Source organism: Aquimarina megaterium XH134 (genome assembly GCF_000520975.1).
In the GTDB taxonomy this organism is placed as follows: domain Bacteria; phylum Bacteroidota; class Bacteroidia; order Flavobacteriales; family Flavobacteriaceae; genus Aquimarina; species Aquimarina megaterium.
The window spans coordinates 1-108,788 of the sequence record NZ_JACB01000040.1 but is presented as its reverse complement, the minus strand read 5'-3'; the positions used below and the strand labels follow the sequence as shown (position 1 = coordinate 108,788).

Here is a 108,788-nt window from a genome sequence, read left to right as displayed (position 1 = left end):
GCTTCAGATAATTTTAAGTAGTATATAGTTGTTTACTATTATCGTAGCATAAATGTCTAAATCATATAAAATCCTGCCTTCGGGCAGGATTTTATATGATTTAGCCTTGTTTTTATAAACTTTCTCTTATTTCTAAAGAAATAGATTTATTTTAGTGATCTATATGAAAAAATTGTTTGTATTCATTGTATGTTATTTGTTTGTGTTTCTTTCTTGGGGACAGGAAACCAAGCAAGATTCTACTCAAGAAATAGAGATAGATTCTTTATATCGAGAAGATCAGTTTTATATAGGTGTAACATTTAACCTATTACTTAATAGACCAACAGATGTGAGTCAATCTGGTTTTTCTGGGGGACTACATTTAGGATTTATCCGAGATATGCCAATTAATAAAAGGCGTAATATTTCTATAGGTCTTGGACTAGGGTATTCGTTAAACGTGTATAATCAGAATTTGTTTATAGGAGAGGAAGAAAATACTGAGCAGAGTATATTTAGTAGTTTAAAAGGTGTCGATTATAGCACTAATAGATTTACCACACATTTGGTAGAAGCTCCTTTTGAGTTTAGATGGCGTACATCTATTCCTGAAACCCATAAGTTTTATAGAATTTATACAGGTGTTAGAATGGGATACTTGTATTCTTTTAATTCTAATTTTAAACAACCGGGAAACCGAGTGAGACAAGCGAAATTGGATGAATTAAATCGATGGAGGGTAGGAGCAACGTTTACTTTTGGGTGGAACACCTTTAATTTTCATTTCTACTATAGTTTGAATACTCTATTCAATAGTGATGCTACAATTCAGGGAGAATCTGTAGGATTGAATACTGCAAAAATTGGATTGATGTTTTATATTTTATAACCAGAAATTTGCTAAAGTAAGCTGCGGGATTATCCCTATTAGAAACCCTAGGATCAATTCTAGATTACTATGTGCTTTGCAATGTAATCGAGATGTGGCTACCAGCCCGTTAAAAATCATCAGCATGGCTATTAGAATAGTTAAATTAAGTCCAAAATGAATACTTAGTGCCACAGTAAACATCGTGATTCCGCTAATCCCAATCATATGTAAGCTTGCTTTTATGTTAAACAATACCATAAAAATTGCACTTAATGAAGAAAACAGAATTCCTAAAAAGAAAAAATATAACTCTGGATAATGATATACATCAATAACCATTTTGATAACCACTATAAGTAGGATAGATTGTAGTAATAACGGGATTTTTCGTTGTTTTACGTTTTCAAGATGTATTGAGGTAATAGTTCCGGTACTTTTTAATAAAAAGAATAATACAATAGGTATTAGGATGGTAAGAATAATTAGCCCAAAAACTTTGGCTCTAATAATTTCGATTGGAATAAATCTTGGAGCTGTACTAAAATAAATTATGGCACCCAAAAGAGGCATCAATAATGGGTGTAAAATATAAGAAACACTTCTAAGAAAAAAATTCATTAAATTTTCTTTCGTAGTCTGGCAACAGGAATATCTAATTGTTCCCTGTATTTGGCTACAGTTCTTCTGGCTATAGGGTACCCTTTCTCTTTAAGGATTTTAGCAAGCTTTTCATCCGTAAGGGGTTTTTTCTTGTCTTCTTCACCTATAGTTATTTCCAGTATTTTTTTAATTTCTCTGGTAGAGACTTCTTCACCTTGATCATTGGTCATGGACTCAGAAAAGAACTCTTTAATAAGTTTTGTCCCATAAGGAGTATCTACATATTTACTATTTGCTACTCTCGAAACGGTACTTACATCCATAGAGATCTCATCAGCAATGTCTTTTAAAATCATTGGCTTAAGATTTCTTTCGTCTCCACTAAGGAAATAACTTTTTTGATAGTGCATTATTGCACTCATAGTAATAAAAAGTGTCTGTTGTCTTTGTTTTACTGCTTCGATAAACCATTTTGCTGCATCTAATTTTTGTTTGATAAATAACACAGCATCTTTTTGGGATTTAGATTTTTCTTTACTGGCTTTATATCCCTGAAGCATATTGTTGTATTCTCTGGATACATGAAGTTCTGGGGCATTACGACCGTTTAGTGTTAATTCGAGTTCTCCATCTACAATTCTAATTGTAAAGTCGGGAACCACATGTTCGATCAAACGGTTGTTTCCAGCATAAGCTCCTCCTGGTTTAGGGTTAAGATGTTCAATTTCATCAATAGCTTCTTTTAACTGTTCCTCAGTAATGTCAAATTTTAATAAAAGTTTGTCATAATGCTTTTTGCTAAAATGATCAAAAGCTTTTTTGAGGATTTCTGAAGCTAATTTTATAGGGATAGTAGTTTCTTTTCTATCCAGTTGAATCCAGAGACATTCTTGTAAATTACGAGCACCAACACCCGCTGGATCTAGTTGGTGAACAATTTGTAAGATGTTTTCTATTTTTTCTTCGGTAGTATATACATTTTGAGTAAAGGCCAAATCGTCTAAAATATCTGACAAAGATCTTCTTATATAACCACTTTCATCAACGCTACCGACAAGAAATTCGGCTATTTCTCTTTCTTCATCATTAAATCGATACGTATTTAGCTGGTTAACCAAATGCTGATGAAATGATGTTCCAGAGGCGTAGGGAACACTTTTTTCTTCATCATCAGCACTATAATTATTAGAACTTAATCTGTAACTAGGAATCTCATCATCACTAAGATATTCATCAACATTAATATCTGCTTCTATCTTTTCGGTTCCATAATCCTCTTCTGCAGAGTTTTCATTGCTAAACGCATCTTCAAATTCATCCGCTTTATCTTTTCCACTATCAAGAGCAGGATTTTCTTCCATTTCTTGCTTCAAACGTTGTTCGAATGCTTGCGTAGGAAGTTGAATCAACTTCATGAGTTGAATCTGCTGTGGAGAAAGTTTTTGAGAAAGCTTAAAATTTAATTGTTGTTTTAGCATAAAAATTATCAATGTTCTTCTACTCACAAAAATAAACAAAAAACACTGTTTTTAAAGAAGTATAAGAAGGTTAGTTTATTTACAAAAAATGCTATAAAACCATAATTGCAATGATTTTATTTTTGGCTGTAATCAATAAACGGGCCAAAAGTAGTTATAATATGTAATAAACTAGTTTTTTTTAAGACATAAACCAAACAATGTCGATTGTTTAATGATAATATATAAAATGGTTTTGTCTCATTGAGATAGAATTGAGGGATAAAATATGTACGCCTCTTTTAAATGTTTTTTATTCCAGTGTACAGAAATCCAAGAGAGAGGGCGTACATAGAGCAAACATTAAGGAACGAATAACTTACTTTTAATAGCGTAAATAACCAAACCTGTTCTGTTTTTAAGGTTTAGTTTTTCAAAAATAGAATCTCGGTATCCTTCAATCGTTTTTGGGCTTAAACACATGTCATTTGCAATTTCTTTATATGTTTTTTCTGTACATGCATGTTTAATAAACTCTACTTCTCGATCTTTGAGTACTACATTATTTTCTTCTTTTGGGTTTAAAGAGCCCAGTAGTAAATTGGTAACATCTTTTGTGTGATAAAAACCTGTTTCCTGTACCTGGATAAGCGCATTTTCTAAAATGCTTTTTTCGGTATCTTTTAAAAGATATCCTTTTGCACCTGCTCTAAGCATTTTAAGAATTGTATTTTCATCTTCTTCTACAGATAGTGCTAACACCTTAACTTGCGGGTATTGTTCTTTTAATGCTGCTGTGGTTTCAATCCCATTCATGATTGGCATGTTGATATCCATGAGCACAATATCCGGGATGTTTTTAGGATCTTTAAATCGGGTAAGTAATTCTTTACCGTTTTTACAGATATATAGAATTTTAAATTTGGCAAACCCATTAACCAATCCAGATAATGCCTGGGATAGTAAAATATGGTCTTCTACAATTACTACTGAGTATTTCATGATTGACAATACTTATTATTTGTGTGAATAGTTTTCTGTACAAAGTTAATTAACTTCGTTGTCTAATGCCATCGAACTTTCTTTTTTATAAGGATAAGTTAGTGTTATTGCTGTTCCTTTTCCTTTTTGCGATGTTATTTGTACAACGGCATCGATTAATTTCCCTCTGTTTTGCATGTTACTTAATCCTATCCCTCTTTTGGTTGGACATTCTATCTGATCAAAACCAACACCATTATCTTTTGCATGAATTACCAATTTATCGGTACCATAGTGTACATCAACATCTAGATTTGAAGCTTTAGAATGTTTGATAGTATTGGTAAAGAATTCTTGTAATATCCTAAAGATAATAATCTCTGCCTTATCATCCAGCACATCTATTTCTTCATTACTGGTAATTGCAGCTTTAATAAACTGCATACGATTAAATCGTTCTATTTCTAATGTTATAGCTTCTGTAAGGCTTAAGCTTTTTATAGTATCTGGGTTGATCAATTTTGATAATGATCGCAGTTCTGTAAGACTTTTGGTTATAGTCTCGGTAACCTCTTCTAGTTTCTTAGGATCATCCTGAGCCACATTCACCTGTATTTTGGCCAGCGTGAGTAGCTGGCCAATATTATCGTGTAACTCCCAGCTAATGTTACGCAATGTCTCTTCTCTAATCTCGATCTGAGTTTCTGCAATAGCTTTTTCAAACTTTTTTTCTGCTTCTTTTTGTTGTAGCAAGAGACTATTCTTCCTTTTTTGAAAAATTAAAAAGAGAGAAATCATAATTACAATAATAACTACAAGTATTATACTTGCTATTAGTATAGCTGTTTCTTGTCGCTCCATATAAAACCTATAATATAACAGGTGTAATTTAGTACTATTAACACATAAAAAAGTGAAAACAAGATGGTTATAGATTCTTTTTCAACATAATATTTGATTGCTATCCTAAAAGGGATATTTCCTACATAAAAAATGAGAAGGCCTATACTAATCCAAAAAAAAAGATTTTTCTTAATGTACAAAATACGTTTGCTATTTAATATTTCAATAAAATATAAAGTAGTTTGTAGAATAAATAAAAGTGAAGCTGTAATAAATGGAATAGATTGAAAATCAGTTATATAATTTTCGTAAAACCCTCCGATTATGAATGATAATATGTAAATAGTGATAAATACATAAATTGCTTTTTTCTTTTTAGAATCTCTTAGTATTTTAAAATATAAAGATGATAAATATATAAAGCTTAAAAAAAAGTAAATATTGAATAAAATACCATTCGTTTTTATTTCAAAAAATTCTCTTAATACATAGGCAGAATAATCACATATTACAGTTATCCATAAATAGATTAAGAAATTTCTTAATACAGAATCTTTATATTTATAAAAATATATAGTGCCAACTATAGAACATAGAAGCCCCATAAATAGTGTCGAGAAATCTCTAAGAAATGTAAAAAAATCTATACTCATTATGTTATTTAGCTTTAGTTCTAATGAATGTTATATGGTGGAGGGCTTTGTTGACCACCTCCATTTTTTCCTTGACTTTCGTAATGATCATCTGCAAAAAGGTTTAAAAATGAAAAGATAGAAGCTTTATTTTTTTGAGCTTTTCTTTTTTCTATTCCAATAATATCTTTTAAAAATACAGGAGTTACATTACTTCCATCTCTTTCGAGTGCATATGCAAGGGAGATTTTTTTTCCTCCGATTATAGTATCTATAGTAGGGTTAAAAAACAACATTTGTCTTCCTTTGTTTTTATCAGGTTTATCATTCTTGTATTTTCCATAATAGAATCGTAGTCCAGAGATTCTAATATCGGCCTCTACGGAGTTTTTTTCTATAAAGTGGAAATAGTTTTTTAAATCCTGATAGTTGAATGTTATCGATCTGACTGCTTCAAAATCAGGAATTATTTTTTTGATTGAATCTTCAATATGATGGGCGCGCTCATCATAATTATAATATAGTTCTCCCATTTCTTTAGTCTCAAGCATATCCATTGGGGATCCATTAGGAGGATAAGGCTCTTCTTGATTTTTTGATCTTTCACATGTGCTGATCAAAAAAGTAAGTATTGCAGTAATAATAATAACAATGGGGTATCCGATAAAGTTAGTTTTTTTGTCCATTTTTTTGGTTTATTAAGATGTTTGTTAATGTTTCGGCCCCCTGCCGAAAATAGATTAGTTAAATCTTTTGATTTGCATTAATGTGTTTCCCAGAATTAAAAATACTATTATTCTGTAGTTTTAAAAAAGTAAAGGCAGGTTTTGTTAAAATAAAATCACGATAAACCTTTGATAATAAACGATTTTGAGGTTGTTATCTAGGTTTTGAAGTATATGTAAATATTAAAAAAAGGGGGATTTACCCCTTTTTAAAAAAGGGATTCGACTCTTTTGTAGCGTTAAAATTCTTCTTGTAAGTACATATAGAGGATATACTCTGTATAATAAACGAACACAAATTTTATAAAAGAATTCTAGAATATTTTTTTTAACGTTGTTTTTATCGAGAATACCTATCAGAAACTGTTTTTCTATGAATTAAAAACCCGATTATAAAACAGCTATTCATAATAATGGTAAAAATGCTATTTAGAATAAACAGCGTAGAGAAATTATTATGGTTGGCATAATAATCCCGTACAATACGAAAAGGCATTTTTCCTACATAATAAATCAATAACCCAACACTAATCCAAAACAAGAAATCTTTAGTGCTTTCCTGAATTTGCTCTGATTTTAATAATTCTGCATAGTAAAAAATGATAGAGGTCATTAATAAAAATGCGCCTAGAAGAAATGGGATGCTTTGTAATTGAACTAGATAATTTTCATAGAATCCACTTATAAAAAGAGTAACTAAATAAAGTACCATAAAATACTTGATAAAACGTTTACTGGTTTTTTCTTTGATATACTGGTGGTACATAAAAAAAAGAAATAAGAATGTAAGCGTAGTAGATATATTATATACTATTAAGTTGTTAGAATTAGGAAACCAATGTCTTGTGTTATATCCGATAATATCGTTGATAAAAATATAAATCAGAAAAATCGAAAACCATTTTAATACACCTTTGATCTTATAATTAAACAAAAAAAACACCCCAGTAAGTGCAGCAATGCATTCGCTGCCAAAAGCGATTTTTCTCAATACTATTAGGAGTTCGATTTTAGTGACCATATTCTGGAGGAGTTGCTCCTAAATCATTGGCAATGAGACTAAATTTATCATTATCATTTCTTGTTTGTGACAAAGATATATGATCTGTTTTATTACGGTTTCGTCTTAAATGACTAAACCCATTGTTTTTATCTAATAATTCTACTTTACCATCATTGTTAAGCGTGTATCCTATATGCAAAATATGATTGTCGTATTTTTTTTCTAAGGTAGGAGCAATAAAGATGGTTTGATGCTTTGCGTTTCTATCATTCCCAGTAGAGGAGACATATGTATCGGGATATAATGCGAAGTAGAAACGTAATCCGGTTGTTTTTACACCTGCTTTTTGTGATAACTCATCGACATATGATAAATAGTTACGTAATTCAGAAATTTCATAAAACATAGACCGTGTAGGGTTAAAAGAACCATCGTTTGTAGCAGAATTAACAACTTCGCTAATTAAATCGGCTCTATCATCATAGGCTTTATATATTCTTTGCGCTTGCTCAAAACTAATGATATTTTTTGGCCTACTTCGATTCGATTTTTCTTGACCTAGTTTTTCTTCTAAATCTTTTACTTTTGTTTCTAAGGTTTCAATTTTTCTTAGATATTCTTCTTCTCCAAAAATTTCTATAGTTGAGTCTTGTTGGCAGGAATGTAAAAAGAATAAGCTGGTAGTTAATGCTAGGAATAAGGCATACCATGTACTGCCGTTCGTTGGTTTTTTCATGACGATTACTTTTGGTTAAAAATTATTATTTTCCAATGTAAGAGTCTTCGTATTTGGTTTTAAGAATACTCATGATATTGAAAGTCTATTTTAGATATTATATTGATATATAGGGAAATATCTAAAATAGACCTTCAAAAATACAACTATTATCTGATTATGAAATTATTCCTTGTGATGTGTAGAAAAATAAATTACTCTGTATGGAGAAGAGAACAGAATAACAAGTTTTATTTTTGCAATATAAGTTCCATTTTGATATTACTACGTTGATAGGGAGGGTGATCTTCCATAGGAATTTCTTTAAAACCATATTTGCCATAAATATAGATCGCATTTTCTAAAATTCTATTGGAGTATAGAAGTAGTTTTTTCCAACCTTGAGTTGCAGAAAATTCAATACAAAATTCTAGTAATTGCTGCCCTATTTTTTGACCTTGAAATTTCGGAGAAACAGCCATTTTGCCTAATTCATAAATACCTTCTTCAATTTTGATTAGCGAAAAAGTACCGGCTATGATATTATTTGATTTTGCAAAAAAAATAAACCCGCCTTGATTGATAATGGTATCCTCGCATTGTTCTAATAACGCTGCGTCATGTGGTTCTACTACAAAATATTTCTCTAGCCATTCTATATTAAGAGCTGCGAAGTCTTTTGCATATTTTGGGTCAAAAGGAATGATAGAAGTGTTCATTTCGATGTTAATACTTTAAGATTTATGATTTGCCTTACGATTTCAATATTAATGGGTAAGGTCATTATTATATTCTGGATTAAACCAAGCCATATGAATAGGAGTTTCTATACTATGATCGAGATTCTTGATTTTTTGATGGTGTTTTCCTTCATTTATGAATCCTAGTTTTTCATAAAATTGAACGGTATTTGTATTATTCTCCCGTACAAATAATTCAACACGAAGGATGTGAGGATATGATGTTTTGATTTTGGTTAAAAAGCTGGTGAAAAGTAATTTTCCGAGACCTTGCCCCTGAAATTTTGGATTAACGACAATGGTAAGATCTGTTAATATATGTCTGAATGCAGAAATAGGAACACGATATGCATGAATTTCTGCGATGATTTGATGCTCATATTCTGGATGAGGAATTGCCAATATCAAACCATCAGATACGCTTTTATGTACAAAATCTTGTATGTAATCTAGAGTGATTTCGCTAGATACTCGTATGATCCTACCAGATTGTTCACCAATTTTTTTGTAAAGCTGATAAATATTCTGAATGTCTGATATTTGTACTGGTCTTACTATATGCATTATGAGGTGTATTTTTCGAGTATTTGTTGATGTAATGGTTTTTCTCTGAGTTTACTTTCGAAATGAGTAATATGATCTGCAAGATTTGAAGAAGAGAAGGTTGTTAATGTTGTTACTTCCTGATCAATTACTTTCCATAACGGAATCATGATTTGGTAGGTCTCATTACCTTTTTTTGTTAACTGAAATAGCTTTTTTCTTTTATCGGTTGTATCGATTTTATATTCGACCAATCCTTTTTCCATTAGCTTTTTTAGTGCTTGGGTGATTGCAGGTTGTGTATATAGTAGCTTTTCCTGTATATCTGTGGTTGTGGTATGGCCTTGATCTATTATGATTTTAAAAATGGGAAATAAATATGGGTCAAAATCAATATTACAAGAAGTGTATACAATTTGGATTTCTTTCATTACAAATTCGCTTAGTCGTTTTAGCCTGGATCCTAAACCCAGTTCGGCATATTCTTGTAATTTATCTTTCATAAGTATTTATATAAGTGCTTATGTAAATATATAAAATATTTTTTAAATACTAAAATAGTAGGAGGTAGTATGACATTTATAGACTTCGAAAAATTATATTCTGATCTATGGTTTCTTTAACTTTTAAACATTTCATCAGAAGGTAATGAGCATTCGGGAATATCTAATTTCCTAGTAGTGTTATATCCATTTTTATCTACTGTTAATAACCAGTAATCTTTAAAAACAGATCTATAACAAACCTCAATTGTTATCTTTTCTCGATGATTATACAGCCAACGTGCTAAGTTTGGATCATGTATAAGTCGTAACCAATAATAATTTTCATTTGCAGATAAAACAGTATTGTAAACAGTTTTATTAGAAATAGATGTGCTAATAGAATCCGGAACATTTATTTTGTCAAATAAATCTCCCCAACTACTGGTATAGACGCTATCATAAGTAACTCGAACTCCTTCGACAAGCGCGGGACCAGTACCTTTATTATGTATTTTAATCTTTAAAGATTCTAATTTTTTATCGATCCAATTGAGATCTGTCTCGATCGACAGTCTTGGCCATGCATTAGCTTTGGTTTGTTCTAGTAGAATTTCTGTTTGATCGCTCATAATACTAGCCTGCCTCATATACACAAAAAGAGCAGAAAAACTAGCAATAAGTACTCCAATAGCTATAATTAAATTCGGATCTATCTTTTTTTTCATTTTCAATAAGGCTTATTATATACCTGGAGCAATATAAGAAATTCGCAATACTTCATTAACTCCAGGGTGTAATATGTCTTTATTGTTAAGGAACTCTAGAAATGCGTAGTACGGCATTTAATACTTAGAGAAATTGATAATTTGTTCAGAATATTCGCCTAATAAAAGTCCGATAGAATTTAATGATCCTTCGAGTTCATTAAGATCCAGATTAGCTATCTGTAACGTATCCCTAAAAATTACTTTATCACCAGTTTCATCTAGTACAAAAGCACCGTGTATAATATCTCTATTTTTTTGTAATAGACTACGGTATACGACTTCATTTTTATTTTTGATAGTGCAGATATGCTGTTCCATTATTAAAATGGGTGGTGCAACCCCAAGAATCATATTTTTAATTCCTTCGGCTTCTTTGCTGATCATAATAATACCTTCCCTATTGTTTTCATGGGTAATATCATATTTAAGTTGTAGTAAATATTTTTTTACTACCTGATAATGATCTTGCATTAGATGGTTTTTTGATAAATGAATAATTATGTATGACTGATTTTCTTTAGTGTATCAATATTACAAAAAGTAGCACAAATTTTCTGCAATATCTTTGGCTAAATTAACGAGATAAAAAATAAGAGTGATCATGGGTATGAATGATTTAAATTAATAATTAGATGTTGTGCTAAAATTTTTAGTATAATCCTCAGTGTTTCTTAGGAAAAGAATAAAATTGTGAAGTATTTCTACTAAAATTAGCTTTTTAATAGAATATTAGCTAATATTGTTAGTGTAAATGTACAATTATTTTTTATAATTGCAAATAAAATTAGCAAAAATGTCTTTTTTCGGAAAAAACATAAAAAAAATACGTGGAGTAAAAGGTTTAAGTCAACAAGCTTTTGCTGAGCTTTTTGATCTAAAAAGAGGCACATTAGGCGCATATGAAGAGGGTAGAAGTGAACCAAAAATAGAAACAATTATTAAAATTGCTAATCATTTTAGCATTGCAATAGATGATTTATTAACAAACGAACTTACTGTAAATCAACTTCTGAAGTTTAAAGGTGACCTTACTACCTATGCAGAAGATGTGAAACGAGAAAAATTTGCAATCGTTCCGTGTATAACAGAAAGTACAGCTAATGATTATATTACTTTATATAACACAGAGGGGTTTATTAAAGAATTACCAACCATGCAATTACCAGTAAACCCAACTAAAGAGTTTAGAGGATATACTGTAAGTAATCTCGAGATGACATCACATGATAAAGGTTTTTATCCAAAGGATGTTGTAATAGGAGAAAAGGTTCCCCCAACAGTGATTAAAAAATTAAATAATGGTACACTGGTTTTTGTAGTTGTCGAGAATAAACTAATCTTTAGAAGATTGTATGTTTTAAAAGGAAATGCAGTACTAAGGGCCGATCATAAAAACATTGAAGATTCATCATTTCCTATATCAGACATTAAAGAACTGTGGAGAGTGCGGTATGCATTTTTTAGACGTATACCAGAATTTGGTGACCTGGTTGAAGATAAATTGTTGTTGATAGAGCAGGAACTATTACGAATGAAAGAGAAGCTTAAATAGTTAGTCGTATAATTTGTTTGAATCTGAAAACCTTCTAAATATTCTTTTATTTTTTTTAAATAAACATCTACCATATGTTTTAATTCATAAGAAGAATATTTTAATTTACTTTGAAATTTGCCAGGTGTAATCTAATTAATTCATTGAATATCAATTAAGTTATGTATTGTATTTGATATTTAAATTTGGTATCTTGATCTATCCCATGTTATGATGAGCGATAAAACAATCTCTTATCTTAATACCTATCCTACAAAAATAGCTAACAATGTTAGTGTTGTTTGTTAATTTATGCTCTGCATTATATTGGCAAAAACAATGTTTTCTATATCTAAATTAATCCAATACTGTTATCGCTATTGATGATACTATTTAAACAGTACATATAATATAGTAAAGATTGAGAGAGTCTGGTGAAGTTTTTTTCCAACATAAAATTGAAGATTGGCTAGCTACGACATACCAGATGTGACAAGAATTTAAAATGTATTTTATGGAGAAGTATGGTATTTCTTGAATAAATACAGCACATCATTTAGTAGTTTTATAAGAGGAGATAATAGTTTAATAGATTTTATATATTGAATGTTTAAAATCAATAACATTTTTTTATCATAAATTTGAGAAAGCATAAGAACAAATAATCATCTAATAAAATCTACAGCAAATGGAAAATAAAAACCTCAAGAGTACAGAATCTCACGGTTCAAATCATAATGGTATGAGTGAGTGTCCTTTTATGAATGGTACACTTAAGCAAGGTGCGGGCACAGGAACTTCTAATCGCGATTGGTGGCCAAATCAATTGAACTTAAATATTCTTCGTCAACATTCTTTATTATCCAATCCTATGGGTGAAGAATTTGATTACAGTAAAGAGTTTAAAACTCTTGATCTTAAAGCCGTAAAGAAAGATCTTTTTGAGCTTATGACTGATTCTCAAGAGTGGTGGCCAGCCGATTATGGTCATTATGGCCCTCTTTTTGTTCGTATGGCATGGCATAGTGCTGGTACTTATCGAATTGCTGATGGTCGAGGTGGTGCAGGTTCGGGAACCCAGCGTTTTGCACCATTAAACAGTTGGCCAGATAATGTTAATCTGGATAAAGCCCGTTTATTATTATGGCCAATTAAACAGAAATATGGTAAGAAAATTTCCTGGGCAGATCTTATGATTCTTACAGGTAATTGTGCTTTAGAATCTATGGGTTTCAAAACTTTTGGTTTTGGAGGAGGACGTGAGGATGTTTGGGAGCCTGAACAAGATATTTATTGGGGTGCCGAGACCGAATGGTTAGGTGATAAACGTTACACAGGTGACCGAGAGTTAGAGAATCCTCTGGGGGCGGTCCAGATGGGATTGATCTATGTAAATCCCGAAGGGCCAAATGGAAATCCTGATCCAATTGCCGCAGCTCATGACATTCGAGAAACTTTTGGCCGCATGGCGATGAATGACGAAGAAACAGTTGCCCTTATTGCAGGTGGGCATACGTTTGGTAAAACCCATGGCGCTGCTGATCCAGATAAATATGTAGAAAGAGAACCGGCCGCAGCAGGTATTGAGGAACAAAATTTGGGTTGGAAAAATAACTTTGGAAGTGGTAATGCAGGAGATACTATATCCAGCGGATTAGAAGGAGCATGGACCAGTACTCCCACAAAGTGGAGTAATAACTTTTTCTGGAATTTGTTTGGTTATGAATGGGAATTGACCAAGAGCCCTGCAGGTGCACATCAATGGATACCAACACATGGAGCAGGTGCTGATAGTGTACCAGATGCACATGACTCTTCTAAACGTCATGCGCCAATTATGCTTACCACAGACCTTGCTTTACGAATGGATCCTGCTTACGAGAAAATTTCAAGACGTTTTTATGAAAACCCCGATGAATTTGCAGATGCGTTTGCTCGTGCATGGTATAAATTAACACATCGTGATATGGGACCTATTGCAAGATATCTAGGTCCAGAAGTACCTAAAGAGGAATTAATTTGGCAAGATCCGATCCCAAAAGTTACAGATGCATTAATAGATGATCAGGATATTGCCAGTTTAAAAAGCAAGATACTTTCTTCGGGACTATCTGTTTCTCAATTAGTATCTACTGCCTGGGCTTCAGCATCCACATTCCGTGGTTCTGATAAACGTGGTGGCGCAAATGGCGCGCGTATTCGTCTTACACCACAAAAGAATTGGGAAGTGAATAATCCGACTCAGTTAGCCAATGTATTAGAGACTTTAGAAAGTATTCAACAAGAATTTAATGGTTCAACATCTGGAGATAAGAAAGTTTCATTAGCAGATTTGATAGTTCTGGGTGGAGCTACAGGAGTAGAGGAGGCAGCAAAGAATGCAGGACACAAGATTACAGTACCTTTTTCACCAGGGAGAGCAGATGCTTCACAGGAGCAAACCGATGTAGAATCGTTCTCTGTTCTAGAACCTTTTGCCGATGGATTTCGTAACTATAAGAAAACAAAGTCTTCTATCTCTGCAGAAGAAATGTTGATAGACAGAGCTCAGCTATTAACATTAACAGTACCCGAGATGACAATACTTATTGGTGGCCTTCGAGTGTTGAATACGAATTTTGATCAATCTCAACATGGAGTTTTTACTCAGCGTCCCGAAGTGCTTACAAATGATTTCTTTGTCAACTTACTTGATTTAAGCACTACCTGGAAAGCAACTTCTGATGCTCAAGAAGTATTTGAAGGATGTGACCGTACTACAGGAGAAATAAAATGGACAGGTACCCGAGCAGACCTTATATTTGGTTCTAACTCTGAACTACGCGCTCTTGCCGAGGTTTATGCTAGCAAAGATTCTGAAAAGAAATTTGTAGATCAATTTGTTGCAACATGGTGTAAAGTCATGAATCTTGATCGATTCGATTAAATATATTAAACTGTAAAAAGATTAAAACAACAGGTGGTTTGTTGTAAAACCACCTGTTTGATTCACTAGTTAGGTGACAAAAAATATAGAATCGTACTAGTCACTAATATTTTTGAAATTTTCTTAATACTGTAAAGAGAGGTTTCGATGCTATATTTTAATCATGATTAATAGATATGTAATACATTATGAAAGATATTTTTAATTTCATTCGATCAGAAGAATTAGGAGACGTAAAAGCACTTTTAAGTAGTAACCCTGAGGTTGTGAACTCAAAAGACTCCAGGGGTTCTACGCCATTGCTACTAGCATCTTATTATGGTTTCGAAGATATAACTAAAGAAATTCTAAAATACTCCCCAGATATTGATATAAAAGATGGTGCTGGAAATACAGCACTAATGGGAGTTTGTTTTAAAGGACATTACAATATTGCAAAATTACTTATAGCATCTGGAGCAGATGTAAATCAAAAAAATGTTAATGAGGCTACTGCACTAATTTATGCAGCGACTTTTGGGCAAAAAGAAATTATTAGATTATTAGTAGAAAACGGAGCAGATATTTCTGCTAGAGATAACCGTGGATGTACTGCAGAAATGCATGCAAAAAACCAAGGTTTAGAGATTGCTGGATTATTTAAGCTTACGCAGTGAAGAGGAACAACGATATAAAAAGTATAAAATCGGTAAATATTAGATCTATTGATTTTAAAAGACAATTGTTAATGTCCTCTGCTATGGTAGCTGTTTTTGAGTCTTTCTTAAAAGAAAGTATCGGAAATGAGGTATTAGTAATAAACACTAATATAGGAATGGAGGTATATTATTTTTCTGATAATGACTATAGTAGATTTATTAGAGAAAGTATCTTATTATACACACTTACTCAAATAGATCACAAAAGGCTTAAATTTAAAAATAATCAAAATAGAGAAGAAGTATATCAAAGTTTTTGTCAGGCATTAATTACATTTTCTCAATACCCTCAAATCTTCTTGGCATACGCCAAAAAGTTCATTCATCTTAAAGCAAAAAACAAATCAAGTAGATTTGTGATTCCTATTTTAAACAGTTTTTTTGAAGAAGTACTCAAGGTACTTTCAAAGACAGGTAAAATACCGCATTACGAAAAGATAAAAAAAGCAAAAAACAAATCTCATAAATCCGATCTGGATAAAAGTATTATTGAAAATTTAATTTCTGAAATTTTATTAAAGAAGCATTCTAATTAGTTCTGTTTTAGAATTGAAGTTATTTTGGTTGCATATTTTAAAAGTATCAATACTATAAATATACGCACAATTGATAACAATCATACGCCTCTAATTTTCTTGTTTCTATAGCTAAATCGATAGTGGTATATCATATTTTGAGATTTAGCTGTAAGAAAATGCTATTTTATTGAGATAATGTTTTAATTATTAGACCATGAACAGGGGAAAAACCCCCTTAAAATTACCTGATTAACATTAACATTTGTAGTATTAAACTTTCATTTTTAGGTGAAAAAATGTTAAAATTTCAATGAAAACACCTATTTATCGCCGAAATACATAGTGTTTTGGTGATTACGTAAATATATTACGTTTTTCCCGTATTCGAATATTGAGAATCTGTACTACCTTTATAATGAATTGATTACGAAAAGTTATATCAGTTCAAGAGTAAAAGTAAATTCGTCAAAATGTAAAATAATCTTCTATTGCCCCAGAAGAATGTTTAACACGGTTTAAAAGATTAAAGATCAAAGAAAAGATCTCTCTTTTAAAATACCAATACTTCTATTACCCCAGAAGTATCCCAAATCTTAAAAATAATGACGAAAATTACTAAACCTACACCAAACAGTACTATATTTAATAGTATACTTCAGATTAAGAATCTTTTTAATAATTTCTTTTCTAAGATTTTAGTTAATGAAAATGATACTAAAGGTACTTTTAAAACAATATATCAGCGATTACTTTTTATAATATCTATCCCTCTTTTATTATCATGTAGTACTGGTGATGACCTAGACGCTGTCGGCATTGAGCCAGAGTTTTCGGCACCAGAGAAGATTGTAAAAGTTAATATTATTTATGTAGAATCTTCAGAAACTTTAGATAAATCATCATATACACTTAACGAAGCGGAGTTTATAAATTATTTGAATGGAGAATATTTTCACAGATTTGGAATTGGATTAGAATTAGGCGAATCTAAAAGCTTAGTTAATGAAGAGCTTTATGATCTTAGAGATAATGAGGGTTCAGAACCTAGTACATTTTTGATGCAATCTCGAGAATCTTATGATAAAAGTAAAGTAAACATATATATAGTTAAAAGATGTAATATTCTAGGCATCGCAGGGATTGGGAGAGATCAAAGAGTATTGATAACAGATGAAAACCTATTTACTTCGACTGCTCCACATGAAATAGGTCATGCGTTAGGTTTATTTCATAGTCACGAAGCAGAAAATATTATGAATACTGTAAATAAAGATTCTAGACATAATTTTAATGAAACTCAAGAAAAGAAAATAAAGAAACGAATTGATGAAATTAACCTGAATAGTTAAACTAAGCAATTCATAGTTTGATTATAATGAATGATAAAATATATTGTCGATAACAATAAATTCAGATACTGACCATACATAAATAAACCTGTAATTTTTACTAGCAACTTCTTCTTAGCCAGATATAAAAAGGATTTTCATCCTTAAAAATAATAACTGTTTTTTAATAATGGTATAGCGCTAGTGATGAAATTGATTAAGGAAAAACAAAATTTTTAAAGATAAAAAAGAGCTAATGTACAATTCAGTACATTAGCAGTACAGTTCAATTCATTTAGTTTTTTATATAGAACATAGTGTTCCACCTTTGCATTAATAAAATCAATCAATCAATTAATCAAAAAACGAACAGTTATGAATCTAATATCAAGGATTATTGTCGCAAACCTGTTTAAGGTAATACTGTTAATTCTTTCTCTACTCTTTATATCAAATATTAATGCCCAGTCCTATGCCGTAAATTATAATAAAGGCAAAACCACTATTAAGGTTCAGAATGGCATGTTTGATAATTTCTCGATAAATTATGAAGGAGAGATCACACTATCGAATGATGATAGAGATGTTATAGGTATTTCTGATGGTGGTTACCTCGAAATAAAAAAATCTGCTTTTGGTAGTAAACGCCGGATTGTAATCGAATCTGAGGGTAATGGAAAGCTTAATAAAAAGTATTTTGTTGGTTCTTCTAAAAAAGATTTTAATTCTGAAGGTAGAAAATGGCTTGGTGAGATTTTGCCAGAAATTGTAAAAACAACAACTTTAGGAGCAAAAGGTAGAGTAGATCGATTCTATAATCAGGGTGGTGCCAATATGGTATTTAACGAAATAAGAACGTTTGAAAGCGATCATGTAAAATCTACATATTTAAAATTAATATTAGAAAAAAAACTATCTCCTAAAGAGATGGAATCATTATTAAGATTAGCGGGAGAAGAAATAAAATCTGATCATTACCTCGCCGAATTGTTAAGATACAAACAACAAAACTTTTTTGCTTCAAACGCTTTAATATCTGCATATATAGAAGCAACAAAAAGTATTGGATCTGATCACTATGCTACAGTGGTATTAAATACGGCTATCGAAGATGGTAACCTTTCTGATGACCAGATAGGTAAACTATTTAAGATAACAGCAGAAATTGATTCTGATCATTATATGTCTCAGGTGCTTATCAATGTAATGAAGAAACGAGAACTAAATGAAACTAATCTTAATCTTTTAATCGAAAACTCTAAGCAAATTGGGTCTGATCATTACAAAGCACAGGTACTAAATAAAGCGTTAGAGCTTCCTGGACTTTCTAGAGGGAATTACAATTCTTTTTTGAACACATTAGAGGATATTCAATCTGATCATTATATCACTACAGTACTTTCTAGACTATTGGATAAGAAATTAAATAGTGGTGAATTAAGTGAATTACTTTCACTGGCAGGAAAATCAGTTGGGTCTGACCACTATTTGGTACAAGTTCTGACTAAGGCCATTAATAAACAAGGTTTGGATGGTGAGAATATGGATGTCTTTATCCAGGCATTATCCAGTGTTAGTTCGGATCATTATGCTTCTGTAGCTCTAATAAAGTTATCGAGGAAAAACCTAAGTAGCAGGCAACTTCTAGAAATTCTTAATAATGCAACGTCTCAAATCAGTTCGGATCATTATTTGTCAGAAACTTTAGTAGCTTTTGCTCCGTCGGTTAATAAATCTGGAGATAATGTAAAAGAAGCGTATCGTAACGCTTGTAAAAATATTTCATCAGAAACGTATTTCGGAAGAGCCCTTCGTGCACTAAAGTAACAATACATATTTCATCCTGCCATTAGTCTTTTATATCTATGTATTATTGACTATTTTGGTAGGATGAAGTCTAGTATAGATCATTATATATACCAACCATCATCAATCGTGAAAAAGTATTTTACTATCATTTTAGTAGGGTTCATTCTGGGATTGCTTACGTATAGTTTTTTGGGATTTACCCAAGAAGAAGATAATACGAAACTACTATGGCTATCAGGATTTCTAGGAGTTATTATTATCTATACCAATACGATCTTCAATGAAATATTTAACAGGTTTATTTCCTGGAAAAAATATACTGGACTTCGTCTTTTAACAGGAGTGTTATCCAATACGATCATTTCCTTTCTGTTCATAAGTCTTGTTTTATATGGGTATGCTTTTATAAAAGAGGCACAAGTTTCTTTTATTGAAGATTATAGTGAAATATTGCTAAAATTGATTATCCTGATATTTTTTGCTTCTCTGGTGTATACTATTATTTATTTTGCAATACACTCTTATTATCAATATGCAAAAGGTCAAATAGTAGCATTACAATTAGAACGAAAACAAACCGAATTACAATTAACAGCATTAAAATCACAATTAAGCCCTCACTTTTTATTTAATAGTGTAAACACAATATCTTCTTTGTTGTATAGTGATGTAAAAAAAGCAGAATTATTTATTCGAGAACTAGCCAAATCTTACCAGTATATTTTAAACAAATATGAAAACAAATGGTTAACTGTCGAAGAAGAATTACAATTTGTGAATTCTTACCACTTCTTATTGCGTACACGATTTAATGATCGTATTCATTTAGAAATTACATTACCAGATTGGGTGTTAAAAAGTAAAATCCCACCACTAGCACTTCAAATGTTGATAGAAAATGCTGTAAAACATAATCAAATGACTTCTTCTGAAGTATTAAAAATAGTTATCACCTGCAATGATCATAATATTAACGTGTCAAATAACAAGACCATAAAACCTAAAGTAGTAGATTCTTTTAAAATTGGATTAGGCAATATTAGGTTAAGGTATGATCTCATTTTTAATAAAACTATCGAGGTAATAGATGAGGAACAGTTTACTGTAAAACTTCCTATTATTTTATAAAGTAAGTTTACCTAAAAACGTTAATGTGAATTCAAATAAATACTAAAGTACAAACGAGTGAATAAGTTATTTATACATAATCCAATATTTAGAATCATTAGCCCTCTTTGTAGTGGTGCTCTGGTGTATCTGCTTATTTTACTGGTTAATAATAATGTTACCCAGTTACAAGAAGAATTTCTTGGGCAAGAATTATATGTATGTATTGGTTTAGCCTATCTTATTCAGGAATATTCTAGAATTTCTTTATTTTTTTTTGAAAAGCTAAAATTTCCAAATTCGTTGGTAGGTAAGATTATACTGCAAATCATTATTTCGGTAATTACTTCTATACTTTTAGTTTCTGGATCGATGTTTCTGTATTTTGATTTAGTGCTAGGGTTTACACCTAATAGCTCTGAGCTTATTGTTTTCAATAGTATCTTTTCGGTGATTACAATAATATACCTTTCATTATACCTAAGTCATCAGTTTTTACATAAAATAAACACAGAAATAATGACAAAAGAACTATCTCTGAAAGAGGGGGTAGAACAGGATTTTATTCAATTTAAAAAAGGAATAAATCCTACATTAATGTTTGAAACCTTAGAGTCGCTAATATTGGTCATGAAAAAGGATACTGATAAAGCAGAATTTTTGGTAGATCATTTCTCGGCTGTATACCGATATATCCTTTCCAAAACAATAAAAGAGTTAGTGCCTATTAACGAAGAACTCGATGCTTTGGATCAATTACTACTTTTATTTGAGTATTTGCCATACAGAAAAACGAAATTTATTAAAGAAGAATCCATACATACGTTAGTTGTTCCTGGTAGTCTTTTATCCTGTGCAGAACAGATTATAAGAAGTACAATAGTTTCAAGAGAAACAGAACTTATTGTGACAATGACTCAGGATTCGAAATATGTGTTGTTAAAATATCCACATCAGGAAAAGATTAGTTATACTATGGATTGCAATAGTATCAAAGATATTCAGGATATGTATCGATTCTATACAGATATACCAATTACTATTACCAAAGATGATATGTATACTATAATTTATATACCAAAACTTACTATCGATGAAAGTAGCAATAATTGAAGACGAACCTTTAGCAGCAGAAAAATTAGAACGTTACTTGTTAAAATATGATTCTGATATTAAGGTAATAAGTAAACTGGTTTCAATAGAAGAAGCGGCACTTTGGATAGACTCACATCAGGAAGAAGTAGATCTCTTTTTTATGGATGTTCAACTTATAGATGGACTTAGTTTTGAGATTTTTAATAAAGTTAAAGTGAGTAAACCCGTAATCTTTACTACAGCCTTTGATGAGTTTGCGATTGATGCTTTTAAGGTAAATAGTATAGACTATCTTCTAAAGCCAATATTGTTTACAGATCTTTCAAAAGCATTAAAAAAACTAGAGACATTACGATCTCAGTTTTTGGGAGAGGTTAATGTTAGTCATGCGGTTAAGAATATGACTAGTAGTACATATAAAAATAGGTTTTTGGTTCGCCTGGGAAATCATATTCATTCAGTTAAGAGCGAGGATATTTCCTTTTTCTTTGCAGAAGGACGAGATGCATACCTTGTTGCAGAAAACCGAAAAAAATATATGATAGAATATAAATTAGAAACTCTTGAAGAATTATTGGAGCCCAAAAGTTTTTTTAGAGTAAATCGAACTTTTATTGTCAATATCAATACGATACAGGATGTATTGGTTTATTCTAACAGGCGTTTAAAACTTACTTTAAACCAAAATATAGATAAAGAAGTTATTGTTAGCCGTGAGAAAGTTGCAGATTTTAAACAATGGTTTGAGGGAAATTAAAACACAGAAGAATATAAAACTTCCTCAAAAATGAATTTAAGCCATTATTGAGGAAGTAATCTATATTTGATCTTTATTTATGTAATAAGAAGATTAAAACTCTGCATTAAGAGGTGTTCTTGGATAAGGAATCACATCACGAATATTACCCATCCCTGTTACAAAAAGAACAAGACGCTCAAACCCAAGTCCAAAACCACTATGTGTACACGTACCAAAACGACGAGTATCTAAATACCACCATAATTCTTCTTCAGGAATATTAAGAGCAGCCATCTTTTCTTTAAGTACATCCAAACGCTCTTCACGTTGAGAACCACCCACTATTTCCCCAATACCAGGAAATAAAATATCCATAGCCCTTACCGTTTTTCCATCTTCATTAAGTCGCATATAAAACGATTTAATATCTGCAGGGTAATCAAATAAAATCACAGGACATTTAAAATGTTTTTCGACAAGAAATCTTTCGTGTTCACTCTGTAGGTCAGCGCCCCATCCATCAATAGGAAATTTGAATTTCTTCTTCTTATTGGGTTTAGAATTTTTAAGAATATCAATGGCTTCGGTATAGCTTACTCGTTTAAAATTGTTCTCTAATATAAACTTTAGTTTATCTCGCAATAACATTTCGGCACGTTCTGCCTGAGGTTTTTGTTTATCTTCCTGTACTAGGCGATTTTCTAGAAATTCAAGATCATCCTGGCAGTTATCTAAAATAAACTGGATTACGTATTTAATAAAGTCTTCTGCCAAGTCCATATTGCCATCCAGATCACAGAAAGCGACTTCTGGTTCTACCATCCAGAATTCTGCAAGGTGTCTCGATGTATTTGAGTTTTCTGCCCTAAAAGTAGGTCCAAAAGTATATACCTGACCTAATCCCATTGCATAAGTCTCTGCTTCTAATTGGCCAGAAACCGTTAGGTTTGTTTCACCACCAAAAAAATCTTCTTTATAATCAACCTCACCATTCTCATTTTTCGGAATGTTATTAAGATCCATATTAGTTACTTTAAATGCTTCTCCAGCACCCTCGGCATCACTTTTTGTAATTACTGGTGTATGTACATAGTAAAAATCATTCTTTTGAAAATATTCATGTATTGCAAAAGATAATTTTGAGCGCACTCTCATGATAGCTCCAAAAGTATTGGTGCGAACCCTTAAGTGAGCTTGCTCACGTAATTTTTCTAATGTATGTCGTTTTGGAGATAAAATAGTAAGTTTTAACTCTTCAGGATCAGCATTTCCTTCGATTTCTACATTAGATATCTGGATCTCTACACGTTGCCCTTTTCCTTGACTTTCGATAAGAGTACCTTCTATCGCAACTGCTGCACCAACATTTATTCTGCTTTGTATAGCAGCATCGATTGTATTATCTTCTAAAACACACTGAATATTATTAATAGTTGATCCATCATTAACCGCTATAAAACGATCATTTCTAAAAGAACGAACCCAACCTTTAACAAGTACGGGCTGTAATAATTTATCACTTTGTAGTACCTCTATTACTTTAGTATGTTTCATCTGTTTTTTTTGATATTATTTGTTTTTGGTTTTATAGCCTCCAATACAATTTAGTGAGTATAAAACCAAGGATGTTTAAATTTTGAGGTAGCAAAGATAATTTTTTAATCCGATTGAAGCATAATCTTATGAATTCAAAAAAGGTATAGCAATTAAAATATATTTTGATGCTCTTTTTGATACTGGTGAGTTTATACAATCAAAATACCAAAATCTGACGTTTTTTCGAATTATGATTCTACGTAAAAACCGTAATTAGATATGTTTTTGATTGAAAAACAGACGTATTTGAGAGTTTATTTGATAAATTATTGTAAAAAAAACAAGTTTTCATTTATATTTAAAATACTGCAAATCAGTAGTTTAAATACTGTTTTGTTGGATTTTACTTGTTTAAATAGTGTTAAAGTTTAAGCTGTTTAGGTAAAAAGGGGATTTTTCCCCCCTATTAGGTATTTCAAAATATAAAAAGGGGCAGTATCTTGCATATGCAATTATGACGATTGTGTTTACGTTAAGTTTAGTTCGATAGGTTTTGGGGTAATCTATCTTACAGAAGTCCCGCTAGTTTCTAGCGGGGCTTTTTTTTTGATAATATTATGTGTTTTTTATGTCTTATTTTCTTTATTCTTCCTCACCTTGAGTTTCTTCAAGTTCTTCATCATTAGGAATGATTTTCAGGGTAGGTTCTTTAAGAGTTTTCTTATTTGCAATACTTCGTTCTAATGAAAGTAATAAGGAAGGAAGTAGTAAAAGATTTGCCAGCATAGCAAATAATAAAGTTGTTGATACCAAGCCTCCAAGTGCCTTGGTTCCTCCAAAACTAGATATCATGAATACCGAGAAACCAAAAAATAAAACAGTTGAGGTATAAAACATACTCACTCCTGTTTCTCGTAATGAAGCAAGAACAGATTTTCTAATCCTCCAGTGATTTGATTTTAATTCTTGCCGGTATTTTGCAAGGAAATGTATAGTGTCATCTACAGAAATTCCAAATGCAATACTAAAAACTAATATTGTAGAAGGCTTTATCGGCACACCAAGATATCCCATAAGGCCTGCAGTCATTAGCAATGGTAATAAATTTGGTATAAGTGATATGACAATCATTTTCCAGGATCGAAACATCCAGGCCATAAAAAGAGCAATCAAGATCACCGCAAGACCTAGAGAAAAAGATAAATTCCATACTAGGTATTTAGTTCCTTTCTGAAAAATAAGGGCTTTACCAGTAAAAGAAACGTCATATCTTTCTTTTGGGAAAATTTTCTCTAATTGTGGTTTTAGGGTAGCTTCTATACGCTCCATTTCTTCTGTACCTACATCTTTCATGAAAGTAGTGATCCTAGCGTATTGTCCGGTAGAATCCACGTAACTATTCATTACTCCTACTTTAGATTCAAAACTTTTGGCATACGGCAAAATAAAGTTTCGTTCCTGGCTGGTAGGTATTTGATAATATTTAGGATTTCCATTATAAAAAGCTTGCTTAGAGTATTTAACCAGATTAACAATAGAAATAGGCTTTGACAACTCAGGAGTTTCTTCAAGAAGCTCCTGTAGTTTTTCCATACGTTTTAATGTAGGTAATTTTAATACTCCTTGTTTTCTCTTTGTATCTACTAATATTTCTAATGGCATAACACCATCAAATTCTTCTTCAAAAAACTCTATATCCTTATAAAACCCGGCAGATTTGGGCATGTCTTCTAATAGGCTTCCAGAAACTTTTATAGTATAAATACCAATAATGCTAACGATTAGAATAATAACAGAAGAAAAGTAGATTGTTACTCGTCTGGTTTTTACCATCTTTTCCATCCAATCCATTAGCTTCTCAATCCACCCTTTACCCAGGTGTTTTAAGTGTCTTTCTTTGGGTTGGGGCATATAACTATAAATTATAGTAATGACCAGAAGACAAAGTATAAATAGAGCGATTATATTTAAAGAAGCAACAATACCAAATTCTTTAAGTAATTTACTTTCGGTTAGGGCAAATGTTGCAAATCCTGAAGCAGTAGTTACATTAGTCATTAATGTAGCATTACCCACTTTGGTTATTACCCGTTGAAGAGATTTTGCTTTATTACCATGTTTTTTTATTTCTTGTTGATATTTATTAATTAAGAAAATACAATTAGGAATACCAATTACAATTACTAACGGTGGGATAATAGCCGTAAGTACAGTTATTTCATATTCTAAAAGCCCTAAAATTCCAAAAGCCCACATTACTCCAATAATTACAGCAGTCATGGATATAAAAGTGGCTCTTAAGGATCTAAAAAAGAAAAAGAAAATTAATGAAGTAACCAATAGAGCTGCAAGAATGAAAATTTCTATTTCATCCATTATGTTTTGCGAATTTAAAGTTCTGATATATGGCATACCAGATACTTTTACGTCCATCTTGTACTCGTTTTCAAAAGCTAAAACAGAAGGAAGTAAAACTTCTTCAATAAACTTTTTTCGCTTTTTGGTGTTTACAATATCCTTTTTTAGATATAGTGCGCTTTGGATAGTTTTTGATTTCGTGCTGTATACAAGTCCTTCATAAAATGGTAACTTATTAAATAACTCATTTTCGTATTTGGATACTTGTTTTTCAGTATAGCTAGAATCCTTAATAAAAGGAACTAACTCAAATCGTGCAGGATTATCTTCTTTTTTTAAAGTTTTAAGATCGGCTATAGAAACAACCAGATCAATCTCTTCATATTTTTTAAACGAATTATTAAAATCATTCCACGCTTTTAGCTTTTTAGGAGTAAAAAGTGTACTGTCTTTAACAGCCATTACAATTAGATTGCCTTCTTCACCAAATTTTTGAAGGAATTTTTGATATAATATATTTACCTCGTGATCATCGGGGAGTAGATTCGCCTCTGAGTGAGAAAATTTCATGTTTTTCCACTGAAAACCTAAAAAAACCGTAATTCCTATTATTGCCAGAAATATTACTGCCCTATTGCGAAGTATAATTCCAGCCAGTGCATTCCAAAACCCGAAACTGAATAATTTTGCCATCCTTTATTTTCCTGCTGCAAATGTAAGGATTGGGGAATTATTATTCAGGTATTTCTGAAAAGAAAATGATTTATTGTGTAAAGACTATAGTTTTAAGTAAAAAGTAAACTTACCCGAAATATTATCCTCAAAACGAGGAAGATGGTAGGCGCCATAGCGATAGGCAAAACTAAGCCCAAAACCGGCAAATAATTTGTTGATTTCAAATCCTGATTCTTGATATCCACGTTGCAAAGATGAAAAATTTACCCCTTGATGGTTTTCAAGATTGCTAACATCTCCGATTGCATAGCGAGTTATAAAAACGAGTTCTGGTTTAAACCAATTTGTAATTTTTACAGGCTTAATTCTATGTTTGACCTGTAATGTTGCCAGCCTGTCATTAAAAAATTCACCAAAATACATAGTTTCAAAAGTCCTTCTACCGGCTACAGAAAATCGTTGAAGTACTGTTTCTTTAGTCGGAGCATTAGGATAAGCGTGATACAAATGTGTGAGTGGGATATCTCCAGAAGCGATATCTGCTTCAAATAAAATACTTGTTTTAGATTGATTAATACGGTTAATGATATATTCTGCTTTTAAACCTATTTTGCTATAAGAGAAATTACTATCAAATACACCCTTGAAACCTTGCGTATATTGCGCAGTAATTTTGGGGTACCCATCATGAATTTCTTTATATCGATTGGGTGTTTTTAGAAATTTACTAAACGGACTCCATCTTAACGCTATTGTAGCTTCTGCTGTTTTATATCCCGAAAATAGATTACCGTCATTTAGATATTGATATCCTCCGGTTTGATTTATATTGCTTATAGAAAATTGAGTTTCTGAGAGTAGTTTAGGAAATATCTGCTGCTGCAAACTAGCACTCCAGGTTCTGTGCTTGTAATAGAAATCTATATTTACCAAACGAGGCTCGAATAAAGAATATACTCTTCTGTCTGTAAGATAAAGGAAACTACCTACTTCTCTAATATCATCGGTATAATTAAAATTAAACCATGAGTTTGATTTTTTATTTACTAATAAACCTCCTCCTATACCATATTTGGATTTTGAATCTCTAAATCCGTAAACAAAATATCCTTCTAATCTAAATTGATTAGAGAATTTTGTGTTTGTTAAGCCACCTATTCCTAGTCGTAACCCTTCATAATTATTGTATTTTATGGGATAAGTGAGATCAAAATTGAAAAACCCTACTGGGTAATATCCAATATTAAAACTTTGGATAACATCAATTCTGCGTTCTATGTTTTGTGCTTGTACAATGCTATCTATGACTTGAAACGAGTTTAGATCTTTTTCTGTAATTGCACTGGTACGATATTGATTCCAATAAGATTCAGGTCTATTATTAGCTTCGGGATCTATTCTTATTGTAGCTTGGTTTTGTTTAATATCTTGACTAGTATCTAATTTGATATCAAATAAATCTGTTGTAGAAACTAAAAAATCATTATTTCCAGAAGAACTTTTTTTATCATTCCCTAATCTTCCTACAGAGATTCGGCCTCCAAATAAACTTACTTTTTGTCTTCCATTCCCTGGTCTTATTGTGATTTCCTGTTTGGTTGGGAACCAGCTTTTTTGTTCAGCGAAATATTTAAAACTATGAGTTGCCATCACATTAAGTTCGCCTCGTAGTTCTATAATAGCTTTTTGAATTGCTAATGATTTTGTATCTATATATAATACGCCCTCTAAACTTGCATAATTTTTAGACTTACGGGGTTGAAAAAGAATCACGTAAGCTGGGTTTTTACCCTGTACAGTATCGAGAACCTTATAATAATAATTTCTTAGGGCTCTGTTTGATAATGGTCCTATGTATTTATTGTTAAAAATCGTGTAATCTTCATCATAAAGAGAATTAGATTGTATTTTGATCCCCAGTACATTATAAATGGGCTCTTTAAAACCACTCATTCGAGTTGCTAAAACTGTCTCTTTTTCGCCTGCATTTTTTCTAAATTGGTGTAAACTTATTTTTTCTGAAAGAAAGGAATGAGCTTTGTTAAATAAATGCTCCATATCGACACTTGTAGTGTCCAGAGTATTTAATTGAGCTTGATTATCTTCTGTGATCTTTAGTTTGTTGTAACTTTTATAACTAAAATTACGTAATATCTTTTTTGGATTATTTTTGTTTTTCTTGCTTATGGCTTCAATAATGAGTTGAGCTGCAATGTTTTCGGGGGCATCTAGCTTTACTGTCTCAAGGTTTTCCTCTTTAGTACTAAGTCGTACTTCTATTTTTTCTGAACTTTTGGAAGTAATTAAAATAGTCTTTGTCTGATACCCTAGATAGCTTATAGTTAGATTAACAGGGTAGGTATTACATCGTATAACAAACTCACCCTTAACAGAGGTTAAAGCGTATGAGGAATTACTGGTTTTTACAGTGGCAAATGGCAAGGGTTGATTAGAACTTTCGTCAATGACAATACCGTTAATACTAACTTGAGAAATTAAGACAAAGTGTACAAAAAATAATAAACAAAAAAATTTGTTCTGCATTATACCAAATAGGTTCAAAAAGGCGAAGATACAAAAAAAGCGTTTCTAATGAGAAAACGCTTTATTTATAATTTCTATACATTAAAAAATGTTAAACAGTCATAATTTCTTTTTCTTTATGACTAAGCATTTCATCAACTTTTTTAATGTATGTATCTGTTAATGCTTGAATATCTACTTCAGTGTTTTTTGCCAAATCTTCTGATAGACCTTCTTTTTCTAATTTTTTGATCTCATTATTGGCATTTTTACGATCATTGCGTATACCAACTTTAGAATCTTCTGCTTCAGCTTTTGCTTGTTTCGCAAGATCTTTACGGCGTTCTTCGGTGAGAGGAGGAACACTAATGATAACGCTTTCGCCATTATTCATTGGGTTAAACCCTAAATTAGCTATCTGAATACCTTTCTCAATCTCTGGGATTACAGATTTATCAAAAGGCTGAATTGTAATGGTTCTTGCATCAGGAGTAGTTACATTTCCTACCTGGTTTAACGGAGTAGGAGAGCCATAGTACTCTACCATTACACTGCCTAACATAGCAGGAGATGCTTTACCAGCTCTGATATTGAGTAATTTTTTTTCTAAATGAGTAATTGCTGCTTGCATTGACTCTTTGGTCGAATCTATAATAAAATCTATTTCTTCGTTCATGTTTTAGTTCTTTTCTTCTGACAAATCAAAAAATAAGCCAATATGATTAAAGGTTTACTTGAGTACCTATAGATTCACCAGAAACTACTTTTAGTAAATTCCCGGCTTTATTCATGTCAAACACTATTATAGGTAATTCATTTTCCTGACTTAATGTAAATGCTGTAGTATCCATCACCTTCAGACCTTTTCGTAAAACATCGTCAAATGATATAAAATCAAATTTTGTGGCATCAGCATTTTTTTCTGGATCAGAGGTGTATATTCCATCAACTCTTGTGCCTTTTAGAATAACGTCTGCATTAATTTCTATAGCCCTTAGCACTGCGGCAGAATCAGTAGTGAAATATGGATTTCCTGTTCCTCCACCAAATATTACAACTCTTCCTTTTTCGAGATGACGCATTGCTCTTCGACGTATAAAAGGCTCTGCAACTTCGTTAATCTTTACTGCAGATTGTAATCGAGTAGGTATTTCGGCATCTTCAAGAGCACTCTGTAAGGCCAGTCCATTAATAACGGTTGCAAGCATACCCATATGATCCGCTTGAACTCTATCCATTCCTTTACTGGCACCTGCAACACCTCTAAAAATATTACCTCCACCTATCACAATAGCAACTTGTACGCCTTTTTCTGTAATTTGTTTGATTTCATGGGCATACTCTGCCAGTCTTTTAGGATCAATTCCATATTGACGATCACCCATTAGAGCTTCGCCAGATAATTTAAGTAATATTCTTTTATATTCCATTATGAGATTTAACTGTGGTGCAAATATAACGATATTCTTAATTTAGAAAATAGTTTGGATTATAAAGGTGGATTTTTAAGTTAAATAGTCAAATGTTAAAGTTTAAAAACTATTGAAAAAAGGGTGGTTTTCCCCTATAAGAGGTATTGATTCGTGTTGAATTATGTTATAGGTTTGCATCAAGGAAAACAAAAAAGGTGTTGGGGATGATAAATGTTTTTAGAAAGGAAATTGAACGTTTTTAATATATAAATACGATGTAGGTGTTTGTATTGTATAAGCTAATTGGGGAGTTAGTTTGTATTGGGGGTAAGTTTTGGAAGAAATTCTAAACTTGTAAACGTTGGAAACCAGAAAGAAAATATTTTGAAAATGATGAATAAAAAACCGCTTCTGTTATAGAAGCGGTTTTTATTTTTTTTCAGATACGTCTGAATACTATTTAATTTTTGAATTAACCCAAAGCTACTCTTTCAAAAGCAACTACAGATACATCACCAAGTGTTTTTACATAATCAGCAACACTTTTCTTTTCATCTTTAATGAAATTTTGGTCAAGAAGACATTGCTCCTGATCTAATGTAGTATTATCAGAAATAAATCTTTCTAATTTTCCAGGAAGAATTCTATCCCAGATTTGCTCAGGCTTACCTTCTGCTTTAAGCTCTTCTTTCAATTTTTCTTCTGCTTGCGCAATTATATCATCAGTCAATTGAGATCTTGAAATAAATAAAGGAACATTTTTTAATGTTTTTCCTAATCGACCAAGTTCAATATTCTCTTTTTCGATTGCTGCAATTCTTGCTTGAGTTTCTGAAGCAACATATTCTGGATCAAAATCTTTGTAAGACAATGTGGTTGCTCCCATAGAAGCTACTTGCATAGAGATATCTTTGGCAAGTGTTTCTGCATTATCTATCTCATTTGATAAACCAGTTAGAGCACCGATTTTATTTCCGTGTATATATGATCCTACAAAAGGAGCTTCTAGTACTTTAAAATCTCCGATTTCGATTTTTTCTCCAATAACACCAGTTTGTTCAGTAAGTTTTTCCTGAACAGTCATACCATTAAAATCTGAAGCTAAAAATTCTTCTTTAGAAGAAGTGTTAAGAGCTACTTCTGCTAGTTGTTTTGCTAAAGAAACAAAAGATTCATTTTTTCCTACGAAATCAGTTTCACAATTAAGAGAAACGATTACTCCTTTGTTTTTTGAATCATTAACTTTTGCAATAACTGCACCTTCAGAAGATTCTCTATCTGCTCTTTTATCAGCAATTTTTTGTCCTTTTTCTCTAAGGATCTTGATAGCTTTGTCAAAATCTCCTTCAGCCTCAACAAGGGCTTTTTTGCAGTCCATCATTCCGGCACCTGTAGCTTTACGCAATTTACTTACTTCGGCTGCTGTAATATTTGCCATATCTTTAAATATTAAATGTGTAAAATGTATTGTTTGTATAAAAAACAAGTCGTTTAGTTAGTACTGCAAAAGTAAAGAACCAAACGACTTATCAATTTTATATTAAAGTTAAGTTTTATCGCAGAGACATAAACTTAACTTTGAATTTTAATAGATATACAATCTATTTGTTTATTCTTCCTCTTGCTTTGCAGCTTCGGTTGCTGGAGCTTCTACTGTAGCCTCAACCTTTGCAGGTGTTTCAACTTTTGCTGGAGCTTCAGCTTTTGCTTCCTTTTTAGGAGCTTCTTTTTTAGGAGCTTCTTTTGTTGCTTTTCTTTCGCTTAATCCTTCTATAACAGCATCACTAACATAAGTCATAACTTTGTCTATAGATTTAGAAGCATCATCATTTGCAGGGATTACATACTGTACCTGACGTGGGTCAGAGTTAGTATCAACCATTGCAAAAATAGGAATGTTTAATTTTTGAGCTTCTTTTACCGCTATATGTTCGCGAGTAATATCTACAACAAATAATGCTCCAGGTAGACGAGTCATATCAGAAATAGAACCTAAGTTCTTTTCTAATTTTGCTCTTAAACGATCTACTTGTAAACGTTCTTTTTTAGATAGTGTATTAAAGGTACCGTCTTTCTTCATTCTATCGATAGAAGCCATTTTCTTGACTGCTTTACGAATAGTAACAAAGTTAGTAAGCATACCACCGGGCCATCTTTCTGTAATATATGGCTGATTAGCTTTGCTTGCTTTTTCGGCTACGATTTCTTTAGCTTGTTTTTTAGTCGCAACAAAAAGGATTTTTCTGCCGGACGCTGCTATCTTTTTTAAAGCTTCACTAGCTTCATCAATTTTTGCAGCAGTTTTATATAAGTTAATGATGTGAATACCATTACGCTCCATATAAATATATGGTGCCATATTTGGATCCCATCTTCTTGTAAGGTGACCAAAGTGTACACCTGCATCAAGTAATTCTTTTACTTCGATATTGTTTGCCATTTTTGTAATAGTTTACGTTCTGTTGAATTAGCAATGCCCAAGTGGCTACTTTTTGTATGGCCTTGTGCATTTAGATGCTAAACTAACCCCTCACGAATTGAGGTAACAACAAATACTGTTTTAATAAATTAACGTTTAGAGAACTGGAATTTCTTACGAGCTTTCTTCTGACCGAATTTTTTACGCTCTACCATTCTTGGATCTCTGGTTAACAAACCTTCTGGTTTTAGGATTAATCTGTTTTCTTCGTCTAATTCACATACCGCTCTTGATATTGCTAAACGAACAGCCTCTGCCTGTCCAGTAATCCCTCCACCATATACATTTACGTTTACATCGTATTTGTCCTCGTTACTTGTTAAAGTTAAAGGCTGATTTACTTTGTATTGTAAAGTAGCAGTAGTGAAATACTCATTAAGGTCTTTTTTGTTAACCGTAATTTTTCCAGAACCATCCTTAAGATATACTCTGGCTACAGCCGTTTTTCTACGACCAATTTTGTGAATAACTTCCATTACTTAAATTCGTTTAAGTTAACAGTTTTAGGTTGCTGAGCTTCCTGATTGTGATCTGCTCCTGCATATACCTTTAAATTACGGAATAAAGCTGCACCTAGTTTGTTCTTAGGTAACATTCCTTTTACCGCTTTTTCGATTAAACGCTCTGGATTTTTGTCATACAATTCCTGAGCAGTAAGACTTCTTTGCCCTCCAGGGTATCCAGTGTGACGGATATACGATTTATCAGTCCACTTTTTTCCTGTTAAGTTGATTTTTTCGGCATTGGTAATGATAACATTATCACCGCAATCAACGTGTGGGGTAAAGTTTGGCTTATGTTTTCCTCTTAGTAGTAATGCAACTACAGAAGAAAGACGCCCTAAAGTCTGTCCTTCAGCATCTACATGCAACCATTCTTTTGTAACGGTAGCTTTGTTGGCAGATACTGTTTTGTAACTTAATGTGTCCACACTAATTATTTTTACTTAATTAAACATTCCTTTTCCTATATAAAATAGGGGTGCAAATGTACAATTATATATTTATATAGCAAACAGGTAATAGATATTATTTTTAAAGTATGATGCATTGGTTTTCAGTGATATTGATGTAATAAGGAGTTGTCTTGTTTGTTTTACGCTCCATAATCACCTTCTCCTGTTAATTTTTTACTAAAAAATGGCATAAAGTGTGACAAACTAAAATAATTTCTGTCATCTTAGTTATATCAATCATCAAACTTCTAATCATCATGAAATGTTATACCTATTTATTGGTACTCTTTTTGGTTCCTATTATTTCTACTGCACAAGATTCTACTAGTACAGTTAAAAAACGAATTTACACTACAAAACTACTTAATAATGCCGAAGGATTAACAATAAATGGTTTAATTGATGAACCTGGTTGGGATGTGGTAGAATGGGCTGGTGATTTTATTGAAAATGAGCCTGATGAAAATACACCTCCAAGTCAAAAGACCAAATTCAAGATTGCATATGATCAGAAATTTCTATACGTAGCTTATCGATGTTATGATACCGAGCCAGATAAAATAGAAAAAAGACTATCGAGAAGAGATGGTTTTGCAGGAGATCGTATTACACTTATCTTAGATACATATCACGATAAGAGAACAGCGTTTTCTTTTACTATAACAGCGGCAGGAGTGAAAGGAGATGAGTTCGTTTCGCAAAATGGAGATAATTGGGATAGCAGCTGGAACCCAATATGGTATGCAGCAAGCAATATAGATAATGAAGGGTGGACCGCAGAAATAAAAATACCTTTAAGCCAGGTAAAATTTGGTAAAAGCAAAGAACAGGTATGGGGGCTTCAGGTAAACAGACTGTTTTTTCGAAAAGCTGAGCGATCAGTTTGGCAACGAATCCCTAGAGATGCTCCTGGATTTATAAGTGAATTTGGAGAGTTGCATGGTTTGATTAATATCGAAGCACAAAAACAATTAGAAATCCAGCCATTTGCAGTAACACAATTTGATACGTATCCCGAGGAAAAAGGAAATCCATTTAGAGATGGTCAGGATTTTAAATTGAATGGAGGGTTAGATGCAAAAATCGGAATCACAAATGATCTAACTTTGGATCTAACTGTAAATCCTGATTTTGGCCAGGTCGAAGCTGATCCTGCCGCTATTGCATTAGATGGGTTTCAGATTTTCTTTAGAGAACAACGACCTTTTTTCGTAGAAAATAAAAATATTTTTGATTACCGTTTTGCCAATAACCAGGATAATTTGTTTTATTCTCGTAGAATAGGAAGAAGCCCACAAGGATCAATTTCGGGAATTGATAATGAATTTATTGATAAGCCTACCAATACTACAATTCTTGGAGCTGCAAAATTTAGCGGAAAAACCAAAGATGGATGGTCTATAGGTGTTTTAGAAAGTGTAACTTCTAGAGAGATCGCCAAAATTGAAGATGAAAATGGTAATAAGAGAGAGGCCATTGTAGAGCCTCTAACAAACTATATGGTCGGTAGGGTGCAAAAGGATTTTAATCAACGCAACTCATTTGTTGGAGGAATTATAACGGCTACCAACCGAAATCTTGGAGACACCTTTGATATTGATGAGGATGACCCAAATACAGACGAGACATCGGAAGTAGCAGGAACAAGAGAAAATAATCTTAATCTTCTTCGTAAATCAGCATATACAGCAGGGTTGGATTTTAGACATAACTGGAGAGATAGAAAGTATTTTATCGAAGGTAATATTGTAGCTAGTCACGTAGAAGGTTCTGAAGAATCTATCGAAAAAACCCAGAATTCACTTACGCACCTTTTTCAGAGGGTAGATGCAGATCATGTAGAATTAGATCCCAATAGAACTTCATTAACCGGAACTGGTGGTAAACTTAGAGGAGGGAAATCTGGAGGAGGAAATTGGAGATATGGAGCAGGAGTTTTCTGGCGTTCTCCAGAATTAGAACTGAATGATATTGGTTTTTTACGTCAGGCAGATGATATCAGGCAATTTGCAAATCTTCGTTATCTTTTCTTAAAACCTACCAAGTTTTATAGAAGAGCTAATGTTAGATTTAGTCAATCATCGGCATTTGATTTTGAAGGTAACTATAATCGTATTCAATATGTGTTGGGCGGTAATATAGATTATCAAAATAATTGGTGGACTGAAGTTGAGATGATTCATAAACCTCGTATTTTTACAAATACCGTTCTACGAGGAGGTCCCAGGTGGAGATTTTCTCAAGAAAATATAGGAGTGTTATTTTTTGGATCTGATCAAAGAAAGAAATTTAATTTTACTGTCGGTCATGTGAATTCATGGACAACAGATAATAATTTCTCTTTTAGGCGATATGTATTGAGGCTTAGGTATCAGCCATTTAACTCGTTTAGTATGTCTTTAAACCCAGAGTTTGTAGAGAACCCTAATAAAACACAGTATGTTACAGATGTTGATTTTAATGGTACTCCAAGATATATAACTGCTAAAATCGATCAGAAAACTTTAAGTGCGAGTATACGGTTAAATTATAGTATTAATCCTAATCTTACCATTCAGTATTATGGGCAACCGTTTATATCACGAGGAAGATATACCGATTTTAACTATGTCAATAATGCAGTTGCCAAAAACCTGGATGAGAGAGTAACATTATATGATCAGGATCAAATTTCGTTTGCAGATGATGAGTACTCTATAGATGAGGATAGAGATGGTACTGTGGATTATACTATTAGTAATCCAGATTTCGCATTTGTTCAGTTTCGTTCTAACCTGGTACTACGCTGGGAATATATCCCTGGTTCTGAAATATTTTTGGTTTGGTCGCAAGGTATTACAGGAGATGGAAATCCTTCTGATGATCTCTTTAGAAGTTTAGACAATCAAATTCTGAATCAGCAGCCAGAGAACACATTTTTAATCAAAGCAACATATCGATTTGTATTATAAAGTTTCTGAAAAAGTTTTTATACAATAAATAATATTAGACGTATTTTGCGACTCTATAGAATGTCGTATTATGAAATATTTTTATGCTGTATTTGCTTTGGTTTTTTTGGTGTCTTGCACTACATCAAAACCTAAAGAAAGGGTTGTTGTAATAGATGAGAAACCAGAAGTGTCAAAAAAAGATTCTATATCCTTCTTCTTAGAGCATTACGAGAAGTTTTTTGCTACCAATTTTAATGTTTCAGAATGTCCTGGAGCAGCTGTTGTTGTGGTTAAAGGCGATACTGTTATTTATAAAAAGGGCTTTGGAGTAAAAGAAATTCATACACAAGATTCTGTAGATTTAAATACAGTTTTTAGAATTGCAAGCTTATCAAAAGGTGTAACAGCAGTTTTGGCAGGCAATTTAGTAGATCGTGATGAATTACAATGGGATCAAAATGTTAGAGAATCGGTAAAAACATTTAGTTTAAGAAATAGTGAACAGGCGGATCGACTTAAAGTAAATCATTTATTATCGCATACAACAGGACTTTACCCTTATACATATACTAAGCTTATACAAAAAGGGTGGTCTTTAGAGCAAATTATCAGAAGTTTTAAAAGAAAAGGAGTTGTCTCTAAGGAAGGAGTAGATTATGAATATCAAAATGCAATATTTTCGGTTATTGAAAAAATAATGGAAAATCAAACCGAAAAATCTTTTGAAACCCTTCTTAAAGAGAGAGTGTTTGCTCCGGCAGGGATGCATACAGCATCAAGCACATATGCAGCAATAAGAAAGAATGATAATGTAGCTCTTCCTCATAAATATAATCATTATTCAAAAAAATATAAGGTTACAGAGATTCATAAAAACTATTATAATGTAACTGCTGCAGGAGGGATTAACGCATCAATTTCTGATATGGGGGAGTATTTAAAAGTATTGCTAGGATATCGTCCTGATATTATTTCAAAAGAAAGCCTTAGTGATATTTTTAACCCTATTATTTGTACCAGCAATGAAGATACATATGTTAATTTATGGGATGGGGTAACAGATTCTTATTATGCAATGGGGTGGCGAGTTTTGGATTACAGAGGTAGAAGAATACTATATCATGGGGGTAATGTAAATCAATATAAAACCCAATTGTTAATTGATCCTGATAATGATATAGGTGTTTGTGTATTATTTAACGGCCCCAATCCATTTAATGGGCCGGTGATTCCTACTTTTTTAAATTATTATGATTTTTATAAAGAAATAAGCCAAAATCAACAAGTGAAATGATTTTGGCTTTTGAGCTTTCTTAACTGTTCGATTAATATTTTTAGTGAGCCTCTAACCAGTCTTTACCCAATCCAAGATCTACATCTAATGGAACTTCTAAAGTGTATGCATTTTCCATTTCGGTTTTGATTAAGACTTTGATCTCTTCCAATTCTGGTTTAAAAACATCAAATACCAATTCATCATGCACCTGTAGCAGCATTTTGGTCTTATAGTTTCCTTCTTTTAGTTTTTTATGAATATTGATCATTGCAATCTTGATAATGTCAGCAGCGCTTCCTTGAATAGGAGCATTTACTGCATTTCGTTCGGCTGCACCACGAACAATTGCATTTGCAGAGTTAATGTTTTTTAAATATCGGCGTCTTCCTAAAACCGTTTGTACATAACCATGTTCTCTTGCAAAATCTACCTGTTCACTCATGTAGTTGCGTAGCTTTGGGTATGTTTTATAATAGGTATCGATTAATTCTTTAGCTTCACTTCGTGAAAGACTGGTTTGGTTACTTAATCCAAAAGCCGAAACCCCATAAATAATTCCAAAGTTTACTGTTTTGGCATTACTACGTTGCTCTCTGCTAACCTCTTCTATGGGAACATTAAATACCTTTGCAGCAGTAGAGGCATGGATATCTTCATTATTTTTAAAAGCCTCTATCATGGTCTCTTCTTTACTTAATGCTGCAATGATCCTTAATTCAATTTGAGAATAATCTGCCGCTAGCAGTGTGTATTCTTCATTTCTGGGAACAAATGCTTTTCTTACTTGTCTTCCTCTTTCTGTACGAATAGGAATGTTCTGTAAATTTGGATTATTAGAACTTAGACGTCCGGTAGCTGCTACCGTTTGCATATAATCTGTATGAACACGCCCGGTATTTTCGTCAACCTGTGTTGGCAATGCATCAACATAAGTGCTTTTTAATTTAGACAAACCACGAAAATCCAATATGTTTTGAATAATCTCATGATCTTTTGCAAGATAGGATAATACATCTTCGGCAGTAGAATATTGACCTGTCTTTGTCTTTTTGGGTTTGTCTACCAATTTCATTTTTTCAAATAATATAACACCCAATTGCTTTGGTGAAGCAATGTTAAATTCTTCACCAGCTTCTGTATAGATTTTTTGTTCTAATGTTTTAATATCGCTATCTAGTTCTTCAGAAAGAGATTGTAAAAAACCTTTATCCAGGTTAATTCCTTCGATTTCCATATCGGCCAGAACTCTTAGTAACGGAATTTCAATATCCTTAAATAAAGAGACTGTTTTTGCTTCGGTAAGCTCGGGTGCAAAATGTTCTTTTAGCTGAAAAGTAATATCTGCATCCTCTACAGCGTATTCAGTTTGCTTATCTATTGGTACTTGCCTGAAGGATAGCTGGTTTTTACCTTTTTTGCCAATTAATTCAGTAATAGAAACCGGAGTGTAATTAAGATAAGTTTCTGCAAGTACATCCATATTGTGTCTCATGTCTGGATTGATGAGATAATGAGCTAACATCGTATCAAATAGTGTTCCTTTAACTTCGATATTATATTTTGCCAGAACTTTGATATCATATTTTAGATTTTGACCAATTTTTGTGATATGTTCAGCTTCAAAGAAAGGTCGTAGTTGTTCGATCAATTCTTGTGCTTCGTTACGATCTTCTGGAAAAGGAATGTAAAAACCTTTTCCTGCTTCCCAGGAAAAAGCAATTCCTACCAATTCTGCAATTAGTGGATTAAGACCTGTAGTTTCGGTATCAAAACAAACATGCTCTTGCTTTAATAAATTTTGAAGGAATAATTTCATTGCCATTCCCGGAACAATACTCTGATAGAAATGTTCGGTATTAGCAATAGTTTTTCTACTAGAAAAAGAAACGGCTTCACCAGATTCCTCGGTTTCACCAAATAATGAAAATTGACCAGCTCCGGCCTGTGTTGTTTTCTTTTTTGCAGTAGAATTACCTGTAGCCTGGGCAGATGTATTAGTTCCTTCTTCCGAAAAAATCTTAGTAAATTGATCTGTAAGCCTTCTAAATTCTAATTCTTCAAAAATGGTGTGTACTTTTTGCGCATCAGGTTTTGTGAATTCGTAATCATCGGCATTAAAGGTTACATCACAATCTAAAATAATGGTTGCAAGTTTTTTAGAAAGAAGACCTAATTCTGCATTAGCTTCTACTTTTTCTTTCATTTTACCTTTTAGCTTATCGGTATTGGCTAATAAGCCTTCCATAGAACCGTATTCTGCAAGAAATTTTTTGGCAGTTTTGTCACCAACCCCCGGCAATCCAGGAATATTATCCACAGCATCGCCCATCATACCAAGATAATCAATAACCTGTTCTGGTCGTTCTACCTCAAATCTTTTTTGTACCTCTGGTATTCCCCAGATTTCGATTCCATTTCCCATCCTGGCAGGACGATACATAAAAATATTTTCAGAAACTAATTGTGCATAATCCTTATCAGGAGTAACCATGTATGTTTGATATCCTTCTTTTTCGGCTTGTTTGGCAATGGTACCAATTAAATCATCTGCTTCTACACCTGCTTTTTCTATGATAGGAATGTGCATAGCTTTTAGTATTTCCTGAATTATTGGTACAGCAATTTTAATGGCCTCGGGGGTTTCGTCGCGATTAGCCTTGTATTCAGGAAAAATTTCTAATCGATCTTTACTCCCTTGCTTGTCAAATGCAACAGCCAAATGATCAGGTTTTTCTCTTTTAATAACATCGAATAAAGAATTTACAAAACCTAAAATTGCAGATGTATCCTGCCCTTTTGAGTTAATTCTCGGGTTTTTAATAAGTGCATAGTACCCTCGAAAAATAAGAGCGAAAGCATCCAGAAGAAAAAGACGTTTTTGTGACATGATGTGAGTTAAATTTTTAGAAATGCAATATAAAAAGAAGATTAATCAAATTAGTGTCAAAAACTATAATAAATATAAAAAGAAATGCCGCCAAAAACTGACGGCATTTCGCCCCAAAATAAAATTGATAACAATGTATCAACTGCTATAAATACGATAGTAATTTTTATATATAGTATATGATTTTTTTAAATTGTAATTAAGCCCTAAAAAGGAATATGAAACGAAGTTACAAATAAAAATCTTAGTTCTAAAAGAAATTGTTAAGATTTATGCCTGGTAAAGACATGATTTTAACGCTTTTTGGTCGTAAAATTTATTTATCGTTAATTTTTACTTAAAAAATAGCCGCAAATTAAAAAGGAGGGATAGCTTTGTTTAATAATTAAAATCTTACAACAAATTATGCGTTGGTTAGTCCCTATAATTCTATACATACTTATTGAAACTTATGCATATCAAGCCATTCGTACTATTACCAAAAATCAATGGGTGCAAATAGGATATTTAGTATTGTCATTGCTTATTTTGAGTTATGTGATTTATGTTTTTGCTAACTATGATCGCAGTGTCGGCCCAACCAAATATACATTAAGAGCTAGTGCTCTTTTGTTACTCACTTTGGTGCCTAAATTAATTATGATTTTATTTTTATTTGGCGAAGACATTATTAGAGTTTGTGTAGCGGGATATAATTATCTTACAAACACTTTTTTTGAAGGTACAGCTACTCAATATTTTCCAGACCGTAGAAAATTTATAAGTCAACTGGCACTTGGTGTTGCTGCAATACCTCTTGGGGGATTGCTGCACGGGATTTTTAGAGGGAAATATAATTTTAAGGTGATACGCCATGTGTTGCATTTTGAAGACCTCCCTGCTGCATTTGATGGATTTAGAATTACACAAATTTCAGATATACACTCTGGAAGTTTTGATGATCCGGCCAAAATCGAATATGCAGTGGATTTAATTAATGAACAAGAAACAGATTTATTGTTATTTACCGGAGATATTGTGAATACTGTAGCAGAAGAAATGGATGATTGGATAGATACTTTTAAACGTATTAAAACACCTAAATATGGCAAATACTCTGTTTTAGGAAATCACGATTATGGAGAATATGTTACTTGGAACAGTCAGGAAGAAAAAGATGCAAATTTTGAAGCAATAAAGGAAGTTCATACTAAAATTGATTTTAATCTGTTACTTAATGATAGCACTTTTGTAGAAAAGGATGGTGAACGTATTGCTGTGATAGGGGTAGAGAATTGGGGGCATAACTTTAAGAAAGCTGGTGATTTGAAAAAGGCTTCTGAAAAAGTGACCAAGGAAGATTTTAAAGTATTATTAAGTCATGATCCCTCACATTGGGAATATGAAGTAAAGAAACATTCGAATCATTACCATCTTACATTAAGTGGGCATACCCATGGATTTCAATTTGGGATTGAAATTCCCGGATTCGTACGATGGAGCCCAGTGCAATATGTATATAAACAATGGGCAGGTATGTATGATGAAATGGGAAGGTATCTGAATGTAAATCGAGGTTTTGGATTTCATGCTTTTCCGGGACGAGTTGGTATATGGCCCGAGATTACGGTTATTGAATTGAGAAAAGGATCTAATGGTAAAGGCGCATAATTCAGAAAGTGTTATATTTACAACTGTTTAATGGCCAATTATTAGAGGCCCAAACATAAAAGTTTTTGAACATGTCAAAGTTTGGAGATATAATAGGTATTGAAGTTCCTGTCTTATTAGACTTTTTTACCGAATGGAACGAACCCTCTCTGGCAATGCATCCTGTGTTAAGGGATGTAGCTGCTGCACTTGGAGATAAAGGGAAAGTTATAAAGATTGATGTAGATAAGAATGAAGAGTTGGCTACTGCTTTACGTATTAAAGGGCTTCCTACATTAATGATTTATAAAGAAGGTGAGATGGTTTGGAGACAAAGTGGCGAGCAAGATGCTAATACACTAATCGGTCTCATGAAAGAGTATGTTTAGAACCTAATGGTATCAAAAACATATCCTTTTTTAGAAAAATAGTCTAAGACCTCGGGTAGTACGACTGTAAGGTTTTTTGAAGCTTTTATGCTGTCATGAAAAACAATAATGCTTCCCTGTTGTGCATTTTGGAGCACGTTTTGTAAACATTCTTCTGGTGATATTGTTTGTTCCCAATCTTTTGATAATACATCCCAAAGTATAATGTTATATCCTAACTTTTCTAGTGCTTTAAATTTGGTGCGACTTATTTGCCCATATGGCGGTCTAAATATTTGTTGTATATCTTCCTTAGGTGAATATTCCTGAATTAGATTTTGACAATCTATAATGTTTTGAACGTATATTTCTAGACTGGTTTTCCAGGCTTTTAAGTGATTCATAGTATGATTGCCTATAGCATGGCCCTCTGCTAGAATTTGTCGAAAGACTTCGGGATGTTTTCTAATATTATCACCTATACAAAAAAAAGTTGCTTTGGCATTATATTGATTTAACAGGGTTAAAACAAATTCTGTAACACCTGGTATGGGGCCATCATCAAAAGTTAAATATAACTTCTTTTCATTATTCACATAAAGATCCCAGATATAATTTGGGAAAAGTTGTTTAATAACCTTAGGAGTTTTATTTGGAATTATTTGCACTATGAGTATACTAAAAAAGTGAGCCTTATAAAGGCTCACTTTTAATAATTAGTTTGCTATGCTATCTAAAGAATCTAACGATTTTTCCTGGTTTTGAAACTCTTTAATAAGATCTTCTTCTTGTTGTTTACGTATGGCTTCATCATCATCATATTCTTCATCTTCAGAATAGAGTCGAGCAAACAATCTTAGGTATTTGTTAAACTCATCTGCTTTTTCTTCTATCATTTCCCGATCCTGATTGATTAGCAATAGATCAACTACGCTACGATAACGTTCTACATTAGTTACAATCTCTTCAGCATAACGATATTGATCTTTAAGCTCTAAGCTACCAAAATAGGTGAGCTGCTCCTGGTATTTTTTTGCCAGTTTTATCCATAAATCTCGAGCTTTTTGTTTTTCTCCTATCTCGTAATATCCAGAAATATAAGGCTCTACCAGAGTGTAATATTCATAGTATTCGATTGGCATTTTATCCATTGCCAGATCCAAAATTTCTTTGGCTTTATCTTTTTTATCTTCCTGGATTAAAGCCTCGACAAGTCTTGCTAGATTACTACGATATGTAATTGCATTTTTTCTGGTTTCTGGATCATGATATATATTCGGGTCATTACTATTACCCCAATCCCAGGTAGTTACGTTTTTATACATGAGATCGGTATCTATTCTGCCCATTTCAAAAGGGTTTCGAGGATTTACCTTAGTGCGAATAGGAACTAATTTAAAAGTAACCCCATCTAATTGCAGATAATCTTTCATCCATAAGAAATCATCATCTCCATAACTTCCGCCAGTAAAATAAATAGGTCTTTCCCAATTGTTATTAGCGATAATATCCAGCATCAAAAGACGATTTTTAAATAATAAATCCCCATTAAGATGGATATCAATATAAGGTACAATAAGATCAGCATCTTTTTGAGCCACAATACCATTTCTAAGCACCGCTTCTTTGTCTACGGGAATTCGTATGTGCTTAGTAGGAAATGTATTTACTTTTTTACCACTTTGTAAATCTCCTTTAGTTCGAGGGTCATCTGTTTCTATCCATCTCATCCAGTTTTTGATAAGCATCGTATCAGAAGTTACGGGTTTGTGATAAATAGCATCGTTATTTCCGAATCGATAGAATTCATGAGTTAATTGAGAGGGGATAGGTTTTCCTTCATATGCAGCTTTTTTCATTTGGTCTATATACCAATCTGTTGCAAAAAGGCTTGTGTTTACGGTTCTAACATCTGTACGGTAGCCTTCAATTTCTTGTGCATACCATAGGGCAAATGTGTCATTATCTCCTATGGTAAATAGAATGGCATCTTTTTGGCAAGATTGCAAGTACATTTTTGCCATAGATTGTGCAGTATATCGATTTGAACGATCGTGATCATCCCAGTTTTGTGCTGCTAATAGTACTGGTACGGCCAATAGACAAACCACGGTAACTATAGGAGCGAGTATTTTGGGTTGTACATATTTTTTAAGTAAATCAAACAAAGCATATACACCAAATCCTATCCAGATGGCAAATACATAAAATGACCCTACCAGTGCATAATCTCGCTCTCTTGGTTCAAAAGGTCTTTCATTAAGGTAAATTTTTAGTGCTAAACCTGTAAATAAGAAAAAAATGAGTAATGCCCAGAACTTTTTCTTATCTCTTTGTAGCATAAATACAAAACCAATTAACCCTAGTAGTAAGGGTAAGAAGTAGTAAGTGTTGCGAGCCTTGTTTTTAAGAGCATCACTAGGTAAATTATCTTGAGATCCTAATCGAATTTCATCTATAAATTTAATACCACTAAGCCAATTTCCTTCTAAATCGGTAAGTTTGCCTTGGTTGTCATCTTGTCGTCCAACAAAATTCCACATAAAATAACGCCAGTACATATATCCCATTTGGTAATCAAATAAATATACTACGTTATCCCAAAAAGAGGGTTTTTCTACATTGATATAATTACCAAACGATTGTAGAAATTTACTGTAGTCATCATTATCTAATTTCCCTGTAGCATATTCCCTTCTAAATTGAGTAACAGCATTAAGTAATTCTTCTTCACCTTGATACTCGGGTTTGATTGTAAATTTAATTGGCCCGGTAAACTCCATATAATTAGCAATATGCTCTGTGCTCCACATTCTTGGTAAAATGGCTTTATGCGCATCATCAAGGTTTTGTTTTGCATTTTTCCAATCGTTAACTATAATATATTTCCCGGTTTTAAGATCTTTTTCATATTTCGGTTTGCCATCTTCATATGGATTGTTCTCATCCAAACCTGCATAAATTTCTGTAAATTGAGGTCCATAAAAAAGATGGGTTTCTGGGTATTGTTCTAAGTTATAATATGCCAGAAGCTCTCTTGCGTTATTAGGGTTATTTTCATTAATTACAGTTCCGGCATTTGCTCGTATAGGTAACATAACCCAACTAGAAAATCCTATTAGGATAAACATAACACATAGTAACAATGTGTTTAATTGTGGATAATTTTTTTTACGAGTGTATTTTATGCCAAAATAAAAAGCTGCAGCGATTATTAATCCAGCAATAATGGTTCCTGAATTAAAAGGCATACCTATAGAATTCACAAAAAAAACTTCGGCTGCACCAAAGAATTTAAGTGTAGAAGGTAGTAGGAGTTTAAAAATAAACAATAATATAGCTACAACAACGATATTGGCAACAATGAAATTTTTTATAGTAATTTCTTTGTAATTTTTGAAATAATATAATAGACCTATTGCAGGGATAGAGAGTAATCCCATAAAGTGAACACCAAAAGATAATCCTACAATAAAAGAAATTAATAGTAGCCATTTATTACCTCTAGAGGTATGCATGTCTCGTTCCCATAATAATCCAAGATAGAAAAGAACAGATAAAATACAGGTGGCCATTGCATATACTTCGGCTTCTACAGCATTAAACCAAAAGCTATCTGTAAAGGAAAAGGCGAGAGCCCCTACTATACCACTACCTAGAATAGCCATTGCTTTACCTTGTGTTAATTCTTCATCTTTAACAATTACTTTTTTCACAAGAATGGTAATTGACCAAAACATAAAAAGGATCGTAAGTGCACTAGCAAACGCAGAAGTCATATTCACCATTAATGCAATTTGTGTAGGGTCTGATGCAAAAGCAGAAGCAAAAGCTCCAATCATTTGAAAAAGTGGTGCCCCTGGTGGGTGGCCGACTTGTAGTTTTGAAGAGGTAGCAATGTATTCTCCTGCATCCCAAAAACTAGCAGTGGGTTCTACCGTCATTGCGTAAACGCATAAAGCGATGGTAAAAACAATCCATCCTAATATTTTATTCCACTTGGTAAAGTTGAATGTGCTCATAAGATTTATTCAGTTATATAACGTGTGGCGAATTTAATAATAAAAATACTTTAACCTTAGTTTTTTTAGGAAACGCTTAACAGAAGTTTATATTTTAGACATTTAACAGCAGTTTTATAAATAGATTATTGATTTAGTAGAATAAATTTTAAAAAATGTTTGCAGAGCCAAAAGAAAATTTTAAATTTGCACCCGCAAACACGTATTGGCCTATGGTGTAACTGGCAACACGTCTGGTTTTGGTCCAGAAGAGTCTAGGTTCGAGCCCTAGTAGGCCAACAAAAAAGGAGCAAATTTATTTGCTCCTTTTTTATTTTTAGTAGTAATGGCTATTAAATTTTAAAAGTGAGTACTGGTCTTTTTGCATGATTTACAACGTCTTCCCCTAAGCTTCCGTTAATAAAGTGTGATATTCCTTTTCTGCCATGAGTGCTAATGCCGATCATACCTGCATTGATAGAGTCGGCAAAATTAAGTATTCCTTTTTCTACGGTATTGTCGTTATAGATGTTTAAACTATACCCCTCTATGGCTAGATTAGAGATCATATTATTCATTTTTTCTTCGGTCTCATAAGTGGTTTTAAATCCATTAGCTGTATTTATCCATACTAAATGAAGTTTTGCTTGAATTGATTTAGAAAAATCGTGTGCTGCTAAAAGACATGGTTTATCTTCATCATCAAAATTTGTAGCATATACAAAGTCATTAATTTCAAAAATATCACAATCTTCTTTGATAACTAATACTGGTTTTTTTGATGTTCGCACCACTTTTTCCGCATTAGAGCCTATAAATAATTCTTCAAAACCAGTGGAGCCATGAGACCCCATGATGATGATGTCTATATTGTTTTTGGTGCTCGAATTAATAATCCCATGCAATACGTCTTCAAAATTTACAGTCTCAATGACATCAATATCTTTTAAATAATCCTGATTTAGTACTTCTTCAAATTTTTTATGGGTTTGTTTCATAAAAAAAACGGCCTCTGGTGCAGGTCCTGGTGCTCCAGAAGACATTAAATCTGTAAGATGCATAGGGAGTTCTAAAATATGTAACAGATAGATTTTGGCATTATTTTTTTTCGCTATTTGAGCGGCTACTTTTAGTGCGCTTTCGGCTTGTTTAGAAAAATCTGTTGGAACTAGTATACTTTTAATCATAATACTGCTTTTTTGAAATATGTTATTCGTTTATCACTTTGAATTTAGAACATATTGATGGTTATATGGTTTAAGTAAGAAGCTGTTTGTATAGTATATCTTAAATTTACGAATAAATTCATTCTTAGCGATATTTTGTATATAAGATATTATTACTATCTTTGCACCGTTGAAATTAAAAAACCAGGATGAGGGGACGAGAAGTCCCCTCTTTTTATCTATTTATGTCATTAAAAGACAAAGTTCAGAATTTATTAGAGGGGGCACTTCAAGAAAATCCGTCCTTATTTCTAATTGAAAGTAAAATTCATCCCGACAATAGTATTGAAATTATTATTGATGGTGATAATGGTGTGAAAGTAGAAGATTGTATTGCTGTAAGCAGGGCAATTGAGCACAATTTAGATAGAGAAGAAGAAGACTTCTCTCTTCAGGTGATGTCTTCTGGCGTTTCTGAAGGTCTGAAGCATGTTCGGCAATACAAAAAGAATGTGGGTAGAAAACTTAAGGTAAAAACAACCGAAGAAACGATCGAAGGAGAGCTGATCTCGGCGACCGAAGATGCAGTTGTCTTAACGTGGAAAACACGGGAGCCTAAGCCAGTAGGTAAAGGTAAAGTAACCGTTACTAAAGAAGCTAATATAGCTTATGAAAATATTGTAGAAGCAAAAGTTATGATAACATTTTAATTATAATATATTGATATGGAAAATATCGCATTAATAGAATCATTTTCAGAATTCAAGGATGATAAATTTATAGATCGTGTTACTTTAATGTCGATCTTAGAAGATGTATTTAGAAATGCTCTAAAGAAGAAGTTTGGTAGTGATGACAATTTCGATATCATTATAAATCCTGATAAGGGAGATTTAGAAATTTGGAGAAACCGTATTGTAGTAGGAGATGGAGAGGTTGAAGATGGTAATCAAGAAATATCACTAACTGAAGCACAAAAAATAGAGCCTGATTTTGAGGTAGGTGAAGACGTATCAGAAGAAGTTAAGCTTATAGATTTAGGAAGACGTTCTATATTGGCATTGCGCCAGAATTTGATTTCTAAAATCCATGAACACGACAATACTAATATTTATAAACAGTTTAAAGAATTAGAAGGAGAGATTTATACTGCAGAGGTTCATCATATTCGTCATAGAGCGATTATAATGTTGGATGACGAAGGTAATGAGATTATATTGCCTAAGGATAGACAAATACCTTCTGATTTTTTTAGGAAAGGAGAAAATGTACGAGGAGTAATCGAATCTGTAGAGCTTAAAGGTAATAAACCATCTATTGTTATGTCTAGAACATCACCTCTGTTTTTAGAGAAATTGTTCGAATCAGAAATACCAGAAGTGTTTGATGGATTAATTACAGTTAAAAAAGTAGTTAGAATTCCTGGAGAAAAAGCAAAAGTTGCTGTAGATTCGTATGATGACAGAATTGATCCTGTAGGAGCATGTGTTGGTATGAAAGGTTCTCGTATACATGGTATCGTAAGAGAATTGGGTAATGAAAATATTGATGTTATTAATTATACAAATAATTTACAATTATTTATTACCAGAGCGTTAAGTCCTGCGAAAGTAACTTCTATAAAGATTAATGAAGAGACCAGTCGAGCAGAAGTAATGCTAAGACCAGAAGAGGTTTCTAAAGCTATTGGTCGAGGAGGTCATAATATTAGATTGGCAGGGCAATTAACAGGTTATGAGATAGATGTATTTAGAGAAGGTGTAGAAGAAGATGTAGAGCTTACAGAGTTTTCTGATGAAATCGACTCATGGATTATTGAAGAATTTTCTAAAATTGGTTTGGATACAGCAAAGAGTATTTTAGAACAGGATATTAGTGATTTAGTAAAGCGAACTGACCTTGAAGAAGAGACAGTAGGCGAAGTGATTAGAATATTAAAATCTGAATTTGAAGATTAATAATCACAATTAATTATATTTGAGCATTAAATAAAAGGCATTTATGGCTGAAGCAGGAACAATGAGACTAAATAAAGTATTACGCGAATTCAATATCTCGCTAGATCGGGCTGTTGACTTTTTGAACTCAAAAGGTCATGAGATAGATGCGCGTCCTACTACAAAAATTTCTTCGGAGATTTATCAGCTCTTGTTTGATGAATTTCAAACGGATAAGAGTAAAAAAGTAGCTTCAAAGGAAGTCGGGGAAGAAAAGAAGAAAGAGAAAGAAGCGTTGCGAGTGCAGATCGAAAATGAACAGGAAGAAAAACGTAAACGTGCAGAAGCTCGTGAAGTTGTGAAAGCCAAAGCTCAATTAAGTGGACCTAAGCAAGTAGGTAAGATTGAACTGGAAGGAGAAAAGCAAGAAGATAATACTGCAAAGCCCGAAGAAAAAGTAGTTGAAGCTCCTAAGGTAGAGAAGGTAGAAGAAAAGGTAAAAGAAAAGGAAGAGGCAAAAAGCAAAACTCCAGAAGTAGTTTCAAATAGACCTCAGAAAAAAGGAATTAAAATAACGCGACAAGCGCCAAAAGAAATAAAAGAAGATAAACCTGTAGAGCCTGTTGTGAGCAAAAATAAGCCTGAAACTCCAGCGCCAGAAGTGGAAGCTGAGGTTTCTGTAGAGCCAGAGAAGGTTAAAACTCAATATAAGAAATTAGATGGCCCTAATTTCACAGGTCAGAAAATTGATTTAACTCAATTTAAAAAACCTGCTAAAAAGAAAGAAGATAAATCTGATAAGAAATCTTCGAATGCAGGTGATGCAGCAAAAAAACGCCGACGAAGAATTAGTAAAGAAGGAGGTGGTTCTCAAGGATCTGGCGGCGGTAGACCAGGAGGTCAGTCTGGTGGTGGTAACCGAGGTGGAAATAGAGGAAGAGGACCTGCAAAAGGTAAACGACCTGCTATTGTAAAAGAAGAGCCAAGTGAAGAAGAAGTACAAAAACAAGTACGAGAAACTCTTGAAAAATTACAAGGAAAATCTAATAAGTCAAAAGCGGCTAAATATCGTAGAGATAAGAGAGATCAGCATCGTCAGAAAGCAGAAGATGATGTAGCACAACAAGAACAAGAAAGTAAAGTACTTAAGGTAACAGAATTTGTTACAGCTTCTGAGGTTGCTACGATGATGAGTGTGCCAACCACCGATATTATTTCGGCTTGTATGTCATTAGGAATAATGGTGACAATGAATCAGCGTTTAGATGCAGAGACTCTTTCTATTGTAGCAGATGAATTTGGTTATGAAGTTAATTTTGTAACTGCAGATATCGAGGAGTCTATAGAAGAAATTGTAGATGCTCCCGAGGATTTAGAAGAAAGAGCACCAATTGTAACTGTGATGGGACATGTTGATCATGGTAAAACATCTCTACTTGATTATATTCGAGAAGAAAATGTAATAGCTGGTGAGAGTGGTGGGATTACCCAGCATATCGGAGCCTATGGAGTGCAGTTAGAAAATGGACAGAAAATAGCGTTTTTAGATACACCTGGTCACGAAGCATTTACCGCAATGCGTGCACGTGGTGCGCAGGTAACAGATTTAGCTATTATTGTAATTGCAGCAGATGACGATGTGATGCCACAGACCAAAGAAGCGATTAGTCATGCTCAGGCAGCAGGAGTTCCTATTGTGTTTGCTATTAATAAAGTAGATAGGCAAGAAGCAAATCCTGAAAAGATAAAAGAAAAACTAGCTTCTATGAATTTATTAGTAGAAGATTGGGGAGGAAAAATCCAATCCCATGATATTTCTGCTAAAACTGGATTAGGAGTTAAAGAATTACTTGAAAAAGTACTTCTTGAAGCTGAGATACTAGAACTTAAAGCAAATCCGAATCGATTAGCGTCGGGTACAGTTGTAGAAGCGTTTTTAGATAAAGGGCGTGGTTATGTGTCTACTATTTTAGTACAAACAGGTACGCTTAAAATAGGAGATTATGTTCTTGCAGGTAAAAATAGCGGTAAGATTAAGGCGATGCAGGATGAACGAGGAAATAGCGTAAAAGAGGCAGGGCCTTCTACACCAGTTTCAATCCTTGGATTAGATGGTGCTCCACAAGCGGGAGATAAGTTTAGTGTATTAGAAGATGAGAGAGAAGCTAAAGATATTGCTTCAAAACGAGCACAATTACATAGAGAACAATCTGTGCGTACACAACGACATATTACACTAGATGAGATCGGACGTCGAATTGCCTTAGGAGACTTTAAAGAGCTTAATATTATTCTTAAAGGAGATGTTGATGGTTCTGTAGAGGCGTTAACAGATTCGTTCCAGAAATTGTCTACGGAAGAAATTCATGTAAATATCATTCATAAAGCAGTAGGAGCAATTACAGAAAGTGATGTGTTGCTGGCATCTGCATCTGATGCTATTATTATTGGATTTAATGTTAGACCAGCTGGTAATGCCAGACAGGTTGCAGATAAAGAAGAAATTGATATCAGAACATATTCGATTATCTATGATGCTATTAATGATCTTAAAGATGCAATGGAAGGAATGCTTTCTCCGGTAATGAAAGAAGAAGTTACAGGAACTGCAGAAATTAGAGAAACATTTAAGATCTCTAAAGTTGGTACAATTGCAGGATGTATGGTTCTTACAGGTAAACTTTTCCGAAATTCTGGTGTACGCTTGATTCGAGAAGGTGTTGTAGTATATACAGGTGAGTTTGCTTCTTTAAAAAGATTTAAAGATGATGTAAAAGAAGTAGCAAAAGGATATGACTGTGGTCTACAAATTAAGAATTATAATGATATTAAAGAAGGTGATATAGTAGAGGCTTATCAAGAAGTAGCCGTAAAGAAGAAGCTATAATATCTAGGATAATTTAGTAAATAATAAAACCCGATGTGAAAACATCGGGTTTTATTATTTATGAATAAGAAGAATCTTTATTTTTTTTCTGGTCTAAATATGAATGCATTAGGGAATTTGGTGTGCACTTCTTTTAATGCTCTGTCGGCTTCAAGCCTTGTGCGATAGTTTCCCATCCATACTTTGTAATTAGGTGTTTCCCATTGGATCGACGAACTCCATTTTGGAAAAGCTTCTTTTGAGGCTCTTATTATTTCATTTGCCTTATTTAAATTACCATAATATAACTGAATCTTGTAGCGATCACTAAATTCTCCATCTTTTTCCATCTTAGATTTTATATCAAGAAGCATTTTTATTCGTGGATCTTGATTGATAGTTACAGACGCTTCTGGTTGTGGTAATATGTTTACGGGTACAAAATCGGGCTGATTTGGAGTTTCAGGAGTAATATTTGTGGTATCCTGAGCGGTTAAAGTGCTGGTAATTATAAGGTAAAAACCAAACAGAAAAATATGGTTTGTGGTGTTTAACATTCTCATTACAAATTGATTTGATGCAAAGGTAAAGTTTAATAACTCAAAATCATTAAAAAATATTATTTAGAATTGTTATAAATTAAGAGTTAACGGTTCTCTAACATTTCTAAAATCGACTAATTATAGTACTTTTGTCGTCGAATTAAAAGTGCCGGTTTTATATCTTTTTTAAGATATTAATGAAAAAACCATACCAAAATTAAGACGATAATTCTACTTGATAATATGAAACAGGTGAAACACCGAAATTCAGCCTCTAAAATCCTAATCCTAGGAACTGTTTTTTTATTTACTTTTTTTAACCCTGTCTTTGGGCAGGATGAAGCGGCTGTTGATAACGCTGCTGTAACTGAAGCTTCGTCTGGAGGAGATGTCGCTAAGGGAGAAGAGTTGTTTAAATCACTTTGTGCAGCTTGTCATAAGCGGTATAAAAAAGCAGTTGGTCCTGCTCTTTTTGGAGTTGCTGATAAGTATGACAGAGCATGGTTATATTCATGGATAAAGAATAGTGCAGCTATGGTCGCTTCTGGTGATGCGCAAGCTGTTGCTGTTTTCGAAGAGTATAACAAAACTGCAATGAATGCTTTTCCGCAGTTAACAGATGGTGATATTGATAATATTTTGGCCTATGTAATGGAGCCTAAAGCAGATCCGCCTGCACCTGTTCCAGGAAGCGATACTGCTTCTGGAGGTGGTGGAAACTCAGGGGTTTCTTCTAATGTGATTTTAGCAATATTAGCACTAGTATTTTTGATGCTGGTTGTGGTTTTATTCCTTGTTAATAAGACACTAAGAAGCTTTGCAGAAGCTAATAATGTAGAGTTGCCACAAGCAGAAGAAAGAACCCCAATCTGGAAAGCATTTATTCAAAACCAATTCTTGGTTATGGTTACTGCCATTTTCTTATTACTTGCGAGCGGTTACTTTGTATATGGATACTTTATGCAGATAGGAGTTGATCAAGGATATCAGCCTGTTCAACCAATACACTATTCTCATAAAATTCATGCTGGTGATAATAAGATAGAATGTAAATATTGTCACTCTTCTGCAAGAGTTAGTAAAACATCGGGAATTCCTTCTCTTAATGTTTGTATGAACTGTCATAAGTCTATTAGTGAGGTAGCTGATGCTACTGCAACAGAAGAATACTCTAAAGAATTCTATGATGGTGAGATTCAAAAGTTATACAAAGCGGTAGGTTGGGATACTAATACACAAGCATATACTGGTGATACTCAGCCTGTAAAATGGGTTCGTATTCATAACCTTCCTGATTTTGCATACTTTAATCACTCTCAGCACGTAAGTGTTGCAGGAATAGAGTGTCAGACATGTCATGGTCCGGTAGAGGAAATGGAAATTATGTATCAGTATGCTCCGCTTACTATGGGGTGGTGTGTTAATTGTCATAGAGAGACCAATGTGAAAATTGCTGATAACAAGTATTATGAGAAAATTCATAAAGAACTTTCTAAAAAATATGGTGTAGACCAATTGACAGCTGCTCAAATGGGTGGTCTGGAATGTGGTAAATGTCATTATTAATAATAAAACAATTGTTTTTCGTAAACGGAAGAATAGTAAGAAGCTAATATCAATTATATATGTCATCAAACAAGAAATACTGGAAAAGTGTTGAAGAGCTAAACGAAAACAGCTCTATTGTTGAGACGCTACAACAAAACGAATTCGTTAAGGAAATTCCTACGGATGAGTTTTTAGGTGATAAGTCATCGTTAGAGAATTCGTCGACCACTCGTCGTGATTTTCTTAAATATGTAGGTTTTAGTACAGCAGCTGCTTCATTGGCAGCATGTGAAGGCCCTGTTAAAAAATCAATACCATATGTAGTTCAACCAGATAGAATAGTACCTGGTGTTGCTAACTATTATGCAACTACAATTGCAGATGGGTATGATTTTGCAAGTGTTTTAATTAAAACCAGAGAAGGTCGACCTATAAAAGTAGAAAATAACAATCTGGCTAAATCTAATTGCGATGCTAATGCGAGAGTACATGCTTCAGTATTATCATTGTATGATAGTTCTCGTCTTCAGGGACCTAGAAAAGGTAATGAAAATGTTGATTGGGATGTCTTAGATAAAGAAGTAAGTGCAAAGTTAAATAGCCTTGGAGGTAAACAAATTGTTTTGTTAACCCAAACATTTGCTAGCCCGTCTACATCAAAGTTAATTTCAGAATTTAAAGCAAAATATCAAAACGTTAAACACGTAGTATATGATGCTATTTCTAATAGTGAAGCTCTAGATGCATATCAAATGATGTATGGTGAAAGAGCACTTGCAGATTATGATTTTTCTAAAGCGAATACGGTAGTAAGTATTGCAGCAGACTTTTTAGGAGATTGGCAAGGAGGAGGATATGATGGTGCATATGCAAAAGGACGTATTCCTAAAAACGGAAAAATGTCTAAGCATATTCAGTTTGAAGCAAACATGTCTTTAACAGGAGCTAATGCAGATAAAAGGATACAAGCTACTCCATCACAACAGAAACAAGTACTTGCTGCTCTGTATAAATATGTAACAGGATCTGGTTCTAAAGGGGCTTTAGATTCTAAGCTAGATGCAGAAGTGGTTAAAGCTGCAAAAGAGATCCAAAAAGCAGGAAGTAATGCTTTAGTCGTTACAGGAATTCAGGATGTTGATGCACAATTGGTAGTTTTAGAAATCAATAAAGCAATCCAAAGTAAAGCCTTTAATAAAAATACTCCACGTACAATACGTCAAGGAGATGCTAAGGCAGTTGCTCAATTGGTGAAAGATATGAATGCAGGACGTGTAGGAGGTCTGTTAATTGCTGGCGTTAATCCAGTATATTCATTACCAAATGCAAATGAGTTTAAAAGCGGCCTTGAAAAAGTAGATATATCTGTAGCATTTAGTATGCATAATGATGCTACGGCAGAATTATGTAATTATGTAGCAACAACGCCTCACTATTTAGAATCTTGGGGAGATATCGAACTAAAAAGAGGAAGCTATAGTTTAATGCAGCCTACGATCAGACCTTTGTTTGATACAAGACAATTTCAAGAAACATTATTAAAATGGACAGGTAATTCATCTACCTACCATGATTATATAAAAAGCGCATGGACGGGTATTCTTGGAGGTACTTCCTGGAATCAAGCTCTTCATGATGGAGTATTGGTAAAACCAATACTTCCAAAACAAGAATTGGTAGATGCACTTGAAGCACCAGAAGGAGATGTAGCTGATATAGAAGCTGCTCCAGTACCAACTTCGGCAGGACCAGATGTTGGTGCCGCATCGAGAAGACTTTCTGTTGCGAAATCAAATGGAATAGAACTTACATTATATACAAAAATAGCATTAGGAGATGGCCAACAGGCTAATAACCCTTGGCTACAAGAAATGCCTGACCCTATTACCAGAGCATCTTGGGATAACTACTTAACAGTTTCTAGAGCAGATGCTGCCGAGCTAGGATTAACCAACGAAAATGTTGCAAATGGAGCCTTAAATGGGAGTTATGCAAATATTTCAGTTCAAGGAAGCGAGTCTATAAAAGTTCCGGTAATTATTCAACCTGGGCAAGCCAAAGGTTCTGTTGGATTGGCTTTAGGATATGGTAAGTCAAAAGGGATTAAAGAAGATATGATAGTAGGAGTAAATGCCTACTCTTTATATCAAAACCTTAATACCGTACAAAACGTTTCAATTACGGCTGCAGAAGGAGTGCATGAGTTTGCTTGTGTACAATTACATAATACATTAATGGGTCGTGGCGATATTGTAAAAGAAACGACTCTCGAAATATTCAATACAAAAGATAAGCACGAATGGAATGCAATTCCTGAAGTGAGTAAAAATCATATAGAATATGAGGTTACTTCTCCAGAAGTTGATCTTTGGGATGAATTTGATCGTTCTGTAGGACATCATTTTAACCTTTCTATAGATTTAAATGCTTGTACAGGATGTGGTGCCTGTGTTATTGCTTGTCACGCAGAGAATAATGTACCTGTAGTTGGTAAATCAGAAGTGCGTAGATCTAGAGATATGCATTGGTTACGTATTGATAGATATTATTCTTCACAAGATAGTTTTGAAGGTGATAATGACAAGAAAGATAATATTGCCGGTTTAGGAAGCTCTTTATCTGAGTTTGGTGAGATGGAAAATCCATCAGATAATCCTCAGGTAGTGTTCCAACCAGTAATGTGCCAGCACTGTAACCACGCTCCATGTGAGACTGTATGTCCTGTTGCTGCTACATCACATGGTAGACAAGGACAAAACCATATGGCATATAATCGTTGTGTAGGGACACGATACTGTGCCAATAACTGTCCATACAAAGTACGTAGATTCAACTGGTTCTTATATAACAATAATGACGAGTTTGATTACTATATGAATAATGATTTAGGTAGAATGGTACTTAATCCTGATGTTACTGTGCGTTCTAGAGGGGTTATGGAAAAATGTTCTTTCTGTATCCAATCGACACAAGCTATTATACTGAAAGCTAAACGAGAAGGAAGATTAGTAGCTGCAGGCGAATTTAATGATGCATGTGCTTGCTCTGCTGCTTGTTCATCGGGAGCAATGCGTTTTGGAGATGTTAATGAAGAGGGAAGCGTAATTTCAGAATTAGTAAAAGATGACAGAGCTTATCATTTATTAGAACATGTTGGAACAAAACCTAATGTTGTGTATCAAACAAAAGTAAGAAACACTACAGAAGCTTAATTAACTAATTAAAGAATCAATTCAATTATAAAGGATTATGTCTCATTACGAAGCACCTATAAGAAAACCTTTAGTAACCGGTGATAAAACATACCATGATGTAACATTGGATGTTGTGGCAGCGGTAGAAGGAAAAGCAAATAAATCTTGGTGGATTGTCTTTTCTATTTCACTTATTGCTTTCCTTTGGGGGATAGGGTGTATTATTTACACAATATCTACAGGAATAGGAACCTGGGGATTAAACAAAACAGTAGGATGGGCCTGGGATATCACCAACTTTGTTTGGTGGGTAGGTATTGGTCACGCCGGAACCTTGATTTCTGCAGTACTACTGTTATTTCGTCAGAAGTGGAGAATGGCAATTAACCGTTCTGCAGAAGCGATGACGATTTTTGCCGTTATTCAAGCAGGATTATTCCCGATTATTCACATGGGACGTCCTTGGTTGGCATATTGGGTATTACCAATACCAAACCAGTTTGGATCACTATGGGTAAACTTTAACTCGCCATTACTATGGGATGTATTTGCAATCTCTACGTACCTTTCTGTATCACTGGTATTCTGGTGGACTGGATTGCTACCGGATTTCGCAATGATTAGAGACCGAGCGATAACTCCATTTACAAAAAAAATATATGGCCTTCTATCTTTTGGATGGAGTGGAAGAGCAAAAGACTGGCAACGTTTTGAAGAAGTATCTTTAGTACTTGCAGGTTTAGCTACACCATTAGTACTTTCTGTACATACTATTGTATCATTTGATTTTGCTACTTCAGTAATCCCAGGATGGCATACCACAATATTTCCACCATATTTTGTGGCTGGAGCGGTTTTTTCTGGATTCGCTATGGTGAATACGCTTCTTATTATAATGAGAAAAGTATCAAACCTAGAAAACTATATCACTATTTTACATATAGAATTGATGAATATTGTCATCATGATTACTGGTTCTATTGTTGGTGTCGCCTATATAACAGAGCTATTTGTAGCTTGGTATTCTGGAGTTGAATACGAACAATATGCGTTCCTTAACAGAGCAACAGGACCGTATTGGTGGGCATATTGGGCGATGATGACATGTAACGTGTTCTCACCTCAGTTTATGTGGTTCCCAAAATTAAGAAGAAGTATAATGTTCTCTTTCTTTATCTCTATTGTAGTAAACATAGGAATGTGGTTTGAACGTTTTGTGATCATTGTAACATCACTTCATAGAGATTATTTACCATCATCATGGACAATGTTCTCTCCTACCTTTGTAGATATAGGAATATTTATAGGAACAATTGGATTCTTCTTTGTCTTATTCTTATTATACTCTCGTACGTTCCCTGTAATAGCACAGGCAGAAGTAAAATCAATTCTGAAATCTTCTGGAGAAAAATATAAGAAACTAAGAGAAGCCGGAAAAGATCACAGAGATGAGTTACCTAAAGGTAAAGCAGAAGTGGTAAAAGAAAAATCCGCAAAGAAAAAGACTGAAACCAAAGTAGAAGCAAGTGAAGAAGATATCAATAACCTATTGGGGAACCTTGGGACATTTGATCCGTCAACACAAACTGCAGATGATCTTAAAAAAGTTAACGGTATCGGACCAGTAATGGAAAAGAAACTTAATGAGATCGGAATATTTACTTTTGATCAAGTAAGTAAAATGACCGAAACTGAGTACGATTTATTAGATAATATCACTGGATCATTCCCTGGTAGAGCACAACGCGATGATTGGGCTGGTCAGGCAGAAAAACTTAAAAATAACTAGAAGTATGGCATCAAAAGTTATACATGCATTATATATAGACGACGATATCCTGATGGATGCTGTCAAGAAAGTTCGTGCAGAGCACTATCATATCGAAGAGGTATACACGCCTTTTCCAGTTCATGGACTAGATAAAGCAATGGGATTACCTCATACCCGATTAGCAATTACATCCTTTATGTATGGTTGTGTTGGACTTACGGTAGCAATCTTGATGATGAATTATATCATGATCGAAGATTGGCCTCAAGACATAGGGGGTAAACCTAGTTTTAGCTATATCGAAAACATGCCATCCTTTGTTCCGATTATGTTTGAGCTTACCGTGTTCTTTGCAGCCCATTTAATGGTAATTACTTTTTACATGAGAAGTAAATTATGGCCATTTAAAAAAGCCGAAAATCCTGACGTAAGAACTACAGATGATCATTTCTTAATGGAAGTAGATGCAGGGAATCACGATGTTGATCAACTTGCTAGCTTTTTGGGTGATACCGGAGCAGTAGAAATTAAAGTAATAGATAAGGAAGAAGATAACCATTAGTAATAATGAAGAATACTATAAAAATATTAGCAACGGCAGTAGTGATGATTTGCGTTGTTTCTTGTAAAAAAGATTCAAAACCTAATTATCAATTTATGCCTAATATGTATGAACCGTTAAGTTATGAAACTTATGGTGACTACGGTATTTTTCCTGGCGGTCAGGAAGCCATGTTACCTGCCGAAGGCTCAATACCAAGAGGATGGATGCCATATGATTTTGAAAATTCACAAGAAGGTTACTTACTTGCTAAGGACACTTTAAAGAACCCAATCCGATATACAAAAGAAAATGAAGATGCAGGAAAAGAGTTGTATGATATCTATTGTGCAATTTGCCATGGAGGAAAAGGAGATGGAAAAGGACCTTTGGTACAAAGAGAAAAGATTTTAGGAGTTCCTAGTTACGATGATATAGGTAGAGCAATTACAGAAGGAAGTATTTATCATGTAATGTATTATGGAATTAACTCTATGGGGTCGTATGCATCCCAAACTAATGAGCATGAACGTTGGCAGATTGTTCAATACGTACAGAAATTAAAGGCTGACCTTGAAGGGAAAACCCCTCGAATAGATACAGATGCTGCGCCTACCGTTGTAGAAACAAAAGTAGAAGAACATCCTGAATCAACAGAAGATCATAGTAACGCACACTAGTGCACTAGTAAAAAAGTTAAGAATAACGATATTATAAAGATATGTATACGCTATCAAATAGATTAAGATTATTTTCTATCATCCTTATGGTTGTAGGTCTTGTAGGTCTTATTATTGGATTTGGACAAAGGCCTGGGTCTGTAGAAGAGGTAAAAGAAATGATGGCAGCGCACGACGCTCATGGAGGTGGTCATGGTGAATCACAAGTAGCAGAGAGCAGTCATGGTAATCAAGGACACGGAGAAGAAGATGCTCATGGAGGAGATGCACACTATGAACATGTATTACACCAATTACAAAATAAGCCTTGGGCTTCATTATATGTAGCAGCATTCTTCTTTTTTATGATAGCACTTGGAGTATTAGCATTTTATGCAATACAATTTGCATCACAAGCAGGATGGTCTCCAGTACTTTTTAGAGTAATGGAAGCAATAACAGCATATTTGGTGCCAGGAGGAATTATCCTTTTTGTAATTTTAGCATTATCAGGATTCCATGTTAATCATTTGTTTGTATGGGCGGATCCAGAAGTTGTAGCTCATGATGCATTACTTCAAGGAAAATCTGGCTGGTTAAATAGCTGGGGATTCATTATCAGAGCTGTTATCTTTTTAGGAGGATGGTTACTATATCGTCATTTCGCTGTTAAATATTCAAGAAAGCAGGATGAAGATACAGAAGGGAATAAGTGGTATAAAAAGAGCTTTAAGATATCTGCAGGATTCTTAGTATTTTTTATCTATACAGAATCTATGGCATCTTGGGATTGGATTATGAGTTTTGATCCACACTGGTTCAGTACCTTATTTGGATGGTATGTATTTGCAAGTTTATTTGTTTCTGGTATTACTACGATCGCTTTAATAAGTATTTACTTAAAATCTAAAGGATATTTAGAATTTGTAAATAATAGTCATATTCATGACCTGGCTAAGTTTATGTTTGGTATCAGTATCTTCTGGACATATCTTTGGTTCTCTCAGTTTATGTTGATATGGTATTCTAATATACCAGAAGAGGTAACTTATTTTATTACTCGTATTGAGGATTATAAACTTCCATTTTTTGGAATGTTAGTAATGAATTTTATTTTCCCAATATTGGTGTTAATGAATAGTGATTTTAAACGTGTAAACTGGTTTGTTGTAATGGCAGGTATTGTTATTCTTTGTGGTCATTATATCGATGTTTATAACATGATAATGCCTGCAACAGTTGGCGAATCATGGTTTATAGGTATTAGTGAAATAAGTGCTGTGTCATTGTTTTTAGGACTATTTTTATTCGTAGTGTTTAGAGCATTAACTAAAGCTCCATTATTGCCTAAAGGAAACCCTTATATAGAGGAAAGTAAACATTTCCATTATTAAAATTTGAATTGTAAAAAAAGAAGATAGATAAAAATGACTGTATTCTTAACCTTAGTAGTTATAGCACTTTTTGGAATCACGTTGTGGCAAATGTCAAAGATATTGAAATTGTCTCAAGCTAAAACAGATAACTCTCAAGTAGCAAACGACAAAGACAATAATTTACAAGGTAAGCTTATGCTTGCATTTGTAATATTTCTTTACCTGCTTACCATATATTGTTTTGTACAATATGACTCTTATTTCCTTCCAGAATCAGCTTCTGAACATGGTGTTGATTATGATAGATTAATGTTGATCTCGATGGTATTGATCATGATTGTACAGATCCTTACACAGGGATTGTTACATTTCTTTTCATACAAGTATCGAGGTAAAAAAGAAAATAAAGCATTATTCTTTGCCGATAATGACAAATTAGAATTTATCTGGACTATTATACCGGTAATTGTACTTGCAGGATTAATTATATATGGATTGTTTACATGGACCGATATCATGAATATCGATGAAGAAGATGGAGATCCATTAATTGTTGAGTTATACGCATATCAATTCGACTGGCGTGCTCGATACTCTGGAGAGGATAATGAATTAGGTAAAGCTAATGTTCGTTATATAGAAGGAATTAATACCTTAGGTCTAGATGTTTCTGATACTTATGGAAAAGATGACAAAATTACTAATGAATTGCATTTGCCTGTAAATAGAAAGGTTATTTTTAAAATGCGCTCTCAGGATGTATTACATTCTGCTTACATGCCATTTTTTAGAGCACAGATGAATGTTGTACCGGGTATGATTACAGAGTTTGCTTATACACCGACTGTTACTTCTGAAGAAATGAGAAATAGCGAGTTTATGGTAGAGAAAGTCGCTACAATCAATAAGATTAGAAGAGAAAAAAGCAAAAAATTAGTAGCTGCAGGAGATGAAGCTTTAGAAGAATATACATTCGAATACTACTTATTGTGTAATAAAATATGTGGGGTATCACATTATAATATGCAAATGAAGATTATAGTAGAGTCTGAAGAAGATTATAAGGCATGGTTAAAAACACAGCCTACCTTTGGAGAGCAATTATCAGCCCAAGCAAGCAACTAAGAAAGAAGAAAATTAATATATTATATTAAAAAGAAATAGCGTTATGTCAGTAACTCAAGGAGATAACCACGATCACGATCACGACGATCACGGACATCATAAAGAAACATTTATTACCAAATATATTTTTAGTCAGGATCACAAGATGATCTCTAAGCAGTACTTAATTACTGGTTTGATTATGGGGATTATTGGTATTGCAATGTCTTTATTATTTAGAATGCAATTGGCATGGCCAGACCACCAGTTTACTATTTATGAAATTTTATTAGGTAAATTTGGTGAAGATGGAGTTATGGATCCGGGAATATACCTGGCTTTGGTAACAATACACGGTACTATAATGGTATTTTTTGTATTGACAGCAGGATTGAGTGGTACCTTTAGTAACCTTCTTATTCCATTACAGATTGGAGCTCGTGATATGGCTTCTGGATTCTTAAATATGATATCGTACTGGTTATTCTTTTTAAGTAGTGTTATCATGGTATTGTCATTATTTGCAGAAGCAGGACCAGCATCGGCAGGATGGACAATTTATCCTCCGCTAAGTGCATTGCCACAAGCTATAGGAGGTTCGGGAACAGGGATGACATTATGGTTAGTTTCTATGGCGATATTTATTGCCTCTTCTTTACTTGGTTCTTTGAACTATGTAGTAACTGTAATCAACTTACGAACCAAAGGAATGTCAATGACTCGTTTACCTTTAACCATATGGGCATTCTTTGTAACAGCTATAATTGGTATTGTTTCGTTTCCAGTATTATTATCAGCAGCATTATTGTTAATAATGGATAGAAGTTTTGGTACTTCTTTCTATTTAAGTGATATTTATATACAAGGAGAAGTGCTACATAACCAGGGTGGTTCGCCAGTTCTTTTTGAACATTTATTCTGGTTCTTGGGGCATCCAGAAGTATATATTGTATTACTACCGGCTTTAGGTATTACTTCAGAGATTATAGCTACAAATGCTCGTAAACCTATATTTGGATACCGTGCGATGGTTGCTTCTATATTAGCAATTGCATTCTTATCTACAATTGTTTGGGGGCATCATATGTTTGTATCTGGTATGAATCCTTTCTTAGGTTCTGTATTTACATTTACGACCTTATTGATTGCTATTCCTTCTGCAGTAAAAGCATTTAATTATATTACTACTCTATGGAAAGGTAACTTGCAATTTAATCCCGCAATGTTATTCTCAATAGGATTAGTATCTACATTTATTACAGGAGGTCTTACTGGTATTATATTAGGAGATAGTACATTAGATATTAATGTTCATGATACATATTTTGTAGTAGCGCACTTTCACCTGGTGATGGGTATTTCTGCACTATATGGATTATTTGCAGGAGTATATCATTGGTTCCCTAAAATGTATGGTAAGATGATGAATAAAAATTTAGGATATGTGCATTTTTGGATTACCGCTATAGGAGCATATGGAGTATTCTTCCCAATGCACTTTGTAGGAATGGCGGGATTACCGAGACGTTATTATACAAACTCTAATTTTCCTTATTTTGATGATTTAACAGATACTAATGTATTAATAACAGCTTTCGCTATTTTTGCAGCTGCAGGACAGTTAGTGTTCTTGTATAATTTTATAAGTTCTATTTTCTACGGAAAGAAGGCAGTTCAGAATCCATGGAAATCTAATACTTTAGAATGGACTACTCCGGTAGAACATATGCATGGTAACTGGCCAGGAGAAATTCCTCATGTACACAGATGGCCTTATGACTATAGTAAGACAAATGAAAATGGAGAATATGTAATTGCAGGGCAGGATTTTGTCTCTCAGATTATTCCATTACAAGAAGGAGAAGAAGAAATGCATCATTAATCTGATGTTTAAAAGATATAAAAAAGCCTTTTCATGAAAATGAAAAGGCTTTTTCTTTTCTGATTAATTAACTAGTATTCGAAGTTGATCGGGAACTCTTTTTATTATATTTGTTAATGACGCTCTGGTGTTATATCAATAGAACCCGGATTTAAATAGTAGTAGTAAACTTAATACCGATATATAGCTATCGGATCGATGATAATGAGATTTTATAAATGAACGAAAACCTTGATCCAACAAACGAAAATTTTTCTAACGAAGATCTGGATATCGAAAGAGCATTACGGCCTCTTGCCTTTGATGATTTTGCTGGTCAGGATCAGGTTCTTGAGAATTTAGAGATTTTTGTTCAGGCAGCAAATTTGAGAGATGAAGCTCTTGATCATACTCTTTTTCATGGTCCTCCCGGTTTAGGGAAAACCACTTTAGCCCATATTCTTGCCAACGAATTAGGAGTTGGAATTAAAGTTACTTCGGGACCAGTTTTGGATAAACCCGGAGATCTGGCGGGACTATTAACAAATCTGGATGATAGAGATGTATTGTTTATAGATGAGATTCATAGATTAAGTCCTATAGTAGAAGAATATTTGTATTCTGCAATGGAAGACTATAAGATTGATATTATGATTGAGAGTGGTCCTAATGCACGTACAGTTCAAATTAATTTGAATCCATTTACATTGGTAGGAGCGACGACTCGTTCTGGGTTGCTAACAGCACCTATGAGGGCACGATTTGGGATTCAGTCTCGATTACAATACTACACAACAGAATTGTTATCTACCATAGTACAGCGTAGCGCTCATATACTTAATGTTCCAATTTCTATGGAAGCCGCTATCGAAATAGCAGGTAGGAGTAGAGGAACACCTAGAATAGCTAATGCTTTATTGCGTAGAGTACGTGATTTTGCACAAATTAAAGGAAATGGTAAGATAGATATCGAAATTTCTAAATTTGCCTTAAAAGCGCTTAATGTAGATGCTCATGGCTTAGATGAAATGGATAATAAAATTCTAACTACGTTGATCGATAAATTTAAAGGCGGCCCCGTTGGGATCACTACACTTGCTACAGCTGTTAGTGAAAGTGCCGAAACGATCGAAGAGGTGTATGAACCTTTTCTGATTCAGCAAGGCTTTATTATGCGTACACCAAGAGGTAGAGAAGTAACAGAAGCGGCCTATAAACACTTGGGAAGAGTAAAAGGAGGAATTCAAGGAGGGTTGTTTTAATGATTACTATTTCCTGATTAAATACAAGACTACAATAAAATGAATACCAATCTCCCTATAGTTTCTTTTTTTAGAGTTCTTAATAACGCAAGTCGTATTCTTAAAAACCCACTTCCTTTTCATCATGAAAATTTTGAAAAACATGGAGACGCTTTTAAAGTCCAATTAGGATTTGGTAAAACCGTTATTTTTACTCGTGATGCTGGTTTTGCTAAGCATATGCTGCAAAAACAACATAGACGATATAGCAAATCCGAATTACAAACAAAAGATCTGGCAAAGTATGTAGGAGAAGGATTATTAACTTCTACAGGAGAAAAATGGTTAAAGCAAAGGCGTTTAATTCAACCTGCTTTTCATAAGAAGAAGTTAGAATCCTTGATAAATACGATTAAAGAAGTAATAGAAGAAGAGTTTATAAAGATACCCTCCAATAAAGAAATCGATATTTTTCCTGTAATGAGTGATTTGGCGTTTAAAGTAGTAGCCAAGTCATTATTTGGCTATACAGATACACAAGGAGATACTATTTCGCGATTGCAACATATAACCGAAGCTGCTCAGAAATCATTGGTACAGGAAATAAGACAGCCTTATAAACGATGGTGGTTTTACTTTAGTGGAAAAATCAAAAATACACTCAAGCTAACTCAGGAGGCAAGAGATATTCTTAATACAATTATAGAAGAAAGAAGAAACTCTAATAAAGTGTATAATGACCTGTTAGATATGCTGCTAACATCAAAATATGATGATGGTAGTGTGATGGGTAATGAACAGTTGATAGATGAAATTCTAATTCTGTTTGTAGCAGGGCATGAAACTACGTCTAATGCATTAACCTTTACGGCTGTATTACTGGCGCTTCATCCTGAGATTCAGGAACAGGTATATCAAGAAGTTTCTGAAACTCCAGATGATTTACCGCCAATAGAACAGATAGCAAAATTTCGATATACAAAACAGTGTATTGAAGAAGCAATGCGGTTATATCCACCTGCTTATTTTTCTGATCGCGTGGCTATTGAAGATGATAATTATCAGGATTTAAAACTAAAAAAAGGAACAACTATCCTGGTTTCGTTTTTTGAAATCCACAGACATAAAAGTTTTTGGAAAGACCCTTCGACATTTGATCCTGATCGATTTCATCCTGATATTGATAAAAAAGAATATTCTGATTGGTATTTCCCTTTTGGATCAGGGCCCAGAATGTGTATTGGTAATAATTTTGCGATGTATGAAATGATTCTTGCAATAAGTGCTTTGGTAGGAAAGTATAAAATAAATACCAATCTTCATAAAGTTGATATTAAACCATTGATCACTTTAAAGCCCGAAAACGCAATGCTTACATTTGTTGAGAGGTAAATATATTGTGGTTTAGATCTTTAGTTTTATATTTAAACTAAACTTTTACCCTAAATGAAGAAATTACTAATCTTTCATTTATGTTTTTTGATAAGCTCATCTGTATTTTCGCTTCAAGAAAATAAAGCATATCAAAAAGGGGTTGCGGCGTATATTCAGTATAATTATAAAGAAGCATTACTTCATTTTGAGCTTGCTTCAGATTATTTTTTAGAGAAAGATGATATTAAAAACTATCTAAAATCACAATTATACATCTCTAATATCGAAATTTATAAAAATAATTTTCCTTCTGCATTAGAAACAATTAATGTTTCTATTAAAAACTATACGTCTTCAACAATAAAAAACGATAGTCTATGGGGTGAGTTAATGAACACAAAAGCTGTAATTCATAGAAAGGATGGTTACACTGTAAAAGCATTACAGGTAAGTGATGAGATTTTAAAAGAACAATTAAAGAAATCGGCATTACCTAAATATAACCTTGTAAGAACATATACCGTACGAAGTAACATTTTGTGGACTATTGGTCGATTTGATGAAGCGATACAATTGATAAAGAAAACATTGAATTTTTCTGAGTACTCGATTTCACATCTAAATAGAGCAGAGTTATTAAATAATTTGGGAAGTGCCTATTTATTGAAAGGAGATTTTAATGAAGCACATAATTATTATAATAAAGCATATCAACTTAAGTTAGAAAACAAAGCTAATTTATATGATCTTGCAACAACAACTTTTAATATTGGAGTTGTAAATGAAGCCTTAGGAGATTATAATATGGCTATAGAATTCTATAAGAAATCGGCTACGTATGATCTTAGAAATCAAGGTGAAGAAGTGGGTTTTATTACAGATATTTATACAGCTATTAGTGGTATTTATGCTAAGAAAAATGATTTAGAAAAAGCAGAAGAGTATATCGATAAGGCTTTAAAAAAAGCAGTGATTATCTATGGAGAAAATCATCTTAATACTGCAAATATACAAGCTTGGTATGTGAGATATCTAAAATTAAAAGAGGAATATGCGATATCCTTGGATTTTGATAAGAAAGCCTTGAGGGTTAGAGAAAAGTCTTATGGAGTATATAATTGGTTTCCGATACAGAATCTAACATCAATTGCTGATACTTATGTGAAGCTTGCCGAGTATGTAGAAGCCGAAAAATATTATAAAGAAGCATTACGAAGAAGTAAAAAAATGGATTCTAAGTTTCAGGAAGCAGAGTGTTACCAAGGTATAGGTGATATGTATATGAAACAAAAGAAGTATAAAAAAGCAACAGATTTCTACACTAAAGCATTCGTTAATTTTTCGGATCACTTTTATGAAAATCATAGGTATGTCTTAAAAAGTGAGCTATTATTAGCAGAGGCTTTGTTTAAACAAGGAAATCATAAAAATGCCTTAGGGATAATCCAAAAACATTTTGCCTTGTATGCCAAAGGAGAACATGATTTTCCTTTATTGATGGTCGAAGCTATTCATCTTAATAATTGTATCGCATTAACCGAATATACAAATTCAAATACAATAAGATCAATTGAGGAATCGTATGAAAACATGGATTTGATGATCCAAAATATTCGCGAAATCAAAAAGGAATATACTACTGATAGATCTTTGATAAATGTAGGGCATAAAAATCCAGATTATTTTGATAAAGCAATCGAGCTTTGCTATGTTTTATTTCAAAGTACTCAACAAAAGAAATATTTGGAAAAAGCATTTCAGTTTTCAGAAATTAATAGAAATAGTGCATTGGTAACAGGGATAAAAGATAAACAGTTTAAAAAAATTGCCGGAGTCCCTGATTCTCTATTACAACAGGAGAATATGCTGAAAAGAAAATTATCCTCTATTAGAACATCACTACATACTCAAACAGATTCATTCAAGGTAGATTCTACCATGAGTTTACGATTAGATTATAGTATGAAACTCGAGGATTTATTACATAAAATTGAAAGAGATTATCCTGAATATTATCGGCTAAAATATGCTGATCACACAATCAAAGTTTCACAATTACAAAAGGAATATTTGAATACAAATACTACTTTGGTTGAATATTTTGTGGGAGAGAAAGACCTATACGTTTTCGTCATAAATAATGACACTATTGATTTTAAAAGGTTACCAATAATAAATGAGTTGACTAAATCAATCAAGGAATTGAGAAAACAAATACTTAACCAACAAGATCTTAAAGAAAATTCTAAACGAATATTTACAGCTTTGCTGAAAAATTTAGACCTCAAAGAAAATCTAATACTGGTAACAGATAATGTACTTAATTATGTTCCTTTTGAGGTTTTGCATACTGGAAAAGGATATATGCTTAAAGAATATGCTATAAGTTATGTAGGTTCTGCAACAGTATTGAAAGCATTAACAGAGAGATCATTAAAAACTGCAAAAGGAATGAAATGGAGTGGTTTTGCACCAAAATATGAAAATGATAATTCTTTTGCTTCAAGCTATGCTGAAATTAAGAGTGTTTCAAAAATGATGAAAGGTAAAGCATATTTGGATGAAGAGGCTTCTGTTAAAAATTTTATTGCTGAAACTGCTAATTCTTCAATACTACATTTGGCTACTCATGCAGAGATTGATAAAAAAAATGCAATGATGAATAAGCTTATATTTTCTGAAAATGGTAATAAGAATATTTTAATGGCATCTGATATTTATGGATTATCAATTCCTTCAGAAATGATTGTGCTTAGCGCTTGTAATACGGGGTTCGGAAAATTAGAAAAAGGCGAAGGCGTAATGAGTATGTCTAGAGCTTTTCATTATGCGGGAGCAAAAAGTACAGTAATGAGTTTATGGAAAGTACCAGATAAAGAAACCTCAGTGATAATGAACTATTTTTATAAAAGTTTGAAAAAAGGATATGCTAAAGATAGAGCATTGCAACAAGCAAAGCTTCAGTATCTTGGTAGTGTAAAAGATAATGCTTTAAAACACCCTTTTTATTGGGCTGGATTTGTAGTCTCGGGTAATACCGAATCTTTAGCACAAAATTTTGTGCACTGGTGGATAATGATATTGGTTTTGATTCTGGTTTTGATTTTTAGAAAAAAACTAATTAAGTTTTTTAAGTAATTCTTTAGCTTCTGTCCTTTTATATTCGCTGTCAGGAATCTTTATTAATAATTCTAATTGTTCTTTAGCTTTGTCAAGCTGGCCAACTTTTAGATATGCCATGGCCAAATACCAATGATTTTTTTCACTAAACGAGTTTTTAATTTCATTTCGGTTCTCTAAAATTATAATTGCTTTTTTAGCTTTATTGAGTTTTAACAAGGCATTTGCTTTATAAAATTGAAGGGTGTCATTTGCTTCAGTTTCTAATACTATATCGAATGCGTCGAGAGCCTTTTTAAAATTACCGTTTTCGTAAGCATTAAAAGCAACAGATATCATATTTTTATGTTCACCACTTCTTACCACAGGTTGAAGAATATTTCTATACGGCTTAAAATAAGTAGCAAATAACTCATCATTAGACACAGGTTTTTTAGTGTTCCAAAAATAAGTAGTTCCTAACAGCACAAGAATAGCCGCCGCTGCATACCACCATTTTAAAGTCTTTTTTTTCTTAACATTAGATTCAAGATCAGAAAGCAAATGCCTAAAATCATTATCATCTTTATGTTCCACTACTTTTTTAAGATTAGTGTGAAATAGTACTTCATCTCTGAAATTTTGGTCAGTATTTAATAAGGTATCAAACTCCTGTTGCTCCTCAACTGTTAAGGTACCTTGAATGTATTTTGATATGAGATCCTGGGGTTTCATTGTTTAAGGGGATTAATCATTGCTCTTAATTGCTTAATGCATCGGGATTTTTGGCTACTCACCACATTAGTATTGTCATATCCTTCTTTTTCGGCAATCTCTTCTACTGTTAGTCCTCGATAATAGAATAATATTAACATCTCCTGGCATCGTTTTCCTAATTTATTAAAAAAAGTTCGTAATAGTGTCTGTTCTACAGAAAGTTCACCAGATTCATCAAATGCAATTTCTTCAATGTTTTCACTGGCAATATGAAGTTTTGGTTCTAGTGAAACTGTATTTTTATGCTGTTTATAATGATTGAAAATCATTCGTTTACCGATACCAAATAAATAGGTTTTTAAAGAGCTGTTCACAACCTTCAATTTTCCTTGTATTGCTTGCTTTCTAAGTACTACAAATGCATCTTGATAGATATCGGCCATGGTGTCTTGGTCTACACCATATTTTTTTCCAAAATTTAAAAAAGCGCTCCTGTGTAAATAATATAATTTACTTATTTCCTTAGGATTACTATGAATTAAAATGTCAATAAGGGATGGATCCACTGGGTATGATTTCTATTCCTCTAAGGTATAAAAAAACAATTTTTCTTCTATAGGTGTTAAGATTTGGTTTTTTTCTTCCATAAAGAGTATAAAACATATAAAAGTTAAGAATTATGAATCGCATTTTAAAAAAACTAACGTTTTGGGAAATTACTCTAGAATTTATCCCTTCACTAGGAATATCACTATTGATAGCAGAATCTTTTTACAAATTGGGAAGCTTTGCTTTTGAGTGTATTGCTTTTTTAGCAACCTGGTATTTTATTGGTTATGTAATCGATAAACTAAAAATAATTAGTAACGCAATACCCAAAAACAATTAACATTATGGCAAAAGTGACAAAACCAGCGATAAAAATCAATCCGGTATTAGTAGGTAAAGTATTTCAGCCAAATCAACAACAGGCAGATATAGTTTTAACGAATAGTAAGGTAAAATTACAAGGAACAAAAATAGAAGTCTTTGGATCTGCAAACAATTTGCTCGCCACTTTCGATTCTAAAACATCAAATTTTATAGTACACAAAAAGTTGATGATAGGAAACCTTGATGTGTTGGATAAATTAAAAGATTTGGAAACGAGAGTAAAAAACCTGGAACCTTAAAAAATCAATCATGACATTAAGTGTAAGAAATATTTACCAACAACAAGGCATTTCGTTTCCCGTAATTAGTATAAGGCAAAATCATGAAATGCATTTTGGCTTACCAACATCTATAAAAAAAGCACATTCGGTGTTTTCTTCAGAAAATGATGGAAATGGATTTAAATGTGGGTGCAGGAAGAGCAATTCATTAAAGCTTGTGATCTTGCCAAAAATCTTAACAAAAGAATTTGGAGAAGTTGTTCCCTCCTGGGTCTCAGCAGCAAAAAGAGATTCAAGAACGGGAGCTCAGATACGAACAATAAAAGGTGTTTTGACACAAAGCAGAATATCGGGTACAGATTTTCCTCTTAAACCGTGGCATCATAGTTATGATTGGAACTATTTTGTAAAAACCGATAAACAGTTTTTTTACCTAAATAGTCCGGCAAATGGGAAGTATGATGCTAAAAATCAGATTGCTGTAATGGAATGCGAATGGGATTCTAAATTTGTTCCATTATGGTCATTACCTATGCCCGGCGATCGTATACAAGTTACAGGAAGATGGATCTATGACTGTGGGCATCCTAAAAACGGAAAACACAGGTCCGAAATACATCCGCCCAAAGCAGTAATATCTTTTCGTGAAGAAACCGATCTTTTCTCTGGAAATAAAGGACTATCCAGAGCTAGTCAAGCGATCGTTTATATAAATAAAAAAGGAGGCTACATCAATCAAAAGATCAACGATCAAAATTATACTTTTGACATCTACCTACCGCCAAAACCATCAGTTTCTTCAATTCCGAAATTCAAAGTAAAGAAAATGATTGCGAGTACTATTAATCCAATAATTACTCCTTTTCCAAGTGATGATCCAAAATTGTTAAGAGTGACGATTCCGCTAAAAGGAAAAAACATTCCATCAGATAATTACGGAGTAATAATTAGCGGAGGATGGTCTGACCCCAAAGGAATAGATGCTAAGCATATTAAAAAAGTAACTGTTGCAGTACGAGAAGCTGTTTTTAAAAAGGATAAAGATCCCGATGGAATAATTTTTAAAAAGAAGGATGAATGGTATCTGTATGTTGGTATTAATGGCCGATGGAGATTGTTTGAAAGTATGGATAAAGGAAGACGCACATTAAATCACAACGTAGTTCTTCATTTACACAAAACACAACAAGTTAAAATATCAACTAATGGATATGAAGCTGATCCTATTCATGATATTCTTGGTAAATCTGTAGGATTGTCTTCAAAAATAGCGAGTTCGTCTAAGTTAACTTCTCAAGAACGAAAAACAGCAGGAGAGGGGATTAGAAAAGGGTTTTTAAAGCTGGGAAAAGATTTATTAGAAGGAGGTGATATTGAGAATGATAAAATTGGAATTGTAAATGCTACATTTCCTTCGGGTAAAAGAAGTACTAATAGTGTTGTCACTTCGAATCTAGGAGATTATCAAATTACCGTGAATATTACATAACCTAACCTTCTCATATAAAATTTAACGTAATCAACGATCCCATATTCTTATGGATATGGAGACATATGCCTTTATGTAATATAAAAATAGAACTATTAATAACAGTAATTAAAGCTGCTATTAATAGTTCAGAATTAAAGCTTAAAAATAATTGGTATTAGATAACACGTAAGCTGAAAAGTGTATAGAGTAAGCAAGAAAATAAAATATATAATAAGTTATGGCCACGATTAGGGAAAAATTTGTGAAAAAGGGGAAATGGAAAACTATGGAAAGCTTTTTTAATGCCAATGGGGTTGCTTTTTTTAAAGCCCCAAACGATGCTTCAATTAAAGTTAGATATGGTGTTGGCTGGTTTGGGACAGACAGACAGAAACAAAAGTTAGACGGAAGAACCTACAAAAAACTTCAAGTTGGTAAATGGTCATTGACCAGAGCAAGAATGCAAATAAAAGTAAAAAAGGATACTAATGTGACCTATTATGTTGATGGAGGAGGAGTAGCTCAAAACTCTCCTGAAATTAGATTCTGAATACAACTGAAATATACTTTCTAAAACCATTTTTTGAGTAGCATAATCTGGATTTAAGTAAACACGGTAGCCGAAAAGTGAATAGAGTAGGCAAAAAACTAATTATTAAATAAAATGAAAAGACTAACAAATCTAAAAATGTATGTAGTAGGGGTCGTATTCGTATTGGCTATTGCTTCCTGTGAAAAAGAAGAAAGCCTGAATACAGAAATTTCGAATCAGACAGAAGGTTTTATGAGTAAGACAGGTAACAGCGACACCAAAATTGTTGAAAATACTGACGAGGTATTTCCTGTATTACACGAGCGGTATGGTGCCGATATCAATGAAGAAGAAGCTTCTGCGAAATTTGAAGAAGCTGTTACTGAATATATATTACAAAATCCACTTGCTGTTAATAATGAAAAAGGAGTGAGTACAGAATGGTTTTATAGAATTAAAACGATAACCGGATCTCAAGGAGACAATGAAACTGATGGCGATGTAAAGGCTACAGTAAAATTTAGAACAAGTAAAGGAATACGTTATCATAGTATTAGTAATTTGGATAAAAGCGGAAATGATAGGGAGAGAGGTCAAACAGATTATTATTTATACCGAACCAGTTATCCCGGACAAGCGGTGAGCTGGATTGAGATTCAATCTGCTACCATATGCCTAAAAGGAACTGATGGATGGTTTCCTACAACTTTTGATGTATATGCCTATCCATATCAACAGAATGTAGCCGCAACTGGAGGTACTGTAGTAAGATCACATCCTAATGTTTGGTTAGATAATAATTATTTCTGGGGTTGGGATTGTTATGCTACAGGAGAAAGAGGAACTGGGAGATTAAACTTTTAAAATAACGATATGAAAAATTTAAAAATAGAAGGAATTAAAACCCTAAGTAAAACCGCACAAAAGTTAATAGGAGGCGGAGATATAAACCTTCCTGATCCCATACTTACCTGTTGGCAATGGAAATGGATATGTGATACAGTTGGTTTTCCACCATTAACTGCAAGGCATTGTCGATGGGTTAAGGTACGAGTACCATGCAGGTAGATATATCCAGGATGTCTTTAAATATTCACAGAATACTAATTTTAAAATAATCAAAATCATGAAAATTCTTAAATTAAATAAGGTTAAAGTTCTGAGTAAAATTGCACAAAAATCAATCCTTGCAGGGAGAATCAATAACTGTAAGCAAATACTCTGTGTTGGTTTGTCTGCAAGAGAATGCGCAGAGATTTGTCGAAATCCATATTAGACTATGCTAAAATTATAAATATAGTTAGGTAATAGATCAAAGAAAACCAGATTGCCAAATAGGGTACTCTGGTTTTTAGGATAAAAAAAATAATAGATGTACAAATAATACTTTTTTTAGTATTAAAAAGTTAGTGAATAAAGGTTAATCATTTAATATATAGATAATTATGAAAAAATATATCTCCATATTTGCCATGTTGGCAATTATGATATCATCGTGCTCAAGCGATAATGATCCAAATCCAAATCCAAATCCTAATAATGATACTGTTATTGGTACGTGGATTTTAGAAAGCACAACAGAACAAGGCTACAATTTAAATGTAGGGAGTGTTCTGATAGGTTGTGATAAAAAAGCAACAACACTAAAATTTGACAAAGAGACCATTGTGACTGTAAATTCGATGGTAGTTGTTCAAAATGGGACTAAGTTATGTGTAAGTGGGGACAGTGAAGAAATTACAGATAATACCATAAAATTGATAGAAGGAACTTTTCCTCCTCCAAAGGATGTGTTTTCATATAAATTACAAGGTGATATACTTACACTTACTGATGGAGGAAATGATGATTTTGTATTTAAAAGAGCGAATTGAAAAAAGTTTAAACAACTTCTTTGCGTATTTTTGCTAGAACAAATATGCAATACGCTAATAAACTAAATGATGATCGCTTTTAGAAATGAAATTTTATTGTCCATAATAGTATTGATACTATTATTTTTTGTGCTATTAATTACAAAAAGAGTAATCAAAAAGTTTGCAAAATTAAAATCTATAAATGCCGATAGGAGAAAACTAATACGTAACCTGTCTAACTTACTTCATTACCTTATTGCAGGGACAGCTTTAGTGATTATCTGGGGAGTAGAACTTAAACAATTTAGTGTTTTTATTTCTTCGGTTTTAGCAGTATTGGGAATTGCTTTTTTTGCACAATGGTCAATCTTATCTAATCTTACCGCAAGCATTATTTTATTTTTTAGTCATCCAGTTAGGATAGGAGATAGGATACGGATTTTGGATAAAGATTTTGATTGGACCGGAGAAGTGAAAGATATTACAGGATTTTATCTTTTTATGGTTACAGATCGAGGCGAAAACATAACTTTGCCTACATCTCTTGTGATACAGAAAGGAATCCAAATCATGAATAAGTACCCAGAAAAACAAATTGAACATAAAGAAGAAGTGTAATTGAATTCTAAAACCAAATACACTCAACGTATCAAATCCGAGGCAAAACGCTTGGGTTTTCTGTCGTGCGGAATTTCTAAAGCAGAATTTCTGGAACAGGAAGCTCCGCGTTTAGAAAAATGGCTTAACCAAAATATGCACGGTGAGATGCGGTATATGGAAAATCATTTTGATAAACGCCTGGATCCTACCAAATTGGTAGACGATTCAAAAAGTGTAATATCATTGCTACTCAATTATTTCCCTTCAGAAAAACAAAAAGATCCCGAAGCTCCCAAACTGTCTAAATATGCATATGGTACCGATTATCATTTTGTGATTAAAGATAAACTGAAGCAGTTATTACATTTTATTGAGGAAGAAATTGGCGAGGTCCATGGGCGAGCCTTTGTAGATTCTGCACCTGTATTAGATAAAGCGTGGGCAGCAAAAAGTGGATTGGGTTGGATTGGTAAAAATAGTAATCTGTTAACACAACAGGTAGGTTCTTTTTATTTTATTGCAGAGCTTATCATAGATCTTGATTTAGAATATGATACTCCCGTTACAGACCATTGCGGTACATGTACAGCATGTATTGATGCTTGTCCTACGCAAGCAATTGTAGAACCTTATGTGGTAGATGGCAGTAAGTGCATATCGTATTTTACGATAGAGCTTAAAGAAGAGATTCCTAATAGCTATAAAAACCAATTTGATGATTGGATGTTTGGTTGTGATGTGTGCCAGGATGTATGTCCATGGAATCGCTTTTCTAAACCTCACAATGAACCACTTTTTAATCCAAAACCAGGATTACTAGAGATGTCAAAAAAAGACTGGGAAGAGATCACACAAGAAGTATTTTCAAAGGTGTTTCAGAAATCTGCAGTAAAAAGAACTAAGTTTTCTGGTCTTCAGCGAAATATTAGTTTTTTAAAGAAGTAAAGGCATTGTTTCAAGGAAAAAAACATATTTTAGTGAATCTAAAGTTGATTTTTTTCTATAAAAAATATATGCGAAAACCTCACCTAATATTTTTAATTACAATCTCAGGATTATTTTTTGCATGTAATAAAAAAAATGCTGAAAGTGATTTGTTATATAAAATTGCTAGTATTGATGATTTACATTCTCTGGCAAAAAATACTGTAAATGATTCAACATTAGTACATATTTCTGCGGCCCGATATATTATTGATAATAATGAAAGATTACCAGATACTCTTCTAATAGAAAATCTTTTTAGAAAAGGTTATTATTACAAAATGATAGAAGAATTTGATTCTGCAATGTTTTATTTTCATAAGACAATTGATTTGGTAAAGGGACCAAATGATAGAAAAAGGAATCGAGTATATTTCCGAAATACATGGGAGACTGATGAAGACAATAATAATTTAGCTAACGGAATCAACGCTGCTCAAAAATTTATTAAGATTTCCCGTAACAAGGACAATAGTGGGGATTTAGTATATGCATATAACTTCTTGGAACGTGTACATATTAATTTAGGAGATTTTGAAAAATCTTTATATTATAATTCAAAGACATTAGAAGCAGCCAGAAAATCTACAAATATCGATATGTTTGTGGTTACTGCAAATTCAAAAGCAGAAACATTATATCTTCGTTTAGGAAAAAAAAAGGAAGCTTTTACATTATTAGATAGTTTAAATACCATAGAATGTGGGAAGGATGCAAAAAGACAGTTATATAGAACATATGGGGTATTAAATTATTTTGAAGGAAACTATAAAGAAACAGCAAAGTATTTTAAGAATGTTTTAAAACTTTCCAAAGAAATTCCGCTATACCATAACTTCAATGTATTAGAATCCTATAACAATTTAACCGATTTATATTTGGAAATTGAAGAATATGGGGCTGCAGAAAAGTATCTGGATTCAACAAAGGCAATAATTAATGCTAATTCATTCCCTGCTTATGTGACCAAGTACAACGAGTATCGTTTTATATTAAATTATAGAACAAAGGATAAGGAAGAAGAACTTCTTACTGAATATAGGAACTTAATAAAAGAAAATAATAGGCAACATCAAAAAAAAATCGATGAAGAACTTTTTGCTTTGCAATCGGCCAATGAAAAAGAAAAAATAGCCATTGCAGCTAAAAATGAATCAGAGCTTAAAAACGTAAAACTAATAGCTTTACTTGGTTTTTCTGGGTTATTGATGCTAGTTGGATATTTGTTGTATAGACAGAGGCGCTATAGGTTTCAAAAACAGGAAATACAAATGCAACAACGTTTACTAAGGGTACAAATGAATCCGCATTTTACATTCAATACATTATCGGTTATTCAAAACCAAATCGAAGAAAATCAGGAAGGTGCATTAGATTATTTACTCAGATTCTCCCGATTGTTACGATTGATTTTAGAAAATTCGATTCATAACTATGTGCAGATAGAAAATGAATTAGAGCTATTACGCAAATATATGGATCTTCAGTTATTACGTTTTCCAGATAAATTTGAATACAACATTAGCTTAGAAAATTTTGACGAAGAAGAACTACTATTTATTCCTCCGATGCTAATTCAACCTTTTGTAGAGAACAGTATAGAACACGGGTTTTTAGGGATATTGTGTAAAGGGCAAATAGATATCACATTGAAATTGCAAAATAAATTTATTCATTGCACGATTGAGGATAATGGAGTAGGTTTGGATACCACGAATAAAGGATATAAAAATTCTGTGTCAATGAAATTAATTTCAAAATTTATTTACAAAGCCACAAAACAAAAGGTTAATATTCTGGATAAAAAGAATATTGATGCGATCAAATCAGGTGTGCTGGTTGAATTTTTAATCCCCTATAAATTTTCAGAAGATGATTAAAGCAATATTGGTAGATGATGAGGCTTATGTAAGAGATAAGATCAGGGGCAAGTTAATCAAATACTTTAGTCAAGATATTGAGGTGGTTGGGGAGGTTGAAAGTGTTGATTCTGCAATAAAAACAATTGAAGAAAAAAAGCCGGATTTACTTTTTTTAGATATTCATTTAACAGATGGAACGAGTTTTGATTTGGTGTCTAAAATTGGAAATAAAAATTTTGATATCATATTTGTTACGGCTTTTGATGAACACGCTGTTAAAGCTATAAAAGTAGGTGCGTTGGATTATATTCTAAAACCGATTGATGATGCAGAATTTAAGGAAGCAGTAACAAAAGCTATCGAAAACTCAAAAAAAGAAAAAAACCTAGAAAAGCTGATAGAAATATCCAGTGAGTATTTTCAAGGCGTGCAAAATAAACGTATTATTTTAAAGACATTAGAAAATGTATATGTCGTTTATGAAGACGATATTTTATACTGTAAATCTGAGGGTAACTACACTACCTTCTATACCTTACAATCAAAAAAAATAGTAGTTTCTAAACCTATAAAAAAAGTACTGGAATTACTGTCTGATGATGTTTTTATACGTTGTCATCAGTCTTATATAGTAAATAAAAAACATGTATTAAGTTATAGCAAACAAGGAGTTTTAGTGGTCGATTCTGAGATAAGGGTGCCTGTGTCTAGCAGACGTAAGGATTATGTGATTGAGAAAATTTTTAAATAACAAATATGAAATTACGATTTGCTAATATGAATTAGTCCGTTTCAAATATGAAACCATCTATTCTCAATTAGATTATTTGTTAAATTTAAAAAAAATGGAAAACATCAAATGTCATGAAAACAATCTTTAGATTTTTACTATTATTCTTATTCATTGCTTTTTATTCTTGCAATAAAGAAGAGTATATCGATCCGAATCTTATTGAAAATCAAAATGCTTTTAAAGTAAGTAAAACTGCTTTTGATACTCAAATCGAAGAAACCGAAGAAGAAAGCCTCGAAAACATAATGCTATGGGTGTCTTATTTAACTGCTCAAGCATTGGTGAGAAATACATCAGCCGAAAGTTTTTTTGTGAATACCTTGGGAGATCGCTCACAAACAAATATCATCGCTTTGGAGAGTTTATTGAATAATGATAATCCTTTTAGAGAAGCATTCATAACAGAGTTTCGTTATTATACTGGACCCATTTGTAGAGTGCCTACACCTTCAGGTACTCCAAGACCTGGTGATAGACCTGGCTCGGGAAGTCTAGAATACTTATATATACATATGTTGCTAAATGATTATGATTTTGAGTTGTATCTACCTAGTGGATATAATCAAAGTTTAGATAATGTTAAATCATCTGCTCAAGTTGATTTGATAAGAAATTCACAAGGTTTTAAACACTTCGATCGATGTGAAGTAGAAGAAATAGTCATTAATTCAAATACTCGAGATAATGTTATCATTGTAAAGAATTCCGAAAACGAGTAAATTCCTGTATACAATTATGTAAACAAAAAGAGGTTGTCTTTTGAGACAACCTCTTTTTGTTTTACCCTTGCTTTTCTAGCGTAACGAATATGAAATTATCAATAGCACTTATGAATTCACTATTGTAATCCTCTTTCATTAATCTCAAATTTAGCTTGTAAAAGACAGATAACGTCTTGCAAAGGTTAAATGTTATGAAAGAGCAACTTTATAATATTCTTGAAAAACTAATCATCAAGAATAATATTGATATAAACAAAGAAGAATTACGACTTCAATTATCTAGTCATCCATCTTATCCTAGTCTTCACTCACTTACAGGAGTATTAGATCATTTTAATATTCCAAATTTAGCGTTGCGTTTATCTGTAAATAAAGAAATGTTCAGAAAACTTCCTGCCTGCTTCATTGCCGATATTTTAACTAGCAATGGTGAAGATTTAGTACTGGCAGAAAAGAGAAAAGGAAAAATTAGAATTGTTACTGGTACGAATAAAACCAAATTCATTGAAGAGCAAGATTTTTTATCTCTATGGAATGGAATTGTACTTGCCATAGAAAAAGATGAAAATATTCCAGAAACCAAAACAACTTTTTATCGTTCTGTTATTCTAAATAGAGTAGTAGTCCTTATAGTATTGTTATGTATTGGATATTTTTTAATCAAACAATCTGATGTTGTAAAACAAATTCATTTTGTACTTAGTCTTATTGGTTTAGTTATAAGTGTATTTATAGTTAGACATGAGTTAGGACTACAATCTGGTGCCGCAAAACAATTTTGTAACCTGTCTAAAAAAACAAGTTGTGATGCTGTATTAAATTCAAAAGGAGCCACGATATTAAGGCTTTTTAAACTAAGCGATATTAGCATGGTAACCTTCGCTACCTATTGTTTGTTCTCGATTTTATTGTTTGTTAATGGAACTGGCAGATTTATAATATTACCCTTTGTTACCTTAATGACACTTCCTTTTGTAATATATTCATTGTATTATCAATACCGAGTCATAAAAAAATGGTGCCCTTTGTGTCTTGGATTAGCTACTGTTTTGGTGTTTCAATTTGTGGTTATGACAGTAGATGATTTTTCCAGTCTGAACTCAGTTTTTAATCGACGTGAGCTCATATTATTTGTGTTGAGTTTGATAATTGTAATAGGCATTTGGAACTTTTTAAAACCATTGATAGAGAAAAAAGAAACCTTACAAAAAACTGAAATTGCCTATTATAAATTTAAACGTAAGTTTTCTTTATTTAAGCTACTGTATGATGAAAGTGAGACGCTTTCAGTTATTGATTACTTTTCTGAAGAGTTGATGTTTGGTAATAAAAATGCAAAGGTCGAATTAGTAATAGTAACAAATCCTCTGTGTTTTTACTGTAAAAAGACACATGCCGACATAGAGTACTTACTAGATAAACTACAAGATAAAATAAAAGTAATTGTACGCTTTAATGTTGATACATCTGATAAAGATGGATTGTTGTATCGGTTAGTCACAATATTACTCAATATATATAACACTGAAGGTGAAAGTCGTGCCTTAAATGCATTGAGTGAAGTATATGAAGAAGATGTTAATCTTCAAAAATGGTTAGAAAACCAAGTCAATAAAACTTCAAATTCTTTTGACAATGTATTGAATGATCAAAAGCATTGGTGTATGATCAACGCCATTAATTTTACACCGGCTTTATATTTAAATAACAAACTGTTTCCGCAAGAATACGATCGAAAGGATCTTACATACTTTATCGATGAATTTGCAGCTTCTAAAGATATTATGAGAAGTGTTTTGACATCTTAAATATTATTTTTTACGAATACAATACATAGACGTGAAGGTGAACGTCTTTAAATGGTCACTATAATGTTAATCTCTGATAAATATAAATAATGGAAAAATTAAAGAAATTAGGCTATGTTTTGCCCAAACAAGAACAACGAGTTATTAATGGAGGTAGATCCAAAGGCAGTTGTGATTACTATGCTAGATGTATAACAGTAGAAGATTGTGTTAGCAATATTTCAGGATGCAATTATAAATGTAGTTATGGAACTTTTTTAACAAAACCAGGTCGAGCAGGATTTTGTTATCCTGTATAAAAATTGAATCACATTCAGTAATTATAATATTAACGTAAAATTTTAATCATGAAAAATTTATTAAATCTAAAAGGAGCTCAACAATTGAGCAAACAAGAACAAAAATCAGTTAATGGAGGAGTTACTAAAAGACCACCATTTTGTCAGAATCACCTTTGTCCACCAGATTATTGTTGTGGGTCTGATCCTTATTTCTGCGTTTTAAGTGTGAACGGAGGTGCTAATTGTAGATAGAGTTGTAGACATAAAGAGGTGAATGTCTTTAAAATAATCACTCGTATAATAATAAATAAAAATTTATCAAATGAAAAATTTATTAAATTTAAAAGGAGCTCAGAAATTGAGCACAGTAGAGCAACAGTCAATTAATGGAGGTAAAGAAAGTTCGTTTGCAGCGGGTAGATTTTGTTGTGAATGGTGTCGAGATGGTTCTTGTAATGGTTGGGTAGATAGCATTAATACACCATGCCCTATTGCAAATACCTGTAATTAATGCAAGTTAGAGTTTCAAAATTAAGATCCAGGAGTTTTTCTTCTGGGTTTTATTTGTGATCAAAGAATTAAGTACCTGTTGTTATATGACTTTCCCGTACTCTTTATAACGAACCACTTTTTAATCCAAAACCAGAATTACTAGAGATGTCAAAAAAAGACTGGGAAGAGATCACACAAGAAGTATTTTCAAAGGTGTTTCAGAAATCTGCAGTAAAAAGAACCAAATTCTCGGGGTTGCAAAGGAATATCGATTTTTTATTTAGAGATTAAAAAACGATTAACATGATTCTCTAAAAATAAGCTTGGTAGGCAGAATGATCTCTTTATGAAGACAAGGTTTATTTTCTTTATTTAATTCTATTTCATCTAGTAAAATCTCTGTGGCAACAACTCCCATTTGATGTGCAGGTTGATGTACAGTTGTTAATGTAGGAGAGACAACAGAAGACATAAACCAGTTGCTAAATCCAAAAACAGCTACATCATCGGGGATTTTGATGTTGTTTTCATTAAAATATTTTATTGCACCAATTGCCACAAGATCGGTTATTGTGAAAATAGAATCAACCTCGGGGTTTTCATGGATTAATTTTTTTGCATTATTATATCCGTCTTCAAAATCGGTATTGTTATTACACAGATATACCAACGAAGGATCATATGTGATTCCATGATCTTCTAATGCTTCTTTGTATCCTTCAAAACGATCGTTAGAAATTTTTGGATTAAGATCACCTCTGAAATGTGATATCTTTTTGTGTCCTTTGGAAATAAGATATGAAACAGCTTCGTATGCTGCTTTTTTATCATCGATGCGTACTTTAGAACAAGATATAGAAGGTTCTGTTTTATCAAAAAGAACCAAAGGGATATTTCGACTTAGTACTTTTTTTAGGTGAACAAATTCGTTAGTTTTATTAGATAAAGACATTAATATACCATCTACGCGCTTATCAAGTAATAAATTTACTTGTAGTTTTTCGAGAAATAGTTTTTCACTAGATTGAAGAATAATAACGAGATACCCTTTTTTTTCTGCTTCCTCAATGATACCATCTATTACTTTAGAAAAAAAATGATGTACCGTAGTTGGGATAATAACACCAATCGTTTTTGTTTGCTTAGTTCTTAGATTTACAGCTAATTGATTAGGTGAATAATTCAGTTTTCTAGCCGTCTGAAGAACCTTTTCCTTGGTGCCTTTATTTACATCGGGATAGTCTTTTAAAGCCTTGGATACAGTTGCTACAGAAATTCCTAATTCATTAGCAATATCTTTTAGAGTAGTAACTTTCATAGACTAAATGTTATATTTATTAAATATACAATTTAAGCTAAAATACAATTAGATTAATAAAATATAAAAATTTGAAAAACCTCCCTTATTAATGAAAAAGGACAAAAGGAATGAGAAAAGTACTTTTATAAGGGCTTTTTGCCCTAAAGGAATAGTTCTTTCGAAATCGTTTTCGATTGTATCGAAAACGATTTCGAACCCCTTGAATCTTAAAGAAAGAATAAATTATCATTAAGGTTTTGTGAAATTGCAGAGAACTAAATACTTAAAAAATTATGAGAACAAGACTATGTATTATTCTCTTCTTAGTTTTTGGGATAGGGGATTCTATTGCTCAAGAAGGGAAAAGTGTATCAGGAACGATTAAAGATAATAAAGGCGTTCCGGTAATTGGGGTTAATATATTACTAGAGGGAACCAACAGAGGGGCAACATCAGATTTTGATGGAGAATATATAATTAATAATTTAGAAATCAATGCTACCTATGTTTTGATAATTTCTTCGGTTGGGTTTAAGACCGTAAGAGAAGAGATTATCATGGCAGATAATATTATCAAAGATGTTATCTTAGAAGAAGACCTGCTCTCATTAGATGAGATTGTAGTTACCGGATCTTCTAATCCACGAACAAAATTAGAATCCAGTGTAGCAATAACCACAATGGGAGTTAAAGAATTAGAGCAAAAAGCTCCGCAGAGTACTGCTGATCTACTACAATCAATCCCTGGATTTGTAGTTGAAACTTCGGGAGGAGAGGTAGGAAATAATCTTTTTGCCAGAGGGATTCCATCCGCTGGAGCATATGAATTTGTTCAGATTCAGGAAGATGGACTTCCTGTTTTTGAAGATGGAGCCTTACAGTTTGCAAATGCTGATAACTGGTATAGATTAGATGAAACTGTTAAAAGAATGGAAGCTATACGAGGAGGATCTGCTTCTGTTTTTGCTACAAATGCACCTGGCGGAATTATCAATTTTATCTCTAAAACAGGTCAAAATGAATTAATCGGAAGGGCTAAAATGACCGTAGGGGATTACGGGCTTTTTAGAACAGATCTCAACATTGGAGGGGCAATTGTAGAGGATAAATTACTTTTTAATATAGGAGGGTTTTATAGAGTGGATCAGGGAATTCGAGATCCGGGATTTGAAGCTAACAAAGGAGGGCAGATGAAATTTAATCTTACCTATAAATTTGATGGGGGCTATGCCAGAATAAACTATAAAAAACTGGATGACAGAAACCTGTTCTTATTGCCAATACCATTGCGGGGAGATAGCGATGGAAATCCAGAAGAATTCGAAGGATTCGATGCCAATTACGGAACATTAGCATCAAGAAATTTTAGTAGATTAAGAGTGCCGCAGATAGGAGGAGGTTTTTTTGAAAGAGATCTAGAAGATGGTGTAAATCCCAATGTAGATGCAATTGGAGGAGAGCTTAAATATCATATCTCTGATGTGGTATCGGTAAAGAACACTTTCAGGAATACGAGCATTGATTTAAATTATAATGCAATCTTTAGTACGGGAGGGCCAAATACACAAGCCGATTTTGCTACAGGAACAACACAGTTTCCGCTAACCGATGCAGCAAATGCCGAGTACACATATGTAGATACAGGCGCAGCTTTAAATCCAAATACATTGGTAATGCGTGCAGATCACTGGGCAATCGATAAAGACATGTCTAACTTTGCAAACAATCTGGCATTTTCATTTCATTTCGAAAAAATAAATGTCACCCTAGGGTATTATTATTCTAATTGGAAATCAAACCAATATTGGAACTGGAGCAATTATCTAGTTGATGTATCTGATAATCCCAGATTGGTAAACCTGGTAGACACCAGTACAGGAGTTTCTAGAACTTATAACGGAATAGAAAGAATTACCTGGTTAGAAAGAGATGCACAAACCAAAGGAAGATTAAATGCTCTTTATATAGATGCAGAAGTTAATTTCACAGATAATCTAACTGCTAATTTTGGGCTTCGTTATGACGATGATAAATATGCTGGATATCGTGATAATGCACGATTTTTTTCAACAGATTTAGGTTTACTACCTGATAATACTGCCGATGATGCACTTACCGTTGTAGATGGTAATCCATATACATATTGGAATTATGATGTAGACGAATTATCATATACTACCGCATTAAATTATAAGTTTAGTGATAATATGGCGATCTATGCAAGACATAGTCACGGATTTAGATCACCCATAGAAGAGTCTTACTACGATAATGCTTCTGATCTTAGCGCTATCGAGGTTACCGAGGTTGATCAGTCAGAATTAGGGTTTAAATATTCTTCTTCCAACATAGGTGTTTATGCAAACTTTTTCTATATGAATATGGATAATATTGCCTTTACAGATATTTTGGCAGATGGTACTTCAGAAAATAAATTTGCCGATGTAAACAATATAGGAGTAGAGTTAGAGGCTAATGCTAAATATAAAGCTTTTGCAGTAGAAGCTAATATTACGGTTCAAAAACCAGAGTATGATAATTTTTCTGGAGCTAATGCAGATGGTACAACTTTTAATTATGAAGGAAATAATGCAAGGAGAATCCCTAATGTGTACTTCACACTAAGACCACAAGTAGAAATCATTAAAGACCTGGGATTATATACACAATGGTCACATTTTGGTAAAAAATATCAGGACGAAGCTAATACCACAGAACTTCCTGCTTTTAATGTTTTTAACGCCGGAGCGTATTACAAAGTGAAAAACTTACGATTTGGGTTTGATGCTTCTAATCTGTTTAATGAAATAGGATTAACCGAAGGTAACCCAAGAGGAACAACTAATGCTAATGATGATGTCTTTCTGGCCAGACCAATTTTAGGTCGAGCCTATAGATTATCTGTAGCAATAGACTTTTAATTGTTTGGAGCCAAAAACTGCTCGTATTGCTCGGGCAGTTTTAAATTAATAACCAGTCACGACCGTTTTTAATGAAGAATGTATCCATAAAAATATCCTTGTTTATCAACTATTTTATTTTTGCTATCCTCCTTAATAGTGTAGGAATAGTAATCTTAAAATCTTTAGAGAATTACCATGTTGATGAGATCGAGGCAAGTACTTTAGAATGGTTTAAAGATTTGCCGATAGCATTGGTTTCATTCTTAATAGCTTCTTTTTTGCCAAGAATAGGATATAAGAAAGCAATATTATTGGGATTGCTCATTTCGTTTATTGGATGTCTGGGGATGTACTATGGTAATTCTTTCTGGTCTGCAAAACTTCTTTTTGCTGCAATAGGAGTATCCTTTGCTTTGGTAAAAGTTTCGGTATATACCCTTATCGGGATAATTACAAAAACCAGACGAGATCACAATAGTTTAATGAGTATTGTAGAAGGGGTTTTTATGATAGGAATCGCTGCGGCTTATTTTCTGTTTCCTGCATTTAATTATGATAATAATCCAGATGCATGGTTGCGGGTATATTTGCTTTTAGCTGCACTGATTTTTGTGTCTTTTCTATTATTGTTCTTCACCAGATTTGAAGAAGGAAACGAAATTCCGGGCGTAAATCTATTAGATGATGTTAAGCAGATGATGCTTTTGTGCACCAAAATGTTGGTCATCGTATTTGTTGGTAGTGCCTTTTTATTCGTAATGGTAGAACAGGGAGTGATGACTTGGTTACCCACATTTTATAAAAGAGTGTTACAGCTTCCTCCTAACGTAAGCATTATGATGTCTAGCGTTTTTGCAATATCATTGGCTATTGGGAGAATAGGTGCAGGAATTCTATCAAAGCGAATACCTTGGGTTTATATTCTTACAGTATGTATAGGATTAGCAATACTTATGGTGGTTTTTATTTTACCACAAACCTTAGATGTTGAGGCGCAAAAAATCCAAAAAATTACAGATATACCATGGATAGGATATGCGTTTCCGCTTATCGGGTTATGTCTCGCCCCAATATATCCTCTAATAAATTCTGCGGTGCTAAGTGCTTTACCCAAAAAATTACATAGTCCTATGACTGGTCTTATAGTGGTTTTCTCTGCTTTAGGAGGAACTACAGGATCTACAATAGTAGGCTGGTTATTTAAAAATGTTGGCGCCCAACAAGCATTTTATTATACGATAATACCAATGATCTTATTGTTATCGACATTGCTGGTATTACACAAATTAACAAGAAATAATGTTGATTAAAATATATAAAAAAGATGTCTTGCATAGTTTGCTTCAACAAGAAGATACTGATCAAGACAAGAGGATTACTATTGATGATTGGGGTCCAAAAGAATTTGAAATACATACCATTAACAACGAAGTTTATACCATTAAAGGAACCTATCACCTGTCTAATCTGCTTCAGGAATTAAAATTGACAAAAGAAGACAAAAAAGGGATCATAGAAATTTCTTTAACAGAGATTAAACAGCAACCCGGCATTAGAATTTCTAAAATGATAAAAGAGTACTATTGGGATCGATTAACTAGAAAATTAGATCGAAATGGTATTGAAAAAATTATGTCTGATGATAAACGGAGTATAAAAGAAAAACGATTATACGTTCCTTTTCATGATAAAGAAGCCTATTCTTTTTATCAGGAAATAACAAAAGGAATAGATCATATTATATTAGAGACGCTACCCCCAAAAATAACACCAGAATTTGTGCAGTCCATTAATGATAAGCCTGGGATTTTAGGATTAGCATTAACTACCGATGATCGTAAGAAAAAAGCTGTCCCATTTTTGGTTCCGGGAGGAAGATTTAATGAGATGTATGGATGGGATAGCTATTTTATAAATATAGGCCTTTTACTAGATGGCAAAAAAGAACTTGCCAAAGGGATGATTGATAATTTTACATATCAAATCAAGAATTATGGTAAAATTCTAAACGCTAATAGAAGCTATTATCTAACAAGAACTCAACCTCCTTTCTATACATCTATGGTTGTAGAGTATTATGAGAAATATAAAGATCAAACACCTATTTCCTGGCTAAAAGAATGTACAAAAACAGCTATTCATGAATATGAAACTGTTTGGATGCAATCTGGAAAAAGATTGGCATCAAATGGATTAAATAGGTTTTATGCAGAAGGAATAGGTATAACAGCAGAAGTTGAAGAAGGACATTATGATTATATATTACAAAAATATAAGAACGACGACTCGCAATCTGTCGAAGAATTTAGAAAGTTATACCTGCACAGAGAGGTTGATAGAGCAGAATTGGATCAATATTTTTTGCATGATCGAAGCGTAAGAGAAAGTGGGCATGATACAACCTACAGGCTAGAAGGGATATGTGCTGATCTAACTACTGTAGATCTTAATACACTATTGTATAAATATGAAAAAGATTTGGCATATATCATAAAGCGTTTTTTTAATGATGAATTTATATATAAAGAGAAGAAATTAAATTCTGAGTATTGGAATGATATTGCAACTCAACGGGTAGCGCTGATAAATCAATACATGTGGGATGAAAAAACAGGTAGTTATTTTGATTATAATCTATTAGAAAAAAAGAAAACTCATTTTGAGTCGGCGACCGGGTTTTATCCATTATGGGCAAAATTATGTACAGCAGATCAAGCAAAAAGTGTTGTCGAATATTTGACACCTCGGTTAAAATGTGAATTTGGTATTGCCGGAAGCTCTAAGTTTTCTCTTCGAGATGTTCCAAAAGATGCTCCAAAACGACAATGGGACTATCCGTTTGGATGGGCTCCACATCAAATGATTGTTTGGGAAGGATTGCTTAATTATGGGTATCAGGATTTGGCAGAAGAACTTGTCTATAGATGGCTGTGGATGATTACCAAGAATGCAGCAGATTATAATGGTGTAATTCCAGAAAAATTCGATGTCGTTTGCGGAACATTTAAAGTAGATGTAGAGTATGGTAATGTCGGATCTGATTTTAAATATGTTCCCGATGGTGGTTTTGGATGGATGAACGCTTCTTATCAATTAGGATTAAGTCTTCTATCTGTAGAATATAAGTATAAATTGAATCAGCTTATAGATCCTGATGAAATATTTAATAAAACCAATAATTAATTGATAAATCTTTAATAAGATTGTTAAATGTATGGTATTTTTTTTCAATCCTTATTTTTCGCAAAGATTCCTTAGTATTAATTTTTGCATCTCATACAGACTTGTACCTTTGTATATGTATTAGTATCAAAATATCATAACCATTAAATCTGGTGTTATGGTATTTTGATCTTTATTTTTATTAGCACATTTATCTTATTTAGTATGAGTATCGAAAGTAAAAGAAGAGAGGCATTAGTATATCATGCCAAGCCTACCCCAGGTAAAATTAAAGTCGTTCCTACTAAAAAGTATGCAACTCAGCGAGATTTATCTTTAGCATATTCTCCTGGTGTTGCCGAACCTTGTTTAGAAATCGAAAAGGAAAAGGCAGACGTTTATAAATATACGGCAAAAGGAAATCTGGTTGCTGTAATATCTAATGGTACAGCAGTATTAGGATTAGGAGATATTGGTCCCGAAGCATCAAAACCTGTAATGGAAGGAAAAGGGTTATTGTTTAAGATATTTGCCGATATCGATGTGTTTGATATCGAGGTAGATACAAAAGATGTAGATGCTTTTATCGAAACTGTTAAAAATATTGCTCCAACATTTGGAGGGATAAACCTTGAAGATATTAAAGCTCCCGAAGCCTTTGAGATCGAAAGACGACTAAAAGAAGAACTGGATATCCCAGTGATGCATGACGATCAGCATGGTACAGCTATAATTTCTGCTGCTGCATTGTTAAATGCATTAGAAATTGCAAATAAAAACATTGAAGAAGTAAGAATTGTTGTTAGTGGCGCTGGTGCGGCGGCAGTATCTTGTACAAGATTATATAAAGCTTTTGGAGCTAAAGCCGAAAATATTGTTATGACCGATAGTAAAGGTGTAATTCGTAAAGATCGAGATAGCCTTACTCCAGAAAAAGCAGAATTTGCCACAGATCGAGACCTCAATGACCTAGAAGATGCAATGCGAGATGCAGATGTATTTATTGGTTTATCGATGGCCAATCTGGTAAGTCCCGATATGCTGATATCAATGGCAGATAATCCAATTGTTTTCGCAATGGCAAATCCAGATCCCGAAATAAAATATGATCTGGCGATTAAAGCTCGTAAAGATGTAATCATGGCTACAGGAAGAAGTGATCATCCTAACCAGGTAAATAATGTACTGGGGTTCCCTTTTATTTTTAGAGGTGCTTTGGATGTAAGAGCTACGGCCATTAATGAAGAAATGAAAATGGCAGCTGTAAAAGCGTTAGCCGAGCTAGCCAAAGAACCTGTTCCGGAGCAAGTAAATATAGCCTATGGAGAAACACGTCTTAATTTTGGTAAAGAGTATATCATACCAAAACCTTTTGATCCAAGACTTATCGCAAAAGTGCCTCCTGCAGTAGCTAAAGCGGCTATTGAGAGTGGTGTGGCAACGGCACCTATTACCGATTGGGAGAAGTATGAAGATGAATTGCTTGAGCGAATGGGTAATGATAATAAAATAGTACGATTGTTATTAGATAGAGCAAAAACAAATCCTAAACGTGTTGTTTTTGCAGAAGCAGACCATCTGGATGTGTTAAAAGCGGCTCAGACAGTTAAAGAAGAACGTATTGCTTTCCCGGTTTTATTAGGTCGTAAAGATATCATACTCGAACTGATGAAAGAGATTGATTTTGATCCAACTGGTATTGATATCATTGATCCTAAAGCAGACGAAGAATGTGAGCGTAAAAATAGATATGCCAAACAATATTGGGAAACCAATAAGCGTAAAGGAATTACCCTGTATGATGCAGAAAAATTAATGCGCGAACGTAACTATTTTGCTGCCATGATGGTAAATGAAGGAGATGCCGATGCATTGCTTTCTGGGTATTCTAGAAGTTATCCAACTGTGGTTAAACCCATGATGGACTTAATAGGGCTTGCCAAAGGGGCAACTCGTATTGCAACAATGAATGTAATGATGACCGATAAGGGACCATTGTTTATAAGTGATACCTCTATAAATATCGAACCTTCTTCAAAAGAATTGGCAAAAATAGCGCAAATGACGGCTAGAACCGTAGAGATGTTTGGGGTAAGACCTGTGATTGCTATGGTTTCATATTCTAATTTTGGATCATCAAAACATCCTACTGCTTCAAAAGTACAGGATGCAGTAGCATATTTGCATAGATATTATCCTAACCTGGTTGTAGATGGTGGATTACAAATGAATTTTGCATTAAACAGAAAAATGAGGAAGGATAAATTTCCATTTTCTAAGCTTAATGGGCAAAAGGTAAACACATTGGTATTTCCTAATTTAGATTCGGCCAATAGTAATTATAAATTATTAAGTGAAATTAATAATGCAGAATCAATAGGACCTATTATGATGGGGATGAATAAACCAGCTCATATTCTCCAATTGGGAGCAAGTGTAGAAGAAATGATAAATATGGCAGCAGTTGCTGTTATTGATGCTCAGCAGAAGGAAAAAAGAGATTTGCAATTGTCATTAATGCCTGATGTTGTTTAATCGATTGATTGACAACTCTTAAGAGCTAAATAAAAATAATTTATATAAGATTAAAAGCTATACTTTGGTAGTATAGCTTTTTACATTTTGGTAAGATGTGTAAAAACTCCAAGTTTTATACTTCATTAGGTTTATGTTTTGTTAGATTGTATTGATGTATTTGTAGGAGAACAATATTTAACTCAATCTCTTAGATATGATAATGCAGAAATATTTTCTGTATTGGATATGAGGAAGAGGCGAGCGTAATAAAAAAAGAACACCATTTTTAAAGGGTGTTTTTTTATCCCCTGTATGTAGTAGAATTTTATTACATTTGATTGCTTAACACTCAACTCTTCTTGAATTTTAATATTCAAGCAAAAATAATTATGATTTTACGCTCTGGTGAAGTACTTTTTTTGGTAGTACCAACGATATCACTGAAAAAAGATAAAATTAGAGAAAAAACTAACCCCTGATGAAGATCAGGATTTATTTTGCAGTATAGAAACTCAAAAAGAGTACATTAACTTAACAAATGATCACACATATCAAGGGGAGGCTTGTTGAAAAAAACCCTACTGATGTAATAATAGATTGTAGCGGAGTAGGATATTTATTACATATCTCATTACATACTTTTTCTTTGATTCCCGAGGGAGAAGTGCTACAATTGTATACGCATCTGCAGGTAAAAGAAGATTCTCATACCTTATTTGGTTTTGCAGAAAAATCAGAAAGAGAAATTTTTAGGCTTTTAATCTCGGTTTCGGGAATAGGAGCAAGTACAGCCAGAACCATGTTGTCATCCTTACACCCTGATCAAATTAAAGAAGCAATAGCTTCTAATGACGTAGCTACAATTCAATCTATTAAAGGAATCGGAGCCAAAACTGCCCAACGTGTTATTATAGATCTAAAAGATAAAATACTCAAAGTATATAATATCGACGAAGTTTCAGTGTCACAAAGCAATACTAATAAAGATGAAGCGTTATCTGCTTTAGAAACCCTAGGATTTAATCGAAAAATTGCAGAAAAAGCTATTGATAAAGTTCTAAAACAAAGCCCCAAAGAAACAGTTGAAAATATTATTAAACAGGCACTAAAAAATTTATAAAACATTGAGTTTTTCGAATTACTTACGCGTTGATTTTTTTAGGATATTAGTATGTTTGATAGCACTTTATAGTGGGGTGTTACAGGGTCAGGACAATCAAACTGTTCGGGATTCTACAAGTACTACATTTTCTTTGGGAGCATTGTCTTTACCAGATCCGAATAGTATTGTAACCAAGTATGAATACGATCCGATTACGAATCGATATATCTATCGGGAGAAACTTGGGGATTTTAATGTGAGGTATCCTATTTTCTTAACACCATCAGAATACGAAGCATTAGTAGAACAAGAGCAACGAAGAGCTTATTTTAAAGAAAAAATTGAAGCTTTTAGTGGTAAAAAAGATGGTAGTGAAGAGAAAAGAAAGAATTTACTTCCTATTTTTTATGTTAATTCTAATTTCTTCGAATCTGTTTTTGGAGGAAATGAAATTGAAATTATCCCTCAGGGATCTGTAGAAATAGATTTAGGATTACTTTATACAAAACAAGATAATCCCGCTTTTTCACCTCGTAACCGAAGTAATTTTACATTCGACTTTGATCAAAGAATCAGTCTAAGTTTGCTGGGTAAAATAGGAACTAGGCTGCAGGTAACAGCTAATTATGATACAGAATCTACTTTCGACTTTCAGAATCAATTAAAATTAGAATATACGCCTACAGAAGATGATATTATCCAAAGTATTGAGGTAGGTAATGTAAGTATGCCATTGAACAGCACATTGATCCAGGGAGCACAAAGTCTTTTTGGAGTTAAAATGGGACTACAATTTGGGCGAACCACTATTACCGGGGTGTATTCTGAACAGCGCTCTGAAACAAGATCTGTAAATGTAGAAGGAGGAGGGACCGTAGAAGATTTTGAGCTTTTTGCTTTAGATTATGACGAAAATCGACATTTCTTTTTATCACATTATTTTAGAGATACATATAATACTTCTTTGGCAAGTTATCCTTTTATTAATAATAATATACAGATAACCAGGATCGAAGTATGGGTAACCAATAGAGCAACAAGTGCACAGACCTTGACTAATGCACGTAATATTGTAGCGCTTCAGGATATAGGAGAAGCACCAGATACGGGTAATTTTACTATACCCGCTTCTTTATTTAATACAGGAGCAGGAGCTTTTCCTGATAATAGTAACAATGATCTGGATCCAACAACTATTGGTCCTGCAGGACCTGTTACTGATGCAGTGCGACAAGTACCTACTGTGCAACAAGGGTTTATTGGCGCAATAGCTAATTTTAATGAAGGATTTGATTATGCTATTTTAGAAAATGCAAGAAAATTAAACCAAAGCGAGTATACGCTAAATACCCAATTAGGATATATCTCTTTAAATCAGAAGTTGAATAATGATGAAGTTTTGGCAGTTGCATATCAGTATACCAGAAATGGAGAGGTTTTTCAGGTTGGTGAATTCGCAAATGATGGAGTAGATGCAACTATAGGAGATAATACAGGGGGAGCTATAGATGCAGGATCAAGTCAAAGTTTAGTAGTTAAGATGCTTAAAAGCCCGATTGTTAATGTGACATTGCCAATATGGGATCTGATGATGAAGAACATCTATAGTACAGGGGCATTTAGACTAGAGCAAAATGATTTTAGATTAAATATTTTATATTCAAACCCCTCTCCAGTAAATTATATTACGGCAGCAGAAGGATCATCGGTAGCACTACCAAGTGATGTAGAGCAGACGACATTACTTAAAGTTTTTAATCTGGATCGTCTTAACCCTAATAATGATCCGGTACAAGGAGGAGATGGTTTTTTTGATTATGTGCCAGGGGTTACCATTGATTCACAAAACGGTCGCATTATTTTTACTACTATAGAACCCTTTGGGGAACATCTCTTTGATAAACTCGATAATGGACCTGTGGGGGCAAATTATACCAATCCTAATTCGTATAATCCCAATCAAGCAAAATACGTTTTTCGCGATTTATACACACAAACTAAAGTTGTAGCAGAACAGAAATCTGCTGATAAGAATTACTTTCAATTAAAAGGAAAATATAAATCTTCTGGTCAGGATGGAATCCCTTTGGGAGCATTTAATGTACCTCAAGGTTCTGTAACTGTTACTGCAGGAGGAAGAACTTTGCAGGAAGGGGTAGATTATACAGTGAATTATCAATTGGGAAGAGTAAATATTTTGGATGAAGCATTGCTGTCTTCTAATACACCTATCCAGGTTTCTACAGAGAATAACGCTGTTTTTGGTCAGCAAACAAAACGTTTTACAGGATTAAATATAGAGCATAAATTTAGTGACGACTTTATTATAGGAGGAACCTATTTAAACCTGAATGAAAGACCAATTACTCAAAAATCTAATTATGATTTTGAGCCTATTAATAATACAATACTAGGGTTTAATGTAGCGTATTCTACAGAAGTTCCTTTCTTAACCAGGATGGTGAATAAACTCCCTAATATAGATACAGATGTACCTTCTAATGTTTCGGTTAGAGCAGAAGGAGCTTATTTGGTTGCCGGGGCGCCAAGAGGAGCTAATTTTGATGGTAAAGTAACCACGTATATAGATGATTTTGAAGGAGCACAGACCAGAATAGATGTAAGTTCGCCATTGTCATGGGAGCTCTCTAGTGTACCTATTGGTTTTGGCGATCCTAGTAATCCTAACAGTGATGTTGTTGTTGATGGTATAGAATCAGGATATCAAAGAGCAAAATTGTCGTGGTATTCTATTGATCCGATCTTTTATAGTAATGGAAGACCAAGTGGGGTATCCGAGCAGGATTTGGCTTCTAACGCTACCAGAAGAGTGTTTATTGATGAGATTTTTCCAGAGACCGATATAGCACAAGGGCAAACCTTGGCATTATTTACATTAGATCTTAATTATAGACCAGGACAGAGAGGACAATATAATTTTAATCCTGCATATGCACCTGGAAGTTCATTACCACAACCCGATTCAAGAAATAATTTTGGAGGAATTACCAGACAGTTAACATCTACTAATTTTGAGCAAGCTAATGTAGAATTTATTGAATTTTGGTTGATGGATCCTTTTGAATATGATGACGTAAGTAATCCTGGAGGTACCATCGTGTTTAATTTAGGGAATATTAGTGAAGATGTGCTAAAAGATGGTAGGAAACAATATGAAAATGGATTACCTAAAGGAGGTGTTGGTAGTGTAGTAGATACAGACTATGGACGAGTTCCTGTAAATCAATCCTTGATCTATGCTTTTGATTCTGATGGTCAGGATAGAATAGACCAAGATGCTGGATTTGACGGTTTGGGAGATCAGGATGAAAAACAAAAACCAGAATATGCTGCATTCCAATCTTTAGATGATCCTTCTGGAGATAATTATACCTATTTCCTTCAGGCGGGAGGAACTATTCTGGAACGATATGACAAGTATAATGGTACAGAAGGTAACTCACCGACTAATGTGTCTAATGATGATCGAGGAAATACTACATTCCCTACTGCAGAAGATGTAAATAGGGATAATACCATGAATACTATTAATAGTTATTATGAGTATGAGATTCCAATTTTTAGAGGAATGGGAGTAGGTAATGATGGCGGGACTGGATTTATATCGGATGTTTCACCTCCGGGTCTCACAGCTCGAGTATCTGGTCAAGATATCCCTGTACGTTGGGTGAGATTTAAAATACCTATTTATAACCCTACCAGATCTATAAATATTAATGATTTTAGATCTATTCGATTTATGAGGATGTATCTTACTGGTTTTGCAGAGCCCACTTTATTGCGATTTGGTAGTCTTGATTTGGTAAGAGGGGATTATAGAAGATATGTTGTAGAAGGTAATACCACAAATGATCCAACAAATGGTCTTAATGTAACAGGTAATAGTGATGTAATTGTGACTTCGGTAAGTGCAGAGGAAACCCCGAATTATGTGACGCCACCTGGGGTTGTGCGAGAGCAGTTAAATAACAATAATAATATTATAAGAGATGATGAGCGATCATTGGCACTTACAGTAAATAATCTACAATCTGGTGATGCCCGTGGGGTGTATAAGAATTTCAATGTTGATATGCGTCAGTATGAAAATCTTGAAATGTTTTTGCATGCAGAATCGCTTCCCGAACCTACAATCCCAATTCAGGATGGAGATCTAAAAGCTTTTATAAGAATGGGTAATGATTTTACCAATAATTTCTATCAGATAGAATTACCATTAGCCGTTTCTGATCGCAATGATGGTAGTCAGAATGGTGCATGGCCAGAAAATAATCGATTAAGCCTTCCTTTAGAATTTCTTCAGCAAATAAAATCTAATGTATTAGGAGATGATGCTCTTAGTGTAAATGATCTTAATTTCTTTACAGGTCCTAATAACCTTAGAGTGGGGATTAAGGGTAATCCTAATTTTGGAGATGTACGAGTGATGATGGTGGGTGTTAAAAATGATAGCGGTAGTGATCAATCAGGAACAGTTTGGTTTAATGAAATGCGCCTAAGTGACCTTAAAAACAGAGGAGGTTGGGCTGCTGTAGGTAGTCTAGACGCTAATATTGCAGATTTTGCAAATGTTAGTGCATCAGGAAGAATTAGTACTATTGGATTCGGGGGGATTGAGCAAGGGCCTAATGAACGAAGTAGAGAAGATGTTAAGCAATATGATGTAACCACTAATGTTAATTTAGGGCAATTGCTACCTAAGAAATGGGGAATGCAAATACCATTTAATTATAGCCGTGGAGAAGAGTTGATTACTCCGCAATTTGATCCCGAATTTCAAGATATAGAGCTTCAGGATCGATTAGATCGCGAAACTGACCCTGTTGAAAAAGAACGTATAGAAAAACAATCAACAGAGTATACAAAAAGGCAAAGTTTTAATGTTATCGGATTACGTAAAGAGAGAACGGGAGATGGCAAACCGATGCCTTATGATGTAGAAAATTTTGCATTCTCGGGAACTTACAATCAAACAGATCATCGGGATTTTGAGATAGAAAAATCATTAGATCAAAATGTAAAACTGGGAGGTACTTATGATTTTAGTTTTCAACCAAAAGAAGTAGAACCTTTTAAGAAAGTTAAGTTCTTAGGCAAGAGTAAATATTTTGATCTCATCAAAGATTTTAATGTGAACCTACTTCCTACGAGCATCTCGGTAAACTCTAATATCAATAGACAATATAATGAGCAGGTTTTTAGAGATATTACTTTAGGGCCGGATGATATTAGGTTGCCAACGTTGTATCAGCGTAATTTCCTTTTTGATTGGCAATATGGAGTTAATTATAATTTGACTAAGTCTTTAAATTTTAATTTTACTTCTGCTAATAATCGCATTGTTAAAAACTTTATTGATGAAAATAACGAAGTTGATAATACCATAGATGTATGGAGTGGTTTTTTTGATATAGGAGATCCTAATACGCATAGTCAACAGCTTCAGGTTAATTATGAAGTTCCCTTTAATAAGGTACCGGTGTTTAAATTTATACGTGCGACATATTCGTATAATGCAGATTTCCAATGGGTAAAAGGAAGTGAGGCTTTAAAGACTTTAGAAGGTATTCCAGATTTAGGAAATACAGTTCAGAACGCTAATGTGCATACATTAAACGGTTCATTGGATATGAATACGTTGTACAAATATGCAGGATTAACCAAAGTAAAACCAGGAAGAAAAAACGCAAAAAAGAAGAATAAAGATTCGAAAGATAAAAAAGAAGGAGATCGAGCACCTGGAAGCCCACAAAAAAATAAAGTTAAAAGAGGTAGAAGTAAGCTAAGTGTTGGTGATAAAGCATATAATACACTCATTGGGTTAGTTACCGCAGTGAAAAAGGTAAATGTAAATTACCAACAAGATAGTGGTATTTTCCTTCCTGGGTATACCAGAGAACCTGGTTTTGTAGGGACGCTTAAGCCAACAGTTGGGTTTACTTTTGGTAGCCAATCTGATATTCGAGATCTTGCTGCACGTAACGGATGGCTTACATTATATCAAGAGTTTAATCAACAATATCAAGAAGTAGAAGGAAAACAGCTTAATATACAAGCTTCTCTAGGGTTGCTAAAAGGGCTTAAAATTGATATTAGTGCCAATAGAAACTCTTCTCAAACTTATACTGAAAACTATCGGGTGAATACAAATTCTGACGGTAGTATTTTTACTGATGATCCATATCAATCGCTTACCGGAAATACCTTTGGTAATTTTACAATTTCAACAGTACTGGTTAAAACCGCGTTTAAAAAGAGTGATGAGTTTTCATCAGAAGCGTTCGATAAATTTAGGGAAAACCGATTGATTATTGCCAGACGATTAGCGATAGAGAGAGGGAATAATCCAAATGTTGATAGTGATGGAGATGGTTTTCCAGATGGTTACGGAAGAACGAATCAAGCGGTATTGTTACCTGCGTTCTTAGCAGCTTATACCGGAGGAAACCCAGAAAAAGTAAAAAAAGGAGCTTTTAGAGATATTCCACTACCTAACTGGGATGTAAAATATACAGGTTTAATGAATATAAAATGGTTTAAGAAACGTTTTAAAAGATTTTCTGTAGCCCATGGGTATCGAGCTAATTATACTATTAATCAATTTCAAACCAACCTTGAATTTGGTAAAAGTGAATTTGATGAGGCAAATAACTACAGAAACCCAGAGTTGTATTCTAATGTTAATTTAACAGAGCAATTTAGTCCGCTGGTTCGATTAGATATGGAAATGAAAAACTCGATCAAAATCCTTGCAGAATGGAAAAAAGATAGAGCATTATCATTAAGTTTTGATAATAATCTACTTACCGAAATTCAAGGAAATGAATATATCATTGGACTAGGATATAGATTAAAAGACCTTACGTTTGTAACTAAAATAGCAGGAAGAAAAAAAGTGATAAAAAGTGATCTAAACCTAAGAGCTGATTTGTCGCTACGTCAAAATGAAACGCTGATTAGATACCTTGACTTGGATAATACTCAGATAACGGCAGGACAAGATATTTATGGAATAAAGTTTACGACAGATTATTCCCTAAGTAAAAACTTAACAGCGTTATTGTTTTATGACCATACCTTTTCTAAATATTCTATTTCTACAGCATTTCCTCAGACCACAATTAGAGGAGGGTTTACGTTAAGGTATAATTTTGGGAATTAAGATTTTGCAATTACCTTTTGTTTAAGGCAGTGTGTTGTTGTTTTTTTTATAATTTTTTATCGGGTTTTCTCAAAATTTAATAAAATAGATTTATTTTCGTCATCATAATATTAACAACTCATAAATTTTTTTGAAATGAATACTCCTGGAGATTTAAAATATACCAAAGATCACGAATGGATCAAAGTTGAAGGTGATATTGCAACTATAGGTATTACTGATTTTGCACAAAGCGAATTAGGTGATATTGTTTATGTAGAAGTAGAAACAGTTGGTGAAGAGCTAGAAGAACAAGAGGTTTTTGGTACTGTAGAAGCAGTAAAAACGGTATCAGATCTATTTTTACCATTAACGGGTGAAATTATCGAATTTAATGAAGCTTTAGAGAATGAGCCAGAACTGGTAAATAGCGATCCTTATGGAGCTGGTTGGATGGTAAAAGTTAAAATATCTGATATTTCGCAAGTTGACGATTTGTTATTATCTGCAGATGAATATAAAGAGGTTGTTGGGGCATAACACCCTTTTTGTCCTGGTTGTAGTATTAACCGCTTTGGTAACCTGGGCGTCGCTGGCAAAATTTATAAACCCGGTCACATTTACAATGGAAGGGAGTGATAAAATAGGTCATTTTATTGCATACTTTACTTTGACTATAGCATGGGCTTTGTTTTTCTTTTTTTCAGAAAAGATGAATAAAAATTTAAAACAGAGTTTGATTACTACTTCGGTTATATGCATCCTATATGGTGTCTTGATGGAAGTATTACAAGCACTTTTAACAACATATCGTAGTTCTGATTGGTATGATATAGTTGCAAATACGAGTGGTACAATTTTTGCAGTACTTGTTTTTGTAGTGTTTAAAAATAGAATATTAAGATTTAAACAAAATAAGCAGGAAGTCAGGTAGATACAGCCTTGTTTTTACTGAAAAGTAGATAACATAAAAGTTAAAAAACTTATTTTTTGTTTTACATTTTAATCTTTAGTTGGAAATTACAAAAGAAATTAGCTATTTTAGCAATCCTATAACGATTATATAATATGGAACCAAAGAAAAATCCAAAAGCAGATTTAACTAAGAAAAGCATCTTATTCCTTCAATTAGGACTTATTTTAGTTCTTTTTATAACATGGCAAGGAATAGAATGGAAAACCTATGATAGAACCAATATAGATATAGGTCAGGTTAATCTGGATGAGTTGGAAGAAGAAGATGTGCCAATTACGCAGAATCTTAATACACCTCCTCCACCTCCACCTCCACCACCTGCACCAGAAATTATTGATGTAGTAGAGGATGAGGAAGAAGTAGAGGAAACTATTATCGAATCTACAGAAACGAATCAAGAAGAAGAGATTGTTGAGGTAGAGGAAATCGAAGATACAGATGAAGAAGAAGTAATTGCTGATGTACCATTTGCAGTTATCGAGAATGTGCCAATCTTTCCTGGTTGTGAGAATGCAGGAAACAATGCAGCTAAAAAGAAATGTATGAGTGATAAGGTTAAGAAGTTTGTTAACCGTAAATTTAATACAGAAATTGGAAGTGAATTAGGTCTTACAGGTGTTAATAGAATCTATGTGAGATTTAAAATTGATAGAGGTGGTAATATTGTTGGTGTTCAGGCAAGAGCTCCGCACCCAAGATTACAAAAAGAAGCACAAAGAGTAGTTAAGTTATTACCTAAAATGACTCCAGGAAAACAAAGAGGAAAAGCAGTAGGTGTACTGTATTCTTTACCAATAGTTTTTCAGGTACAGGACTAGAAAGGAAATATCTTTATATAAAATATTCGAATCCCGTTTACATTACGTAAACGGGATTCTTTTTTTGGTATGCTTGTTGATTTAGATTAATTGTAACGTTAAAACTAAATATTATGAGTAACAAGCACAATGCTAATGTACAAAAAAGTACATTGGTAAATTTTCAGATTGGACTTATAGCAAGTCTTTTATTTACCTATGTAATGTTTGAGGTGTATACCGCTACGCCGATAATTAATGATAGTGATATTGATCTTACAATTGAGGAGCCCGATGTAGATTGGGACGGGGTTTACAAAATTTATGAAGAGCCCAAACCAAAAGAAGTTGCAAGAAAGTCTACTAAACCTGTAGTAATCCCAGAGCAATTTAAGGTTATTGATAATGACACTAAAATAACTGACCCGGATAAGGTGTTTAAAAATAAACCCATCGAATCTACACCAATCGACCCTAGTTCTATTATCGATGCTGATCCTGTTGATGAAGACCCACCTTTTTTTGATTTTGTAAAAGTAGAGTCGGTTCCTGTTTTTCCTGGTTGTGAAACATTAGGAACTAATAAAGAAAAAGCAGCTTGTTTTTCTGAGAAAATTAGAAAAATCGTTTCCAGAAAATTTAATACAGGATTAGGAGAAAAATATGGTTTAACAGGAGTGCAAAGAATCTATACTCAGTTTGATGTTGATGCCGATGGAATGATTAAAAATATTCAGGTTAGAGCAGCACATCCAAAATTAAAAAAAGAAGCACAAAGAGTGATTAACTTGTTTCCACAGATGACTCCAGGTAAACAAAGAGGTAGAGCTGTAACTGTAAAGTATCAGTTACCAATTGTTTTTAAAATACAGAACTAAAAATAAAAGCCTGTTGATCATAACAGCAGGCTTTTCTAATCGATTTTTTTATTTTGTGAGACTGGTGTAGATTGTTTTTCGCATACGTTCTGAGTTAATGAACCCATCGCCATATCCTTTTGCATCATAGGTTGCGGTAAGCGAAGTGTTTTTTGTAATGTCTTCTTCAGATTTCCCTGCTTTGATTTCTTTTTGAATACTACTGGTGATTTCGTTTAGCATTTCCAAAAATGTTTCCAAATCTTTTTTTGTTGCCAATTTTCCGTGTCCGGGAATAATTTTGGTGTCATCATTTGCAATAAGTAATGCTTTTTCTGATGCTTTTATATACCCTTTGATGCTTCCGCCAGATTTTAAATCTATATAAGGATACCGTCCATTAAAAAAAGTATCTCCCATGTGTAATACATTTCCATTTACAAAATAGATAAGAGCATCTCCGTCGGTATGAGCATTGTGTACATGAAATGCCTTCACGTTTTCATCTTTGAAATATAATTGTAACCCTTCGTTAAATGTAATTACAGGTAAGGATGAAGGGATAATACGCCCTTTTTTCTTTTGCCCTTTTTCCATTCGAGATCTCACATTTTTTTGAGCAAAGATGGTAGCGCCTTGATTTGTCATATTTTCATTTCCGCCGGTATGGTCTCCATGATAATGTGTATTGATCACCATAGTAACGGGCAAATCACTTATGGTTTTTAGGTTAGAGAGAATTTTGTCAGATAATCTTGCAAATTGATCATCTATGATAAACAATCCTTTTTCGTTTTTAAAAACACCAATATTACCTCCTCGACCGGTTAACATATAAATATGATCAGACAATGGGTCTATGGTGATTTTGACTTCTTTGTCTTGAGCATTAGCAGTAAAGAAAAGTGTAGATACTACAAGAATCAGTAATTTTTTCATTAGAGATGATTTTATGTGGTTTTTATAATGATTTGTCGTGAATGAAGCATGAAAATTACGTCTAACTATCGAATTGAAAGTTATAACGTTATGGAGAAAATATTTTTAGTATAACTATGGGTTATTGGGTATAAAAAAAGATAATGCTTTTAGTATTTGAGGAATAAGTAGATTTGACTAAGCCGTCTGAATTTGTCCCTTTAATCTGATTATTATACCTAACAGTGTACTTATGATATCTTTAAGGTGCTTGTCTTATGCTATTATCTGCTTGTTTTTATGTAATAAATTATTTTGTCAATGGACTCAGGATGCAGATGGATGGACAATATTGAACCAGAGTTCAGATTCCCGGGTTATATATGTGAGTAGTTCTGATGGGAATGATACTAATGATGGTTTAAGTGAAACATCTCCCAAAGCTACAATAGCAGCGGCCTATACGTTGCTTAGGGATGAATACCCAGATTGGTTACTTCTTAAAAGAGGTGACACTTTTAATGAAACCTTTGGGTTATGGAATAAATCTGGACGCAGTAGAAACGAACCCATGGTAATTAATACTTATGGTGATGCATCAACGAGGCCAATAATAAATATAGGATCGAATGGATATGGATTAGGTACACTTGATCCCGGAACAACTGACCCTACAACGAATCCTGTAGAATTTTTTGCGATGGTAGGGGTAGAGTTTTATGGCAATGCTGATGTTTCCGGGAATGGAGGTACTGGGCTACAATTATTAAAAAGCTGTATAGATTGGCTTATAGAAGATTGTAAGGTTACCAATTGTTATTTGGGAGTAGTTATTCAGGCATATCAGGGTAGACATACCAATATGACGCTTAGGCGTAATGTTGTTGCTCATAATTTTACCACTGAAGGTGGGCATTCCCAAGGTGCATACTGTTATGGGGTAGATGGACTAACTATGGATGAATGTGTTTTTTACCATAATGGATGGAGTGAAACCGTGAATGGGGCAAACCCAAATATTTTTAGGCGTAACCTGTATATTGATAATGGAAATACTGGATTTGTTTTTAGAAATAATATAGTGACTGGTGGTGCATCAGGAGGCATGCAGGCTCGTTGTGGAGGTATTGTAGAGAATAATATTTTTGCATGGAATCCTGTATCTCTTATGTATGGGGGAGGAAATTCACCTGAAGTAGGAGGGGTAGAAGGTAGGGTTACTAATAATATAATATTAGAATGCCGAGATATTGATGCTATGACCCCTAGAGGATTTGGTATATGGATAGCCAATATAAAAGATGTACTGGTTAGTGATAATATATTGATGAATAATCTCGATGCGGGAGGCCCTCGAGGTATCTTTATTGATGGAGGGATTAGAGGGTTAGATGGTTTGCCTTCTCCTATACAAAGAGCCGATGTTACTAATAATATTATTTATAATTTCAGATCAGGGATTGTATACCCTGCTGGGCCAGAAGATATAATAGATGTTAACATATCTAACAATGTGATTCAGGAAAGCGATCCCAATATCACGCTAATTGAACATTATATTGATAATAGCTACCAGAACGTTACTGCTTCAAACAATAAATACTATCATAGTACTCGCGATTTCTCAAGATTAGTACGAGTAAATGCGCAATTCATGAGCATATCCGATTACAATGCACTTATAGAAGACACAAGTTCTACTGTAGAACAGGTAAGTTATTCTGATCCTGATCGAACTATAGGTAGTTATCACGCTTCTTTAGGAAGAACAGCAACAATCCATGCATTTATGGAGGAAGCTATATTGCAATCTAAACATAATTGGAGACAGGAGTATACTTATGAGCAAACAGCATGTTATTTCCGTTCAGGATTCGATCTGGTCGCTGATTGTTCTACATCAGATATTGTGTCTCCCACAATCACTTGTATTTCTGATCAAAATTTAGATTGTAGCACGAATATAATACCGGATTATACCGCACTGGTTATAGTTATCGATAATGTAGATCCAAACCCAGAAGTAACACAATATCCTGCAGTAGGTTCTCCTTTTGTAGATGGTATGACAATCACAATAACCGCTACAGATGCCAGCGATAACAGCTCTAGTTGCTTTTTTGTAATTGAAGGTCAGGGTCCTGATTGTACAGATACCGAAGCTCCTGTAATAGCTTGTCCTTCGGATCAGGAATTAGATTGTAGCACTACCACAATTCCGGATTATACAGCAATGGTTACGACCACAGATGACACTGACCCTAATCCAGTGATCACCCAAGATCCGGTTTCAGGTTCTTCTTTTGTAGATGGCATGACAATCACAATGACCGCTACAGACGCCAGTGATAATAGTTCGAATTGTTCCTTTGTGGTTAATCAACATGATGAATCGATAGAAGCAGGAGAAGATGAA

General features: G+C 33.3%; 85 protein-coding genes, 1 tRNA gene and 1 pseudogene. 57 read left to right on the top strand and 30 right to left on the bottom strand.

The features are described 5' to 3' along the window. The first annotated feature begins 163 nt into the window (after window positions 1–163). On the top strand, window positions 164–871 hold the full coding sequence (locus Z053_RS0120900; RefSeq protein ID WP_025666918.1) for a porin family protein: 708 nt from the start codon (window positions 164–166) through the stop codon (window positions 869–871). Here Z053_RS0120900 and Z053_RS0120895 read toward each other — a convergent pair. The 12 genes from Z053_RS0120895 to Z053_RS0120835 all read right to left on the bottom strand — a co-directional run bounded on the left by Z053_RS0120895 (window position 866) and on the right by Z053_RS0120835 (window position 10,815). Beyond that, entirely contained in the window at window positions 866–1,471 is a 606-nt protein-coding gene (locus Z053_RS0120895; RefSeq protein ID WP_024772278.1) for a hypothetical protein, read from the bottom strand. The two genes, Z053_RS0120900 and Z053_RS0120895, sit on opposite strands and share 6 nt — an antisense overlap. Next, window positions 1,471–2,931, bottom strand: a complete 1,461-nt coding sequence (rpoN, locus tag Z053_RS0120890) for an RNA polymerase factor sigma-54 (protein ID WP_025666917.1) — start codon at window positions 2,929–2,931, stop codon at window positions 1,471–1,473. Before rpoN ends, Z053_RS0120895 begins: the two co-directional genes overlap by 1 nt. A 342-nt stretch (window positions 2,932–3,273) precedes the next feature. Further along, a complete protein-coding gene (locus Z053_RS0120885) occupies window positions 3,274–3,915 on the bottom strand; it encodes a response regulator transcription factor (RefSeq protein WP_025666916.1) in 642 nt (213 codons plus the stop codon). Window positions 3,916–3,957: 42 nt separating this feature from the next. Continuing rightward, window positions 3,958–4,752, bottom strand: a complete 795-nt coding sequence (locus Z053_RS0120880) for a sensor histidine kinase (protein ID WP_025666915.1) — start codon at window positions 4,750–4,752, stop codon at window positions 3,958–3,960. 655 nt (window positions 4,753–5,407) lie between these two features. Continuing rightward, on the bottom strand, window positions 5,408–6,052 hold the full coding sequence (locus tag Z053_RS0120870; protein ID WP_025666913.1) for a hypothetical protein: 645 nt from the start codon (window positions 6,050–6,052) through the stop codon (window positions 5,408–5,410). A gap of 379 nt (window positions 6,053–6,431) precedes the next feature. Then, entirely contained in the window at window positions 6,432–7,112 is a 681-nt protein-coding gene (locus tag Z053_RS0120865) for a hypothetical protein (protein ID WP_025666912.1), read from the bottom strand. Beyond that, window positions 7,102–7,830 carry a hypothetical protein gene (locus Z053_RS0120860; RefSeq protein ID WP_025666911.1) on the bottom strand — a complete coding sequence of 243 codons (729 nt, stop codon included), beginning with the start codon at window positions 7,828–7,830 and terminating at the stop codon, window positions 7,102–7,104. Before Z053_RS0120860 ends, Z053_RS0120865 begins: the two co-directional genes overlap by 11 nt. A gap of 230 nt (window positions 7,831–8,060) precedes the next feature. Then, entirely contained in the window at window positions 8,061–8,528 is a 468-nt protein-coding gene (locus Z053_RS0120855; RefSeq protein ID WP_025666910.1) for a GNAT family N-acetyltransferase, read from the bottom strand. A 48-nt stretch (window positions 8,529–8,576) separates the two neighbouring features. Continuing rightward, complete coding sequence (locus Z053_RS0120850; RefSeq protein WP_025666909.1) at window positions 8,577–9,113, bottom strand: GNAT family N-acetyltransferase; 537 nt, start codon at window positions 9,111–9,113, stop codon at window positions 8,577–8,579. Next, window positions 9,113–9,595: a MarR family winged helix-turn-helix transcriptional regulator gene (locus Z053_RS0120845; protein ID WP_025666908.1), complete on the bottom strand. Its 483-nt coding sequence runs from the start codon at window positions 9,593–9,595 to the stop codon at window positions 9,113–9,115. Before Z053_RS0120845 ends, Z053_RS0120850 begins: the two co-directional genes overlap by 1 nt. A 116-nt stretch (window positions 9,596–9,711) precedes the next feature. Continuing rightward, a complete protein-coding gene (locus tag Z053_RS0120840) occupies window positions 9,712–10,302 on the bottom strand; it encodes a hypothetical protein (RefSeq protein WP_025666907.1) in 591 nt (196 codons plus the stop codon). 117 nt (window positions 10,303–10,419) lie between these two features. Further along, the gene (locus tag Z053_RS0120835) at window positions 10,420–10,815 is read right to left on the bottom strand and encodes a type III secretion system chaperone family protein (protein WP_025666906.1); all 396 of its coding nucleotides are present in this window, start codon (window positions 10,813–10,815) and stop codon (window positions 10,420–10,422) included. Window positions 10,816–11,137: 322 nt separating this feature from the next. Between Z053_RS0120835 and Z053_RS0120830 the strand changes: the two genes are divergently transcribed. The 9 genes from Z053_RS0120830 (at window position 11,138) to Z053_RS0120790 (ending at window position 22,113) form a co-directional block, all read left to right on the top strand. Further along, the gene (locus Z053_RS0120830) at window positions 11,138–11,896 is read left to right on the top strand and encodes a helix-turn-helix domain-containing protein (protein ID WP_025666905.1); all 759 of its coding nucleotides are present in this window, start codon (window positions 11,138–11,140) and stop codon (window positions 11,894–11,896) included. A gap of 667 nt (window positions 11,897–12,563) precedes the next feature. Continuing rightward, a complete protein-coding gene (gene katG / locus Z053_RS0120825) occupies window positions 12,564–14,801 on the top strand; it encodes a catalase/peroxidase HPI (protein WP_025666904.1) in 2,238 nt (745 codons plus the stop codon). 188 nt (window positions 14,802–14,989) lie between these two features. Beyond that, window positions 14,990–15,457 (top strand): ankyrin repeat domain-containing protein, encoded by a 468-nt coding sequence (locus Z053_RS0120820; RefSeq protein ID WP_025666903.1) that lies wholly within the window; start codon window positions 14,990–14,992, stop codon window positions 15,455–15,457. Further along, complete coding sequence (locus Z053_RS0120815) at window positions 15,454–16,035, top strand: hypothetical protein (RefSeq protein ID WP_025666902.1); 582 nt, start codon at window positions 15,454–15,456, stop codon at window positions 16,033–16,035. Before Z053_RS0120820 ends, Z053_RS0120815 begins: the two co-directional genes overlap by 4 nt. Window positions 16,036–16,619: 584 nt before the next feature. Continuing rightward, window positions 16,620–17,366, top strand: coding sequence for a matrixin family metalloprotease (locus tag Z053_RS0120810; RefSeq protein ID WP_025666901.1), 747 nt, complete (start codon window positions 16,620–16,622; stop codon window positions 17,364–17,366). Window positions 17,367–17,720: 354 nt separating this feature from the next. Continuing rightward, a complete protein-coding gene (locus Z053_RS0120805) occupies window positions 17,721–19,172 on the top strand; it encodes a hypothetical protein (RefSeq protein WP_025666900.1) in 1,452 nt (483 codons plus the stop codon). 108 nt (window positions 19,173–19,280) lie between these two features. Continuing rightward, window positions 19,281–20,282 carry a sensor histidine kinase gene (locus Z053_RS30415; RefSeq protein WP_051476108.1) on the top strand — a complete coding sequence of 334 codons (1,002 nt, stop codon included), beginning with the start codon at window positions 19,281–19,283 and terminating at the stop codon, window positions 20,280–20,282. Between the two features lie 57 nt (window positions 20,283–20,339). Then, window positions 20,340–21,374, top strand: coding sequence for a histidine kinase (locus Z053_RS0120795; protein WP_025666898.1), 1,035 nt, complete (start codon window positions 20,340–20,342; stop codon window positions 21,372–21,374). Next, on the top strand, window positions 21,355–22,113 hold the full coding sequence (locus tag Z053_RS0120790; protein ID WP_025666897.1) for a LytR/AlgR family response regulator transcription factor: 759 nt from the start codon (window positions 21,355–21,357) through the stop codon (window positions 22,111–22,113). The genes Z053_RS0120795 and Z053_RS0120790 overlap by 20 nt, the downstream gene beginning before the upstream one ends. Before the next feature lie 93 nt (window positions 22,114–22,206). Here the strand turns inward: Z053_RS0120790 and asnS are convergent, their stop codons facing one another. The 9 genes from asnS to rplM form a co-directional block, all read right to left on the bottom strand. Continuing rightward, the gene (asnS, locus tag Z053_RS0120785) at window positions 22,207–23,649 is read right to left on the bottom strand and encodes an asparagine--tRNA ligase (protein ID WP_025666896.1); all 1,443 of its coding nucleotides are present in this window, start codon (window positions 23,647–23,649) and stop codon (window positions 22,207–22,209) included. A 624-nt stretch (window positions 23,650–24,273) separates the two neighbouring features. Continuing rightward, on the bottom strand, window positions 24,274–26,682 hold the full coding sequence (locus tag Z053_RS0120780) for an efflux RND transporter permease subunit (RefSeq protein WP_025666895.1): 2,409 nt from the start codon (window positions 26,680–26,682) through the stop codon (window positions 24,274–24,276). Window positions 26,683–26,766: 84 nt separating this feature from the next. Further along, window positions 26,767–29,208 carry a DUF5686 family protein gene (locus Z053_RS0120775; protein ID WP_025666894.1) on the bottom strand — a complete coding sequence of 814 codons (2,442 nt, stop codon included), beginning with the start codon at window positions 29,206–29,208 and terminating at the stop codon, window positions 26,767–26,769. A gap of 91 nt (window positions 29,209–29,299) precedes the next feature. After that, a complete protein-coding gene (gene frr / locus Z053_RS0120770) occupies window positions 29,300–29,863 on the bottom strand; it encodes a ribosome recycling factor (RefSeq protein WP_025666893.1) in 564 nt (187 codons plus the stop codon). A gap of 46 nt (window positions 29,864–29,909) precedes the next feature. Next, the gene (gene pyrH / locus Z053_RS0120765) at window positions 29,910–30,617 is read right to left on the bottom strand and encodes a UMP kinase (RefSeq protein ID WP_025666892.1); all 708 of its coding nucleotides are present in this window, start codon (window positions 30,615–30,617) and stop codon (window positions 29,910–29,912) included. Between the two features lie 454 nt (window positions 30,618–31,071). Then, a complete protein-coding gene (gene tsf / locus Z053_RS0120760) occupies window positions 31,072–32,037 on the bottom strand; it encodes a translation elongation factor Ts (RefSeq protein ID WP_025666891.1) in 966 nt (321 codons plus the stop codon). A 171-nt stretch (window positions 32,038–32,208) separates the two neighbouring features. Continuing rightward, on the bottom strand, window positions 32,209–33,039 hold the full coding sequence (gene rpsB, locus Z053_RS0120755) for a 30S ribosomal protein S2 (protein WP_025666890.1): 831 nt from the start codon (window positions 33,037–33,039) through the stop codon (window positions 32,209–32,211). Window positions 33,040–33,167: 128 nt separating this feature from the next. Further along, window positions 33,168–33,554, bottom strand: a complete 387-nt coding sequence (rpsI, locus tag Z053_RS0120750) for a 30S ribosomal protein S9 (RefSeq protein ID WP_025666889.1) — start codon at window positions 33,552–33,554, stop codon at window positions 33,168–33,170. Continuing rightward, window positions 33,554–34,009: a 50S ribosomal protein L13 gene (gene rplM / locus Z053_RS0120745; RefSeq protein WP_025666888.1), complete on the bottom strand. Its 456-nt coding sequence runs from the start codon at window positions 34,007–34,009 to the stop codon at window positions 33,554–33,556. Before rplM ends, rpsI begins: the two co-directional genes overlap by 1 nt. Window positions 34,010–34,290: 281 nt before the next feature. On the opposite strand from rplM, the gene Z053_RS0120740 reads away from it, so the two are divergent. Next, window positions 34,291–36,984, top strand: coding sequence for a DUF5916 domain-containing protein (locus tag Z053_RS0120740; RefSeq protein ID WP_025666887.1), 2,694 nt, complete (start codon window positions 34,291–34,293; stop codon window positions 36,982–36,984). 70 nt (window positions 36,985–37,054) lie between these two features. Further along, window positions 37,055–38,260: a serine hydrolase domain-containing protein gene (locus Z053_RS0120735; protein ID WP_025666886.1), complete on the top strand. Its 1,206-nt coding sequence runs from the start codon at window positions 37,055–37,057 to the stop codon at window positions 38,258–38,260. Between the two features lie 40 nt (window positions 38,261–38,300). Here the strand turns inward: Z053_RS0120735 and polA are convergent, their stop codons facing one another. Further along, window positions 38,301–41,132, bottom strand: coding sequence for a DNA polymerase I (gene polA / locus Z053_RS0120730; protein ID WP_025666885.1), 2,832 nt, complete (start codon window positions 41,130–41,132; stop codon window positions 38,301–38,303). Between the two features lie 402 nt (window positions 41,133–41,534). On the opposite strand from polA, the gene Z053_RS0120725 reads away from it, so the two are divergent. Continuing rightward, window positions 41,535–42,779, top strand: coding sequence for a metallophosphoesterase (locus Z053_RS0120725; protein ID WP_035096503.1), 1,245 nt, complete (start codon window positions 41,535–41,537; stop codon window positions 42,777–42,779). A 71-nt stretch (window positions 42,780–42,850) separates the two neighbouring features. Continuing rightward, window positions 42,851–43,147 carry a thioredoxin family protein gene (locus tag Z053_RS0120720; RefSeq protein WP_024772315.1) on the top strand — a complete coding sequence of 99 codons (297 nt, stop codon included), beginning with the start codon at window positions 42,851–42,853 and terminating at the stop codon, window positions 43,145–43,147. Here Z053_RS0120720 and Z053_RS0120715 read toward each other — a convergent pair. Further along, the gene (locus Z053_RS0120715; RefSeq protein WP_025666883.1) at window positions 43,144–43,794 is read right to left on the bottom strand and encodes a polysaccharide deacetylase family protein; all 651 of its coding nucleotides are present in this window, start codon (window positions 43,792–43,794) and stop codon (window positions 43,144–43,146) included. The two genes, Z053_RS0120720 and Z053_RS0120715, sit on opposite strands and share 4 nt — an antisense overlap. Window positions 43,795–43,842: 48 nt before the next feature. After that, window positions 43,843–47,148, bottom strand: coding sequence for a glycosyltransferase family 117 protein (locus Z053_RS0120710; RefSeq protein ID WP_025666882.1), 3,306 nt, complete (start codon window positions 47,146–47,148; stop codon window positions 43,843–43,845). Between the two features lie 206 nt (window positions 47,149–47,354). Between Z053_RS0120710 and Z053_RS0120705 the strand changes: the two genes are divergently transcribed. Further along, a tRNA-Gln gene (locus Z053_RS0120705) sits at window positions 47,355–47,427 on the top strand. A 53-nt stretch (window positions 47,428–47,480) separates the two neighbouring features. Here Z053_RS0120705 and Z053_RS0120700 read toward each other — a convergent pair. Further along, window positions 47,481–48,314 (bottom strand): universal stress protein, encoded by an 834-nt coding sequence (locus Z053_RS0120700; RefSeq protein ID WP_231389262.1) that lies wholly within the window; start codon window positions 48,312–48,314, stop codon window positions 47,481–47,483. A gap of 188 nt (window positions 48,315–48,502) precedes the next feature. On the opposite strand from Z053_RS0120700, the gene rimP reads away from it, so the two are divergent. The 3 genes from rimP to infB are packed head-to-tail and all read left to right on the top strand — an operon-like array spanning window position 48,503 to window position 53,117. Next, window positions 48,503–49,003 carry a ribosome assembly cofactor RimP gene (gene rimP / locus Z053_RS0120695; RefSeq protein WP_231389261.1) on the top strand — a complete coding sequence of 167 codons (501 nt, stop codon included), beginning with the start codon at window positions 48,503–48,505 and terminating at the stop codon, window positions 49,001–49,003. Window positions 49,004–49,018: 15 nt separating this feature from the next. Continuing rightward, window positions 49,019–50,251 (top strand): transcription termination factor NusA, encoded by a 1,233-nt coding sequence (nusA, locus tag Z053_RS0120690; protein WP_024771645.1) that lies wholly within the window; start codon window positions 49,019–49,021, stop codon window positions 50,249–50,251. Between the two features lie 43 nt (window positions 50,252–50,294). Next, window positions 50,295–53,117, top strand: a complete 2,823-nt coding sequence (gene infB / locus Z053_RS0120685; RefSeq protein WP_025666879.1) for a translation initiation factor IF-2 — start codon at window positions 50,295–50,297, stop codon at window positions 53,115–53,117. A gap of 77 nt (window positions 53,118–53,194) precedes the next feature. Here the strand turns inward: infB and Z053_RS29050 are convergent, their stop codons facing one another. After that, window positions 53,195–53,659 (bottom strand): SPOR domain-containing protein, encoded by a 465-nt coding sequence (locus Z053_RS29050; protein ID WP_152538358.1) that lies wholly within the window; start codon window positions 53,657–53,659, stop codon window positions 53,195–53,197. Between the two features lie 222 nt (window positions 53,660–53,881). On the opposite strand from Z053_RS29050, the gene Z053_RS0120675 reads away from it, so the two are divergent. From Z053_RS0120675 to Z053_RS0120625, 11 genes are all read left to right on the top strand, one after another. Beyond that, window positions 53,882–55,204, top strand: coding sequence for a c-type cytochrome (locus tag Z053_RS0120675; protein ID WP_025666877.1), 1,323 nt, complete (start codon window positions 53,882–53,884; stop codon window positions 55,202–55,204). A gap of 59 nt (window positions 55,205–55,263) precedes the next feature. Continuing rightward, entirely contained in the window at window positions 55,264–58,398 is a 3,135-nt protein-coding gene (locus tag Z053_RS0120670) for a TAT-variant-translocated molybdopterin oxidoreductase (protein ID WP_025666876.1), read from the top strand. Between the two features lie 34 nt (window positions 58,399–58,432). After that, the gene (gene nrfD, locus Z053_RS29045; RefSeq protein WP_025666875.1) at window positions 58,433–60,169 is read left to right on the top strand and encodes an NrfD/PsrC family molybdoenzyme membrane anchor subunit; all 1,737 of its coding nucleotides are present in this window, start codon (window positions 58,433–58,435) and stop codon (window positions 60,167–60,169) included. Window positions 60,170–60,173: 4 nt separating this feature from the next. After that, window positions 60,174–60,713, top strand: coding sequence for a DUF3341 domain-containing protein (locus Z053_RS0120660; protein WP_025666874.1), 540 nt, complete (start codon window positions 60,174–60,176; stop codon window positions 60,711–60,713). A gap of 5 nt (window positions 60,714–60,718) precedes the next feature. Next, a complete protein-coding gene (locus tag Z053_RS0120655) occupies window positions 60,719–61,372 on the top strand; it encodes a c-type cytochrome (RefSeq protein WP_025666873.1) in 654 nt (217 codons plus the stop codon). Between the two features lie 41 nt (window positions 61,373–61,413). Continuing rightward, complete coding sequence (locus Z053_RS0120650; protein ID WP_025666872.1) at window positions 61,414–62,745, top strand: hypothetical protein; 1,332 nt, start codon at window positions 61,414–61,416, stop codon at window positions 62,743–62,745. A 33-nt stretch (window positions 62,746–62,778) separates the two neighbouring features. Then, window positions 62,779–63,852, top strand: a complete 1,074-nt coding sequence (locus Z053_RS0120645; RefSeq protein ID WP_025666871.1) for a cytochrome c oxidase subunit II — start codon at window positions 62,779–62,781, stop codon at window positions 63,850–63,852. 43 nt (window positions 63,853–63,895) lie between these two features. Continuing rightward, complete coding sequence (locus Z053_RS0120640) at window positions 63,896–65,713, top strand: cytochrome c oxidase subunit I (RefSeq protein ID WP_025666870.1); 1,818 nt, start codon at window positions 63,896–63,898, stop codon at window positions 65,711–65,713. A gap of 218 nt (window positions 65,714–65,931) precedes the next feature. Beyond that, the gene (gene ruvB, locus Z053_RS0120635) at window positions 65,932–66,954 is read left to right on the top strand and encodes a Holliday junction branch migration DNA helicase RuvB (protein ID WP_025666869.1); all 1,023 of its coding nucleotides are present in this window, start codon (window positions 65,932–65,934) and stop codon (window positions 66,952–66,954) included. Window positions 66,955–66,993: 39 nt separating this feature from the next. Beyond that, a complete protein-coding gene (locus Z053_RS0120630; protein ID WP_025666868.1) occupies window positions 66,994–68,325 on the top strand; it encodes a cytochrome P450 in 1,332 nt (443 codons plus the stop codon). 54 nt (window positions 68,326–68,379) lie between these two features. Beyond that, entirely contained in the window at window positions 68,380–71,445 is a 3,066-nt protein-coding gene (locus Z053_RS0120625; RefSeq protein WP_025666867.1) for a CHAT domain-containing protein, read from the top strand. Here Z053_RS0120625 and Z053_RS0120620 read toward each other — a convergent pair. Both Z053_RS0120620 and Z053_RS0120615 read right to left on the bottom strand, forming a co-directional pair. Beyond that, window positions 71,425–72,141, bottom strand: coding sequence for a tetratricopeptide repeat protein (locus Z053_RS0120620; RefSeq protein ID WP_025666866.1), 717 nt, complete (start codon window positions 72,139–72,141; stop codon window positions 71,425–71,427). The genes Z053_RS0120625 and Z053_RS0120620 overlap by 21 nt on opposite strands. Further along, window positions 72,138–72,689: an RNA polymerase sigma factor gene (locus Z053_RS0120615; protein WP_025666865.1), complete on the bottom strand. Its 552-nt coding sequence runs from the start codon at window positions 72,687–72,689 to the stop codon at window positions 72,138–72,140. The genes Z053_RS0120620 and Z053_RS0120615 overlap by 4 nt, the downstream gene beginning before the upstream one ends. 113 nt (window positions 72,690–72,802) lie before the next feature. Between Z053_RS0120615 and Z053_RS0120610 the strand changes: the two genes are divergently transcribed. The 17 genes and pseudogenes from Z053_RS0120610 to Z053_RS31150 form a co-directional block, all read left to right on the top strand. Then, entirely contained in the window at window positions 72,803–73,012 is a 210-nt protein-coding gene (locus Z053_RS0120610; protein WP_025666864.1) for a hypothetical protein, read from the top strand. A gap of 4 nt (window positions 73,013–73,016) precedes the next feature. Continuing rightward, window positions 73,017–73,295, top strand: a complete 279-nt coding sequence (locus Z053_RS0120605; protein WP_025666863.1) for a hypothetical protein — start codon at window positions 73,017–73,019, stop codon at window positions 73,293–73,295. 10 nt (window positions 73,296–73,305) lie between these two features. Next, window positions 73,306–74,766: a hypothetical protein gene (locus Z053_RS0120600; RefSeq protein ID WP_035096502.1), complete on the top strand. Its 1,461-nt coding sequence runs from the start codon at window positions 73,306–73,308 to the stop codon at window positions 74,764–74,766. 220 nt (window positions 74,767–74,986) lie between these two features. After that, window positions 74,987–75,298 (top strand): hypothetical protein, encoded by a 312-nt coding sequence (locus Z053_RS0120595; protein ID WP_035096501.1) that lies wholly within the window; start codon window positions 74,987–74,989, stop codon window positions 75,296–75,298. A 114-nt stretch (window positions 75,299–75,412) separates the two neighbouring features. Further along, window positions 75,413–76,144, top strand: a complete 732-nt coding sequence (locus tag Z053_RS0120590; RefSeq protein ID WP_035096500.1) for a hypothetical protein — start codon at window positions 75,413–75,415, stop codon at window positions 76,142–76,144. 9 nt (window positions 76,145–76,153) lie between these two features. After that, entirely contained in the window at window positions 76,154–76,348 is a 195-nt protein-coding gene (locus tag Z053_RS0120585) for a hypothetical protein (protein ID WP_025666859.1), read from the top strand. 377 nt (window positions 76,349–76,725) lie between these two features. Further along, window positions 76,726–77,154, top strand: a complete 429-nt coding sequence (locus Z053_RS0120580; RefSeq protein WP_025666858.1) for a hypothetical protein — start codon at window positions 76,726–76,728, stop codon at window positions 77,152–77,154. A 129-nt stretch (window positions 77,155–77,283) separates the two neighbouring features. After that, window positions 77,284–77,754, top strand: coding sequence for a mechanosensitive ion channel domain-containing protein (locus Z053_RS0120575; protein WP_241459847.1), 471 nt, complete (start codon window positions 77,284–77,286; stop codon window positions 77,752–77,754). Beyond that, window positions 77,755–78,681 carry a tRNA epoxyqueuosine(34) reductase QueG gene (gene queG / locus Z053_RS0120570; protein WP_025666856.1) on the top strand — a complete coding sequence of 309 codons (927 nt, stop codon included), beginning with the start codon at window positions 77,755–77,757 and terminating at the stop codon, window positions 78,679–78,681. A gap of 68 nt (window positions 78,682–78,749) precedes the next feature. Further along, window positions 78,750–80,600: a histidine kinase gene (locus tag Z053_RS0120565; protein ID WP_035096498.1), complete on the top strand. Its 1,851-nt coding sequence runs from the start codon at window positions 78,750–78,752 to the stop codon at window positions 80,598–80,600. Continuing rightward, window positions 80,593–81,333, top strand: a complete 741-nt coding sequence (locus Z053_RS0120560) for a LytR/AlgR family response regulator transcription factor (protein WP_025666854.1) — start codon at window positions 80,593–80,595, stop codon at window positions 81,331–81,333. The genes Z053_RS0120565 and Z053_RS0120560 overlap by 8 nt, the downstream gene beginning before the upstream one ends. A gap of 113 nt (window positions 81,334–81,446) precedes the next feature. Then, window positions 81,447–82,094, top strand: a complete 648-nt coding sequence (locus Z053_RS0120555; RefSeq protein ID WP_025666853.1) for a hypothetical protein — start codon at window positions 81,447–81,449, stop codon at window positions 82,092–82,094. A gap of 194 nt (window positions 82,095–82,288) precedes the next feature. Then, entirely contained in the window at window positions 82,289–83,905 is a 1,617-nt protein-coding gene (locus tag Z053_RS0120550) for a vitamin K epoxide reductase family protein (RefSeq protein WP_025666852.1), read from the top strand. A gap of 89 nt (window positions 83,906–83,994) precedes the next feature. After that, complete coding sequence (locus Z053_RS0120545; RefSeq protein WP_025666851.1) at window positions 83,995–84,204, top strand: hypothetical protein; 210 nt, start codon at window positions 83,995–83,997, stop codon at window positions 84,202–84,204. A gap of 48 nt (window positions 84,205–84,252) precedes the next feature. After that, entirely contained in the window at window positions 84,253–84,438 is a 186-nt protein-coding gene (locus Z053_RS0120540) for a hypothetical protein (RefSeq protein ID WP_025666850.1), read from the top strand. A gap of 70 nt (window positions 84,439–84,508) precedes the next feature. Further along, window positions 84,509–84,697: a hypothetical protein gene (locus Z053_RS0120535; protein ID WP_025666849.1), complete on the top strand. Its 189-nt coding sequence runs from the start codon at window positions 84,509–84,511 to the stop codon at window positions 84,695–84,697. A gap of 104 nt (window positions 84,698–84,801) precedes the next feature. Beyond that, a pseudogene (locus Z053_RS31150) lies at window positions 84,802–84,969 on the top strand (tRNA epoxyqueuosine(34) reductase QueG); the annotation flags it as partial. A 7-nt stretch (window positions 84,970–84,976) separates the two neighbouring features. Here the strand turns inward: Z053_RS31150 and Z053_RS0120525 are convergent. Further along, entirely contained in the window at window positions 84,977–85,996 is a 1,020-nt protein-coding gene (locus Z053_RS0120525; protein WP_025666848.1) for a LacI family DNA-binding transcriptional regulator, read from the bottom strand. Window positions 85,997–86,271: 275 nt separating this feature from the next. Here Z053_RS0120525 and Z053_RS0120520 point away from each other — a divergent pair, with 275 nt between their 5' ends. From Z053_RS0120520 to Z053_RS0120475, 10 genes are all read left to right on the top strand, one after another. After that, window positions 86,272–88,899: a TonB-dependent receptor gene (locus tag Z053_RS0120520; protein WP_025666847.1), complete on the top strand. Its 2,628-nt coding sequence runs from the start codon at window positions 86,272–86,274 to the stop codon at window positions 88,897–88,899. Between the two features lie 71 nt (window positions 88,900–88,970). After that, window positions 88,971–90,191, top strand: coding sequence for an MFS transporter (locus Z053_RS0120515; RefSeq protein ID WP_025666846.1), 1,221 nt, complete (start codon window positions 88,971–88,973; stop codon window positions 90,189–90,191). Beyond that, entirely contained in the window at window positions 90,181–92,064 is a 1,884-nt protein-coding gene (locus Z053_RS0120510; protein WP_025666845.1) for a trehalase family glycosidase, read from the top strand. The genes Z053_RS0120515 and Z053_RS0120510 overlap by 11 nt, the downstream gene beginning before the upstream one ends. A 204-nt stretch (window positions 92,065–92,268) precedes the next feature. Further along, a complete protein-coding gene (locus Z053_RS0120505) occupies window positions 92,269–94,578 on the top strand; it encodes an NADP-dependent malic enzyme (protein WP_025666843.1) in 2,310 nt (769 codons plus the stop codon). Window positions 94,579–95,098: 520 nt separating this feature from the next. Then, window positions 95,099–95,680, top strand: a complete 582-nt coding sequence (gene ruvA / locus Z053_RS0120500; RefSeq protein ID WP_025666842.1) for a Holliday junction branch migration protein RuvA — start codon at window positions 95,099–95,101, stop codon at window positions 95,678–95,680. Window positions 95,681–95,684: 4 nt separating this feature from the next. Continuing rightward, window positions 95,685–102,845, top strand: coding sequence for a T9SS outer membrane translocon Sov/SprA (sov, locus tag Z053_RS0120495; protein WP_456059084.1), 7,161 nt, complete (start codon window positions 95,685–95,687; stop codon window positions 102,843–102,845). A 135-nt stretch (window positions 102,846–102,980) separates the two neighbouring features. Next, entirely contained in the window at window positions 102,981–103,364 is a 384-nt protein-coding gene (gene gcvH / locus Z053_RS0120490; protein ID WP_025666840.1) for a glycine cleavage system protein GcvH, read from the top strand. After that, window positions 103,336–103,758 carry a VanZ family protein gene (locus tag Z053_RS29040; RefSeq protein ID WP_025666839.1) on the top strand — a complete coding sequence of 141 codons (423 nt, stop codon included), beginning with the start codon at window positions 103,336–103,338 and terminating at the stop codon, window positions 103,756–103,758. The genes gcvH and Z053_RS29040 overlap by 29 nt, the downstream gene beginning before the upstream one ends. 134 nt (window positions 103,759–103,892) lie before the next feature. Beyond that, on the top strand, window positions 103,893–104,618 hold the full coding sequence (locus tag Z053_RS0120480) for an energy transducer TonB (protein WP_025666838.1): 726 nt from the start codon (window positions 103,893–103,895) through the stop codon (window positions 104,616–104,618). 113 nt (window positions 104,619–104,731) lie between these two features. Next, window positions 104,732–105,475: an energy transducer TonB gene (locus tag Z053_RS0120475; protein WP_025666837.1), complete on the top strand. Its 744-nt coding sequence runs from the start codon at window positions 104,732–104,734 to the stop codon at window positions 105,473–105,475. 48 nt (window positions 105,476–105,523) lie between these two features. On the opposite strand, the gene Z053_RS0120470 is transcribed toward Z053_RS0120475, so the two are convergent. Further along, entirely contained in the window at window positions 105,524–106,393 is an 870-nt protein-coding gene (locus Z053_RS0120470) for an MBL fold metallo-hydrolase (protein WP_025666836.1), read from the bottom strand. Window positions 106,394–106,625: 232 nt separating this feature from the next. Between Z053_RS0120470 and Z053_RS29035 the strand changes: the two genes are divergently transcribed. Further along, a partial coding sequence (locus tag Z053_RS29035; protein ID WP_152538357.1) for a right-handed parallel beta-helix repeat-containing protein occupies window positions 106,626–108,788 on the top strand: 2,163 nt, incomplete at its 3' end.

Excerpts from the sequence above, each read along its gene's own strand:
- Z053_RS0120900 (WP_025666918.1), top strand. The coding sequence starts at position 164 with ATGAAAAAATTGTTTGTATTCATTGTATGTTATTTGTTTGTGTTTCTT.
- Z053_RS0120895 (WP_024772278.1), bottom strand. The coding sequence starts at position 1,471 with ATGAATTTTTTTCTTAGAAGTGTTTCTTATATTTTACACCCATTATTG.
- rpoN (WP_025666917.1), bottom strand. The coding sequence starts at position 2,931 with ATGCTAAAACAACAATTAAATTTTAAGCTTTCTCAAAAACTTTCTCCA.
- Z053_RS0120880 (WP_025666915.1), bottom strand. The coding sequence starts at position 4,752 with ATGGAGCGACAAGAAACAGCTATACTAATAGCAAGTATAATACTTGTA.
- Z053_RS0120870 (WP_025666913.1), bottom strand. The coding sequence starts at position 6,052 with ATGGACAAAAAAACTAACTTTATCGGATACCCCATTGTTATTATTATT.
- Z053_RS0120865 (WP_025666912.1), bottom strand. The coding sequence starts at position 7,112 with ATGGTCACTAAAATCGAACTCCTAATAGTATTGAGAAAAATCGCTTTT.
- Z053_RS0120860 (WP_025666911.1), bottom strand. The coding sequence starts at position 7,830 with ATGAAAAAACCAACGAACGGCAGTACATGGTATGCCTTATTCCTAGCA.
- Z053_RS0120855 (WP_025666910.1), bottom strand. The coding sequence starts at position 8,528 with ATGAACACTTCTATCATTCCTTTTGACCCAAAATATGCAAAAGACTTC.
- Z053_RS0120850 (WP_025666909.1), bottom strand. The coding sequence starts at position 9,113 with ATGCATATAGTAAGACCAGTACAAATATCAGACATTCAGAATATTTAT.
- Z053_RS0120845 (WP_025666908.1), bottom strand. The coding sequence starts at position 9,595 with ATGAAAGATAAATTACAAGAATATGCCGAACTGGGTTTAGGATCCAGG.
- Z053_RS0120840 (WP_025666907.1), bottom strand. The coding sequence starts at position 10,302 with ATGAAAAAAAAGATAGATCCGAATTTAATTATAGCTATTGGAGTACTT.
- Z053_RS0120835 (WP_025666906.1), bottom strand. The coding sequence starts at position 10,815 with ATGCAAGATCATTATCAGGTAGTAAAAAAATATTTACTACAACTTAAA.
- Z053_RS0120830 (WP_025666905.1), top strand. The coding sequence starts at position 11,138 with ATGTCTTTTTTCGGAAAAAACATAAAAAAAATACGTGGAGTAAAAGGT.
- katG (WP_025666904.1), top strand. The coding sequence starts at position 12,564 with ATGGAAAATAAAAACCTCAAGAGTACAGAATCTCACGGTTCAAATCAT.
- Z053_RS0120820 (WP_025666903.1), top strand. The coding sequence starts at position 14,990 with ATGAAAGATATTTTTAATTTCATTCGATCAGAAGAATTAGGAGACGTA.
- Z053_RS0120810 (WP_025666901.1), top strand. The coding sequence starts at position 16,620 with ATGACGAAAATTACTAAACCTACACCAAACAGTACTATATTTAATAGT.
- Z053_RS0120805 (WP_025666900.1), top strand. The coding sequence starts at position 17,721 with ATGAATCTAATATCAAGGATTATTGTCGCAAACCTGTTTAAGGTAATA.
- Z053_RS0120790 (WP_025666897.1), top strand. The coding sequence starts at position 21,355 with ATGAAAGTAGCAATAATTGAAGACGAACCTTTAGCAGCAGAAAAATTA.
- asnS (WP_025666896.1), bottom strand. The coding sequence starts at position 23,649 with ATGAAACATACTAAAGTAATAGAGGTACTACAAAGTGATAAATTATTA.
- Z053_RS0120780 (WP_025666895.1), bottom strand. The coding sequence starts at position 26,682 with ATGGCAAAATTATTCAGTTTCGGGTTTTGGAATGCACTGGCTGGAATT.
- Z053_RS0120775 (WP_025666894.1), bottom strand. The coding sequence starts at position 29,208 with ATGCAGAACAAATTTTTTTGTTTATTATTTTTTGTACACTTTGTCTTA.
- frr (WP_025666893.1), bottom strand. The coding sequence starts at position 29,863 with ATGAACGAAGAAATAGATTTTATTATAGATTCGACCAAAGAGTCAATG.
- pyrH (WP_025666892.1), bottom strand. The coding sequence starts at position 30,617 with ATGGAATATAAAAGAATATTACTTAAATTATCTGGCGAAGCTCTAATG.
- tsf (WP_025666891.1), bottom strand. The coding sequence starts at position 32,037 with ATGGCAAATATTACAGCAGCCGAAGTAAGTAAATTGCGTAAAGCTACA.
- rpsB (WP_025666890.1), bottom strand. The coding sequence starts at position 33,039 with ATGGCAAACAATATCGAAGTAAAAGAATTACTTGATGCAGGTGTACAC.
- rpsI (WP_025666889.1), bottom strand. The coding sequence starts at position 33,554 with ATGGAAGTTATTCACAAAATTGGTCGTAGAAAAACGGCTGTAGCCAGA.
- Z053_RS0120740 (WP_025666887.1), top strand. The coding sequence starts at position 34,291 with ATGAAATGTTATACCTATTTATTGGTACTCTTTTTGGTTCCTATTATT.
- Z053_RS0120735 (WP_025666886.1), top strand. The coding sequence starts at position 37,055 with ATGAAATATTTTTATGCTGTATTTGCTTTGGTTTTTTTGGTGTCTTGC.
- Z053_RS0120725 (WP_035096503.1), top strand. The coding sequence starts at position 41,535 with ATGCGTTGGTTAGTCCCTATAATTCTATACATACTTATTGAAACTTAT.
- Z053_RS0120720 (WP_024772315.1), top strand. The coding sequence starts at position 42,851 with ATGTCAAAGTTTGGAGATATAATAGGTATTGAAGTTCCTGTCTTATTA.
- Z053_RS0120710 (WP_025666882.1), bottom strand. The coding sequence starts at position 47,148 with ATGAGCACATTCAACTTTACCAAGTGGAATAAAATATTAGGATGGATT.
- Z053_RS0120700 (WP_231389262.1), bottom strand. The coding sequence starts at position 48,314 with ATGATTAAAAGTATACTAGTTCCAACAGATTTTTCTAAACAAGCCGAA.
- rimP (WP_231389261.1), top strand. The coding sequence starts at position 48,503 with ATGAGGGGACGAGAAGTCCCCTCTTTTTATCTATTTATGTCATTAAAA.
- nusA (WP_024771645.1), top strand. The coding sequence starts at position 49,019 with ATGGAAAATATCGCATTAATAGAATCATTTTCAGAATTCAAGGATGAT.
- infB (WP_025666879.1), top strand. The coding sequence starts at position 50,295 with ATGGCTGAAGCAGGAACAATGAGACTAAATAAAGTATTACGCGAATTC.
- Z053_RS29050 (WP_152538358.1), bottom strand. The coding sequence starts at position 53,659 with ATGAGAATGTTAAACACCACAAACCATATTTTTCTGTTTGGTTTTTAC.
- Z053_RS0120675 (WP_025666877.1), top strand. The coding sequence starts at position 53,882 with ATGAAACAGGTGAAACACCGAAATTCAGCCTCTAAAATCCTAATCCTA.
- Z053_RS0120670 (WP_025666876.1), top strand. The coding sequence starts at position 55,264 with ATGTCATCAAACAAGAAATACTGGAAAAGTGTTGAAGAGCTAAACGAA.
- Z053_RS0120660 (WP_025666874.1), top strand. The coding sequence starts at position 60,174 with ATGGCATCAAAAGTTATACATGCATTATATATAGACGACGATATCCTG.
- Z053_RS0120655 (WP_025666873.1), top strand. The coding sequence starts at position 60,719 with ATGAAGAATACTATAAAAATATTAGCAACGGCAGTAGTGATGATTTGC.
- Z053_RS0120650 (WP_025666872.1), top strand. The coding sequence starts at position 61,414 with ATGTATACGCTATCAAATAGATTAAGATTATTTTCTATCATCCTTATG.
- Z053_RS0120645 (WP_025666871.1), top strand. The coding sequence starts at position 62,779 with ATGACTGTATTCTTAACCTTAGTAGTTATAGCACTTTTTGGAATCACG.
- Z053_RS0120640 (WP_025666870.1), top strand. The coding sequence starts at position 63,896 with ATGTCAGTAACTCAAGGAGATAACCACGATCACGATCACGACGATCAC.
- ruvB (WP_025666869.1), top strand. The coding sequence starts at position 65,932 with ATGAACGAAAACCTTGATCCAACAAACGAAAATTTTTCTAACGAAGAT.
- Z053_RS0120630 (WP_025666868.1), top strand. The coding sequence starts at position 66,994 with ATGAATACCAATCTCCCTATAGTTTCTTTTTTTAGAGTTCTTAATAAC.
- Z053_RS0120625 (WP_025666867.1), top strand. The coding sequence starts at position 68,380 with ATGAAGAAATTACTAATCTTTCATTTATGTTTTTTGATAAGCTCATCT.
- Z053_RS0120620 (WP_025666866.1), bottom strand. The coding sequence starts at position 72,141 with ATGAAACCCCAGGATCTCATATCAAAATACATTCAAGGTACCTTAACA.
- Z053_RS0120610 (WP_025666864.1), top strand. The coding sequence starts at position 72,803 with ATGAATCGCATTTTAAAAAAACTAACGTTTTGGGAAATTACTCTAGAA.
- Z053_RS0120605 (WP_025666863.1), top strand. The coding sequence starts at position 73,017 with ATGGCAAAAGTGACAAAACCAGCGATAAAAATCAATCCGGTATTAGTA.
- Z053_RS0120600 (WP_035096502.1), top strand. The coding sequence starts at position 73,306 with ATGACATTAAGTGTAAGAAATATTTACCAACAACAAGGCATTTCGTTT.
- Z053_RS0120595 (WP_035096501.1), top strand. The coding sequence starts at position 74,987 with ATGGCCACGATTAGGGAAAAATTTGTGAAAAAGGGGAAATGGAAAACT.
- Z053_RS0120590 (WP_035096500.1), top strand. The coding sequence starts at position 75,413 with ATGAAAAGACTAACAAATCTAAAAATGTATGTAGTAGGGGTCGTATTC.
- Z053_RS0120585 (WP_025666859.1), top strand. The coding sequence starts at position 76,154 with ATGAAAAATTTAAAAATAGAAGGAATTAAAACCCTAAGTAAAACCGCA.
- Z053_RS0120580 (WP_025666858.1), top strand. The coding sequence starts at position 76,726 with ATGAAAAAATATATCTCCATATTTGCCATGTTGGCAATTATGATATCA.
- Z053_RS0120565 (WP_035096498.1), top strand. The coding sequence starts at position 78,750 with ATGCGAAAACCTCACCTAATATTTTTAATTACAATCTCAGGATTATTT.
- Z053_RS0120560 (WP_025666854.1), top strand. The coding sequence starts at position 80,593 with ATGATTAAAGCAATATTGGTAGATGATGAGGCTTATGTAAGAGATAAG.
- Z053_RS0120555 (WP_025666853.1), top strand. The coding sequence starts at position 81,447 with ATGAAAACAATCTTTAGATTTTTACTATTATTCTTATTCATTGCTTTT.
- Z053_RS0120550 (WP_025666852.1), top strand. The coding sequence starts at position 82,289 with ATGAAAGAGCAACTTTATAATATTCTTGAAAAACTAATCATCAAGAAT.
- Z053_RS0120545 (WP_025666851.1), top strand. The coding sequence starts at position 83,995 with ATGGAAAAATTAAAGAAATTAGGCTATGTTTTGCCCAAACAAGAACAA.
- Z053_RS0120540 (WP_025666850.1), top strand. The coding sequence starts at position 84,253 with ATGAAAAATTTATTAAATCTAAAAGGAGCTCAACAATTGAGCAAACAA.
- Z053_RS0120535 (WP_025666849.1), top strand. The coding sequence starts at position 84,509 with ATGAAAAATTTATTAAATTTAAAAGGAGCTCAGAAATTGAGCACAGTA.
- Z053_RS0120525 (WP_025666848.1), bottom strand. The coding sequence starts at position 85,996 with ATGAAAGTTACTACTCTAAAAGATATTGCTAATGAATTAGGAATTTCT.
- Z053_RS0120520 (WP_025666847.1), top strand. The coding sequence starts at position 86,272 with ATGAGAACAAGACTATGTATTATTCTCTTCTTAGTTTTTGGGATAGGG.
- Z053_RS0120515 (WP_025666846.1), top strand. The coding sequence starts at position 88,971 with ATGAAGAATGTATCCATAAAAATATCCTTGTTTATCAACTATTTTATT.
- Z053_RS0120510 (WP_025666845.1), top strand. The coding sequence starts at position 90,181 with ATGTTGATTAAAATATATAAAAAAGATGTCTTGCATAGTTTGCTTCAA.
- Z053_RS0120505 (WP_025666843.1), top strand. The coding sequence starts at position 92,269 with ATGAGTATCGAAAGTAAAAGAAGAGAGGCATTAGTATATCATGCCAAG.
- ruvA (WP_025666842.1), top strand. The coding sequence starts at position 95,099 with ATGATCACACATATCAAGGGGAGGCTTGTTGAAAAAAACCCTACTGAT.
- gcvH (WP_025666840.1), top strand. The coding sequence starts at position 102,981 with ATGAATACTCCTGGAGATTTAAAATATACCAAAGATCACGAATGGATC.
- Z053_RS29040 (WP_025666839.1), top strand. The coding sequence starts at position 103,336 with ATGAATATAAAGAGGTTGTTGGGGCATAACACCCTTTTTGTCCTGGTT.
- Z053_RS0120480 (WP_025666838.1), top strand. The coding sequence starts at position 103,893 with ATGGAACCAAAGAAAAATCCAAAAGCAGATTTAACTAAGAAAAGCATC.
- Z053_RS0120475 (WP_025666837.1), top strand. The coding sequence starts at position 104,732 with ATGAGTAACAAGCACAATGCTAATGTACAAAAAAGTACATTGGTAAAT.
- Z053_RS0120470 (WP_025666836.1), bottom strand. The coding sequence starts at position 106,393 with ATGAAAAAATTACTGATTCTTGTAGTATCTACACTTTTCTTTACTGCT.